This is a genomic window from Tractidigestivibacter montrealensis (genome assembly GCF_024741235.1).
Lineage (GTDB): Bacteria > Actinomycetota > Coriobacteriia > Coriobacteriales > Atopobiaceae > Tractidigestivibacter > Tractidigestivibacter montrealensis.
Genome location: NZ_JANSKA010000001.1, coordinates 403129 through 517079, shown reverse-complemented (window position 1 = coordinate 517079; position 113951 = coordinate 403129). Strand labels below are relative to the sequence as shown.

The 113951-nt window shown below is 63.2% G+C and carries 110 protein-coding genes, 6 tRNA genes and 1 pseudogene (1 of these 117 running past the window's edge); 96 read left to right on the top strand and 21 right to left on the bottom strand.

Annotated elements, in window-relative coordinates; translation table 11 throughout:
• From NVS32_RS02265 to NVS32_RS01935, 67 genes are all read left to right on the top strand, one after another.
• Nucleotides 1-2433, top strand: the 3' portion of a protein-coding gene (locus NVS32_RS02265; RefSeq protein WP_258498484.1) for an ATP-dependent Clp protease ATP-binding subunit. It extends 165 nt beyond the left edge of the window; 2433 of the gene's 2598 nt are visible here — the last part of the coding sequence; its start codon lies off the left edge, out of view; its stop codon occupies nucleotides 2431-2433.
• Between the two features lie 105 nt (nucleotides 2434-2538).
• Nucleotides 2539-3615, top strand: coding sequence for a DNA integrity scanning diadenylate cyclase DisA (disA, locus tag NVS32_RS02260; RefSeq protein WP_258498483.1), 1077 nt, complete (start codon nucleotides 2539-2541; stop codon nucleotides 3613-3615).
• Nucleotides 3612-4376: a 2-C-methyl-D-erythritol 4-phosphate cytidylyltransferase gene (gene ispD, locus NVS32_RS02255; protein ID WP_258498482.1), complete on the top strand. Its 765-nt coding sequence runs from the start codon at nucleotides 3612-3614 to the stop codon at nucleotides 4374-4376. Before disA ends, ispD begins: the two co-directional genes overlap by 4 nt.
• A gap of 154 nt (nucleotides 4377-4530) precedes the next feature.
• Entirely contained in the window at nucleotides 4531-5016 is a 486-nt protein-coding gene (ispF, locus tag NVS32_RS02250) for a 2-C-methyl-D-erythritol 2,4-cyclodiphosphate synthase (protein WP_258498481.1), read from the top strand.
• Nucleotides 5017-5492: 476 nt separating this feature from the next.
• Nucleotides 5493-6443, top strand: coding sequence for a hypothetical protein (locus tag NVS32_RS02245; RefSeq protein WP_258498480.1), 951 nt, complete (start codon nucleotides 5493-5495; stop codon nucleotides 6441-6443).
• Between the two features lie 76 nt (nucleotides 6444-6519).
• The gene (gene cysS, locus NVS32_RS02240) at nucleotides 6520-7980 is read left to right on the top strand and encodes a cysteine--tRNA ligase (protein WP_258498479.1); all 1461 of its coding nucleotides are present in this window, start codon (nucleotides 6520-6522) and stop codon (nucleotides 7978-7980) included.
• A gap of 9 nt (nucleotides 7981-7989) precedes the next feature.
• The gene (gene rlmB / locus NVS32_RS02235; protein WP_032110558.1) at nucleotides 7990-8967 is read left to right on the top strand and encodes a 23S rRNA (guanosine(2251)-2'-O)-methyltransferase RlmB; all 978 of its coding nucleotides are present in this window, start codon (nucleotides 7990-7992) and stop codon (nucleotides 8965-8967) included.
• Nucleotides 8960-9547 (top strand): NYN domain-containing protein, encoded by a 588-nt coding sequence (locus NVS32_RS02230; RefSeq protein WP_258498478.1) that lies wholly within the window; start codon nucleotides 8960-8962, stop codon nucleotides 9545-9547. The genes rlmB and NVS32_RS02230 overlap by 8 nt, the downstream gene beginning before the upstream one ends.
• A gap of 62 nt (nucleotides 9548-9609) precedes the next feature.
• Nucleotides 9610-9684: transfer RNA gene (locus tag NVS32_RS02225), tRNA-Thr, on the top strand.
• A 269-nt stretch (nucleotides 9685-9953) separates the two neighbouring features.
• Nucleotides 9954-10037, top strand: a tRNA-Tyr gene (locus NVS32_RS02220).
• Between the two features lies 1 nt (nucleotide 10038).
• Nucleotides 10039-10114: transfer RNA gene (locus NVS32_RS02215), tRNA-Thr, on the top strand.
• A gap of 22 nt (nucleotides 10115-10136) precedes the next feature.
• Nucleotides 10137-10213, top strand: a tRNA-Met gene (locus NVS32_RS02210).
• A gap of 97 nt (nucleotides 10214-10310) precedes the next feature.
• Nucleotides 10311-11516: an elongation factor Tu gene (gene tuf / locus NVS32_RS02205; RefSeq protein WP_258498477.1), complete on the top strand. Its 1206-nt coding sequence runs from the start codon at nucleotides 10311-10313 to the stop codon at nucleotides 11514-11516.
• Between the two features lie 260 nt (nucleotides 11517-11776).
• Nucleotides 11777-11926, top strand: a complete 150-nt coding sequence (gene rpmG, locus NVS32_RS02200) for a 50S ribosomal protein L33 (protein WP_032110555.1) — start codon at nucleotides 11777-11779, stop codon at nucleotides 11924-11926.
• 17 nt (nucleotides 11927-11943) lie between these two features.
• Nucleotides 11944-12019, top strand: a tRNA-Trp gene (locus NVS32_RS02195).
• Between the two features lie 73 nt (nucleotides 12020-12092).
• Nucleotides 12093-12491 carry a preprotein translocase subunit SecE gene (gene secE / locus NVS32_RS02190; RefSeq protein ID WP_032110554.1) on the top strand — a complete coding sequence of 133 codons (399 nt, stop codon included), beginning with the start codon at nucleotides 12093-12095 and terminating at the stop codon, nucleotides 12489-12491.
• Between the two features lie 3 nt (nucleotides 12492-12494).
• A complete protein-coding gene (gene nusG, locus NVS32_RS02185; protein ID WP_032110553.1) occupies nucleotides 12495-13046 on the top strand; it encodes a transcription termination/antitermination protein NusG in 552 nt (183 codons plus the stop codon).
• Between the two features lie 90 nt (nucleotides 13047-13136).
• The gene (gene rplK / locus NVS32_RS02180; RefSeq protein WP_032110552.1) at nucleotides 13137-13568 is read left to right on the top strand and encodes a 50S ribosomal protein L11; all 432 of its coding nucleotides are present in this window, start codon (nucleotides 13137-13139) and stop codon (nucleotides 13566-13568) included.
• Nucleotides 13569-13675: 107 nt separating this feature from the next.
• A complete protein-coding gene (rplA, locus tag NVS32_RS02175; RefSeq protein WP_032110551.1) occupies nucleotides 13676-14383 on the top strand; it encodes a 50S ribosomal protein L1 in 708 nt (235 codons plus the stop codon).
• A 385-nt stretch (nucleotides 14384-14768) separates the two neighbouring features.
• Complete coding sequence (rplJ, locus tag NVS32_RS02170; protein ID WP_032110550.1) at nucleotides 14769-15287, top strand: 50S ribosomal protein L10; 519 nt, start codon at nucleotides 14769-14771, stop codon at nucleotides 15285-15287.
• A gap of 84 nt (nucleotides 15288-15371) precedes the next feature.
• Nucleotides 15372-15752 carry a 50S ribosomal protein L7/L12 gene (gene rplL, locus NVS32_RS02165; RefSeq protein WP_059052893.1) on the top strand — a complete coding sequence of 127 codons (381 nt, stop codon included), beginning with the start codon at nucleotides 15372-15374 and terminating at the stop codon, nucleotides 15750-15752.
• 329 nt (nucleotides 15753-16081) lie between these two features.
• Nucleotides 16082-19603 carry a DNA-directed RNA polymerase subunit beta gene (rpoB, locus tag NVS32_RS02160; protein WP_258498475.1) on the top strand — a complete coding sequence of 1174 codons (3522 nt, stop codon included), beginning with the start codon at nucleotides 16082-16084 and terminating at the stop codon, nucleotides 19601-19603.
• 5 nt (nucleotides 19604-19608) lie between these two features.
• A complete protein-coding gene (locus tag NVS32_RS02155; protein ID WP_032110547.1) occupies nucleotides 19609-24054 on the top strand; it encodes a DNA-directed RNA polymerase subunit beta' in 4446 nt (1481 codons plus the stop codon).
• A 629-nt stretch (nucleotides 24055-24683) separates the two neighbouring features.
• A complete protein-coding gene (locus tag NVS32_RS02150) occupies nucleotides 24684-25028 on the top strand; it encodes an ArsR/SmtB family transcription factor (RefSeq protein WP_032110546.1) in 345 nt (114 codons plus the stop codon).
• Between the two features lie 730 nt (nucleotides 25029-25758).
• Nucleotides 25759-27618 carry a heavy metal translocating P-type ATPase gene (locus tag NVS32_RS02145; RefSeq protein WP_303646484.1) on the top strand — a complete coding sequence of 620 codons (1860 nt, stop codon included), beginning with the start codon at nucleotides 25759-25761 and terminating at the stop codon, nucleotides 27616-27618.
• A 153-nt stretch (nucleotides 27619-27771) separates the two neighbouring features.
• The gene (locus tag NVS32_RS02140; protein ID WP_032110545.1) at nucleotides 27772-28884 is read left to right on the top strand and encodes a glycerol dehydrogenase; all 1113 of its coding nucleotides are present in this window, start codon (nucleotides 27772-27774) and stop codon (nucleotides 28882-28884) included.
• A gap of 252 nt (nucleotides 28885-29136) precedes the next feature.
• A complete protein-coding gene (rpsL, locus tag NVS32_RS02135) occupies nucleotides 29137-29508 on the top strand; it encodes a 30S ribosomal protein S12 (protein ID WP_032110544.1) in 372 nt (123 codons plus the stop codon).
• Nucleotides 29509-29553: 45 nt separating this feature from the next.
• Nucleotides 29554-30024 (top strand): 30S ribosomal protein S7, encoded by a 471-nt coding sequence (rpsG, locus tag NVS32_RS02130; protein ID WP_032110543.1) that lies wholly within the window; start codon nucleotides 29554-29556, stop codon nucleotides 30022-30024.
• Nucleotides 30025-30040: 16 nt separating this feature from the next.
• Nucleotides 30041-32137, top strand: coding sequence for an elongation factor G (gene fusA, locus NVS32_RS02125; RefSeq protein ID WP_032110542.1), 2097 nt, complete (start codon nucleotides 30041-30043; stop codon nucleotides 32135-32137).
• Between the two features lie 40 nt (nucleotides 32138-32177).
• Entirely contained in the window at nucleotides 32178-32486 is a 309-nt protein-coding gene (gene rpsJ, locus NVS32_RS02120; protein WP_032110541.1) for a 30S ribosomal protein S10, read from the top strand.
• A gap of 176 nt (nucleotides 32487-32662) precedes the next feature.
• Nucleotides 32663-33307 carry a zinc ribbon domain-containing protein gene (locus tag NVS32_RS02115; RefSeq protein ID WP_258498473.1) on the top strand — a complete coding sequence of 215 codons (645 nt, stop codon included), beginning with the start codon at nucleotides 32663-32665 and terminating at the stop codon, nucleotides 33305-33307.
• A gap of 250 nt (nucleotides 33308-33557) precedes the next feature.
• Nucleotides 33558-34178 (top strand): 50S ribosomal protein L3, encoded by a 621-nt coding sequence (rplC, locus tag NVS32_RS02110; RefSeq protein ID WP_032110655.1) that lies wholly within the window; start codon nucleotides 33558-33560, stop codon nucleotides 34176-34178.
• A gap of 45 nt (nucleotides 34179-34223) precedes the next feature.
• Entirely contained in the window at nucleotides 34224-34850 is a 627-nt protein-coding gene (gene rplD, locus NVS32_RS02105) for a 50S ribosomal protein L4 (protein WP_032110539.1), read from the top strand.
• On the top strand, nucleotides 34850-35155 hold the full coding sequence (rplW, locus tag NVS32_RS02100) for a 50S ribosomal protein L23 (protein ID WP_258498472.1): 306 nt from the start codon (nucleotides 34850-34852) through the stop codon (nucleotides 35153-35155). The genes rplD and rplW overlap by 1 nt, the downstream gene beginning before the upstream one ends.
• A gap of 135 nt (nucleotides 35156-35290) precedes the next feature.
• Complete coding sequence (gene rplB / locus NVS32_RS02095; RefSeq protein ID WP_032110537.1) at nucleotides 35291-36127, top strand: 50S ribosomal protein L2; 837 nt, start codon at nucleotides 35291-35293, stop codon at nucleotides 36125-36127.
• Nucleotides 36128-36156: 29 nt separating this feature from the next.
• Nucleotides 36157-36417, top strand: coding sequence for a 30S ribosomal protein S19 (gene rpsS / locus NVS32_RS02090; protein ID WP_032110536.1), 261 nt, complete (start codon nucleotides 36157-36159; stop codon nucleotides 36415-36417).
• 13 nt (nucleotides 36418-36430) lie between these two features.
• Nucleotides 36431-36790, top strand: coding sequence for a 50S ribosomal protein L22 (gene rplV, locus NVS32_RS02085; RefSeq protein WP_032110535.1), 360 nt, complete (start codon nucleotides 36431-36433; stop codon nucleotides 36788-36790).
• A gap of 7 nt (nucleotides 36791-36797) precedes the next feature.
• On the top strand, nucleotides 36798-37508 hold the full coding sequence (gene rpsC, locus NVS32_RS02080) for a 30S ribosomal protein S3 (protein WP_032110534.1): 711 nt from the start codon (nucleotides 36798-36800) through the stop codon (nucleotides 37506-37508).
• Nucleotides 37508-37933, top strand: coding sequence for a 50S ribosomal protein L16 (rplP, locus tag NVS32_RS02075; RefSeq protein WP_032110533.1), 426 nt, complete (start codon nucleotides 37508-37510; stop codon nucleotides 37931-37933). Before rpsC ends, rplP begins: the two co-directional genes overlap by 1 nt.
• Before the next feature lie 5 nt (nucleotides 37934-37938).
• Nucleotides 37939-38154, top strand: coding sequence for a 50S ribosomal protein L29 (rpmC, locus tag NVS32_RS02070; RefSeq protein ID WP_032110532.1), 216 nt, complete (start codon nucleotides 37939-37941; stop codon nucleotides 38152-38154).
• Nucleotides 38155-38171: 17 nt separating this feature from the next.
• Nucleotides 38172-38438, top strand: coding sequence for a 30S ribosomal protein S17 (rpsQ, locus tag NVS32_RS02065; protein ID WP_032110531.1), 267 nt, complete (start codon nucleotides 38172-38174; stop codon nucleotides 38436-38438).
• Nucleotides 38439-38519: 81 nt separating this feature from the next.
• Nucleotides 38520-38888: a 50S ribosomal protein L14 gene (rplN, locus tag NVS32_RS02060; protein WP_032110530.1), complete on the top strand. Its 369-nt coding sequence runs from the start codon at nucleotides 38520-38522 to the stop codon at nucleotides 38886-38888.
• 14 nt (nucleotides 38889-38902) lie between these two features.
• Entirely contained in the window at nucleotides 38903-39220 is a 318-nt protein-coding gene (gene rplX / locus NVS32_RS02055) for a 50S ribosomal protein L24 (protein ID WP_032110529.1), read from the top strand.
• A 100-nt stretch (nucleotides 39221-39320) separates the two neighbouring features.
• Nucleotides 39321-40319, top strand: a complete 999-nt coding sequence (locus NVS32_RS02050; RefSeq protein ID WP_118100298.1) for a D-2-hydroxyacid dehydrogenase — start codon at nucleotides 39321-39323, stop codon at nucleotides 40317-40319.
• Between the two features lie 106 nt (nucleotides 40320-40425).
• Nucleotides 40426-41169, top strand: coding sequence for a DUF4282 domain-containing protein (locus NVS32_RS02045; RefSeq protein ID WP_032110527.1), 744 nt, complete (start codon nucleotides 40426-40428; stop codon nucleotides 41167-41169).
• Between the two features lie 278 nt (nucleotides 41170-41447).
• Nucleotides 41448-42008, top strand: a complete 561-nt coding sequence (gene rplE / locus NVS32_RS02040; RefSeq protein ID WP_117651958.1) for a 50S ribosomal protein L5 — start codon at nucleotides 41448-41450, stop codon at nucleotides 42006-42008.
• A gap of 69 nt (nucleotides 42009-42077) precedes the next feature.
• On the top strand, nucleotides 42078-42263 hold the full coding sequence (locus tag NVS32_RS02035; RefSeq protein ID WP_032110525.1) for a type Z 30S ribosomal protein S14: 186 nt from the start codon (nucleotides 42078-42080) through the stop codon (nucleotides 42261-42263).
• An 87-nt stretch (nucleotides 42264-42350) separates the two neighbouring features.
• Nucleotides 42351-42749 carry a 30S ribosomal protein S8 gene (gene rpsH / locus NVS32_RS02030; RefSeq protein ID WP_032110524.1) on the top strand — a complete coding sequence of 133 codons (399 nt, stop codon included), beginning with the start codon at nucleotides 42351-42353 and terminating at the stop codon, nucleotides 42747-42749.
• 31 nt (nucleotides 42750-42780) lie between these two features.
• A complete protein-coding gene (gene rplF, locus NVS32_RS02025) occupies nucleotides 42781-43317 on the top strand; it encodes a 50S ribosomal protein L6 (RefSeq protein ID WP_032110523.1) in 537 nt (178 codons plus the stop codon).
• Between the two features lie 60 nt (nucleotides 43318-43377).
• The gene (gene rplR / locus NVS32_RS02020) at nucleotides 43378-43746 is read left to right on the top strand and encodes a 50S ribosomal protein L18 (RefSeq protein WP_032110522.1); all 369 of its coding nucleotides are present in this window, start codon (nucleotides 43378-43380) and stop codon (nucleotides 43744-43746) included.
• A gap of 9 nt (nucleotides 43747-43755) precedes the next feature.
• On the top strand, nucleotides 43756-44277 hold the full coding sequence (gene rpsE / locus NVS32_RS02015; RefSeq protein WP_059052939.1) for a 30S ribosomal protein S5: 522 nt from the start codon (nucleotides 43756-43758) through the stop codon (nucleotides 44275-44277).
• A gap of 2 nt (nucleotides 44278-44279) precedes the next feature.
• Nucleotides 44280-44468 (top strand): 50S ribosomal protein L30, encoded by a 189-nt coding sequence (rpmD, locus tag NVS32_RS02010; RefSeq protein ID WP_032110520.1) that lies wholly within the window; start codon nucleotides 44280-44282, stop codon nucleotides 44466-44468.
• Between the two features lie 11 nt (nucleotides 44469-44479).
• A complete protein-coding gene (gene rplO / locus NVS32_RS02005; RefSeq protein ID WP_032110519.1) occupies nucleotides 44480-44929 on the top strand; it encodes a 50S ribosomal protein L15 in 450 nt (149 codons plus the stop codon).
• The gene (gene secY / locus NVS32_RS02000; protein ID WP_032110518.1) at nucleotides 44923-46200 is read left to right on the top strand and encodes a preprotein translocase subunit SecY; all 1278 of its coding nucleotides are present in this window, start codon (nucleotides 44923-44925) and stop codon (nucleotides 46198-46200) included. The genes rplO and secY overlap by 7 nt, the downstream gene beginning before the upstream one ends.
• A 61-nt stretch (nucleotides 46201-46261) precedes the next feature.
• On the top strand, nucleotides 46262-46888 hold the full coding sequence (locus NVS32_RS01995) for an adenylate kinase (RefSeq protein ID WP_032110517.1): 627 nt from the start codon (nucleotides 46262-46264) through the stop codon (nucleotides 46886-46888).
• Nucleotides 46885-47679 carry a type I methionyl aminopeptidase gene (map, locus tag NVS32_RS01990; RefSeq protein ID WP_258498471.1) on the top strand — a complete coding sequence of 265 codons (795 nt, stop codon included), beginning with the start codon at nucleotides 46885-46887 and terminating at the stop codon, nucleotides 47677-47679. The genes NVS32_RS01995 and map overlap by 4 nt, the downstream gene beginning before the upstream one ends.
• Nucleotides 47680-47794: 115 nt before the next feature.
• Entirely contained in the window at nucleotides 47795-48013 is a 219-nt protein-coding gene (infA, locus tag NVS32_RS01985) for a translation initiation factor IF-1 (protein ID WP_032110515.1), read from the top strand.
• Between the two features lie 124 nt (nucleotides 48014-48137).
• Nucleotides 48138-48251: a 50S ribosomal protein L36 gene (gene rpmJ, locus NVS32_RS01980; protein ID WP_013252436.1), complete on the top strand. Its 114-nt coding sequence runs from the start codon at nucleotides 48138-48140 to the stop codon at nucleotides 48249-48251.
• Nucleotides 48252-48272: 21 nt separating this feature from the next.
• Complete coding sequence (rpsM, locus tag NVS32_RS01975; protein WP_032110514.1) at nucleotides 48273-48644, top strand: 30S ribosomal protein S13; 372 nt, start codon at nucleotides 48273-48275, stop codon at nucleotides 48642-48644.
• Nucleotides 48645-48656: 12 nt separating this feature from the next.
• Complete coding sequence (gene rpsK, locus NVS32_RS01970; RefSeq protein WP_032110513.1) at nucleotides 48657-49058, top strand: 30S ribosomal protein S11; 402 nt, start codon at nucleotides 48657-48659, stop codon at nucleotides 49056-49058.
• 18 nt (nucleotides 49059-49076) lie between these two features.
• A complete protein-coding gene (rpsD, locus tag NVS32_RS01965) occupies nucleotides 49077-49670 on the top strand; it encodes a 30S ribosomal protein S4 (RefSeq protein WP_032110512.1) in 594 nt (197 codons plus the stop codon).
• A gap of 24 nt (nucleotides 49671-49694) precedes the next feature.
• Complete coding sequence (locus NVS32_RS01960) at nucleotides 49695-50636, top strand: DNA-directed RNA polymerase subunit alpha (RefSeq protein WP_032110511.1); 942 nt, start codon at nucleotides 49695-49697, stop codon at nucleotides 50634-50636.
• A gap of 33 nt (nucleotides 50637-50669) precedes the next feature.
• Complete coding sequence (gene rplQ / locus NVS32_RS01955; RefSeq protein WP_032110510.1) at nucleotides 50670-51173, top strand: 50S ribosomal protein L17; 504 nt, start codon at nucleotides 50670-50672, stop codon at nucleotides 51171-51173.
• Between the two features lie 108 nt (nucleotides 51174-51281).
• Nucleotides 51282-52178: a tRNA pseudouridine(38-40) synthase TruA gene (gene truA, locus NVS32_RS01950; RefSeq protein WP_368407202.1), complete on the top strand. Its 897-nt coding sequence runs from the start codon at nucleotides 51282-51284 to the stop codon at nucleotides 52176-52178.
• Nucleotides 52179-52214: 36 nt separating this feature from the next.
• Nucleotides 52215-53159, top strand: coding sequence for a putative manganese transporter (locus NVS32_RS01945; protein ID WP_258498623.1), 945 nt, complete (start codon nucleotides 52215-52217; stop codon nucleotides 53157-53159).
• Between the two features lie 46 nt (nucleotides 53160-53205).
• Nucleotides 53206-53997 carry a hypothetical protein gene (locus tag NVS32_RS01940; protein WP_032110509.1) on the top strand — a complete coding sequence of 264 codons (792 nt, stop codon included), beginning with the start codon at nucleotides 53206-53208 and terminating at the stop codon, nucleotides 53995-53997.
• A gap of 214 nt (nucleotides 53998-54211) precedes the next feature.
• Nucleotides 54212-55294: a glycosyltransferase family 2 protein gene (locus NVS32_RS01935; RefSeq protein ID WP_117651954.1), complete on the top strand. Its 1083-nt coding sequence runs from the start codon at nucleotides 54212-54214 to the stop codon at nucleotides 55292-55294.
• Nucleotides 55295-55334: 40 nt separating this feature from the next.
• Here NVS32_RS01935 and NVS32_RS01930 read toward each other — a convergent pair whose 3' ends face one another.
• Complete coding sequence (locus tag NVS32_RS01930) at nucleotides 55335-56489, bottom strand: glycosyltransferase family 2 protein (protein WP_042088924.1); 1155 nt, start codon at nucleotides 56487-56489, stop codon at nucleotides 55335-55337.
• Nucleotides 56490-56631: 142 nt separating this feature from the next.
• On the opposite strand from NVS32_RS01930, the gene NVS32_RS01925 reads away from it, so the two are divergent.
• Nucleotides 56632-57627 carry a glycosyltransferase gene (locus tag NVS32_RS01925; RefSeq protein WP_032110508.1) on the top strand — a complete coding sequence of 332 codons (996 nt, stop codon included), beginning with the start codon at nucleotides 56632-56634 and terminating at the stop codon, nucleotides 57625-57627.
• Nucleotides 57628-57832: 205 nt separating this feature from the next.
• Here the strand turns inward: NVS32_RS01925 and NVS32_RS01920 are convergent, their stop codons facing one another.
• The 5 genes from NVS32_RS01920 to pth all read right to left on the bottom strand — a co-directional run bounded on the left by NVS32_RS01920 (nucleotide 57833) and on the right by pth (nucleotide 62390).
• Nucleotides 57833-58111: a barstar family protein gene (locus NVS32_RS01920; protein WP_032110507.1), complete on the bottom strand. Its 279-nt coding sequence runs from the start codon at nucleotides 58109-58111 to the stop codon at nucleotides 57833-57835.
• An 8-nt stretch (nucleotides 58112-58119) separates the two neighbouring features.
• Entirely contained in the window at nucleotides 58120-58596 is a 477-nt protein-coding gene (locus tag NVS32_RS01915) for a ribonuclease domain-containing protein (RefSeq protein WP_042088922.1), read from the bottom strand.
• 797 nt (nucleotides 58597-59393) lie between these two features.
• Nucleotides 59394-60800 carry an NADPH-dependent glutamate synthase gene (gltA, locus tag NVS32_RS01910; RefSeq protein WP_032110506.1) on the bottom strand — a complete coding sequence of 469 codons (1407 nt, stop codon included), beginning with the start codon at nucleotides 60798-60800 and terminating at the stop codon, nucleotides 59394-59396.
• Nucleotides 60788-61630, bottom strand: a complete 843-nt coding sequence (locus NVS32_RS01905; RefSeq protein ID WP_032110505.1) for a sulfide/dihydroorotate dehydrogenase-like FAD/NAD-binding protein — start codon at nucleotides 61628-61630, stop codon at nucleotides 60788-60790. Before NVS32_RS01905 ends, gltA begins: the two co-directional genes overlap by 13 nt.
• Before the next feature lie 187 nt (nucleotides 61631-61817).
• Complete coding sequence (gene pth, locus NVS32_RS01900) at nucleotides 61818-62390, bottom strand: aminoacyl-tRNA hydrolase (RefSeq protein WP_032110504.1); 573 nt, start codon at nucleotides 62388-62390, stop codon at nucleotides 61818-61820.
• Nucleotides 62391-62576: 186 nt separating this feature from the next.
• Between pth and NVS32_RS01890 the strand changes: the two are divergent.
• Nucleotides 62577-63715, top strand: a pseudogene (locus NVS32_RS01890) (MFS transporter).
• A gap of 192 nt (nucleotides 63716-63907) precedes the next feature.
• Here the strand turns inward: NVS32_RS01890 and NVS32_RS01885 are convergent.
• From NVS32_RS01885 to NVS32_RS01860, 6 genes are all read right to left on the bottom strand, one after another.
• Nucleotides 63908-64948 carry an asparaginase gene (locus NVS32_RS01885; RefSeq protein WP_118100302.1) on the bottom strand — a complete coding sequence of 347 codons (1041 nt, stop codon included), beginning with the start codon at nucleotides 64946-64948 and terminating at the stop codon, nucleotides 63908-63910.
• 80 nt (nucleotides 64949-65028) lie between these two features.
• A complete protein-coding gene (locus NVS32_RS01880; protein ID WP_118078215.1) occupies nucleotides 65029-66528 on the bottom strand; it encodes an alpha-amylase in 1500 nt (499 codons plus the stop codon).
• Between the two features lie 5 nt (nucleotides 66529-66533).
• Entirely contained in the window at nucleotides 66534-67928 is a 1395-nt protein-coding gene (gene glmU, locus NVS32_RS01875; protein WP_258498470.1) for a bifunctional UDP-N-acetylglucosamine diphosphorylase/glucosamine-1-phosphate N-acetyltransferase GlmU, read from the bottom strand.
• A gap of 127 nt (nucleotides 67929-68055) precedes the next feature.
• On the bottom strand, nucleotides 68056-69309 hold the full coding sequence (locus NVS32_RS01870; protein WP_258498469.1) for a chloride channel protein: 1254 nt from the start codon (nucleotides 69307-69309) through the stop codon (nucleotides 68056-68058).
• 4 nt (nucleotides 69310-69313) lie between these two features.
• Nucleotides 69314-70309, bottom strand: a complete 996-nt coding sequence (locus NVS32_RS01865) for a ribose-phosphate diphosphokinase (RefSeq protein ID WP_258498468.1) — start codon at nucleotides 70307-70309, stop codon at nucleotides 69314-69316.
• 205 nt (nucleotides 70310-70514) lie between these two features.
• Nucleotides 70515-70589 (bottom strand) — tRNA-Gln (locus NVS32_RS01860).
• A 98-nt stretch (nucleotides 70590-70687) separates the two neighbouring features.
• Here NVS32_RS01860 and NVS32_RS01855 point away from each other — a divergent pair.
• The 3 genes from NVS32_RS01855 (at nucleotide 70688) to NVS32_RS01845 (ending at nucleotide 74061) form a co-directional block, all read left to right on the top strand.
• Complete coding sequence (locus NVS32_RS01855) at nucleotides 70688-72304, top strand: alpha-glucoside-specific PTS transporter subunit IIBC (RefSeq protein ID WP_258498467.1); 1617 nt, start codon at nucleotides 70688-70690, stop codon at nucleotides 72302-72304.
• A 143-nt stretch (nucleotides 72305-72447) separates the two neighbouring features.
• Nucleotides 72448-73257 carry an HAD hydrolase family protein gene (locus NVS32_RS01850; RefSeq protein ID WP_258498466.1) on the top strand — a complete coding sequence of 270 codons (810 nt, stop codon included), beginning with the start codon at nucleotides 72448-72450 and terminating at the stop codon, nucleotides 73255-73257.
• A 21-nt stretch (nucleotides 73258-73278) separates the two neighbouring features.
• Complete coding sequence (locus NVS32_RS01845; protein WP_258498465.1) at nucleotides 73279-74061, top strand: metal-dependent hydrolase; 783 nt, start codon at nucleotides 73279-73281, stop codon at nucleotides 74059-74061.
• Here the strand turns inward: NVS32_RS01845 and NVS32_RS01840 are convergent.
• Nucleotides 74039-74758 (bottom strand): GntR family transcriptional regulator, encoded by a 720-nt coding sequence (locus NVS32_RS01840; protein WP_032110495.1) that lies wholly within the window; start codon nucleotides 74756-74758, stop codon nucleotides 74039-74041. The two genes, NVS32_RS01845 and NVS32_RS01840, sit on opposite strands and share 23 nt — an antisense overlap.
• Nucleotides 74759-75110: 352 nt before the next feature.
• Between NVS32_RS01840 and NVS32_RS01835 the strand changes: the two genes are divergently transcribed.
• From NVS32_RS01835 to glgP, 6 genes are all read left to right on the top strand, one after another.
• Nucleotides 75111-76451: an ABC transporter substrate-binding protein gene (locus NVS32_RS01835; RefSeq protein WP_117651942.1), complete on the top strand. Its 1341-nt coding sequence runs from the start codon at nucleotides 75111-75113 to the stop codon at nucleotides 76449-76451.
• 89 nt (nucleotides 76452-76540) lie between these two features.
• Complete coding sequence (locus NVS32_RS01830) at nucleotides 76541-77443, top strand: carbohydrate ABC transporter permease (protein WP_258498464.1); 903 nt, start codon at nucleotides 76541-76543, stop codon at nucleotides 77441-77443.
• A complete protein-coding gene (locus NVS32_RS01825; RefSeq protein WP_258498463.1) occupies nucleotides 77443-78309 on the top strand; it encodes a carbohydrate ABC transporter permease in 867 nt (288 codons plus the stop codon). Before NVS32_RS01830 ends, NVS32_RS01825 begins: the two co-directional genes overlap by 1 nt.
• Before the next feature lie 155 nt (nucleotides 78310-78464).
• Nucleotides 78465-79670, top strand: a complete 1206-nt coding sequence (locus NVS32_RS01820) for an ABC transporter ATP-binding protein (RefSeq protein ID WP_258498462.1) — start codon at nucleotides 78465-78467, stop codon at nucleotides 79668-79670.
• 131 nt (nucleotides 79671-79801) lie between these two features.
• On the top strand, nucleotides 79802-81310 hold the full coding sequence (gene malQ, locus NVS32_RS01815) for a 4-alpha-glucanotransferase (RefSeq protein WP_258498461.1): 1509 nt from the start codon (nucleotides 79802-79804) through the stop codon (nucleotides 81308-81310).
• An 82-nt stretch (nucleotides 81311-81392) separates the two neighbouring features.
• A complete protein-coding gene (gene glgP / locus NVS32_RS01810) occupies nucleotides 81393-83654 on the top strand; it encodes a glycogen/starch/alpha-glucan family phosphorylase (protein ID WP_258498460.1) in 2262 nt (753 codons plus the stop codon).
• Between the two features lie 108 nt (nucleotides 83655-83762).
• On the opposite strand, the gene NVS32_RS01805 is transcribed toward glgP, so the two are convergent.
• From NVS32_RS01805 to NVS32_RS01785, 5 genes are all read right to left on the bottom strand, one after another.
• A complete protein-coding gene (locus NVS32_RS01805) occupies nucleotides 83763-84680 on the bottom strand; it encodes a peptidoglycan-binding domain-containing protein (protein WP_258498459.1) in 918 nt (305 codons plus the stop codon).
• A 44-nt stretch (nucleotides 84681-84724) separates the two neighbouring features.
• On the bottom strand, nucleotides 84725-85792 hold the full coding sequence (locus NVS32_RS01800; RefSeq protein WP_258498458.1) for a polyprenyl synthetase family protein: 1068 nt from the start codon (nucleotides 85790-85792) through the stop codon (nucleotides 84725-84727).
• 2 nt (nucleotides 85793-85794) lie between these two features.
• A complete protein-coding gene (gene galE, locus NVS32_RS01795) occupies nucleotides 85795-86850 on the bottom strand; it encodes a UDP-glucose 4-epimerase GalE (RefSeq protein ID WP_117651934.1) in 1056 nt (351 codons plus the stop codon).
• A gap of 149 nt (nucleotides 86851-86999) precedes the next feature.
• Nucleotides 87000-87299 (bottom strand): hypothetical protein, encoded by a 300-nt coding sequence (locus NVS32_RS01790; protein ID WP_117651933.1) that lies wholly within the window; start codon nucleotides 87297-87299, stop codon nucleotides 87000-87002.
• On the bottom strand, nucleotides 87292-88572 hold the full coding sequence (locus tag NVS32_RS01785) for a Y-family DNA polymerase (protein ID WP_258498457.1): 1281 nt from the start codon (nucleotides 88570-88572) through the stop codon (nucleotides 87292-87294). The genes NVS32_RS01790 and NVS32_RS01785 overlap by 8 nt, the downstream gene beginning before the upstream one ends.
• A gap of 126 nt (nucleotides 88573-88698) precedes the next feature.
• Here NVS32_RS01785 and NVS32_RS01780 point away from each other — a divergent pair, with 126 nt between their 5' ends.
• The 8 genes from NVS32_RS01780 (at nucleotide 88699) to NVS32_RS01740 (ending at nucleotide 95535) form a co-directional block, all read left to right on the top strand.
• Entirely contained in the window at nucleotides 88699-89055 is a 357-nt protein-coding gene (locus NVS32_RS01780; protein WP_117651931.1) for a hypothetical protein, read from the top strand.
• Between the two features lie 233 nt (nucleotides 89056-89288).
• Nucleotides 89289-90167: a molybdate ABC transporter substrate-binding protein gene (modA, locus tag NVS32_RS01775; RefSeq protein ID WP_258498456.1), complete on the top strand. Its 879-nt coding sequence runs from the start codon at nucleotides 89289-89291 to the stop codon at nucleotides 90165-90167.
• Nucleotides 90168-90173: 6 nt separating this feature from the next.
• The gene (gene modB, locus NVS32_RS01770) at nucleotides 90174-90857 is read left to right on the top strand and encodes a molybdate ABC transporter permease subunit (RefSeq protein ID WP_258498455.1); all 684 of its coding nucleotides are present in this window, start codon (nucleotides 90174-90176) and stop codon (nucleotides 90855-90857) included.
• Nucleotides 90854-91996 (top strand): sulfate/molybdate ABC transporter ATP-binding protein, encoded by a 1143-nt coding sequence (locus tag NVS32_RS01765; RefSeq protein WP_258498454.1) that lies wholly within the window; start codon nucleotides 90854-90856, stop codon nucleotides 91994-91996. Before modB ends, NVS32_RS01765 begins: the two co-directional genes overlap by 4 nt.
• Nucleotides 91989-92936 (top strand): GTP 3',8-cyclase MoaA, encoded by a 948-nt coding sequence (gene moaA / locus NVS32_RS01760; RefSeq protein ID WP_258498453.1) that lies wholly within the window; start codon nucleotides 91989-91991, stop codon nucleotides 92934-92936. The genes NVS32_RS01765 and moaA overlap by 8 nt, the downstream gene beginning before the upstream one ends.
• 3 nt (nucleotides 92937-92939) lie before the next feature.
• Entirely contained in the window at nucleotides 92940-93920 is a 981-nt protein-coding gene (gene moaC / locus NVS32_RS10980; protein ID WP_368407201.1) for a cyclic pyranopterin monophosphate synthase MoaC, read from the top strand.
• Nucleotides 93917-94990: a molybdopterin-binding protein gene (locus NVS32_RS01745; protein ID WP_258498452.1), complete on the top strand. Its 1074-nt coding sequence runs from the start codon at nucleotides 93917-93919 to the stop codon at nucleotides 94988-94990. Before moaC ends, NVS32_RS01745 begins: the two co-directional genes overlap by 4 nt.
• Nucleotides 94991-94995: 5 nt before the next feature.
• A complete protein-coding gene (locus NVS32_RS01740) occupies nucleotides 94996-95535 on the top strand; it encodes a MogA/MoaB family molybdenum cofactor biosynthesis protein (protein ID WP_258498451.1) in 540 nt (179 codons plus the stop codon).
• Between the two features lie 161 nt (nucleotides 95536-95696).
• Here NVS32_RS01740 and NVS32_RS01735 read toward each other — a convergent pair whose 3' ends face one another.
• The 3 genes from NVS32_RS01735 to NVS32_RS01725 form a co-directional block, all read right to left on the bottom strand.
• Entirely contained in the window at nucleotides 95697-96557 is an 861-nt protein-coding gene (locus NVS32_RS01735) for a pirin family protein (RefSeq protein WP_258498450.1), read from the bottom strand.
• Between the two features lie 160 nt (nucleotides 96558-96717).
• Nucleotides 96718-97944 (bottom strand): M20 family metallopeptidase, encoded by a 1227-nt coding sequence (locus tag NVS32_RS01730; RefSeq protein WP_258498449.1) that lies wholly within the window; start codon nucleotides 97942-97944, stop codon nucleotides 96718-96720.
• Nucleotides 97945-97948: 4 nt separating this feature from the next.
• Complete coding sequence (locus NVS32_RS01725; RefSeq protein ID WP_258498448.1) at nucleotides 97949-98599, bottom strand: helix-turn-helix transcriptional regulator; 651 nt, start codon at nucleotides 98597-98599, stop codon at nucleotides 97949-97951.
• Between the two features lie 669 nt (nucleotides 98600-99268).
• Here NVS32_RS01725 and ssnA point away from each other — a divergent pair.
• The 10 genes from ssnA to NVS32_RS01675 all read left to right on the top strand — a co-directional run bounded on the left by ssnA (nucleotide 99269) and on the right by NVS32_RS01675 (nucleotide 113744).
• Nucleotides 99269-100624 carry a putative aminohydrolase SsnA gene (ssnA, locus tag NVS32_RS01720; RefSeq protein ID WP_258498447.1) on the top strand — a complete coding sequence of 452 codons (1356 nt, stop codon included), beginning with the start codon at nucleotides 99269-99271 and terminating at the stop codon, nucleotides 100622-100624.
• Nucleotides 100625-100738: 114 nt separating this feature from the next.
• A complete protein-coding gene (ygfK, locus tag NVS32_RS01715) occupies nucleotides 100739-103735 on the top strand; it encodes a putative selenate reductase subunit YgfK (protein WP_258498446.1) in 2997 nt (998 codons plus the stop codon).
• 86 nt (nucleotides 103736-103821) lie between these two features.
• Nucleotides 103822-104292 carry a 4Fe-4S binding protein gene (locus NVS32_RS01710; protein WP_258498445.1) on the top strand — a complete coding sequence of 157 codons (471 nt, stop codon included), beginning with the start codon at nucleotides 103822-103824 and terminating at the stop codon, nucleotides 104290-104292.
• A gap of 12 nt (nucleotides 104293-104304) precedes the next feature.
• Nucleotides 104305-107103, top strand: coding sequence for a selenium-dependent xanthine dehydrogenase (gene xdh / locus NVS32_RS01705; RefSeq protein WP_117651920.1), 2799 nt, complete (start codon nucleotides 104305-104307; stop codon nucleotides 107101-107103).
• Nucleotides 107104-107172: 69 nt separating this feature from the next.
• Nucleotides 107173-108684, top strand: coding sequence for an ABC transporter ATP-binding protein (locus tag NVS32_RS01700; RefSeq protein WP_032110472.1), 1512 nt, complete (start codon nucleotides 107173-107175; stop codon nucleotides 108682-108684).
• A gap of 12 nt (nucleotides 108685-108696) precedes the next feature.
• Entirely contained in the window at nucleotides 108697-109788 is a 1092-nt protein-coding gene (locus tag NVS32_RS01695) for an ABC transporter permease (RefSeq protein ID WP_042088908.1), read from the top strand.
• On the top strand, nucleotides 109788-110720 hold the full coding sequence (locus NVS32_RS01690) for an ABC transporter permease (RefSeq protein WP_032110471.1): 933 nt from the start codon (nucleotides 109788-109790) through the stop codon (nucleotides 110718-110720). The genes NVS32_RS01695 and NVS32_RS01690 overlap by 1 nt, the downstream gene beginning before the upstream one ends.
• 156 nt (nucleotides 110721-110876) lie before the next feature.
• The gene (locus NVS32_RS01685; protein WP_052009803.1) at nucleotides 110877-112001 is read left to right on the top strand and encodes a BMP family lipoprotein; all 1125 of its coding nucleotides are present in this window, start codon (nucleotides 110877-110879) and stop codon (nucleotides 111999-112001) included.
• Nucleotides 112002-112117: 116 nt separating this feature from the next.
• Nucleotides 112118-112615: a nucleoside deaminase gene (locus tag NVS32_RS01680; protein ID WP_042088906.1), complete on the top strand. Its 498-nt coding sequence runs from the start codon at nucleotides 112118-112120 to the stop codon at nucleotides 112613-112615.
• A gap of 40 nt (nucleotides 112616-112655) precedes the next feature.
• Complete coding sequence (locus NVS32_RS01675) at nucleotides 112656-113744, top strand: BMP family lipoprotein (protein WP_042088905.1); 1089 nt, start codon at nucleotides 112656-112658, stop codon at nucleotides 113742-113744.
• Nucleotides 113745-113951 lie beyond the last annotated feature (207 nt).

Below are 113951 nucleotides of genomic sequence, written 5' to 3'. Positions count from 1 at the left end.
TACGACGAGACCCTCGCTACGGTAAAGCAGCTTTCCCAGGACGAGACCGAGCCCGTTCCCGGTGGTCACATTCCCTTCACGCCGCGCACCAAGCGCGTGCTTGAGGCTGCCTATCGCGAGACCATGACGCACGGCCAGACCTATATTGCCACCGAGCACCTGCTTCTGGGCATCGTGTCCGAGGGCAACGGCCGCGCCATGGATGCCCTGCGCGCCATGGGCGTGTCGGGGGACGCGGTTCGCAATGCGGTGAACGAGCTTGTCTCAAAGAACACCGAGGAGGAGAGCCAGTCCGCCGCCGAGGTGCGCATGGACCCCGGCGCCTTCATGGGCATGGGCGGCCAGCCGTCTGCCGACGATGGCTCCATGCTCGAGAAGTACGGTCGCAACCTCACCAAGCTCGCCGAGTCCGGCAAGCTCGACCCGGTGCTCGACCGCGACCGCGAGATCGAGCGCGTCATGCAGGTGCTTGCGCGCAGGCAGAAGAACAACCCGCTCATCCTGGGCGACCCAGGCGTTGGCAAGACGGCCATCGTAGAGGGGCTGGCACAGCTCATCTCGGCCGGCAACGTGCCCGACATCCTTCGTGGCAAGCAGATCTGGACGCTCGATGTGGCTTCGCTCGTGGCGGGCTCCAAGTACCGTGGCGAGTTCGAGGAGCGCATGAAGAAGGTCGTCGCCGAGCTCGAGGACAACCCCAACGACATCCTCTTCATCGATGAGATCCACACCATCATTGGCGCCGGCTCGGCCGAGGGCTCCATCGACGCCGCCTCCATCCTGAAGCCGCCCCTCTCGCGCGGCGAGATCCAGGTCATTGGCGCCACCACTGCCGAGGAGTACCGCAAGCACATCGAGAAGGACTCCGCCTTCGAGCGCAGGTTCCAGCCGGTCAACATCGGCGAGCCCAGCCCCGAGGACACCCTCGAGATTCTGCACGGCCTGCAGAGCCGCTACGAGGAGCACCACCACGTCCACTACACCGAGGAGGCCCTGAAGGCCGCCGTTACCCTGGCCGACCGCTACATCCAGGACCGCTTCCTGCCTGACAAGGCCATCGATGTGATTGACGAGGCGGGCGCGCGCACACGTGTCCACAAGACCACGCTGCCCCCCGAGATTGCCAAGGTGGACGCCGAACTTGCCCGCGTTCGCGACGAGAAGTCCAAGGCCGCGGCAGCCCAGGAGTTCGAGGACGCCGCACGTCTGCGCGACCAGGAGAAGGAGCTCGTGAGCAAGCGCGACGAGCTCGAGAGCGCTTGGCGCGAGAAGCTCGCCCAGAACGTGGTGACCGTGGACGAGAACGACATCGCCGACGTGGTCTCGAGCATCACCGGCGTGCCCGTCTCCAACCTCACCGAGGCAGAGGCCTCCAAGCTGCTGCGCTGCGAGGAAGTTCTCCACCAGCGCGTCATTGGCCAGGATGAGGCTGTGACCAAGGTCGCCCGCGCCATCAGGCGCAGCCGCTCGCCGCTCAAGGACCCGCGCCGCCCCGGTGGCTCGTTCATCTTCCTCGGCCCCTCGGGCGTGGGCAAGACCGAGCTCGCCAAGGCGCTGGCCGAGTTCCTCTTTGGCTCTGAAGAGGCTCTCATCACCTTCGACATGTCCGAGTTCATGGAGAAGCACACCGTATCCAAGCTCGTTGGCGCCCCTCCGGGATACGTGGGCTACGACGAGGGCGGCGAGCTCACCAAGGCCGTGCGCAGGCGCCCGTACTCGGTGGTCCTCTTCGACGAGATCGAGAAGGCCCACCCGGACGTCTTCAACGTACTGCTCCAGATTCTTGACGAGGGCAGGCTCACGGACGGACAGGGTCGTCACGTCGACTTCTCCAACACGGTCATCATCATGACCTCCAACATCGGCGCGCGCGACATCGCGCAGACCACCACGATGGGCTTCTCGGCATCCGGCGCCTCGGGCCTCTCGGACAAGGAGATCACGAGCCGCGTGACCTCCGAGCTCAAGAAGCTCTTCCGTCCCGAGTTCTTGAACCGCGTGGACGAGATCGTGGTCTTCAAGTCGCTCTCGGGCGAGCAGCTGCGCGGCATCGTCGAGCTCATGGTCTCCGACCTTCGCGATCGCCTCATCGCCAACGGCATGTCGATCAACCTCACCGACGCCGCCCGTGACCTCGTGGCCAAGCGGGGGACCGACCCGATCTACGGCGCGCGCCCGCTGCGCCGCGCCATCCAGACGCTCATCGAGGACCCGCTCTCCGAGGAGCTGCTGGAGGGCAAGTGGCAGCGCGGCGACATCATCGAGGTTGACGCCAACGGCGACGAACTGGTCTTCTCGAAGGGAACGGGTGAGATTCCCGCTCCGCGCAAGCACGAGCACATGGAGCTTCCCTCCGCGCGCGACCGCTGGTCGACCGACACTGGCGCTCAGCTGTCGCCGCAGGAGGGTGGGCTTGCCGCATCTGGCGCGTAGGCCCAAGGCGCAGTCAATCAAGCGCCCCCGCTCGTCATATACTGCTTCTAGGCTTGAGAATCTACCGGCCCGCCTCGTGCGGGCCGGCTTGTACAAGGAGGCGCCATGGATCCTGCCGAGCTAGACAAAGGGACCCTCACAACCCAGCAGCGCATCGATGGTGCAATCAAGATGACGGCGCCGGGAACTGCGCTTCGCGTGGCCCTCGACATGATAATTGCCGGTCACCTGGGTGCCCTTATCTGCGTCGGCGACACCCAGAACGTGCTTGCTGCCGGGGATGATGGTTTTGCCATGGACGTCTCGTTCACCGCAAATCGTCTCTTCGAGCTCTGCAAGATGGACGGCGCGGTCATCGTCGACAAGGATCTCACCAAGATCCTGCGCGCCAACTACCACCTCAACCCCGATCCGTCGCTGCCCACCACCGAGACAGGCACGCGCCACCGCACGGCGGCGCGCATGAGCCTGCTCACAAAGGCCATGGTCATTTCGGTCTCCGAGCGTCGTTCCGTGGTCAACGTCTATGTGGACGGCCATGGCTTCCAACTGCGTCCCGTCGCCGAGATTATGTCTACGGTGAATCAGCTCGCCGCGGCCATGCAGAACACCCGCTCGCAGCTCGATCGCAGCCTGCAGCACCTCACGAGCCTCGAGCTCGACAACTTCGTCACGCTTGGTGACATCACGAACATCTTCTACCTGTTTGAAGTGCTCATGTCCGCAGGTGACGAGCTCGACCGCTGCATTGTCCAGCTCGGCACCTCCGGTCGCATCACCGAGATGCAGCGCGAGGAGTTCCTGGGCGACATGGACGAAGCCTACAACCTCATGATCCGCGACTACGCCAAGGACTCCTCCGAGGAGCACGCGCGTGCCATCCGCAAGCAGTTCCACGAGATGGCTAACCCGCAGCTGCGCTCGCCCAAGGTGGTTGCGCGCATCCTGGGCTACGATGACTACGGCGAGGACACCATCATGACGCCGCTCGGCTTGCGTACCCTCTCGCGCGTCTCCGTGGTGCGCGAAGGCATGGCCGACAAGATTGTGGACGAGTACGGCTCGCTCCAGGAGATTCTGGAGGCCGCCGAGGATGACTCCTCCAAGCTGGGCGAGATTGGCGTCAAGAACCCGGATGCTCTGGCCAACAGCCTGCACCGCATGTGGGGGCAGAGCGAATGAGCGCCTCCGAGACATGTGCCTGCGCCGACGCCGCACGCGTGGGCAAGGAGGGCAACAAGCCCGATACCGTGGCGATTATCGTTGCCGGTGGCACGGGCGAGCGCTTTGGCGACCCGCGTGGCAAGCAGTTCGTGGACCTCTGCGGACTGCCGCTCATGTGCTGGCCGCTGCTCGCCTTTGACCATGCGCCCTCGATTGGTCACATCGTGGTGGTGTGCGCACCGGATCGCGTTGACACGGTGAACGACGAGGTTCTCTCGCGTGTAACTCTGCTCACGCCCGTCACGCTTGCCCCCTCGGGAGACACGCGCCAACAGTCCGTTGCGCACGGACTTGCCGCCATGCCGCGCGGTTACGACTTCGTAGCCGTTCACGACGCAGCGCGCCCCCTCATCGAGACCGAGGTCATCGAGGGCGTCATTGCTTGCGTGCGAGAAGACCCCAAGCTTGCGGGCGTCATCTGCGCCACGCGCTCGGTGGATACGCTCAAGCTGGTCGAGGACGGCGTGATCATTGCCACGCCAGACCGCTCGTTCTACTGGGCGGCCCAGACGCCGCAGGTGTTCCGTACCCGCGCGCTCACCTCGGCGTACAAGTCCGCCGCCTGGGAGGGCTACCAGGGAACCGACGACGCCTCCCTCGTGGAGCGCCACGGCGGCAAGGTGCGCTGCTATGACTCCCCGCGCGACAACATCAAGGTCACGGTGCCAGAGGACCTGGCAATTGCCTGCACGGCGCTCGAGCAGCGACTGCTGATGTAACGCTGACCTTCTTGTCGCGTGGCGCCCTTCGGCGTTGTGGTGATGCCCAGGGGCCCGTTTCTGCGGCTCTCGCGTATAAAATGCTTATGATTCACTCTGCAAAGGACCACTGCACAGACAGGTAGCCAGGCGCATGCCCCGGAGGTGGGCGGACATGACTCGCATTGGACATGGCTTCGACGTTCACGCCTTCACAGAGGGACGCCCCCTTGTGCTTGGCGGTGTCACCGTGCCCAGCGAGCGAGGCCTGGCGGGGCACTCCGATGCGGACGTTCTGGCACATGCCCTCATGGACGCCATCCTGGGTGCCATGCGGGCCGGTGACATCGGCCAGCTTTTCCCCGATACCGACCCAGCCTACGAGGGGGCGGACTCCATGGTCCTGCTCTCGCGCGTGATGGGACTTGCCCGCGAGCAGGGCTTCTCGCTTATCGATGCGGACTGCACCGTTGCTGCCCAGGCGCCAAAGCTCGCGCCCTACCGCGAGCAGATGCGCCAGACAATGGCGCAGGCCATGGGTGTCGACGTGTCACAGGTGGGTGTCAAGGCAACCACAACGGAGCACCTTGGCTTCGTGGGACGCGAGGAGGGCATAGCCGCCTGGTCTGTGGTGCTTCTCGACAAAGATAGCGGCCAATAGCCCTTCTCGGAGAGGGTATGGCGATGCCCCTCGTATGGCTGAGCCTCTCGATTCCGCCCTTGTTACCGGCGCGTTGGCCGTGTGGCACGTTTGCCCAGATGGCCCTCTGGGTTGCGTGGCGGGCCGGTAACAACGATGCCGCTCGCTGCACGCGCCATACCATGACGCCCGTCACGTTGCGTCAACTCCCATAGACACCATTCTGGTCTGTACTCATTTGGTGGGCGCGAGGTGCAGGTCTACCGAAGAGTCTGCGCAAACTTCGTGTGCCAAGCCCATGTGGGGTTACTCTGTCTCGCGTACGCGCGGTGGGGCGTCCGTCTCGCAACCCGCGCGTATCTGGACAGGCCGCGCACGATGTACCACGCACTTGAATCACTGCACCATCGCACCACGCGCCACATCACGTTTTAGGCACTACCGCACCTCGAAAGAACGACATTGCCCCAACCCGCGCGGCCGGGAAGGAATCGCATATGTCCATCACTGCAGGCAAGCTTCCTGCTGCTTACGCATCTCGCGGTACTCGCGTGCTCTTCGCATGCATTGCCCTCGTCGCGGGACTCGCACTTGCCCTCTCGCTGGGCACGTCCAGGGCGCATGCCGCCACGCTGGAAGAGACCCTGGCAGACGACGTCTTTGTGAACGAGCCTGGCAGCACCGGGCGATGCACCATCTACGCCGCCACCAACATGCTTCGCAGGGCGGCACTTCTCAACGGCGACCAGGACTGGAGCTCGATTACCACTTCGTCCATCCCGTCTTCCGGCGGCCTGCCCTTCGGCTTCTCGGTGAGTACGCAAAGCGCCACGTACACCGTGGCGCACGGCTACATCACGGGGTCGACAGTGGAGGAGAGGGCCAAAGAGCTTCTCGCCCTGCTTGGCGAGAACCCCGCAGGCATCGTGCTGTACACGAGCGCCGGAAACCCGCACGCCGTCACGCTTTTGGGTTACGACGAGGAGGCCGGCACCCTCATTGCTCACGACTCGCTTACAGGCGCCACCTCATCGCTCGAAGAGTGCGTGAGCGTGCGCGTCTCCAACGCAAACGCCTACTGGTACGTGACGAGTCCGGTGTCAGCGCCCGGCCCCACCTCGCTCCAGAACGCAACGGTAACGGTCGGGGACGCGGTGTATGCAGGACGGGCCGCGACGCCCCGGGTGGCGGTGACCCTTGATGGCACGACTCTCGTCGAGGGCGCGGACTTCACGGTGAGCTACGTGGCCAACGATTCCGTGGGGGACGCGCTTGCCGTCGTTACCGGCGCAGGGGACTACAGCGGAACCGCAACCGCCAGCTTTACGGTGCTCGATGGTACCGAGGCGCTGGTGGGGCGCTGCACGGGCACCGTCGACGCGTCGACGGCCGCGGGCCAGGGCGTCATGGCTACGTACTGCGCGGGGGTGCTCGGCCTGGCTTCCTAGGAGTCTCCCTCTCCAGCCGTTCCTTGGCGTGCTGCTACAATGCCAGTACTTGCGCACACATCCCAAGGAGCAAACCATGCAGATCTATAACACCCAGACGCACCGAAAGCAGGAGCTCGAGCCCATCGAGCCGGGCAAGATTCGCATGTATGTCTGTGGTCCCACCGTCTATGACCAGATTCACATTGGCAACGCGCGCACGTTCCTCTCGTTTGACGTGATTCGTCGCTACCTCATGTACAAGGGCTACGAGATCACCTTTGCCCAGAACCTCACCGACGTGGACGACAAGATCATCAACCGCGCCAACGAGCAGGGTCGCACCGCCGCCGACGTGGCAGAGGAGTTCTCCAATGCCTTCATCGAGCAGATGCACCGCTTTGGCATTCTCGATCCCGACATCCGCCCGCGCGCCACGCACGAGATTAAGGCCATGCAGGAGATGATCGAGTCCCTCATCGAGCAGGGCAACGCCTACGTGGCCGACAACGGCGACGTGTACTTCTCGGTGCGCTCGGACAACAACTACGGCGTCCTCTCCGGCCGCGACCTTGACCAGATGCGCGCCGGCGAGCGCGTGGAGGTCAACGACCAGAAGCGCGACCCCTTCGACTTTGCCCTCTGGAAGGCCGCCAAGCCCGACGAGCCCAGCTGGCCGAGCCCCTGGGGCGACGGTCGCCCTGGTTGGCACACCGAGTGCTGCGCCATGATCCACCGCTATCTGGGTACCCCCATCGACATCCACGGCGGTGGCGCCGACCTCGTCTTCCCGCACCACGAGAACGAGACCGCGCAGGCCATGTGCGCCTGGCATGAGCCCCTCGCCAACCTCTGGATGCACACCGGCATGCTCCGCGTGGACGGCGAGAAGATGTCAAAGAGCCTGGGCAACTTCTACACGCTCAAGGAGGTCCTTGACAAGTACCCCGCCGACGCCGTGCGCCTGCTCATGCTGCAGACCCACTACCGTGCGCCCCTCGACTTCTCCTTCGACCGTCTGGAGGGCGCCGTGGGCACCCTCGAGCGCCTGCGCACGTGCGAGAATAACCTGCTCTGGGCAGCCAAGAACGGCACCGGCAGCGAGGAGCTCGACGCCACGCTGGACTCTGCCGTGAGCGAGACGCGCGACGAGTTCACGTGCCAGATGGACGACGACTTCAACACCGCCGGCGGCCTTGCTGCGATCTTCTCGCTTGTTACCTCCGCGAACACCTACCTTGCCGATGCCGGTACCGCCGCCGGAGGCAAGGCCGCCAAGGCCGCGGCGGAGGCATTGGCCGAGCTTGCGGGCGTCCTGGGCGTCACGCTTGCCTCCGAGGAGGACGAGCTCCCCGCCGAACTGGTGGGCCTTGCCGAGAAGTACGCCGGCTACCAGGGCGACTCTGCCGCCGAGGCCGCGGATGCGCTTATCGCCGCTCGCCAGGCGGCCCGCAAGGCGAAGGATTGGGGCACGGCAGACGGCATCCGCGATGCCATCACCGGGCTGGGCCTGGTCCTCGAGGACACTGCCGCGGGCGCTCGCCTGCGCAGGGCGTAGGTGATGAGAATGGCACGAGGCGACGCACGCCGCGGCCCCTCCCGCAAGGGGCAGGGCTCTTCTCAAGCTGGCCGTGGCGGCCGGTACCGCGGACGCGATCAGCGCGCGGGTGGAAGCGGTGGCCGTCAGGGTCAGGGGAGCCGCGGCCAGCGCGGCCCCCAGCGTTCCGCTACACGCCCGCAGCGTGCGGGTAACCGCCAGGACCAGCAGCGTCCTGCGACGCTTGGCTCCGACCTCATCGAGGGGCGCCGCGCCGTTGCAGAGGCGCTTGACGCTGGCATTCCCATTCGCACCGCCTACGTGCAGGATGGCGCTGGCTCGTCCGAAGGGACTGACAAGACGCTTGACACGCTGGTGCGCAGGCTTGCCGATGCCGGCGTGGAGTGCGAGGTAGTCCCGCGCTCCCGCCTAGATCGCCTCTCGAGCCACGGTGCCCACCAGGGCATCGTCGTGCGGACCAAGCCCTTCTCGTACGCGACCATCGAGGACGTCATTGCCGCAGCGGGCGAGGGAGACGCCCTGGTGGTTGTGCTTGACCACGTGACGGACGAGGGCAACTTTGGTGCCATCGTGCGCTCTGCCGAGGTCGTGGGCGCAGCGGGTGTGGTCGTTGCCAATGCGCGCGCCGCCACGGTTGGCCCGGGCGCCTACAAGACCTCAGCAGGCGCGGTGCTGCACCTCCCCATAGCGCAGGTCCCCAACCTTGCCCGTGCGATCGACCAGCTCAAAGAGGCTGGCTTCTGGGCGTGCGCCGCAACCGAGCACGCGGAGCAGGACGTGTGGCACGCGCCTGTCTACGGCAGGCTTGCCCTCGTCATGGGCTCGGAGGGGGAGGGTATCTCCCGCCTGGTGCTTGACCACTGCGACTTTGGTGCCAGGCTTCCGCAGCGCGGGCGTGTTGAGTCGCTCAATGTTGCCCAGGCAACCACGGTCATGTGCTACGAGTGGCTTCGCCGCGTGAGCGAGGGGGCGCGCTCGGATGCCTAGGCGCCCGCGTCTTGCGCTTCTCGTGGTCGACGGCTACAACGTGGTCCACGGGACCCCGCGCTATGCCTCGCTCATCGACGAGCACGCAGGTGCTGGCGCACTGGCAGACGTGGCGCACCTCTCGCGCGACCCTTATGGACACGACCCATTTGACCGCGCCCGCGAGGCGCTCGTCGCCGACGTGGCTGCCTATGCCCAGGGCAGTTACGAACCCGTGGTGGTCTTCGATGCGGCGGGCAACCTCTCGAGCGAGCGCCCCAACTGGAGCACGGCGGGCGTGCGCGTGGTCTTCTCGCGCACGGGAGAGTCTGCCGACACGGTCATAGAGCGCCTGGTCACCGAGGCGCGCCATGCAGAGAGGGACGTGCTGCTCGTGACCTCGGACAACACCATCCGCTACACCGTGGGCGGGATTCCGGTGACCACAGTCTCGAGTGCGCTTCTCGCCCAGAACATGAGCATCGTGAACCAAGGCGTTGAAGAGGCGCGTGAGCGAGGGTCGCACACGCATCTGAGCCTGGAGGACAGGCTCGACGAAGAGACGCGCGCCAAGCTGGACAAGCTGCGCGGACGTAGGTAGGGGCAGGCCTTCTGTCCCCCTCGCGTGCCAGATTGGTCCAAACACGCTATCATGTCCTCACCGCCGGTATGGCTCAATGGCAGAGCAACGGTTTTGTAAACCGTGGGTTGTGGGTTCGACTCCCTCTACCGGCTCCAGAAACCTTCCGGCCGGAGACAGCTGCCTCCGGCCGAATTTCTTTTGTAAGCGGTAGGCCCGCAGGTGCAAGAAGGTGCTCCCAAGGCCCATCGCCATGCGGTGACAGTCATGTAGCCCACTAGATCTACCTGCGAGTTTGCGCGAATTGTGCGGGAATCGTGGGGTAGATACGCCCGGTACCGGGGTACGCGTTGACAGGATTATTTCCACGTCGTATTATTCACTCCGCTGCAGGGGGTTCGCCCCGTGCGGTACTTGAAAACGGAATGGGGATGTGGCACAGCGGCAACTGCGGCGGACTGTAAATCCGCTCCCTCTGGGTTCCTTGGTTCGAGTCCAAGCATCCCCACCATGCCCGTGTAGCTCAGTCGGTAGAGCACTTCGTTGGTAACGAAGAGGTCACCGGTTCGAATCCGGTCGCGGGCTCCATTTTTCAAGTGCACGGCTCCATGCCGGTGTAGCTCAGCTGGTTAGAGCACGCGGCTCATACCCGCGATGTCACTGGTTCGAATCCAGTCACCGGTACCAGGCTTTTCTGCGGCGCTTCGGCGCCGCTGAGCATAAATAGGCGTATTTCTGTACCATGGAATGGCCGGAGAGGTTCGTTCCAAAAGGAGGATTGGCAATGGCCAAGGAGAAGTTCGATCGTTCTAAGCCGCACGTAAACATCGGTACCATTGGTCACGTCGACCACGGCAAGACTACGCTGACCGCGGCCATCACCAAGGTTCTCTCCGAGACCGAGGACTGCAAGGCTGAGTACACCGCCTTCGAGAACATCGACAAGGCTCCCGAGGAGCGTCAGCGCGGCATTACCATCTCCGTTGCTCACGTCGAGTATGAGACCTGGGAGCGCCACTACGCTCACGTTGACTGCCCCGGCCACGCCGACTACGTCAAGAACATGATTTCCGGCGCTGCTCAGATGGATGGCGCCATCCTCGTTATCGCCGCTACCGACGGCCCCATGGCCCAGACCCGCGAGCACATCCTGCTTGCCCGTCAGGTCGGCGTTAAGTACATCATCGTCTTCCTGAACAAGTGCGACATGGTCGACGACGAGGAGCTCATCGACCTGGTCGAGATGGAGACCCGCGACCTGCTCTCCGAGTATGGCTACGACGGCGACAACACCCCGATTATCCGTGGCTCCGCTCTCGGCGCCCTCAACGGCGAGCAGAAGTGGGTTGATTCCATCATCGAGCTCATGCACACCGTTGACTCCTACATTCCCACGCCTGCTCGTGACAACGAGAAGCCGTTCCTGATGGCCGTCGAGGATGTCATGACCATCTCCGGCCGCGGTACCGTCGCTACCGGCCGTGTCGAGCGCGGCGAGCTCAAGCTCAACGAGCCCGTTGAGATCGTTGGCATCAAGCCCACTCAGACCTCCGTCGCTACCGGCATCGAGATGTTCCGCAAGACGCTGGACTTCTGCGAGGCTGGCGACAACGTGGGCATCCTGCTCCGTGGCATCAAGCGCGAGGACATCGAGCGTGGCCAGGTTCTCTGCAAGCCCGGTTCGGTTACCCCGCACACCAAGTTCACCGGCGAGATTTACGTCCTCACCAAGGAGGAGGGTGGCCGTCACACCCCGTTCTTCTCCGGCTATCGTCCCCAGTTCTACTTCCGCACCACTGACGTGACTGGTGACATCACCGAGCTCACCGACAAGGATGGCAACAAGGTCGAGATGGCTATGCCCGGCGACCACGTCACCATCGCGTGCGAGCTCATCCACCCCATCGCTATGGAGGAGGGCCTGCGCTTCGCTATCCGCGAGGGCGGTCACACCGTCGGCGATGGTCGTGTCTCCACGATTGTCGAGTAACTTCTCTTTGAAGTGACCTCAAGGCCCGGCATCCGCAAGGGTGTCGGGCCCTTCTCTTGAGATTCGCGCCTAAAGGCTCTGGGCCACGCGTTTCTCAGCGCTTCCATCGTGCAAGCAGGACTACCTATCGCGTGGATGTTATGTGAGGTAATCCACAGAATGGACGTTAACTTGACAGGAAGCGTTAGGTAATGGTAACGTTCTCCACCGCGCCATCTTCGAGGATGGCCTCGAAGTGACATGGTGTCTCAGGAGGATTCATGCGTACACTTGTTACACTTGCATGCACCGAGTGCAAGCGCCGCAACTACACCACGACCAAGAACAAGGCGAACACCCCTGATCGTCTTGAGATGAAGAAGTATTGTCCGTGGTGCCGTAAGCACACGCTTCACCGCGAGACCCGCTAAACTAGGTGGGTCCACACACGCCAGTAGTTCAATTGGTAGAGCATCGGTCTCCAAAACCGAGTGTTGAGGGTTCGAGTCCTTCCTGGCGTGCCAGAATTTCCCACCGGCTTTCCCTTCGGGGTTAGCCGGTTTCCATGTAAAGGCCAGTCTTTTAGGAGTCGCGAGGATGCCGAACAAGGACAGGAACAAGAGGAGTGTCCGCAAGGCGCGTGCCCAGAAGCGCGCCGAGCGCGAGGCCGCTCAGGCTGCCTCTGCCGCTTCCTCGAAGCCCCAGAAGGCTGAGGGCGCAAGTAAGCAGGCGGCTGCTGCCACTGCCAAGGCGCCCGAGAAGCAGAACAAGCCTGCAAAGGCGAGCAACAAGAAGCCGGGTCTTGGCAAGCGCATCAGCAACTACTTTGCCGCTGTGCGCACCGAGATGAAGCGTGTCGTGTGGCCCTCGAAGGACGAGCTCCGCAACTACTCTGTTGCCGTTATCGTCTCTCTCGTGGTCTTTGGCATTGCTCTCTGGCTTGTCGACACCGGCATCGTGGCCTTGCTCGTTGGCTACACGAGTTTGGGGGCATAGGCCATGGCTAAGCGCTGGTACGTCATTCACACGTACTCCGGGTACGAGAACAAGGTCAAGACCGATCTTGAGCACCGCATCGAGACCTATGGCATTGGCGACAAGGTCGTGGACATTCAGATTCCGACCGAGGAGGTCACCGAAGTCAAGGACGGCGGCAAGCGCGAGACCAAGGAGGCCAAGGTCTTCCCGGGCTACGTCCTCGTTCGCATGGAGGTAGACGATAACACCTGGGCCGTCGTGCGTAACACGCCCGGCGTCACTGGCTTTGTTGGCCTTGACGGCAAGCCCACGCCGCTCCGTCGCGACGAGTTCGACAAGATCATGCGTCGTGGTGGCGTGCGCACCAGTGCGGCCACTCCCACCCCCAAGCGCACCTCGACCAACATCGAGCCCGGCATGTCCGTGCGCGTTCTCTCTGGTCCCCTTGCAGATTTCGACGGCCAGGTCTCCGAGGTCAACGCCGAGGCAGGCAAGGTCAAGGTCATGCTCATGATCTTTGGCCGCGAGACCCCCGTCGAGCTCACGCTTGACCAGATCTCTGTCATCAGCTAGGAACTTCTGGCAGGTCCCGTATCGGTGAGGATGGCTTCTCGGGCGCCTGCGTGAAGATAGATACAAAGCACGCTCTCCAGGAGGAATATCATGCCCAAGAAGAAGGTCACTCACTTTATCAAGCTCCAGATTCCGGCTGGCGCAGCCAACCCCGCGCCTCCCGTTGGTCCCGCCCTTGGTGCTGCCCAGGTCAACATCATGCAGTTCTGCCAGGCCTTCAACGCTGCCACCAAGGATCAGGCCGGCGACATCATCCCCGTCGAGATCACCGTCTACGAGGACCGCACCTTTGACTTCGTGACCAAGACCCCGCCTGCGGCCCACCTCATCAAGAAGGAGCTTGGCCTGAAGAGCGGCTCCGGCGTTCCTCAGCGCGACAAGGTCGGCCAGCTTACCCAGGAGCAGCTCACCAAGATCGCTCAGATCAAGATGCCGGACCTCAACGCCAACGACATCGAGGCCGCCAAGAAGATCGTCGCCGGCACCGCTCGCTCCATGGGCGTCACCATCGCCGAGGACTAGTACCAACTAGGCACCATGCGCCCCTTACGGGGCGCCTCTCAGGATATGGCGGGCTTGCCGCCAACTATGTGGGAGGGCCAAAGCCCGTTGACCACAGGAGGTATCACATGCCAAAGCACGGAAAGAACTATAACGCCGCTGCCGCCAAGGTTGAGGCTGGCAAGGTCTACTCGCCCAAGGAGGCCATGACGCTCGCCAAGGAGCTCTCCTCCGCTAAGTTCGACGAGACCGTCGAGGTCGCCATTCGCCTGGGCGTCGACACCCGCAAGGCCGATCAGAACATTCGTGGCTCCATCTCGCTGCCCAACGGTACTGGCAAGACCGTTCGCGTTGCCGTCTTTGCCGAGGGCGCCAAGGCCGCCGAGGCCGAGGCTGCCGGCGCCGACATCGTCGGCTCCGACGACCTCATCGAGGAGGTCCAGAAGGGCAACATCAACTTCGACGCCGTCATCGCCACGCCCAACCTCATGGGCAAGGTCGGCCGTCTCGGCCGTATCCTCGGCCCCCGCGGCCTCATGCCTAACCCCAAGCTGGGTACCGTGACCATGGATGTCGAGAAGATGGTCAAGGAGCTCAAGGCCGGTCGCGTCGAGTATCGTGCCGACCGCTACGGCATCTGCCACGTCCCCATGGGTAAGGCGTCCTTCGACGTCAAGGCGCTTGTCGAGAACTACGGCGCGCTCCTCACCGAGCTGCTGCGCGTCAAGCCCTCGAGCGCCAAGGGCAAGTATGTCAAGTCCATCGTGATTTCCACCACCATGGGCCCTGGCATCAAGGTCGACACCACCAAGACCCGCGACTTCATGGAGGACTAGCTCCAGCCGCATAGTGGTACGCAAGCCCCGCTCACCCGAGCGGGGCTATTTTTATAAGACGAGGGGATTGTCCCTTTGTCTCATCGCATGCAATCCCGGGCGCTTATGTGTCGATGGCGTGTCTTGCCTGGGCGTCTTGACGCGCGGGTATCTAGCGTGCAAGAATAGCCGCTGTAGGTTTTTATCCTGCATTGCACACGTTGCACGTCCCGCTGCCAAAGACAGCCGGTGCCTTAGGGCTCAAAGGGGAAACCCGCCTGCCGAGGTGGTCTCAGCTATGAACCTATGAGGCCCCGTTTGGCTGCGCCAAGCGGGGCCCTCTCATGCGAGGGGCCCGCCGCGTCGGCGGATCGTGCCCGGAAACGCATGAGAAGGAGGTGTTCACATGCCAGCACAGTCCAACATCGACATGCTCGAGAAGGTCAAGGGTTCAATCGAGGCCTCCAAGGGTGTCTTTGTCGTCGACTACCGCGGCCTCACCGTCAAGGAGGCCCAGGAGCTCCGTCGCGCCCTGCGCGAGGCCAACGCACACATGAAGGTCTACAAGAACAACATCGTGCGCATTGCCCTCAATGAGGCCGAGATGCCCAACATCGACGACATGCTCAAGGGCACCTGCGCCTACGTCTTCTACGAGAAGGATCCTGTCGAGGCCGCCAAGGTCCTGAAGCAGGAGGCCGACAAGCTCAAGAAGATGCAGATCCTGGGTGGCATCGCCGACGGCAAGGCCATTTCGGCCGAGGAGGCTCTCGCATACGCCGAGCTCCCGTCCCGCGACGAGCTGCTCGCCAAGCTCGTGTACGTCATTGGCAGCCCGCTCTCCGGCATTGCGCAGGTGTGCGCTGGTCCCGCCAGGGGCCTCGTCACCGCGCTGCAGGCGGTCGCCGACAAGCAGGCCGCCTAGCGCCCTGCTGCACTACACGCACTACCGGCATTACCAGAAAAACCTGAGGGCACATGAGGTGCCCCAACGCAAAGGAGAATTAGCATGGCTGCTACCAAGGAAGAGATCATCGAGGCCCTCAAGGAGATGCCCGCCCTCGAGCTTTCTGAGCTCGTCCACGAGCTGGAGGACGTCTTCGGCGTTTCCGCCGCCGCCCCCGTCGCCGTTGCCGCTGCCCCCGCAGCTGGCGCTGCTGCCGCCGAGGAGGAGGAGAAGACCAACTTCGACGTTGAGCTGACCTCCTTCGGCTCCAACAAGATCGCCGTCATCAAGGTCGTCCGTGCCCTTACCAGCCTCGGCCTCAAGGAGGCCAAGGACAAGGTGGAGTCCGCTCCTACCGTCCTGCTCGAGGGTGCCAAGAAGGAGGACGCCGAGGACGCCAAGAAGCAGCTCGAGGAGGCCGGCGCCACCGTCACCCTGAAGTAGCTTCAGGTTTCTCGGACGCTCTGCTTGAGTTCAAGGGGTCGGGCCAGATGGCTCGGCCCCTTTTCTTATGAGACAAAGGGACTGTCCCTTTGTCTCATCGGCATGCCCAAGCGCCGCATCTGTCACCAATGGCTGGCCGTTCTCCGAGACCATCATGATTCCTTCACATGCGTCCCGTGGATTTTGCGGGAAAGGCGTGAAAACTTGGAGAATCTAATAGAAAATGCTGGGTAAGTCAAGACTTTTCATTGACGGAAGACGTGTGCTTGGCTAGATTACTAGTTTGCGACAATTGCCGCCTTCCACCCTTTTGAAGGAGGAAAAGCCTGGTGTCTACCGCAAAGACTTCTCTTACTAAACCGCAAGTCACCCGTACGCGCAAGAGCTTTAGCAAAATCCCGCCTGCGATGGAGCTGCCCAACCTTATCTCTGTCCAGAAGGATTCGTTCAAGCACTTCATGACCGACGGCATCGCCGAGTCCTTCGCGGAGTTCTCTCCCATTGAGAACTCTGCCGGGACCATGCAGGTGACCTTTGGCGAGCACCAGTTTGGTGACCCGTCCCACAGTCTGGCCGAATGCCGCGCCAAGGACCTCTCCTACCAGGCCCCCCTCTTCGTGGATGTGCGTTTCATTAACAAGGAGACTGGCGAGATCAAGGAGCAGCTCGTCTTCATGGGCGACTTCCCGCTCATGACCGACCGCGGCACCTTCATCATCAACGGCTCCGAGCGCGTCGTGGTCTCCCAGCTGGTCCGCTCGCCTGGCGTGTACTTTGCCGCCGAGATGGACTCTGGCGTTCTCGTCCACCGCGTTCAGTTCATTCCCGCGCGCGGCGCATGGCTTGAGTTCGAGGTCGACAAGCGCGGCCACCTTGTGGTCTCCATCGACCGCAAGCGTCGCCAGAGCGCGACGTCTTTCCTGCGTGCCCTTGGCATCGCCGAGACCGACGACGAAATCCTCTCGCTCCTCGGCGACTCCGACGTTGTCCGCTCGACCATCGAGCGCGACGTTGCGACCACGCGCGAGGACGCCCTTCTCGAGATCTACCGCCGTCAGCGCCCCGGCGAGCCTCCAACCGTCGACTCCGCACGCTCGCTGCTCGACGGCCTCTACTTCAACCCGCAGCGCTACGACCTGGCTCGCGTTGGCCGCTACAAGGTCAACAAGAAGCTCGGCCTTGATGTCGATTCCAACGAGCGCGTGATCACCAGCGAGGACATCGTGGCGGCCCTGCGCTACCTCCTTGCCCTCCACGCCGGCGACGAGACCAAGCACACCGATGACATCGACCACTTTGGCAACCGTCGCGTGCGCACCGTGGGCGAGCTCGTCCAGAACCAGTTCCGCATTGGCATGAGCCGCATGGAGCGCGTCGTGCGCGAGCGTATGGCTTCCCAGGACGCTGACGACATCACGCCGCAGTCGCTGATCAACATTCGCCCGATTGTGGCGGCCATCAAGGAGTTCTACGGCTCCTCTCAGCTGTCGCAGTTCATGGACCAGGCCAACCCGCTGGCCGGCCTCACGCACAAGCGTCGTCTCTCGGCCCTTGGCCCTGGCGGCCTTGCCGGCCACAAGTCCGGTTCCAGCCGCCGCACCAACGTGCCCACGGCCGTCCGCGACGTCCACAACTCGCACTACTCCCGCATGTGCCCCATCGAGACCCCCGAGGGCCCCAACATCGGCCTCATCGGCTCGCTGGCCCTCTATGCGCACGTGAACGACTATGGCTTCATTGAGGCCCCGTACCGCAAGGTCGTCGACGGCAAGGTTACCGACGAGATCGTGTGGATGACCGCTGACGAGGAGGAGAACCACAACATCGCGCCGGCCAACACCCCCGTTGACCCCAAGACGCGCCGCTTTGTGGTCGTTGACTCCAAGGGCAACATCACCAACCCCGACCGAGTCATCGCCCGTACGCGCGACTTCGACGGCTCCTTTGGTGCCCCCGCACAAGTCGAGGTCTCTGACGTCGACTTCGTGGACGTCTCGCCCCGCCAGATGCTCTCCGTCGCCGCGAACCTCATCCCGTTCCTCGAGCACGATGACGCCAAGCGTACCCTCATGGGCGCCAACATGCAGCGCCAGGCCGTGCCTCTGATTCGTCCGCACGCCCCGTACGTGGGCACAGGCATGGAGGCCCGTGCCGCCCTCGACTCCGGCGAGGTCATCCGCGCGGCTCACGCTGGTGTTGTCGACAAGGTCGACGCCGCTCACGTGGTTGTCTACTCTGACGAGCGCGGCGCCGAGGAGTACGACCTGCCCAAGTACCAGCGCTCCAACCAGAGCACCTGCATCAACCACCGCCCCATCGTGCACGTGGGCGATCACGTAGAGGCTGGCCAGCCCCTGGCTGACGGCACCTCGATCGATCACTCCGAGCTCGCGCTCGGCGTGAACCTCACCGTGGCCTACATGCCGTGGGAGGGCTACAACTACGAGGACGGCATCATCGTCTCCGACCGTGTGGTCCAGGAGGACCTGCTCACCTCGATCAACATCTCCCGTCACGAGATCGATGCCCGCGACACCAAGCTCGGTCCTGAGGAGATTACCCGCGAGATTCCCAACCAGTCTGAGGAGATGCTCGCAAACCTCGACGATGACGGCATCATCCGCATCGGTGCCGAGGTCGGCCCCGGCGACATCCTGGTGGGCAAGGTTACGCCCAAGGGCGAGACGGCCCTCACGGCCGAGGAGCGCCTGCTCCGTGCCATCTTTGGCGCCAAGGCCCACGATGTGCGCGACACCTCGCTCAAGATGCCTCACGGTGCCTACGGCCGCGTCGTCGACGTCGTTCGCTTTAGCCGCGAGGCCGGAGACGACCTCCAGCCTGGCGTGAACGAGCTCGTCCGCGTCTTCGTTGCTCAGCGCCGCAAGATCCAGCAGGGCGACAAGATCTCCGGCCGCCACGGCAACAAGGGCGTTGTCTGCAAGGTTCTGCCCGTTGAGGACATGCCCTACATGGCCGACGGCACGCCTGTGGACGTCCTTCTCGACCCCCTGGGCGTTCCTTCTCGTATGAACGTGGGCCAGCTGCTCGAGTGCCACCTTGGCTGGGGCGCTACCCACGGCTGGGATGACACCACGCCGGACTCCAAGACCTACGTTCCCGGCCCCATCCCCGTGGCCACGCCCGTCTTTGACGGCGCGACCGACAAAGAGGTCGCCGAGATCATCCGCCGTACCAACGTGAACCTCATGAACAAGGCCATGCTGGAGTACGGCAAGCACATGAACGCTGACTTCGTGCCGCAGCTCAACGATCGCGGCAAGACCACGCTCTACGACGGCCGCACGGGCGAGGCGTTCAAGAGCCCCATCACGGTGGGCACCTCCTACATCCTGAAGCTCGGCCACATGGTCGACGACAAGATCCACGCGCGTTCGACCGGCCCCTACAGCCTCGTCACGCAGCAGCCCCTGGGCGGCAAGGCTCAGTTCGGCGGCCAGCGCTTCGGCGAGATGGAGGTCTGGGCCCTCTACGCCTACGGCGCGGCAAACGTCCTGCACGAGATGATGACCATCAAGTCCGACGACACCAACGGTCGTGTGAAGACCTACGAGGCCATCGTCAAGGGCGAGAACGTTCCTTCGCCTGGCATCCCCGAGTCCTTCAAGGTCCTCGTCAAGGAGATGCGCTCCCTCGCGCTCGATATCGAGCCCATTTCCTACAAGAAGAAGGCCGAGCCCAAGCCCGAGGAGGAGAAGAAGGCCGCGGTCAAGGAGAACCCCGTGGACGTCTTCGCCAACATCAACACCACCGATGACCTCGTCAAGGGCCTTGCCCGCGACCTCGGCGAGTCCGACGACCTCGTCGGCGACGCCAACAGCGATAAGGAGTAGCGACTGTGGCAGAATTCGATACCACCGACTTCGACGCTATCAAGATCTCTCTCGCCTCTGCTGACCAGATTCGCAGCTGGTCGCACGGCGAGGTCAAGAAGCCCGAGACGATCAACTACCGCACGCTCAAGCCCGAGAAGGATGGCCTGTTCTGCGAGAAGATTTTTGGTCCCGTCAAGGACTGGGAGTGCGCCTGCGGCAAGTACAAGGGCATTCGCTTCAAGGGCATCATCTGCGAGCGCTGCGGCGTTGAGGTGACCACCGCCAAGGTGCGCCGCGAGCGCATGGGCCACATCGAGCTCGCCGCGCCCGTGAGCCACATCTGGTACTTCAAGAGCCCCGCGAGCTTCCCCATGTCGCGTCTGCTCGACATGAAGAGCAAGGACCTCGAGAAGGTCCTCTACTTCGCAAGCTACGTGATTACCGACGTCGACACCGAGGCCCGCGAGGCCGATGCCGACGACCTCAAGGAGGAGCTAGCCGCAGACCTCGAGGAGCTGGACGCCGAGCGTGACGACCAGATCGAGCGTCTGAAGGAGCAGGGCCAGGCCACCGGTGACGAGTTTGACGACGTCGAGCCCCTCTCCGAGGAGGAGGTCCGTGCCGGTATCGCCGATCTCGAGGAGGAGTACGAGGAGGAGAAGGCGCTGCGCCGCGAGGCCTACGAGCAGTTCATGCAGCTCGAGAAGCGCCAGCTCATCTCCGATGAGGCGCTCTTCTCCGAGCTCAAGCGCTACTACGGCATCTACTTCAAGGGCGGCATGGGCGCCGAGGCTGTGCGTGAGCTGCTCCGTGGCATCGACCTCGAGAAGGAGGCCACCGAGCTTCGCGCCATCATCGCGTCCGAGGACTCCCAGAAGCAGAAGCGCGAGAAGGCCATCAAGCGCCTGGAGATCGTCGACGCCTTCCTCAAGGGCGGCAACGACCCCGCCAACATGATCCTGGACGTCATCCCCGTGATCCCGCCCGACCTGCGCCCCATGGTGCAGCTCGACGGTGGCCGCTTTGCTGCGTCCGACCTCAACGACCTCTACCGTCGCGTGATCAACCGCAACAACCGACTCAAGCGCCTGCTCGACCTTGACGCTCCCGCAATCATCGTCAACAACGAGAAGCGCATGCTCCAGGAGTCCGTGGACGCCCTCTTCGACAATGGCCGCCGTGGTCGTCCCGTCACCGGCCGTGGCGGACGCCCGCTCAAGTCGCTCGCCGAGGCCCTCAAGGGCAAGCAGGGCCGCTTCCGCCAGAACCTGCTGGGCAAGCGTGTCGACTACTCCGGCCGTTCGGTCATCGTCGTCGACCCGCACCTCAAGCTGCACCAGTGCGGCCTGCCTTCGGCCATGGCGCTCGAGCTCTTCAAGCCCTTCGTGATGCGCCGCCTGGTCGAGCTGGGCAAGGTCGAGAACATCAAGGGCGCCAAGCGCGCCATCGACCGCGGCATGCCCGCCGTCTGGGACGTGCTCGACGAGGTCATCCAGGACCGCCTGGTGCTCCTCAACCGTGCACCTACGCTGCACCGCCTCTCCATCCAGGCCTTCGAGCCGGTCCTTGTTGAGGGCAAGGCCATCCATCTGCACCCGCTGGTGTGCGCCCCCTTCAACGCCGACTTCGACGGCGACCAGATGTCGGTCCACGTGCCTCTCTCCACGCAGGCGCAGACCGAAGCGCGCGTCCTCATGCTCTCGACCAACAACCTGCGCAAGCCTGCCTCCGGCGAGGTCGTTACCGTGCCTTCTCAGGACATGGTCTTTGGCACGTACTTCCTCACCACCGCCAAGGACGGCGCCGAGGGCGAGGGCCGCGTCTTCGCGGACTTCGACGACGCCATTCTCGCCTTCGACAACCGCGACGACTTGGACATCCAGGCCAACATCAAGGTTCGCGTGAGGCCCCAGGACGCCAACGTGGTCGAGGACGGTCGCAGGATCTTCCGCACCTTCGACAAGTGGAACAGCCCTGTGGACTACGACGTCACCGATCACGCGGTGCGTGTCGAGACCACCGTTGGCCGCGTGATCTTCAACACGCGCTGCCTGCCCGCTGACTATCCCTTCATCAACTACAAGATGAACAAGGGCGACATCAAGAACCTCGTCAACGACGCGTGCGATCGCTACAGCACCGCGGACGTCGAGCCCATCCTCGACGCTATCAAGGAGACGGGCTTCCACTACGCAACCGTGGCCGGCCTGACGGTCTCGGTCTGGGATGCTGTCATCCCGTCTGAGAAGCAGGAGATGCTCGACGAGGCGCAGGACAAGGTCGACGAGATTAACGAGTACTACGAGGACGGCTTCCTCTCCGAGAGGGAGCGCCACGTGGAGGTCGTCAACGCCTGGACCGAGTGCACCAACAAGCTTGGCTCCAAGATGCTCGAGGGCTTCGCCGAGGACAACCCCATCTACATGATGGCCGACTCCGGCGCCCGTGGTTCCAAGACGCAGCTCCGCCAGCTCGCCGGTATGCGTGGCCTCATGGCCGATATGTCCGGCGATACCATCGACCTGCCCATTAAGGCAAACTTCCGTGAGGGCCTGCTGCCGCTCGAGTACTTCATCTCCACCTACGGCGCCCGTAAGGGCCTCGTGGATACGGCGTCCCACACGTCCGACTCCGGCTACCTTACCCGCCGTCTGGTCGACGTTGCCCAGGATGTCATTGTTCGCGAGGAGGACTGCGGCACCGACGAGGCCGTGACCTACCCGCTCATCAAGCCGGGCGAGACCGACGTGGACGCCGACCTTATTGGCCGCTGCGCACTCAACGACATCGTTGACCCTGCCACCGGCGAGGTTCTCATCCCCCGTGACGGCTACATCGAGTCCAAGGAAGACCTCAAGAAGCTCGTTGCCCATGGTCTCAAGAAGGTCCAGCTCAGGGCCCTTCTCACCTGTAAGTCCAAGTACGGCGTCTGCCAGAAGTGCTACGGCTGGGACCTCTCGACCCGTCGTCCCGTCAACATTGGCACGGCCGTTGGCATCATCGCTGCCCAGTCCATCGGCGAGCCGGGTACCCAGCTTACGATGCGTACGATTCACTCCGGCGGCGTCGCTGGCGCTGACGACATCACGCAGGGCCTCCCCACGGTTGCCCGCATGTTCGACGTCGTCGGCAACGTCAACGAGAAGATCCTTGGCCGCGAGGCAGACCTCGCGCCCGTCTCGGGCACCCTGCTCGTCACGCCCGAGCAGACCGAGTACCTCATCCGCATCGTTGACACCGACGACCGCTCTCGCATCCTCGAGGAGTGGCGCATCCCCGCGTCCGCGCGCTTCATGCCGGGCATGGAGGACGGCGTCGAGGTCCGCGCCGGTGACCAGATTACCCGTGGCTTCGTCAACTTCCGCAAGCTGCGCAAGCTCACCGACATCGAGTCGACGATGCACACCTTTGTTGCCTCCGTCAAGGACGTCTACACCTCCCAGGGCGTTGACCTCAACGACAAGCACATCGAGGTCATTGCCCGCCAGATGCTGCGCCGCGTCCAGGTGACCAACCCCGGCGACTCCCAGTACCTCCTCGGCCAGTACGTGGACCGCTACGTCTTTGCCGACACGGTGCGCAACGTTGCCCTGGCTGGCGGCACCCCGCCCGAGGCAGAGCCCGTCATCCTTGGTACGCTCAAGGTGGCAAGCTCCATCGACTCCTGGCTCTCCAGCGCGTCGTTCATCCGTACCGCTGGCGTGCTCACCGACTCCTCCATTGCCGGTGACGTGGACCACCTGCTCGACCTCAAGTCCAACGTCATCGTGGGCAAGCAGATTCCCGCCGGCACCGGTCTCTCCGCGTACCGTGGCGTCGAGCTCACCTACCACGGCACCAAGATCGATGGTCCCACCTCCCCTCAGGCGCAGAGCCTGCCCGAGTGGGCGCCCGACGAGCTCAAGGGCATCGAGGAGAAGCTCCCCAAGCAGCTCGACTGGGTGGGCGACGACTACGGTTACGGCGGGGTCTACTCGAAGAACGGCCGCACCCTCTCCAGCGAGGATGCCAAGCTTTACCTCTTCGACGACCTTGGCGTCTCGCAGCGCTGGACCAACAAGTTCAGCGAGGTGGGCATCGAGACCGTGGGCGACCTCATCGGCAAGACCGAGGATGACCTGCTGCGCATTGACGGCATTGGCGCAAAGGCCATCGAGGAGCTCCGCGACGGCCTCGAGGCGCGCGGCCTGCTCTACATCCTCGAGCCGGATGACGACGAGGCAGACTCCGAGGACCTCTCGCAGCTCCTCAACATGGTCTTCTCGCCCGACGCTGATTCGGACATCATGCTGGGCACCGCGGCTCCTGCCAAGCACCACTACGACGACGAGCTCATCGGCGGCTCCGCTGACGCGCGGTCCAGCGACTCCGATGTCATCAACGAGGACCTGGGCTCTCTGGATGACCTGCTCTCGCAGGTGGTCAAGCAGGAAAACGCCTCCGATGACGGTGACGAGAACAACGAGTAGCCCACGCACGGGCCAGGTGGCGAACCTGCCGCACAGATAGATAGACGGGCCCCGGCATCGCGTCGGGGCCCGTTTTGTGTGCGAGCGCTTGCGTGCTTTGATGAAGCCCTGCGTACAGGCTGCGCCAAGAAGTACCACGATCCACGCAACGTACAGCGTGTCGTAGGGGAGCTGGACGCCAAGTGCGTTGGCGCCAAGGAGCAGCCAGAGCAGGCTGTACAAGATGGCATGCGTGATCACGAAAAGCCTGCTGCCCATGGGTATGTCAAACCTTCTTGTCATGTAAGGGAAGGCGAGCACGGAGGGGAGAAGGACGACCCAACACGCGATCTTTGCTACTCCAGCCGGGAGCGAGGCGGCAAGTATTCCAATGACAACCGATGCCTGTGCGTAGGCGTGGTAGCCAGCCTTTGAGCGGGGGCCGTTCTCCGTGGGGCTCTCCTCTGCCATTCAAGTTCAATAGGTGTGGTAGCGCGATCTTCCCCATGGGCTAAAGATAATGGTCTTATGCGTTGGCCCGCCGTGCTGTTGACCTACGGCAAATGGGCTCGTGTGCCAGCCAAGCGGTAACCGGGTACCATGAACCAGAATGAGAGTTGATTGTGCCGCCAACGGTGGGGGGAGGACCCATGAATGAGGCGTGCTCGAGGGGCCTTCTCGACGAGTACCTTTCTAACGACGACGTGGTCTATGACGCCACGCAGATTTTTGACGCGCTCTCTGACCTGACGCGCTTCCGCATTCTGGGGGCGCTCTCGCTGGGCGAGAAGAGCGTCTCTGACCTTGAGGAGATCTGCGCCGTCTCGCAGTCGGCAATATCGCACCAGCTACGGCTGCTGCGCGACCGAGGGTTGGTGACTGCCCGCCGAGACGGACGTCGGGTGATCTACTCGCTGGCAGACGAACATGTGACCACCCTCATCTCCGTTGGCCTGCTGCACGCCGCCGAGCCCGTGCGTGCCAGCGAGGAGTAGGTCACGCTCAGATGCCGTTTCTCTCGGCTGTCTCCTAGCGATGTCCTCCGTACACAAAACGGTGTTCTCTAGCGGAATCTGAGAACTGCGATACTCTTGACCTGCGCAATCGTCCGTCTGACTTCTCAAAAACCGACAAAGAACAGGGATGCGGGCGGGGTCGCTTTGCCGCTCGTTGAGGCTTGGCTGTAGGTGGATGTCTCCTCCTCAATCTCTCCTCCACGCCGCATTTATTGCGCGAATTTCCTTGATGACTAATCACCCAACTGGGATGACGCAGATTTGGCAAAGAATATCGCGCAATAAATCGGAGAGGACCGCGGGATACGCGCAAGGAACACACGCCAGCCGCAGAAAAAGTCTCATTTTTCTAAATCGGGAGCGGGGAACTGTGGAAGCTTTACGTCCGTTTCAGATATGCCTGCAAAGAACGGTGGCGGGGAAGAGTGCCGTGCGCTGGGCGCGGGACCTCCATTGACCCATATGCACCAACATGGTAGTGTACGTATGAACACGTGCTCATGTGTTCACTGGATTAGACACATGAGCGCCAAGGTGTACGGCTGAACCAATGGAGGACACGATGTCTTGCTCATGCTGCCACCACGAGGGTGAAGAGAAGGACGAGAAGGTCACCTGCGCTACCTGCGCCGATGATGACGAGGAGGCGCTCGAAGGCGAGGGTGACGGTGGCGAAGAGGACGATGACGACGAGGACCCGTCGGTCCTCATGCGTCGCATCATCGTAGCCGCGGTGCTTCTCGTCGCGGCAGTTATCATCCAGCGCCTGACAGACCTGCCGCTCTGGGCGCAGCTCCTCATCTACCTGCCGTCCTACGTGGTCGCGGGAGGTAGCGTGATTGCCGAGGCCGCCGAGTCTGTGGCGCATGGGCACCCCTTCGATGAGGACTTCCTCATGTCCATCGCCACCATTGGTGCCCTGCTCATTGGCTTTGTGCCCGGCGGAGAGCCCCAGTTTGCCGAGGCCGTCTTCGTAATGCTCTTCTTCCAGGTGGGTGAGCTCTTCGAGGGCATCGCCGAGGGCAATTCCAAGCGCTCGATCAAGGAGCTCCTGGACATCCGCCCCGATACCGCAAACGTCGAGCGCAACGGCGAGGTGGCCGTTGTCGACCCCAATTCGGTGCAGGTGGGGGAGGTCATCCTGGTAAAGCCTGGCGAGAAGATCCCCCTCGACGGAACCGTGATTGAAGGCACCTCAAGCCTCGACACCCGCGCCATCACCGGCGAGTCCGTGCCGCGCTCCGTCAAGCCCGGCGAGGCTGCGTTCTCTGGCTGCGTGAACCTTTCCGGCGTGCTTCGCCTGCGCGTGACCAAGGCCTTTGGCGAGTCCACGGCAAGCAAGATCATCGACATGGTCAAGAATGCCGGCTCCAATAAGTCCCGCTCCGAGAAGTTCATCAAGCGCTTTGCCAAGGTCTATACGCCCATCGTGGTCTACCTGGCCATTGCAGTGGCTGTGCTTCCGCCGCTCGTCTCGGGTGACTTTGGCGCCAACTTCGCCAAGTGGCTCCTGCGCGCTCTCACCTTCCTCGTGGTCTCGTGCCCCTGTGCGCTGGTCCTCTCGGTGCCCCTCACGTTCTTTGGTGGCATCGGCAGCGCCTCCAAGCACGGCATCCTCGTGAAGGGGTCGAACTACCTCGAGGCTCTGGCAAAGGCGCAGACCGTTGTCTTCGACAAGACGGGCACGCTCACCAAGGGCGTCTTCAAGGTCACCACGGTCCACCCGTCGCATCTGACCGAAGAGCAGCTCCTCCACTTGGCCGCTCATGTGGAGCACAACTCCACGCACCCCATCGCGGCCGCGCTTCGCGATGCCTATCCCAGTGATCACGACGGCTGCACCGTGACTGACGTTACCGAGGAGGCCGGCCACGGCGTGCTTGCCACGGTCAACGGCCATAGGGTGGCAGTTGGCAACGACCGCCTGATGGATGAGGTGGGTGCCACCTGGCAGGGCTGCCATACCGCTGGGGGGACTGTGGTGCACGTGGCCGTGGACGGCGAGTATGCCGGTCACATCCACATCTCCGACGAGGTCAAGGACGACTCTCGAGAGGCGATTGCCAACATCAAGGCCGAGGGAGTCCACCGCTGCGTAATGCTCACCGGCGACCGCGAGGATGCTGCGGCAAGCGTCGCCCGCGAACTCGGACTTGACGAGTACCACGCAGAGCTTCTCCCTGTGGGTAAGGTTGATCAGGTTGAGCGTCTCCTCGGCGAGCGCGAGGGCGACGCCACGCTCGCCTTTGTGGGTGACGGCATCAACGATGCGCCGGTCCTCGCCCGCGCGGACGTGGGAATTGCCATGGGCGCCATGGGCTCGGATGCCGCCATCGAGGCCGCGGACGTGGTTCTCATGGATGACAAGCCCTCCAAGATTGCCGTGGCCATCCGTATTGCCCGCCGCGCCATCCGCATCGCCCGTCAGAACATTGTCTTTGCCATTGCGGTGAAGGTCGCCATCCTCTGCCTTGCCGTGGTTGGTCTCGCCCCCATGTGGCTCGCCGTCTTTGGTGACGTGGGCGTCATGGTGCTCTGTGTGCTCAACGTCATGCGCGTTCTGCGCTAGATAGCCCAACATACATCATTGCTTGAACCTCGCCGCCACCGGAAAATTTCGCTTTCGGTGGCGGTGGCCTATCTCAGGCTGACATGATGGGAATACTGTCAACTGCGTATGCCGTGGAGAAGGCCACGGCCGCAATGACAGAAGGGAACCGCCATGAAGCTGTTGCGTGCAATGCGTGAGCCCCTGAAGTACGTCCAGGGCAAGGGTGCCCTGCTCAAGTTCAAGGACGAGATGGGCTATATGGGCAAGCGCTGGCTCTTCGTGTGCTCGAAGAGCGGCTACAAGGCCTGCCATGACCAGCTTGAGGAGAGCTTTGGCGACGCAGGCGACTACCGTCGCTACGAGATCTTTGGCGGCATCTCGAGCAAGGGCGAGATTGCCAAGATGAAGGCAATCGTCGAGGAGGACAGCATCGATGCCGTGGTGGCCGTGGGTGGCGGCTCTGCCGTCGACACCGCCAAGGCCACGGCCTACTATACCGGCAAGCACGTGGTGATCATCCCCACCGTCGCAGCCACCGACGCGCCCTGCACGGGTCTCTCGGTCATCTACAACGACGACGGCAGCTTTGACAAGTACCTCTTCTATCCCACCAACCCCGATGCCGTCATGGTTGATTCCCAGGTCATCGCAAACGCCCCGGTGCGCTTCCTGGTCGCCGGCATGGGTGACGCCCTGGGCACCTACTTCGAGGGCCGCGCATCCATCCGCACCGAGTCTCCCAGCCTCGAGGGCACGGGCATCACGCGTGCCGGCATGGCGCTCGCCAAGCTCTGCTACCAGACGCTGCGCGACTACGGCACCCAGGCGCTTGCCGCGTGCGAGAAGCACGTGGTGACGCCTGCCCTGGACGCCATTATCGAGGCCAACGTCTACCTCTCCGGCATTGGTGCTGACAACGTCAACTGCGCGGCGGCGCACTCCTTCTACAACGGCCTTACCTCGCTCGGTGGTCACACCGTGCCCCACGGCAACTGCGTGGCCTTTGGCACCCTGGTGCAGCTCACGCTCGAGGGCGCAACGGAGGAGGAGTTCCTCGACGTGCAGGAGTTCTGCCTCGAGGTTGGCCTGCCGGTCACGCTGAAGGAGCTGGGCATCACCACCGACGACGAGATTCGCACCATCGCCAAGAACGCCTGCGTCCCCGGCGAGACGATCCACAACCTGGCAGGTGACGTCACGCCCGACGAGCTCTATGCAGCCATCGTGGCAACGGACGCCATCGGCAGGACTGTCCTTGGTCTGGATGACGACGAGGAGGAGTAGCGGAAACGCTAGCTCCATCAAGCGTTGCGGTGATGGGCGGGGTGCCACGCAGGTGGCCCCCGCCCTTCTCGTGCCCAGACGCCCCAGTTGCGTGTGCGTCACGTGAAGAAGGGATACGCCCGGTCCCGTGGCTTTTTGACAACTGCAGCGGGCGCGCGTAACGTATCACCTCGCGCCAATCCAGGGTGACGGTGCTGCGCTGCCCTTAAGATTCGTGTACACGCACGTAGATAGGTATAAAAGGAGAGAACTTTGCCTACCATTAACCAGCTCGTCCGCCACAGCCGCGTGAGCGTCAAGGCCAAGTCCAAGAACGCCGCGCTCCAGCACAACCCCCAGAAGCGTGGCGTCTGCACCCGCGTCTTCACCACCACGCCCAAGAAGCCTAACTCCGCCCTCCGCAAGGTCGCCCGCGTGCGCCTCGTGAACGGCATCGAGGTCACCGCCTACATCCCCGGCGAGGGCCACAACCTGCAGGAGCACTCCATCGTGCTCATCCGTGGTGGCCGTGTCCGTGACCTCCCTGGTGTCCGTTACAAGATCATCCGTGGCGCCTATGACTGCGCTGCCGTCCAGAACCGCAAGAAGGCCCGTTCCCGCTACGGCGCCAAGCGCGGCAAGTAAACCATCACAAGCAACGCAAGCCAACTGTTCTAGGGAGATACAAACATGCCGCGTCGTGCAGCAGCAGTGCGTCGTGAGGTCCAGCCTGACGCCGTCTACAACAACCGCCTCGTGACCCAGCTCATCAACAAGGTCCTCCTCGATGGCAAGAAGGCCACCGCGGAGCGCATCGTCTACGGTGCCTTCAACATGGTCGCCGAGAAGACCGGCGAGGATCCCCTCTCCGTCTTCAAGAAGGCCATGGACAACATCCGTCCTACGCTCGAGGTCAAGCCTAAGCGCGTCGGTGGCGCCACCTACCAGGTGCCCATGGAGGTCAACTCCCGTCGTGCCACCACTCTGGCCATCCGCTGGCTCGTGACCTTCTCGCGCGCCCGCAAGGAGAAGACCATGGCCGAGCGTCTCGCCAACGAGATTATGGATGCCGCCAATGGCGTGGGCGCCTCCGTCAAGCGTCGCGAGGACCTCTATAAGATGGCCGAGGCCAACCGCGCGTTCTCTCACTACCGCTTCTAGTTGGGGGTAGCAGTATATGGCACAGATGAAGTACAAGCTCGAAGACCTGCGAAACATCGGCATCATGGCCCACATCGATGCCGGTAAGACCACCACTACCGAGCGCATCCTCTACTACACCGGCAAGACCCACAAGATTGGCGAGGTCCACGACGGCGCTGCCACCATGGACTGGATGGTCCAGGAGCAGGAGCGCGGCGTGACCATCACCTCTGCGGCCACCACGTGCTTCTGGAAGGACCACGTCATCCAGATCATCGACACCCCGGGCCACGTTGACTTCACGGCCGAGGTCGAGCGCTGCTTGCGCGTCCTTGACGGTGCCGTCGCCGTGTTCGACGCCGTCGCCGGCGTCCAGCCCCAGTCCGAGACCGTGTGGCGTCAGGCTGCAAAGTACAACGTCCCCCGCATCGCCTTCATCAACAAGTTCGACCGCGTGGGTGCGGACTTCTTCCACGCCATCGACACGATGAAGGAGCGCCTCTCCGCCCCCGCCGTGGCCGCGCAGATCCCCATGGGCTCCGAGTCCAACTTCTGGGGTCTCATCGACCTGGTCACCATGACCGCGTGGGACTTCAAGGAAGACGCCAAGGGCATGATTTACCCCGAGCCCATGGATACCATCCCGGAGGAGTTTGCCGACCTCGCCCAGGAGAAGCGCGAGGAGCTGCTCGACGCAGCCTCCAACTTCTCTGACGACCTCATGGAGGCCGTCCTCGAGGAGCAGGACATCCCCGTCGACCTCCTCAAGGCCGCCATCCGCAAGGGCGTCATCGCCAACGAGCTCAACCCCGTCTTCGTGGGCTCCGCCTACAAGAACAAGGGCATCCAGGAGCTCCTCGACGCCGTCGTGGACTACCTGCCCAGCCCGCTTGACGTTCCCGAGATCGATGGCAAGAACCTCAAGGGTGAGCCCGAGGTCCGTCACGCGGATCCCAAGGAGCCCTTCGCGGCCCTGGCCTTCAAGATCATGACCGACCCGTACGTGGGCAAGCTCACCTACATCCGCGTGTACTCTGGCCAGGCGGAGGCAGGCTCCTATGTCTACAACTCCGTCAAGGACAGCAAGGAGCGCCTGGGCCGCATCCTCGAGATGAACGCCAACGACCGTGTTGACCGTGAGGAGTGCTCTGCCGGCGACATCGTTGCCTGCGTTGGCCTCAAGAACACCCAGACCGGTGACACCCTCTGCGACGAGCACAAGCCCATCATCCTCGAGTCCATTAAGTTCGCCGATCCCGTCATCGACGTTGCCGTTGAGCCCAAGACCAAGGCCGAGCAGGAGAAGATGTCCGTTGGTCTCGCCAAGCTGGCCGAGGAGGACCCGACCTTCCGCGTACACACCGACCAGGAGACCGGCCAGACCATCATTGCCGGCATGGGCGAGCTTCACCTCGAGATCATCGTCGACCGCCTGCGCCGTGAGTTTAAGGTCGACTGCAACGTGGGCAAGCCGCAGGTCGCCTACCGCGAGACCGCTGGCCACGCCGTGCAGCACGCCGAGGGCAAGTTCGTCCGCCAGTCTGGTGGCCGCGGCCAGTATGGTCACGCGATCATCGACATGGAGCCCAACGAGGAGGGCAAGGGCTACGAGTTCGTCAACGCCATCGTCGGCGGCGTCGTGCCCAAGGAGTACATCCCCTCGATCGACAAGGGCATCCAGGAGGCCCTGGAGAGTGGCGTCATCGCCGGCTACCCCGTGGTCGACATCAAGGTGACCCTCGTCGACGGCTCCTACCACGAGGTCGACTCCTCCGAGGCCGCCTTCAAGATCGCCGGCTCCATGGCGATCAAGGACGCCCTCAAGAAGTCCGATCCTGTCCTTCTCGAGCCCATCGAGGAGGTCGAGGTCGAGACCCCCGAGCAGTACATGGGTGACGTCATGGGCAACCTGTCCTCTCGCCGCGGCAAGATCGAGGGCATGGAGGATCGCAAGGACACCAAGGTCATTCGCGCCAAGGTGCCCCTGGGTGAGATGTTTGGCTACGCTACCGACCTCCGCTCCCAGACGCAGGGTCGCGCGAGCTACACCATGCAGTTCAGCGCTTACGAGCCCGTTCCGAAGGCCGTCCGCGACGAGATCGTCGCCAAGGCCGGCGGCACCGCTTCCTAGTTAACGACCACGAGCGATAGCTCATTTACGGAGGTTTACAGTGTCAAGCCAGAAGATCAGGATTCGCCTCAAGGGCTACGATCACGAGGTCGTCGACCAGTCCGCCAAGCTCATCGTGGACACTGCCCAGAAGACGGGCGCCCGCGTTTCCGGCCCCATCCCCCTGCCCACCGAGCGCAACCTTTACACGGTCATCCGCTCGCCCCACAAGGACAAGGATTCCCGCGAGCAGTTTGAGATGCTCACCCACAAGCGCCTCATCGACATCCTCGACCCCAGCAGCTCCACCGTCGACTCGCTTATGCGTCTCGACCTTCCTGCGGGCGTGGACATCGAGATTAAGCTCTAGTCCAAGCAACCTAGCGCCTGAGAGGGACCCGTCTCTGCGAGGAGACGGGTCCCTTTTCGTATGCGGGATTGAATTGCCCGGCATTTCGATTCCGCGTGGGATTGATGTGCCCGGCAAATCGATTGCATGCATACGGGTAGTATCTAGACTGTTGGTTCACGAGGCTAGGGGGTTGCATGTTCTGTCCTCAGTGTGGAAAGAAGCTTGGCGGCACGGAGAAGTTCTGCCCCAACTGCGGCTTTGACCTTTCGTGGCCCTCAAGGAGCGCGGCTGCTTCGGCCACCGCCGCTCCTGCCGGACAGCAAGCTCAGCCACAGGCGCAACCGCAGCAGGTGTCCCTTGCAAGCGCCCCCGCGCATTCCCCCAAGGCTGTGACAGCGTCTGAGCTCGTTACGCTCGCCGCTGCGCTTCTCATGGGCATTGCGGCCTTCCTGCCGTTCCTCATCGTCTCTGGCTCGAGCTACGACTACTCCGTTGCGCTTACGGATGCCCCGGATGGGGCGGTGCTCGTACTTCTCGCCATTGGCACCGCCGTGCTTCCCATGCTTCGTCGTCGTACTGCCGCGCTGGTACTCAGCTCAATTACCACCGCATTTGCCCTTTTCGAGATATGCTCGGTGGGTCTCATGCTGCTTAACTCCACGTACACCGTGTACTACGTCAACTTGGGCGCCGGGTTCTGTCTCCTTATTCTTGGCATAGCGATGGAGGTGCTCTCGATCGTTCTTCTCGCCCGCGACCATATGCACGAGAAGCTCGAGCGCCAGCGTGTTATGGGCTCCTTTATTCCGGCTAACGGGACCACTCCGCGCCAGCAGTAGGGTGGCGCCTGACGCCGTTTGGGCCCTATGGATACGCCCGACGGCGCGGAATGCGAATCCCCAGCTCCTGGGGCCAAGAAAATCTGCGAAGACATTGTGAATGCCCGGTCCTGCGTGTAAACTAGACAGGCTGCGCTAAAGGGGAGAGTTGTGTCTCGCCCCCATGCGCCGCTTCTACAGGACGTGGTCCGCTGGGGAGGGCAGAGGAGCTGCCCAATGGTCCCATGACCACCGAGGGTAAGGAATGAGCATGGTCAGCACGATTCTTGGCCGCAAGCTCGGAATGACGCAGGTGTGGGATGAGGACGACAACGTCGTCCCCGTCACCGTCATCCAGGCTGGCCCCTGCACCGTCTCGCAGGTGAAGACGAAGGCGACCGACGGCTACGACGCCGTCCAGATTGGCTTCGGAGACATCAAGTCCAAGCACGTCAACAAGCCCATGGCTGGTCACTTTGCCGCTCACGGCGTCGAGCCCATGCGCTACCTGCGCGAGGTCCGCGTCGAGAACGGCGAGGAGCACCACACCGGCGACGTTGTGACCGTCGCCGACTTCGCGGACGTCAAGTCCGTCGACGTCATTGGCACCTCCAAGGGCAAGGGCTTCCAGGGCACCGTCAAGCGCTGGAACTTCTCCCGTGGCCCCATGACCCACGGCTGCCGCAACCAGCGTAAGCCTGGCTCCATTGGCCAGTGCGCCTACCCCGCTCGCGTCCGCAAGGGCCTTCACATGTACGGCCACATGGGCGACGAGCGTGTCACCGTCAAGAACCTCAAGCTCGTCCGCGTCGATGCCGAGCAGAACCTCATGCTCATCAAGGGCGCCGTGCCCGGTGGCAAGAACGCCCTGGTCCAGGTCCGCATGGCCTAGGGGCCCACGCGAGTAGGCACACACTTAGGCTAACAAGGAGGACTCATGTCCAAGTACGACATCAAGAACGTCGAGGGGCAGGCGGCCGGACAGGCCGACCTCTCCGACGACGTCTTCGGCATCGAGCCGAACATCCCGGTCATCCATCAGGTTGTGGTCTGCCAGGACGCCTGCCTGCGTCAGGGCACTCACTCCACCAAGAACCGTCACGAGGTCTCCGGCGGCGGCCGCAAGCCTTGGCGCCAGAAGGGCACCGGTCGTGCCCGTCAGGGCTCCATCCGCGCTGCCCAGTGGACCGGCGGCGGCGTTGTCTTTGGCCCCACCCCGCGTGACCACTCCAAGCGCATCAACAAGAAGATGGTCAAGCTCGCTATGAGGTCCGTGCTCTCCGGCAAGGTCGCCGATTCCGAGCTCGTCCTCGTCGACTCCCTCACCTTCGAGAAGCCCTCGACCAAGCAGGCCAAGGCCGTTCTCGACGCCCTGGGCGTTTCGGGCAAGCGCGTCACCGTGGTCATCCCCGATGATGACGTCAACAGCTACCTCTCCTTCCGCAACCTGGAGAAGGTCAACTGCATCGCCGTCTCCGAGGCCAACGCCCGCAACCTCATCGACAACGGTGCCCTCGTCATGACCACCGACATCGCGAAGCAGCTCGAGGAGGTGCTTGCATAATGCAGTCCGCATACGACGTCATCATCCGCCCCGTGGTCTCCGAGCGTTCTTACGACCTCATGGAGCAGGGCAAGTACACCTTCGAGGTTGCCAAGAAGGCTCGCAAGGAGGAGATCGCCGAGGCCGTTGAGAAGCTCTTCAACGTCCACGTGCTCAAGGTCAACACCATCAACGTGCGCGGCAAGGCCAAGCGCGTCCGCTACCAGGTTGGCATGACCCGCAGCTGGAAGAAGGCCATCGTGACGCTCGCCCCCGGTGAGCAGATCGAGATCTTCGCTACCCAGCAGCAGGCCGACGCCGAGTAGCAATCCTGCCCGGCCCCTCCGGGGGTCCGGGCTCTCATGCCGCGCATGATGGATACGCGCGGTACCGTGGTAATCCGGTGTCACCCCGCCAATCCCTGAGCAGGGTGGCCAACGGAAACAGAAGGGAAAGAAGTAATGGCAGTCAAACACCTCAAGCCTACGAGCGCAGGCAGGCGCTTCCAGACGGTCTCGGACTTCTCCGAGATTACCGCCTCTAAGCCCGAGAAGTCGCTCACTGAGCCGCTGCGCAAGAAGGGTGGCCGTAACAACAACGGCCGCATCACCGTCCGTCACCAGGGCGGCGGCAACAAGCGCATGTATCGTCGCATCGACTTCAAGCGTCTGAAGGACGACGTGCCGGCCAAGGTCGCGACCATCGAGTACGACCCGAACCGCTCCGCTCGCATCGCGCTTCTCCACTATGTCGATGGCGCCAAGGCCTACATCCTCGCTCCCGAGGGCCTCAAGGTCGGCGACACCGTCATCTCCGGCAAGTCCGGCGTGGACATCAAGCCCGGCAACTGCATGCCGCTCTCCGAAATCCCCGTTGGTACGCTCGTCCACAACGTGGAGTTCCAGCCTGGCAAGGGCGCGGCTATGGCCCGCTCCGCCGGCACCTCGGTTCAGCTCATGGGCAAGGACAATGGCTACGCAATCCTGCGTCTCCCGTCCTCCGAGCTTCGCCGCGTGCTCCTCACCTGCCGCGCCACCATTGGCGAGGTTGGTAACGCCGAGCACTCCAACATCGTCATCGGCAAGGCCGGTCGTCACCGTTGGGCCGGCGTCCGTCCCACCGTCCGTGGTACGGTCATGAACCCTGTCGACCACCCGCACGGCGGCGGCGAGGGCAAGAACCACACCTCCGGCCGTCCTTCCGTGACGCCCTGGGGCAAGCCCACCAAGGGTTACAAGACGCGCGACCCGAAGAAGGCCTCCAACAGGCTCATCATCCGTCGTCGCAAGTCCAAGTAACGGTACACGAGTAGTAGGAGAAAGAAAGCATGAGCAGAAGTCTCAAGAAGGGTCCGTTCGTGGAGACTCGCCTCCTCGCGCGTGTCACCGCTATGAACGAGGCTGGCAAGAAGGACGTCATCAAGACCTGGTCCCGCTCCTCCACCATCTACCCGGAGATGGTCGGCCACACGATTGCGGTTCACGATGGTCGCAAGCACGTTCCCGTGTACATCACCGAGTCCATGGTCGGTCACAAGCTGGGCGAGTTCGCTCCCACCCGCACCTTCCGTGGCCACAAGGCTAACTAGGGGGTAAGCTCGAATGGCTAACACCGATTCCAACGAGGTCAGGGCCGTCGCACGTTACGTGCGCATCGCCCCGCGCAAGGCTCGCGCCGTCGTGGACCTCATCCGCAACAAGCCCGTCGACAAGGCCCTCGAGATCCTGCAGTTCACCAAGCGTGCGGCTGCATATGACGTCTCGAAGGTCCTGCGTTCCGCCATCGCCAACGCCGAGAACAACAACGGCCTGCGCGGCGACGACCTGTACGTGAAGGCCTGCTATGTCGACGAGGGCCCCACGCTCAAGCGCATCCGTCCTCGCGCAAAGGGCTCTGCTTCGCGCATCAACAAGCGCACGAGCCACATCACCGTCATCGTCGCTCCTCGAAAGGAGGCGTAGGGAAAGCATGGGTCAGAAGGTTCAGCCTACCGGCTTCCGTCTCGGCATCACCGAGGACTGGCGTTCCCGTTGGTACGCCGATAAGAACTACGCCGAGAAGCTCGGCAACGATCTCGAGATCCGCAAGTTCCTCGAGAAGCGCCTTGAGAAGGCAGCCCTTTCCCGCGTCGACATCGAGCGCGCTGGCGACAAGGTGAAGGTCACCCTGTACACCGCCCGTCCCGGCATCGTGATTGGCAAGAAGGGCGCCGAGATTGACGTCCTGCGCTCCGAGCTCGAGAAGGTCGCCAAGGTTGGCAAGGGCCAGGTTGCCGTTGACGTCATCGAGGTCAAGCGCCCCGAGCTTGATGCCAACCTCGTCGCCCAGTCCATCGCCGAGCAGCTCGAGCAGCGCGTTGCCTTCCGTCGCGCCATGCGCAAGGCGGTCCAGTCCGCCCGCAAGGCTGGCGCCAAGGGTATTCGTATCCAGTGCTCCGGCCGCCTTAACGGCGCCGAGATGGGTCGTCGCGAGTGGTACCGCGAGGGTCGCGTGCCCCTGCACACCCTGCGTGCCGTCATCGACTACGGCACCGCAACCGCCCGCACCACCATGGGTGCCTGCGGCATCAAGGTTTGGATTTATCAGGGCGAGAAGCTGCCTGGCCAGCCCAAGCCCACGCCGGCTCTCGAGGGTTCTTCTCGTCCCCGTCGCGCCCGCAATGAGAGGAGGAGCCGTTAATGCTCGCACCTAAGCGCGTTCTTCACCGCAAGGTCCAGCGCGGTTCCATGAAGGGCCACGCCAAGGGCAACACCAAGCTCTACTTTGGCGACTACGGCCTGAGGGCCGAGGAGGCTCACTGGATCACCAACCGCCAGATCGAGGCCGCTCGTGTCGCCATCACCCGTGAGATGAAGCGTGGCGGCAAGATCTGGATCACCATCTTCCCGGACAAGCCCATCACCAAGAAGCCGGCAGAGACCCGCATGGGTTCCGGAAAGGGCAACCCCGAGGAGTGGGTGGCCGTCGTGAAGCCGGGCCGCATCATGTTCGAGATCGCTGGTGTCGACGAGGCTACCGCCAAGGAGGCCCTGCGTCTCGCCCAGCACAAGCTGCCCATCAAGACCAAGATCGTCACCCGCGCCGACCAGGACGGGGAGGAATAGTCACCATGAAGTACAAGGACATCCAGGCCCTCTCGGACGAGGAGCTTGCCAAGAAGCTGGACGACAGCAGGGCCGAGCTCTTCAACCTCCGTTTTCAGATGGCCACCAGCCAGCTGGACAACACCGCTCGCGTCAAGCTCGTAAAGCGCGACATCGCTCGCGTTCAGACCGAGATTCGCGCCCGTCAGATTGCCGCGGAGAAGTCCGCTGCACAGAAGTAGCAGGAGAGAGATAAGACATGGCAGAGACCGAAAGCAGGAACGCGCGTAAGGTTCGCACCGGAACCGTCGTCTCGCTCTCCGGCGACAAGACTGTGACGGTGAAGATCAGCTACCGCAAGCACCACCCCAAGTACGGCAAGATGATGACCATCTCCAAGAAGCTCCACTGCCACGATGAGAACAACGAGTGTGGCCTGGGCGACACGGTGAAGGTCATGGAGACCCGCCCGCTCTCAAAGACCAAGCGTTGGCGCGTCGTCGAGATTGTCGAGAAGGCCAAGTAAGTAGCGAACACCCAGGATTCCCCATGTGCGCCGCTCGCGTGGGTGCACCTCTGGTGGGATATAGGTTCGGAGGAACATCACATGATTCAGATGGAGACCATGCTCAACGTCGCTGACAACAGCGGCGCCAGGCGCGTCAAGTGCGTCAAGGTCCTCGGTGGCTCCAAGCGCCGCTACGCTGGCCTCGGTGACGTCATCATCGGCGCTGTCCAGGAGGCAACCCCTGGCTCCGGCGTCAAGAAGGGCGACATCGTGCGTTGCGTCATCGTGCGCACCAAGAAGGAGGCCCGTCGCAAGGACGGCAGCTACATCCGCTTCGACCAGAACGCCTGCGTCTTGGTCGACAAGGAGGGCGAGCCCAAGGGCACGCGTATCTTCGGGCCCGTTGCCCGCGAGCTGCGCGATCGCAAGTACATGAAGATCGTCTCGCTCGCACCCGAGACGCTGTAAGGAGGCCTGGACACATGCCTAAGATGAACGTGAGGAAGGGCGACAAGGTCGAGGTCATCACCGGCAAGGACAAGGGCAAGCAGGGCGAGGTCCTGCGTGCTATGCCGAAGGATTCCAAGGTCATTGTCGATGGCGCTGCCATTGTGAAGCGTCACACCAAGCCTAACGCCATGAACCAGCAGGGCGGCATCATCGAGAAGCCCGCCCCCATCCACGTCTCCAACGTCATGCTCGTTTGCCCCGTCTGCGGCAAGCGTACGCGCGTTGGCCACGATGTCGATGACAATGGCCGCAGGGTTCGCGTCTGCAAGAAGTGCGGCGCGAAGTTCTAAGCCATTGCGCTAGGACATGCTTGAATCTCGAACCCGGTTGTCGCTTCTGCGGTGGCCGGGTTCGTGCTATTTTTCCCGCAAGGATTGCGGGGGAGGGGTTATGCGCGAAGTCAATAATGTGCTTGTCAAGATACCCGTCACCGAGGAAGAGGCTGAGGCGTTGAGGGCCGCCGCACCTGATGCGGTCTTCGACTTTGCCGCTCCGGTCGGCGAGACGTGCCGTCTTCCAAAGACGCCAAAGCTTGAAATTGCTGCCGACCGCGTGGCCAAGGCGGACGTGATTCTCGGCAACGTGGCACCGTCGCTTATCGCCGCCTCCCCGCGGCTCCAGTGGATCCAGCTGGGCTCCGCGGGCTACGAGGCTTACCTTACACCCGGCGTGCTTGCGCCTTCGACCATCGTGACCAACGGAACGGGGGCATACGGTCCGGCTGTTGCCGAGCACTCGTTTGCCATGCTCCTCTCACTCATGAAGCGACTACCGGCCTACCGGGACAACCAACGTGCCCACGCGTGGCTGGACGAGGGGATGGTTTCGACCATGGCGGGTGCTCGTGTCCTGGTGCTGGGCGCAGGCGACATTGGCCTCTGTTTCGCACACCTCTGCACGGCGGTTGGGTCTATGTGCGTAGGGGTGAGAAGACATGTGCCGAGCAACCTATCTCCAAAGTATGCGCAGGCCTTCGAGCGTGTGGTGTCCTTGGAAGAGCTTGCGCAAGAGCTGCCCCAGGCAGATGTGGTCGCAAGCTTCCTACCCAGCTCAGCCGAGACGCGCGGACTTGTGGACGCTGGGTTTCTCGGCAGCATGAAGACCGGTGCGTATCTGGTGAACGCCGGCCGAGGTGACCTCATTGACCAGGCGGCATTGCGTGCTGCCTTGCAGGAGGGCAGGCTTGCGGGTGCGGCGCTGGACGTCACAACTCCCGAGCCGCTCCCAGCCAATGATCCCCTGTGGGATGCGCCCAACCTCATCATCACGCCGCACGTAGCCGGCTTTTGGCACCTGCACTCAACGCTTGAGAGCGTGGTAGCCCTGGCGACAGAGAATCTTAATCGCTACGTAAGGGGCGAGAGCCTCAAGAACGTCGTTCGTGGCTGAGCCAAGCCCTGTATTACCATGAGAGAAGCCCAAAGGGCCGTGCCCCATTACCTACGGGGCGCGCAGGCATCGGGCGAACGACGCTCGACCAACCGAAAGGAGCGCCATGTACGGATATGGGTACGGGTACGAAAACTACGGATACGGTGGTCCAAGTTTTGGCATTGGCGCGGCAGGCGGTATCTTTGTGACTCTGGTCGTCATTGGCTTCATTGCCGCCATTGTGCTTGCCGTGGTTGTATACCGCAAATACGCAAGCGATGGCAACGAGCAGCCCCTGAGCTTCAAGGACAAGAGCACATGGGGGCCCTTCCTACGCTTCGACAAGCTCGTGATAGACAAGATCCTAAGGGCGCTCTACATCTTCTGTGCCATCTTCACCGCGTTCTTCTTCCTGGCGCTGGTGCTGGCGAGCCTGGCAGACGGCATCGTGGTATTTCTCATCACGCTTATCATGTGCGCCATCCTCTGCCTGATTATCGAGCTGCTCGAGCGCGTGTCCTTTGAGTCCGTGATGCTGAGCGTCATCATCACGCGCAACACTAGCGACATTAAGGGCATGCTGGGGAGCCGCCCCGCCTCCGAGCTGCCTCCCGCTGGCCCCGCGCCGCAGCCGCCGTTCCAGCCTGCGCCCGAGGCGCCGGCACACCACGCGCCGCAGCCGCCCGAGGCGCCCGATCAGCCCGAGCAGCCACAGGGAGCTGCAGGCCAGCCGGAGCCTGCCCTTGCACCGGAGACGCCAAGCGCCGAGCAGGCGGCCCCTGCCGCGGGTGGGTTCTGCCCCGTGTGCGGTGCGCCCGTCCAGCCAGGCTCTCACTTCTGCCCCGAGTGTGGCAAGAAGCTCGACTAGCCAGACGGTCCGAACATCCGGGCTTCATTAGTGCAAGGACCCCTTTCCGCCACGCGGGGAGGGGTCTCTCGTGTTGATACTGAGGAGAATTTCTCAGCGACAAAACCAGCAAACTTGAGGGCTGGCAGAAAAGCGCCGGAAACACTATGATTTGACCTTGCGTCGCTAGGCAGGGATTATGCTGTCTCGCGGTGTAGATGCTGGCTCCTGGGAGTGCCACCCCAGGGGGTGCGAGAAAGAAACCCCGCACGTAAACCACCAAGATTTAAGGAGTGAACATGGCAGAAGAGAAGTACGTGCCCCGCCTCAAGCAGAAGTACTACGACGAGGTCCGCGACGAGCTGCAGAAGCAGTTCAACTACGGCAACGTCATGCAGATCCCTCGCTTCGAGAAGATCGTCGTGAACATGGGCGTTGGCGAGGCCGCAACCGATTCCAAGGCAATCGACGGCGCCATCGCCGACCTGCGTGCCATCACCGGCCAGCAGCCGCTCGTCACGCACGCCCGTAAGTCTATCGCAACCTTCCACCTGCGCGCCGGCCAGGCCATTGGCGCCAAGGTCACCCTTCGTGGCGACCGTATGTGGGAGTTCCTCGACCGCCTCATCGCAGTCGCCATCCCGCGCATCCGCGACTTCCGTGGCCTCTCGCCCAAGAGCTTCGACGGCCGCGGCAACTACTCCATGGGCGTCACTGAGCAGCTGATCTTCCCCGAGATTGACTTCGACAAGATCGACCGTACGCGCGGCATGGACATCACCATCGTGACCACCGCTCCCACCGACGAGGAGGGCAAGGCGCTTCTCGACGCCTTCCACTTCCCGTTCAAGGCGGAGTAGGCCAAACCATCGCAATGACCTCGCCCGGGATGTCACCGGGCGGTCAAGATGCACTATGAAGGAGGATTTGTGGCTAAGACATCGATGATCGTCAAGGCGAACCGCGAGCCGAAGTTCTCGACGCGCAAGCAGAACCGCTGCCAGCGTTGTGGGCGTCCCCACTCCGTCTATCGCAAGTTCGGTCTCTGCCGTGTCTGCTTCCGCGAGCTGGCGAGCAAGGGCGAGCTTCCTGGCGTCCGCAAGGCAAGCTGGTAGGGCGCAGGGCTCTGGCGTCCAGGCGCCCATGCCATGGGTTTGGGCGAACCGGACACGCAGTTTCATCATGACGAAGGAGAAGGATCAATGAAGATTACCGATCCCATTTCAGATATGCTGACGCGCATCCGCAACGCGAACTCAGCGGGCAAGGCCGAGGTCTCCATGCCCTCGACCAAGGTGCTCGTCGAGATCGCTCGCGTCATCAAGGAGGAGGGCTACATCGAGGGCTACGAGGTGGAGGACACCAAGCCCCAGAAGACCCTTCACATCACGCTTAAGTACGGCAACAGGCGCGCCCGCGTCATCCGCGGCATCCGTCGCATCTCCAAGCCGGGCCTTCGCATCTACTCCCAGGCGGACAAGCTTCCCCGCGTCCTGGGTGGCCTCGGCACTGCCGTTATCTCTACTTCCAAGGGCATGATGTGCGACCGCGACGCTCGCAAGCTCGGCGTCGGCGGCGAGGTCATCGCCTACATCTGGTAAAACTCCCGCTGAATCAAGATAGGAGGAGACAATGTCTCGTATTGGTAAGAAGCCTGTCCAGATTCCGGCTGGAGTCACGGTGACCATCGACGGCACCACCGTCTCGGCCAAGGGCAGCAAGGGTGAGCTCACCCGCACCTTCTCTGAGCTTGTGAGCATCGCCCTGGACGGTGACGTCCTCACGGTCTCCCGCGTTGACGAGTCCAAGGAGTCCAACGCTCAGCAGGGCCTCGTCCGCACCCTCATCCACAACATGGTCGTTGGCGTCTCCGAGGGCTTCGAGAAGAAGCTCGAGCTCACGGGCGTTGGCTATCGTGCTGCGCTCAAGGGCAAGGACCTCGACCTCTCCCTCGGCTACTCGCACCCCGTCATCTTCGCTTGCCCCGAGAACATCTCGTTCGAGGTGCCCGACAACACCCACATTACGGTGAAGGGCATTTCCAAGGAGCAGGTTGGCCAGGTTGCCGCCGAGATTCGCGAGAAGCGTCCGCCCGAGCCGTACAAGGGCAAGGGTATCCACTACGAGGGCGAGCACATCCGCCGCAAGCTCGGCAAGGCCGCCAAGTAGTAATAGGACCAGGCACAAGACCATCACCCCGTCAGGTGGTGGCGTGACTAAGGAGAAGGAATGAACAAGTATCAGAAGAAGGCAGCTGGCCTCGCGCGTCGCAAGCGTCGCGTCCGCGCCAAGATCTTCGGTACCCCAGAGCGTCCCCGCCTCTGCGTGCACCGCACCAACGCCAACATCTATGCACAGGTCATCGATGACACTGAGGGCAAGACGCTCTGCTCTGCCTCGACCCTCGACCCCGAGTTCCGCGCAACCGGAAAGGTGGGCTCCAACAAGGAGGCCGCCGCGTTCGTGGGCGAGCTCGTTGGCAAGCGCGCCATCGAGAAGGGCATCACCACGGTGAAGTTCGACCGTGGCGGCCGTATCTATCACGGCCGTGTCCAGGCTCTGGCAGACGGTGCCCGCAGCGCGGGCCTGAAGTTCTAGGAGGATTCAATGGCACGTGATCGTAAGCGCCAGCAGGACACGGACCTTCAGGAGCGCGTCGTCTACATCCACCGCGTCTCCAAGACCGTCAAGGGCGGCCGTCGCATGTCCCTCGTGGCTCTCGTCGTCGTTGGTGACGGCAAGGGTAACGTGGGCCTGGGCATGGGTCGCTCCACTGAGGTGCCCCTGGCTATCCAGAAGGGCGTCGAGGACGCCAAGAAGAACATGTTCAAGGTTCCCGTTACCGCCGAGGGCAGCGTGCCCCACACGGTCGAGGGCCACTACGGCGCCGGGCGCGTTCTCATCAAGCCGGCTATCGAGGGTACCGGCGTCATCGCCGGCGGCCCTGTCCGCCCGCTCTTCGAGCTCGCCGGCATCACCAACGTTCTCTCTAAGTCCCTGGGGACCGATAACGCCATGAACATCATCAAGGCGGCTGCCGAGGGCCTGAAGGAGCTCTCCAGCCCCCAGGAGACCGCCGAGCGCCGTGGCATCACCGTCTCCGAGATGTTCGTCGGGAAGGAGAACTAGCGATGGCAGAGAAGAAGCTCACCGTCACCCTCGTCCGCAGCGCCGTGACGCAGGTGAAGAAGGACCAGACGGCCACCTGCCGTGCCATGGGCCTTCGCAAGATCGGCGACGTCGCCGTCCTGCCCGACAACCCCAGCGTCCGAGGCATGATCTTCAAGGTCAAGCACCTCGTGACCGTTGAAGAGAACTAGGAGTCATCCAAATGCAGCTCAATGATCTGCGCCCCGCAGAGGGCTCCAGGAAGAACCGCAAGCGCATTGGTCGCGGCAACTCTTCCGGCCACGGCACCACCGCTGGCCGCGGCACCAAGGGCCAGCTCTCCCGCTCTGGCGGTGGCAAGGGCGCCGGCTTCGAGGGCGGCCAGCAGCCGCTCGCTATGCGTCTTCCTAAGCTCCCCGGCTTTAGGAACCCCAACCGCGTCGAGTACGCACCCGTCAACGTTGACCGCCTCCAGGAGGTCTTCGAAGATGGCGACACCGTCGATGCCGAGTCCCTGGTCGCCAAGGGCGTCATCAAGCACACGTATGTTCCTGTGAAGGTCCTCGGTGACGGCGAGCTCACCAAGAAGCTCACTGTCAAGGTGGACAAGGTTTCCGCCTCGGCCAAGATCAAGATTGAGGCGGCCGGAGGAAAGGTCGAGCCGGCGTGCTAAACGGAATCGCCAACGCTTTCCGAGTGCCGGAACTGAGGAAGAAGATTCTCCTCACCGTGGGGATTCTCGTTCTCTACCGCTTCGGTGCGTACCTTCCCGTGCCTGGCGCCCCGTTCCAGGAGATGCTGAGCGCGTATGCGTCCGGCGTCTCCTCGAGCGGTGCCATGGCGGTGCTCAACCTGTTCTCGGGCGGCGCCCTTTCGCGCATGTCCGTCTTCAGCCTGGGCATCATGCCCTACATCACTGCCCAGATCATCCTCCAGATGTTTCAGGCAGTGGTTCCCTCGCTGGGTGAGCTTGCCAAGGAGGGGGAGTCGGGTCAGCGCAAGATCACGCAGTACACCCGTTACCTCACCATTGGCCTTGCTCTTCTCAACGCCATTGCCTACCTCTTCTACTTCAAGAGCTATGGCGTGACGTTCTCCCAGATGGGCATCTCCGAGGCACTCGTGAACGTCATTGTGGTCTTCACGATGCTCGTGGGCGCAGTGATCATCATGTGGCTGGGCGAGGTCATCACCCAGCGCGGCGTTGGCAACGGCATGTCGCTCATCATCTTTGCAAACATCATGTCCGGTCTGCCGTCGGCGCTCATCTCCTCGGTGACCACCAACGGCAATGCGCTGCTCACGGTCATCACGCTCATCGTGATCGTTGCAATCGTGCCGCTCATTGTGTACGTGGAGCGCGGCCAGCGCCGCATCCCCGTGCAGTACGCCAAGCGCGTGGTGGGCCGCCGGGTCATGGGCGGGCAGAATACCTACCTCCCCATTAAGGTCAACACGGCTGGCGTCGTGCCCATTATCTTCGCCTCCGCAGTGCTGTACTTCCCGGCCCAGATCGCCGTGTTCTTCCCGGGCGTGGGCTGGATTCAGGCCGTTGCCAACGCCCTCTCTTCGGGCTGGCTCAACTGGGTCCTCTCCGTGGTGCTCATCGTGTTCTTCGCGTACTTCTACACGTCGATGGTTTTCAACCCCGAGGAGACGGCCGACCAGCTCCGCAAGCAGGGTGGTTTCATCCCGGGTGTGAGGCCGGGAGCTGCAACGGCGGCCTACATCAAGAGCACCATTGACCACGTCACGCTTCCTGGTGCACTCTTCATGGCAGTCCTTGCCGTGGTGCCCACTATCATCTTCTGGTTCACAAACGACACGCTCATCCAGTCGTTTGGCGGGACCTCGGTGCTCATCATGGTCGGCGTGGCCATGGACACCATCGCGTCACTCGAGAGCCAACTCAAGATGCACAACTACGATGGCTTCTTTAAGTAGGCAATCTGTAACGCTGGGTGCCGGTCGTTGGGCCGGCACCCTTTTTTGAAGGGGGATGCACATGAACATCGTTTTGCTCGGTGCCCCGGGCGCAGGCAAGGGCACGCAGGCGCAGAAGCTGGTTGAGGAGTTTGGGCTTGCTCACATCTCTACCGGCGACCTTCTCCGCGCTGCAGTCAAGGTGCAGTCTGAGCTCGGTCTCCAGGCCAAGGCCTACATGGATGCCGGCAAGCTCGTCCCTGATCAGCTTGTCATCAATCTCGTGAAGGAGCGTCTCGAGGCGGATGATGCGCAGTCTGGCTTCATCCTCGACGGTTTCCCCCGCAACACTGCTCAGGCAGTAACACTCGACTCCGAGCTTGCTGCCATGGAGCGCAACCTTGACGCTGCGCTTCTCGTCGACGTGAAGCCCGACGTCATTGTGAAGCGCTTGAGCTCTCGTCGCACCTGCCGTTCTTGCGGCTACACCGCCCCAGCTGGCGTGGATGTGTGCCCGCGCTGCGGCGGCGAGATGTACCAGCGCGATGATGACAAGCCGGAGACGATTCAGAAGCGCTTGGACGTCTATCAGACGCAGACCGCACCGCTTATCGAGTACTATCGCGGTCACTCGATTCTCAAGGAGGTCGATGGAGACAGGCCGGTCGACGAGGTCTATGCCGACGTAAGGGCTCTCCTCACCAAATGATTCACATCAAGAGACCCGAACAGATCGAGCAGATGAAGGCCGCCGGGGCAGTGTCCAAGGCGGCCCTTCGTCGTGCTGGGGCTATGGTTCGCCCGGGCATCACCACCAGGGAGATTGACCAGGTTGTTGAGAGCTACATCCGTCTGCATGGCGCCACGCCCACCTTCAAGGGTTACGGCGGCTTCCCCGCTAGCATCTGCTCCTCGGTCAACGAGCAGATAGTCCATGGTATTCCGTCTCCCGCCGTTGCTCTCAAGGAGGGCGACATCATCTCAATCGACACGGGCGCCACGCTTGGGGGTTGGGTGGGAGATAACGCCTGGACCTTCTATGTTGGCGAGGTGTCGGACGAGGTCAAGGGCCTTTGCGAGGTTACGCGCGACTGCCTAAAGGCGGGCATCGAGCAGGCGGTACCAGGTAATCGCCTTGGTGATGTTGGTGCTGCCATTCAGGAGCTTGCAGAGTCTCATGGTTATGGGGTTGTTCGCGACTACGTTGGTCACGGCGTGGGCCACGTGATGCACGAGGATCCCAACGTGCCAAACTACGGCAAGCGTGGCCGCGGCGTTCGTCTGCAGGCTGGCATGGTCATCGCCATCGAGCCCATGATTACCATGGGTAGCTATGACTCCCACACGCTCTCGAATGGTTGGACCGTTGTCACCAACGACAACCTCCCTGCAGCTTACTACGAGAACACCATTGCCATCACTAAAGACGGCCCTGTCATTCTCACCGCCGATGAGGTTGGCCCCTGGTGCAATATGCAGGGTGGCAAGAAGGACGCCTAGCGCCCCTCTCGCGCATAATGTGCGTCCACGTTGTGCGAATTAAGTGCAACGTGGACGTTTGTGATGTTTTTAGGTAAGATATTTGGTCGCTGTCACAGCGTTGAGAGGGTTGAATTTGAGCAAACAGGATGCAATCGAGCTTGAGGGCAAGGTCATCGAGCCCCTGCCTAACGCCATGTTCAACGTCGAGCTTGAGAACGGTAAGACCATCCTCTGCACCATCTCGGGGAAGATCCGGATGAACTACATCAGGATTCTGCCCGGCGATAAGGTTGTGGTGGATATTTCGCCGTATGACCTCACAAGGGGCCGCATCACCTACCGCTACAAGTAGGCGCTGCTCACACAGCTGGTTATTCACGCCTGCGGCTGGGCGATGAGATAGAGCGCCAGGCAGCACCACCTGCCAGGCCAGATGTACTACCAGTACAGGTACTGTCTACTGGAAGGAAAGACACATGAAGGTACGTCCTTCGGTAAAGAAGATGTGCGACAAGTGCAAGATCATTCGTCGCCACGGCAAGGTATACGTAATCTGCGAGAACCCGCGCCACAAGCAGCGTCAGGGCTAGATAACTGAGAGGAGACTCACGTTGGCCCGTATCAATGGCGTCGACCTTCCGCGTGACAAGCGTGTCGAGGTCGGACTTACCTACCTTTACGGCATCGGCCAGACCACCGCAACCAAGATTTGCGCGGAGACCGGTGTTGACCCCTCCACTCGCGTCAAGGACCTGACGGAGGACGAGGTCACCAAGATTCGTGACTACATCGATGCTAACTACACCACCGAGGGCGACCTTCGCCGCGAGGTGAGGCAGAACATTGCCCGTCTGATGGAGATTGGCTGCTACCGCGGTCTTCGCCACCGCAAGGGCCTCCCCGTTCGCGGTCAGCGCACCCACACCAACGCTCGCACCCGCAAGGGCAAGAAGCGTCAGATCGGTGCAAAGAAGAAGGCGTAAGGGGATAACACAATGCCGCAGAAGAAGAATGCCCGTACCACCCGCGTGCGCCGCTCTGAGCGCAAGAACATCGCGGTGGGCCAGGCTCACATCAAGAGCACCTTCAACAACACCATCGTCTCCATCACCGACCCCCAGGGCAACGTGATCTCCTGGCAGTCCGGCGGCACCGTTGGCTTCAAGGGCTCCCGTAAGTCCACCCCGTTCGCGGCGCAGCTTGCCGCCGAGGCCGCTGCCAAGGCAGCCATGGAGCACGGCCTGCACAAGGTCGCCGTGTTCGTCAAGGGCCCCGGCTCCGGCCGTGAGACGGCCATCCGCTCCCTCCAGGCCGCCGGCCTCGAGGTTTCGGGCATCCAGGACAAGACCCCCATTCCGCACAACGGTTGCCGTCCGTGCAAGCGTCGTCGCGTGTAGCTAGGAAGGACACCACTAATGGCAGTTGACAGGACGCCTGTCCTTAAGCGGTGCCGTCAGCTCGGCATCGATCCCGTCGTCATGGGAATCAATAAGGAATCTCACCGTCAGCCCAAGCAGCGTCGCCGTCAGGAGAGCGAGTACGGTACGCAGCTTCGCGAGAAGCAGAAGGCCAAGTTCATCTATGGCGTTCTCGAGAAGCAGTTCCGCAGCTACTACAAGCTGGCTCTTAAGCGCGAGGGAATCACGGGCGACAACCTCATGACCATCCTCGAGTCCAGGCTCGACAACGTCGTGTTCCGCCTTGGCTTTGCTCGCACCCGCAAGGAGGCCCGCCAGACCGTTCTTCATGGTCACATCACCGTGAACGGCCACCGCGTCGACATCCCCTCCTACCAGGTGAAGGCTGGCGACGTGGTCGCCGTGGCCCCCAAGGCCAAGGACCTTCTCCCCATCAAGGAGGCCCTCATCTCCTCCGAGCACATGGCTGTGCCGGCCTGGCTTGAGGTCGACATCGAGAAGCTCCAGGGCACCGTGCTCCAGCTTCCCAACCGTGACCAGATCGACCTCGACATCGATGCCCAGCTCATCGTCGAGCTTTACTCCAAGTAAGCCCGACTCAGTTTGGAGGTAGCAATGTCCGAGTTCATCCGGCCCACCGTGTCGGTAGAAGAGATCAGCGACAACCTCGCGCGCGTGAGCGCAGAGCCGCTCGAGCGTGGCTATGGTGACACGCTTGGTAACTCCCTGCGCCGCGTTCTGCTGTCCTCCCTCGAGGGCGCAGCCGTCGAGGCCATCCAGATTGATGGCGTGCAGCACGAGTTCACCACCGTGCCGGGTGTCTACGAGGACGTCACCGATATCGTCCTCAACGTGAAGGGCCTCGTGTTCCGCTCCATGGGCACCGGCGATGAGGCCACCGCCTCCATCAACGTCGACGGCCCCATGACGGTCACCGGTGGGGACTTTGACGTCCCTGCGGAGTTCACGCTCGTGAACCCCGACCACGTCATCTGCACCCTCGGCGCCGACGCGCACCTCTCTATGAAGATGCGCATTGGCATTGGTCGCGGTTACGTCTCTGGTGACGACAACGAGCGCGAGAGCGACCCCATCGGCATCATCCACGTGGATTCGCTCTACTCGCCCGTGCGCCGCTGCGCCAAGTCCGTCGAGCCTTGCCGCGTTGGTCGCCACACCGACTACGACCGCCTGCTGCTCGAGGTCGAGACCAATGGCTCCATCAGCCCGCGCGACGCGATCGTCGAGGCCGCCAACATCATCAACCAGCACATGACGGCCTTCATGGGCCTCGCGGACGTCGACGAGCCCCAGGAGGACGAGTCGATTTTCGCGACGGGCGCCGAGGAGGACAACGCCGAGCTCGACAAGCAGATTGAGGACCTGGACCTCTCCGTCCGTTCCTACAACTGCCTGAAGCGCGCCGGCATCCACTCCGTGCGTCAGCTCGTGGAGTTCTCCGAGAACGACCTTCTCAACATCCGCAACTTTGGCGTCAAGTCCATCGAGGAAGTCAAGGACAAGCTCGAGTCCATGGGACTTTCCCTCAAGGCTTAGGCCGCCGCACGCATCGCATAGGAGAAGCTAGACATGAGGCACAACAAGAAGAGGGGCATGAAGCTCGGCACCGATGCCAGCCACACCAAGGCAATGAAGAAGAGCCTTGTCTCTGCCCTGCTTGCTAACGATCGCATTAAGACCCTTGAGCCGCGCGCCAAGGCCATTCGTCCCGACGTGGACAAGGTCATCACCTGGGCCAAGAAGGGCGACCTTCACTCCCGTCGCCTTGCCATCGCGAAGGTTGGCGACAAGGAGATCGTCCGCGAGGTCTTTGAGAAGGCCGCGCAGGGCATGTGGGCCGACCGCAACGGCGGTTACACCCGCATCATGAAGCTTGGCCCCCGCAAGGGTGACGGCGCCGAGATCGTCATCATGGAGCTCGTGACCGAAGCTGTCACGCCCAAGACCAAGGCTGAGCCCAAGGCTACCGTGACCAAGGTTGCCGCGGCGCCTGCCGAGGAGCCCAAGGCTGAGGAGGCCCCTGCCGAGGAGCCCAAGGCCGACGAGCCCGAGGCCGAGGAGAAGGCCGAGTAGGTCTGCCCCAGATACGGTAACGAGAAGGACCCCAGCCCCACGGCTGGGGCCCTTTCTTGTGTTTGGGGCCGTTGGCCCTCGTGGTAAGCTCCATGCGTAAGCTATCAAATGTGGAAAGCGAGCTCTCCTCACATGCAAGAAGCACCATACAGCCCTGCAACACTGCAAAGGCCAAGCCGTACGGAACGAGAAGTCCCCCTGGTTGATGGAGGGCCCGCAGCGGGAACCCTGGTGCTCTGCGTGGGTTATCGTGGGGCTGGTTTTGCAGGATTTGCCGAGCAGCCGGGCATGCGGACGGTCGCGGGTGAGCTGAGGCGAGCTCTCTCGACCGTTTTGCGTCGCGATGTTGAGCTTGTCTGCGCTGGCCGGACAGACTCCGGCGTTCATGCGCTATCGCAGTATGTGAGCGTCCCCGTGAGCGAGGGGGAGCTGGCCATTACTGGTCGCACGCTCTCGCGCTCGCTCGTGGCGCTTACGCCGGACGACATCTCCATTAGGGGGCTTTACCGCGGTGACGCGCTTTTCTCGGCTCGATTCGATGCCACGTCGCGATCGTATCGCTACCGCATAGCTGCGGGAGACGCTCGCCCCGTGCTTGCCTGGGATCATGCTTGGTGGTATCGCGGAGGCCTTGACGTTGCGGCCATGCAGGAGGGTGCTGCCTGCCTGGTGGGGGAGCATGACTTCAAGAGCTTTTGCAAGGCAGCTTCGGCCGAGGGCAAGCCCACCAGTCGCTTCCTGGAGCGCGTGGCTGTTTCGCGCGTTGAGGAGGCGGGAGAGCCCCTTGTGGCCATAGACGTTACGGGTAACGCGTTTCTCCACAACATGGTGCGCACCATCGCGGGCACCCTCGTCGAGGTGGGAAGGGGGCACCGTGACCCCTCCTGGGTCTCTCGGGTGCTTGCAGCACGCGACAGGGCGGCTGCCGGGCCATGTGCTCCCGCGCAGGGACTCACGTTTGTCTGGGTAGAATACCCCGACGGACTTCTCGAGCCCTGGGCCTAGCCCAGCGCCTGTTGTTTTGGAGGATATGCTTTGGACATGCTCGTCGACGTGATTGCCGAGTCGGTGCTCGACACCCTCGAGCTGGTGCCGTTCTTGTTTGTGACCTACCTCGCCATGGAGGCGCTCGAGCACTCCACTGGGGGTCGTATGCAGGGCCTTGTTGCGCGCGCAGGCCATGCCGGCCCCGTTGTGGGCTCACTTCTCGGCGCCATTCCGCAGTGCGGATTCTCGGCCATGGCTGCCACGCTCTTCTCGGGCGGCGTCGTGACCGTGGGCACGCTCGTTGCCGTTGTGCTCTCGACTTCGGACGAGATGGTGCCGGTGTTTCTTGCCCACCAGGAGCCCGTGGGGCGTCTGCTCTCGATCATGCTGCTCAAGGTGGTCGTGGGCATTGTAGTAGGCCTTCTGTTGGATGCGTTCCTTCATGCCGTGCGTCACGTGGGAACCCCTCAGCCGCATATTCACGACCTCTGCGAGCGCGCGCACTGCCACTGCGAGGAGGACGAGTCTGCCGAGCAGAGCGCGCCTGTCGAGCAGGGCGCCGGCGACGCCACACACGGCCATCACCACCATGGTCACGGCCACTGGGCCATCGTGCGCTCCGCTGCCGTCCACACCGTGCAGGTGACAGGCTTCATCCTTCTCGTCACGTTCTTGTTTGGACTGCTCATCGAGGTCATGGGCGAGGACTCGCTGGCCCAGCTCCTGGGGAGCCACCCCGTGCGCGCCACCTTCCTGGCAGCCCTTGTGGGGCTGATTCCCAACTGTGGCGCATCTGTCGCCATCACCGAGCTCTACCTTGATGGCGTCCTTGGTACCGGTTCCATGATTGCGGGCCTTCTCGCTTCGGGTGGCGTTGGGCTGCTCGTGCTCTTCCGCACCAACAGCAACGTGCGCCAGAACGTGGCCATCACCGCCTTCGTCTATGCGGTGGGGGTCGTCGTGGGACTTCTTGTGTCGGCTTCAGGTATGCTCTTCTAGATGCCGGGGTGCCCGGCTCCAGGTGTTGGGTGACGGGAGGGATTCCATGGCCAGACAGCGCGAGCGATTCGAGAGGACCGACGTCCCCCGTGACAATCCGCACCGCAACACCATTGCAGCCGTTGTGCTGGTAGTGGTCTTTGTTGCCGTTGGCGTTGTGGTCTCCATTGCGTGGCGGCGCGCCCAGGCGCAGTCGCACCTGGGGGACAGCAACCTGAGCTCCTCGGTGAGCAAGACGTCCACGGTCTCTGATCTGGGCTATACCGTCTCGAGCGACTCGTTCATGGGGGTCCTGCTCCTCACGACAGACAACTTGGACGCCTCGGAGACTGGTGGTGCCAATCTCTCCTCGGCGGAGCTTCTGGTCTACGACGAGACTGCTGCAACGGGCAAGCTCGTCTCCATCCCCACCGACGTGAAGGTCTCCTACAACGGACAAGACACCACGCTGGCAGAGCTCTTCAACAGCTCCGGCTCCAGTGCCTGCGTCTCTCCGCTCTCCACGGCTGCCAACCTGCCAGTCACGCACGTCATCGTCTCGACAAGCGAAGTGTGGGACGAGGTGCGCTCGCTCTCGGGTGCGGGTGTGAACTCGCTCATCAGCCGTGCGTCCGACTTCCTCTCGTCCATTCGCACCGACATGTCGTCGCAGGACATCCTCGATTTGGCCGAGAAGGTCCAGTCCGCGGGGACCGACGGCCTTGCCAAGGTCGACGCGCCCGTGGTGGATGAGACCACCACCGACGAGAGCGGCAATGCCGTCTCGACAGGCTATCGCGTGATTGACCAGGCGTCGCTCGGCCTTGCCGTGGGCACGCTCGTGAGCAACGAGGGCTAGGCCCCTGCCTCCGCGAACGTCCCGGTATAAGCGGCGAATGGCACTGGCGACTTTGACGCTGTGTCCCTCTCCTGGGCTTTATTTGTAGTAATGGTAGTTGCCCCCGATTGTCACGCTGGCTTCACGAACGGCTGATACCCTTTCGTCAACAGTTGGTTGGGGCTGTGAGGCAGCCCACTGGGACGGTCTTCGGGGAGGAGAGTCGCGCCAGGTTATGCCGAGCACCATGCACAGGGAGCCTATTGTCTCGGTTGTTATCGCCGCGCGCGATGACGCTGCCACGATACGTCGTGCCCTCGAGAGCATCCAGAACCAGACGCTGAGAAGCCATGAGACCATCGTGGTCGATGACGGCTCGACGGATGGAACGCCGGGCATTGTTGACAACATGGCGCAGAGAGACCTCACCATTTCGCTGGTGCAGGCTGACGGCTGTGGCCTGGCGGCTGCGCTTGACCTGGGTATGTCCCGTGCACGTGGCCGCTACCTGGTGTTCTTTGACGCAAACGGCTGGGCCAACCCTGACATGCTCGCAGACCTGGTTGGCGCGGCGGAGGAGTCCTCGCTCGAGCTTGCCATTGCGGGCTACTCGGCGACCGTCGTGGGCGACGGACGCCACCAGGATTCCGTCGAAGCAAACCAGCCCGCCTGCGTCTTTCCCACGCAGCACGACTTCCGCGCGGGTGCCTGGCAGCTCTTCGAGGGCAACCTTCTCACGTCGCCCTGCGCCAAGTTGTTCCTGCGCTCGCGCGTCGAGCGCCTGGGCCTCTCGTTTGCCGATGGTGACGGCGACTGCACTGATGCCCTCTCCTTCATTGCTGGCTACGTGCGTGACGTCGAGCGCGTGGGCCTCACGGGCAACGTCCGCTATCACGTGGAGTGCCGCTCGCTGCAGCGGCTGCCGGGCTTCTCGGTGCGCGACTATCGCGCACTCGAGCGACAGTACGGAACCCTTGTGGGCGTGTACCATCACTGGGGGCTTGACGGCGATCCCACCAGCATGGGGCTCATTCAGAACCGCTACTTCGAGTGCCTTGTGGATTGCGTGGCGGGCGTCTTCTCCGATCGCTCCGGCCTCTCTGCGGCCGAGCGTCGCCAGTTGGTGGGCGAGATGGTCTCCACCGATCGCGCGCGCCTTGCCGCCGACGTGGCGCGTCCCCGCGGCGTGGGCGCCAAGGCCATGCAGGGGCCCATCAGGTCCGGCAACGCCGGCCTTGCCTACACCGAGGGGTTTCTCGCCTCGTTCATGAAGCGCGGCGGCGAGAGGGGCCTGGGCCCGTTCTGCACGTCGCTGTAGGGGCAGCCGCGGACGCTGGGGCTTGCCCATGGGGCCGCTGCTACTCGCCCTCGCCGGCGCGACCCCTGCGGTGCCGCATGAAGCTCGTGATCGAGAACCACGTGTAGCTGGGGCTTGTGTGTCGCAGGCGATACCACACCTCGCTTGCGGCGGCTGGCAGCATCGAGAGGCGGCCAATCTTAGGGTCTGGCCGGCCCGTGAGCTCGCAGTAGAGCCGCTTGGCGGCTGGCGTCACAAGCGGCTGCTCCATCACCAAGTCGTAATCGAGCCGCTGGTAGACGGCTGTGACCGCCTCGCGCACGCCAGGATGGTCCAGCCCAACCGCGTCGATGGTGAGCCCGCAGTAGTTGATGCCGCGCTTGGTCTGCGCCGAGAGCACGCGCCTGTCCGTGACGCCCAGGCTCTCGACGATATCCTGCATGTCGTTCCAGCGCTTAATTGGCAGCAGGGGGTCACGGCGCGTGGAGGCGACGAGCTTCTCCTCTGTGTCCTCGCGGTAGTTGTAGTAGGGGCGGTTTACGTAGGCTATGCGATCCGTCTGGCAGAGCGTCTCCACCAGGAAGGGATTATCGGCCCAGGCGGCGCCCGGGTACTCGCGAAAGCGGATGTGCTTCTCGTCCAGAAAGGCCTTGCGGTAGAGCGCGGTCCAGATTGAGGGGTGGTGCTCGAGGAGGGCGACGCCGTCTCCAATGGCAAAGGGCTGGCTCGGTGGGTTCACGCGGTCCTGGTACAGGCAAACCGTGCGCAGCTCATTGGGGGTGCCGGCGTTGAAGATACGCCAGTAGGACGACTTCACAATGTCAACCGGGCCTCCGTCGAGCGAGTCTGCAAAGGCGAGAAGGTCGCCAAACATGTCGCCCGTGAGGTAGTCGTCCGGCTCGACAATGGCCACGTAGTCGCCGGTGGCGGCATCAATGCCGGTATTGCACGCGGCCCCGTATCCGGCATTGGGCTTGTCGATAACGCGTACGCGGGGATCGTGCGCGGCATGCTCTCGCATGATGTCCAGCGAGCCGTCTGTCGAGCCGTCGTTCACGCAGATGACCTCGATGTTCGCGAACGGCTGCATCTGGATGCTGGTGAGGCACTGGTCTAGGTAGCGCTCCACGTTGTAGGTGGGGACCACCACCGACACCTTGTGCGAGAAGCGCCTGCTGTCCTTGGACGTCCTGCTTTCTGGTTTCGTGGCTTCCACGTGACCTCCCTGCCGCCGACCGCCACGGTGCGTCCGCGGCCGTACCCTATAATACAGTGACTCGACGCGGTGCTGGCGCATTGCTCGCCCGCCCGGGACGTGCCACGAATGTCATGCCGACAACCGCAGCCTTGGATGGGATATGGATCGTCTCGCAATCGTGATAGTAACCTTCAAGCGCCAGGAGCTTCTCGGGTGTCTCTTTGACTCGATTGCGGGGCTTACGGTGGCGCCATGGCGCATTGTGGTGGTGGACAACGAGAACTCCACCAAGACGGCGCAGATGGTGGCAGACTTCTCCACACGCCTTACGGAGCAGTGGGGTCAGACGTCCTCAGAGCCCGATTCTGACGGCGGCACGGAGCGCGTGGTCTACGACCCGCAAGAGACCAATACCGGCGGCTCTGGTGGCTTCTCAGAAGGCGTGAGGCGTGCCTTCGAGCTTGGGGCCGAGTGGTTCTGGGTCATGGACGACGACGTTGCCGTGCTCCCCGAGGCTTTGGAGCGCCTGGAGCCGTGGTCGGCCCACTACGACGTGGTGCAGGGCCAGCGCTACGACTACGACAGCACGCCCTTCTTCTGGCAGCACCACTTCATGACGTCACTGTGCATCTACAACCCGCTCTCGCGCGCGGGCTTCAACGGTGCCGATCACTTGGACGTAAACGTCATGTGCTTCGAGGGCGCCCTGTTCAGGCGCTGCGTGGTCGAGAAGATCGGGCTGCCCGACTACCGCTTCTTCATCTACTACGACGACGCCATCTACGGCTACCTGGCAAGCAAGGTGTGCCAGCCCGTGCTGGTGCCGGACTACGTGCTGCGGCGTACGCGCGAGGTGCGCCACCAGGAGGTTGGTGCGTCTGGCGTGCGGCAGATCTCCTCCACCTCCGACATGACCCGCTACTACATCATGCGCAACCGCGGATACATGGCGCGCTACTTCATGCTGCACGGCGACTACAACCCCGTAGGGTATGGCTTTGGCACGTTCCTCTCGTTTGCAAAGGAGTTCCTGCGCCTGGTTCTGGTTGACCGAGGCCACTTTGGCCCCAGCTGGGCCAGGCTCTGGGCGGGGTATCGCGACTCAAAGAAGGCGCTGCACGATCCCGCTTGGAAGCCCATGCCGCCCTTGGCGTAGGCGTTGGCGCTACCTGCATCCTGAGGCTTATTTGAACTGTGACGCTTGCCTTACCGCAGCCTGACAAGCGAGGGGACGGGCCTTTACGCGCTTGGCATCGTTGTCTTTGGGGTGACATGCGCGGCGTGTGGAACGGTTACCGTGCGTCCCATGGCTCTTCGCAATAAAGACAACGCCGCTGGTCAGCCGCTTGTGCTTCGTGCGATTACTTCTCGTACATCGTAAGGTGGACGTTGGGGTTCTCAAGCGCCACTCGAGCTACCACGGCGCAGAGGGTCCCAAAAAACGCCCGGCGCTTTGGGTCGGGGTCGTCGCGGTAGCGAACGACGTCGACGCGGGTGCTCTCGGTCATGTCGCCAAGGCAGTCCTCTAGCGCGGCGAAGTTATTGCCAAAGTAGCTAGGAAACCTGAGCTTCTTTGCAATCTGCTGGAATATCTCCTGCTCAGAGGCATCGCTTGCCTCACGGATCTTCACGGTTGCCACGGCTCCTCCTAGTAGAGCTGCTCAAAGGTCTGGTAGTGGTCTGGCGTGTAGTACACGAGGCCATCGTTGGAGTACACAATGCGTTCTGGACCGCGATGCCCGCCCTGGTAGTTAATGTCGCATTCGTGCCAGGTGCGTCCCGGAGCGTCCGGCAGCGCACCGTCATCATTGTAGAAGACGCTGCCGCCAATGCTCTTGCCCGGGCAGACCTTGTCGAGGTTGCCCTCCTGCGGGTTCCACCCTGCCTCGCGGGCCCTTGTCTTCGAGATGAAGTTTGATGGAAGCTCTCCGTAGGTGTGCAGGTAGAGTGCCACGTCCTCCTTGCTGGTGTAGCTGCCGTCGCGGGAGATTGCGGTGGCTTGCGGCTGGTCTTGGGAATCCGCCTGTTGAGCGGTGCCGCTGCCGCAAGCAGCAAGAGAGAGACTCAGCACTACTGCCGTGAGCGTGATGGCGAGCGCATGTGCAAGGTCGTGAAGCTTTCCCAAGGGTCCTCCCTGCGGCGTGGCGTTTGGTTCTTCTCGATTGTATGTGGGCTGTCTCCGGGTCGTTGCAGCGGGTGTCCCAAAGCTACGTGATTCCCCGCTGGCTGCATAAAAACGCTCTATCGAACGGGATTATGGAGACTGATGCACAAAAACGCCCTATCGAACGGTGCCCCCCGCGCAATGACATCAAACTTCAAATCAACGTTGCATGTAATTGCATATATTCATAGAAATATGTATATTCATGCAAATAATATTCAACTTTTGATGAGGATGCGTGGAGGAAACCGTTCGATAGGGCCCTTTTGTGCAGCCGGAAGAAAAATCCCGTCCGATAGGCCATTTTCGTGCACTAGTGCAGCGAGCTTTCAATCGTGCGCCGCTTTCCTGCAAGCCGAGGGCTCTGCAACTCGCTGGCCGAGGACGCCAATTATTGAACGTAATTCCTGATATTTACGGTGTTTGCCCAGTTACAGCTAGCCTGACCCAAGAATTTCGTGCGAAAACGACTGCTGGGGATAGTTCTGCGCGGCGATGCTCCATCCCGCCGTGCGTTGCTCGCCCACTGAGAAAACCTGCGGCTTAATAGCAGTGCCTGAGAAAGCCGCAAGTCATCTGCCTGCAGTTATTCTCGGCATCGCATGAGCCCAGCTGCAACTAAGCCGCAGGTTTCCGCTGCATTTGGGTGTCTTGGAGGCGAGGCTCCACCGCGGGGGCTACCGCAGACAAGAAACGGGCCCCGAGGCCAGATGGCCTTGGGGCCCGCGAACGCGGCAAAACCTACGAGAAGCGCTGTGCTACTCGGCGGTAAGCGTCTCGGTGATGCTTGCTGCGGCGGTCTTGCCGGCGCCCATGGCCAGGATGACCGTTGCGGCACCGGTGACGATGTCGCCGCCAGCCCAGATGCGGGGGTTGGAGGTGCGGCCGTTCTCGTCAGCAACGATGTAGCCCCACTTGTTGAGGTCCATGCCACCAATCTTCTTGGCGAAGGGGTTGGCGTTGGTGCCAATGGCGGAGATGGCCACGTCGCAGGGGATCTCCTCGATGGCGCCCTCGATGGGGATGGGGCGACGACGGCCAGAGGCGTCGGGCTCGCCCAGCTCCATCTTCTGGACCTTCACGGCGCACACGTTGCCGTCTTCGCCAGCGATGAACTCAAGCGGCGAGACAAGCGGCATAACCTCGACGCCCTCGGCCTTGGCGTGGTGAAGCTCGGCGCGACGGGCGGGCATCTCGGCCTCGGTGCGGCGGTAAGCGATAATGGCGCGCTCGGCACCCAGGCGCTTTGCCGTGCGGACAGCGTCCATGGCGACGTTACCGCCACCAAAGACCACGACCTGCTTGGCGTGCTTGGTGGGGGTGTCGTACTCGGGGAACTTGTTCGCCTTCATGAGGTTCACGCGGGTGAGGTACTCGTTGGCGAAGTACACGTTGGGCAGGTTCTCGCCGGGGATGTTGAGGAACTTAGGCAGGCCGGCGCCAGTTGCCACGTAAATGGCATCGAAGCCCTTCTCGCCCAGGAGCTCGTCGGCATTGGCCAGGTTGCCCATAACAGAGTTGAACTCAAACTTGACGCCCAGCTCCTTGAGGCCGTCGATCTCGCGCTTGACGACTGCCTTGGGCAGACGGAACTCGGGAATGCCGTAGACAAGCACGCCGCCGCCGGTGAAGAATGCCTCGAAGACAGTGACGTCAAAGCCGTTACGCGCAAGCTCGCCGGCGCAGGTGATGCCGGAGGGGCCGGAGCCAATGACGGCGACCTTCTTGCCGTTTGCGGGCTTCATCTGCGGCTTGCTGGCAAGCTCGGGCTGGTCGCCCAGGAAGCGCTCGAGCTGGCCGATGGCCACGGGCTCGGACTTCTTGCCGCGGATGCAGCGGCCCTCGCACTGGTTCTCCTGCGGGCACACGCGGCCGCAGATTGCGGGGAGCATCGAGTCCTCGTGGATGATGTCGAGAGCGGCGCCAAAGTCCTGCTCGCGAATCTTCTCGATGAACTTAGGGATCTTGATGTTGACTGGGCAGCCCTCGACGCAGAGGGGCTTCTTGCAGTCCATGCAGCGCTCAGCCTCGGCCAGCGCCATCTCCTTGGTGAAGCCCTTGTCGACGGGGCGGAAGTCGTGGGCACGCTCCTCCGCCGGCTCCTCGTTGTCTGGGGTGCGCGGGGACTTCATGTCGGGAACAAAGCGACCGTTTACCTGTGGCATGCGCAGTTCGCCTCCTCATAGGCCTTGAGGGCCTGGCCCTCCTCGGTACGGTATGCAGCCTGACGCGCGCGCAGGTCGTTCCAGTCGACCTTGGTTGCGTCGAAGTCGGGACCGTCGACGCAGGCAAACTTGGTCTTGCCGTCGATCTCGACGCGGCAGCAGCCGCACATGCCCGTGCCGTCGACCATGATGGGGTTGAGCGACGCGGTGATGGGGGTGCCGTACTTCTCGGCCGTGAGCGTGGAGAACTTCATCATGGGGACGGGGCCAACGCAGAAGACCTCGTCGACGGCCTTGGCCTGGAGCAGACGCTCGAGCGGGGCAGTGACCACGCCCTTCTCGCCGTAGGAGCCGTCGTCGGTGGTGATGTGGATGTGGTCGTCGGGCAGAAGCTCGCGGAACTGATCCTCGAGAAGAAGCAGGTCCTTGGTGCGGGCGCCCATGATGGCGTGAACCTCGTGGCCGGTCTTCACCAGCGTGCGCGCAACGGGGTACGCGATGGCAAGTCCAACGCCGCCACCAATGACGCAGGTGGTCCCGGGGGCCATGACCGTGGGCTGTCCCAGCGGGCCGGTGACGTCGAGAATGGCGTCGCCGGGCTCGTACGTAGAGAGCATCTTCGTGGTCTTGCCGACCACCATGAAGATGAACTCGACCCAGCCCTCCTCGGGGTTCCAGTCCGCGAAGGTGAACGGCACGCGCTCACCGGTCTCGTTGGCGCGAACCATGAGGAACTGGCCAGCGTGTGCGTGCTTGGCCATTTCCGGCGCCTCGATGCGGAACTTGAACACCTTCTCCGAGAACTGCGTCTTTTCGAGGATCTTATACATGAAGCCTGACTCCTCTCCTAAAGCCGCTTCAGACTTGACCCCGAGCGGAGATGCCCAAGGCCTACCAACGTCTTAGTTTAATTGTTGGTTGAACTGTAGATTACCCTCAACAGCGCCTACATGATTTATCGCAGCAGGTTTTTTTATCGCAGCAGGTTTTGAGGCGAGCGGTTGCTCGTTGCCGGAGCTAGCGTAGGGCGTCCGCGGGCATACCGTCTCTCACGACCTGCTCGCAGAGAGACGTCGCGTCCTGGGCCAGAATGAGGAACTCGTCCAGGAAACCGCCCTTGAGCTCGCGCAGGACGTAGTCTGCCACCTGCATCTTTCCGGGCGGACGACCAATGCCGCAGCGAACGCGCGAGAAGTCCCTCGTTCCGAGCTTGTTAGCAATGGAGCGCAGGCCATTGTGGGCATTAAGGCCGCCGCCCCACTTGGCGCGCACCTCTCCCGCGGGAAGGTCAACCTCGTCGTGCACCACCAGGATCTCTGCGGGGGTCACGTGCTCCTGTCGCATGAGCTTGGAGAGCGGGCCGCCGCTCGTGTTCATGAAGTCCTGCGGTTTGGCGAGAATGACCTCGCGTCCGCCGATGAGGGCACGGGCAACCATGCAGCCGGCCTCGCTCTTCCAGTAGCGCGTGCCGGCGCGCTCGGCCAGCACGTCGACGGTGGCAAAGCCAATGTTGTGACGCGTGCGCTCGTACTCTGGGCCGGGGTTGCCCAGGCCGCACACGAGCCGGATCTCCTTGGGACGCGCGGACATGACGCTCCTCTCGTCATGGTTGCTTGCGGTTACGGTAAGGGTAACGCAAGCGGTGTGGCAACGTTGAGAAGCGCGTGCTAGGCTTCTCGGCTGTTGCCGCCTTCTGAGGGGGATTTGTTCGTGGAAGAGACTGTGACTGGCGTTACGCCGGGCCGTGCGCGTCTGTGCGTGGCCCTTCTCGTGCTCATGGGCTTTGCGCTGGGCTGCTCGGAGTTCATCGTGATTGGCATCGAGTCAAACCTGGCAAAGGAGATGGGCGTCTCGCTTGCCACTGCCGGCCAGCTCATCAGTCTCTTTGCGCTGCCGTACGCGGTGATGACGCCGGTACTCGCCCTGGCGACGGGCCGCTTTAGGCGCTACTCCGTCATGCTGGTCTACCTGGTCCTCTTTTGTTTGGGCAATGCGCTCTCGGCGTTCGCGCCAAGCTTTGGCGTGCTGCTTGCGGCGCGCGTGTTGTGGGGTCGGTCTCCGGAGCGCTGCTGGCGGTTGGCGTGACTTTCGTCCCCGAGTTGGTGGGTGCCAAGAGGTCGTCCGGCGCGCTCACGCTGGTGTACGCCAGCTACTCGGTGGCGCTTATTGTGGCGACGAGCGTTGGCAAGATCCTTGCGAGCACGGTTGGCTGGCACGTTGCCATGCATGGAGCGTTTGCGCTCTCGCTTGTGGCCAGCGTTCTTCTCGCCGCGTTCATGCCGAGAAGCGGCAAGACCGACGAGCCTGCAACCGCACGTGAGCAGGCGCGTCTCTTTGGCGAGCCCAGCATCATTGCGGGCATGCTGGTGTTTGTGTTTGGCATTGGCTCTGTGTACACGTTCTACGGCTATGTAACGCCGTACATGGAGCAGGTGCTGGGGATGGATGCCGTGGCCGTGAGCGGGGCGCTCGTGGTGTACGGAGTCATCACGTTTGGCTCGAACCTGCTGAGCGGCTGGGTCGACATGCGCTTTGGGATTAAGGCGCTGGTTGCGGTCTTTCTCGCCCAGGCTGCGATTCTCGCGGGGCTGTATGTGGCGGGCTCGTCGATGCCGGGCTCTCTGGTTCTGGTGATGCTGCTGGGACTGGTCATGTACGTGGCGTCGATTCCCAGCGTGTCCCACTTCATGGACGTGGCGCGCAGGCGCTACCCCAAGGCGCTCACGCTGGCCAGCTCGCTCGAACCGCTCTCGTTTAACGTGGGCATTGCCTTTGGCACCTTTGTGGGAGGCGTCGTGGTCTCTGGCCCGGGGATCCGCGCGGTTGGCCTGGTGGGGGCCGTGCTCGCCGTGGTGGCAGCGGCGCTGGTGGGTGTCACGCTGGCGCTCACGAAGCGCGAGGAGTCGCGCGGATAGGGATGGCGTCGCCGGGAGGCTGCTATTGTTGCCGATTGCGTCAAACAAGCGCTCCGGCGACTTTTTGTCTCCGGAGGGGCCAAGGTGATGCAAAACGCAACAATGACGCCTCCTCGGCGACTGTTGCCGTTGGCGTCGGGGCGAGACCTGCGTATGCCATCGCGTTCGGAACGTGCCCTCTAGCGCCGTCTCCTACCGCACGGCGCGGTCGTGGTTCACGGGCCGATAGAAGAGCTTTGCCACCTCGGCCGGTTCGCGTGTCTGGCCGAGCGCCCACATGGTCTTTGCCACCAGGGCCTCCGTGGTCATGTCGTCACCGCGGAGGATGGCCGGCTCGTTGGCATACGCGCTCCCCACCTCATAGACGCCCAGGTCAAGGCCCTCCTCCGAGACCTGCGTGGTAAGCACGATAGTCTTTCCGCAGTCAATCCAGTCAAAGATCGCCTGCTCGAAGTGGGCGCCCTTGCACTCCGGGATGCCGCCAATGCCAAAGGTCTCGAGAATCACAGCGTCGTAGTCTGGTCCCAGCGCGTCGAGGATCCCCGGTCCCAGGCCCGGCGTGAGTCGCACCACAACCACGTGCTCGTCCAGCCGATCGTAGACGCGCGGCCGTCCTGCCCGTGCCGCCACGGGCGTGCCCGCTGCAGTGGGGATGGTCATTCCCTCTCGGCCCTCCCGCACGATGCGGTCGTTGCGGATGATGGCGGGCAACGGGTAGTTTACGCTGGTAAACGCATTGAAGCTCATAGTGCGCTGCTTGTGGGCGCGCGTCCCCACAATGACCGAGCCGCCAAACACAATGGATACGTCGTGCGAGTCGTCGTCGGTGGCGTAGAGCAGCGACTGGTACAGGTTGAGCTTGGCATCGGTGAAGGGGTTTGCCATGGGTTGCTGCGAGCCCGTGAGCACAATGGGCTTGGGGCTGCCCTGGATGAGGTAGGAGAGGGCCGCCGCCGTGTAGGCCATGGTGTCCGTGCCGTGCAGCACCACAAAGCCGTCGTAGTTGTCGTAAGCATCCATGATCGTGGCGGCTATGCGCTTCCAGTCGCTGGGGCGCATGTTGGTCGAGTCGATGTTCATGGGCTGAACGATGTCCAGGTCACACAGGCCGCGTGCCTGCGGAACGTAGCCGGCCAGTTCCTCGCCCGTGAGTGCAGGGGCAAGGCCTGTGCCGTCTGCCTCGGGCATGGATGCAATGGTGCCGCCCGTGGCCACCATGAGGATCCTCTTCATGCGTTGCTCCGTTCGAGAAGTGCGCCACTGCCGAGAAGCGACGGCGATCGGCCGCCAGGCGGCGGCCCGCAGTCCGGCGCCTACGCCTCCGGCCTCACCAGGATAGGGATGCTGTCCAGCTTGTCCGCCGTCGCCGCAGGCAGGTAGACCGTCAGTCGCGCGCCGCCGGTGGAGAACTCCGCCCAGCCTTCGCTGTCAATTGTGACGGTGCCGTCGACGCCCAGCACGCAGCGCCAGGTCTCACCCGCGTGCCCCGCACCCACGCACATGAGCTTTGTTGCGTTGCCCGCGCGCGTGGAGAGAAGCACCGCCGCGCCGGAGACGCCGTGCCGCGCCGTGCCCTCGCGCGTCCAGCCGATAAGGTCCTTCTCGTCAAACCAATCGCGCTGCTCGCCGTAGGCAAAGCGACGGCGTACCTCCATGAGCAGCTCAAGCTCGGGGACGGCGGGAATCTGGTCGTTGGGGAGGCCAAAGAGGTCGCCCATGAAGACGCAGGGATAGCCTGCCTCGCGCAGCAGGATGAGCGCATAGGCAAGCGGCTTGAACCAGGGCTCAACTGTGGACTCGAGGGCCTGGTCGGGCTGGGTGTCGTGGTTGTCCACAAAGGTCACGGCATGGATGGGGTCCACGCTCACCAGGCTCCCGTCCAGGATGTGAGTGAGGTCTATGTCGTCACCGGCGGTGGACGCGTGGTAGAAGTTGAAGTGGAGCGGCACGTCAAAGAGGCTCATGGCGCCCTCGCGTCCCAGGTAGCCCCGCAACTCGCCCACGTTTTGTGACCAGTACTCGCCTACGGCAAAGAGCTCCTTGCCGGTCTTCTCGCGCATGCGGGCAAGCCAATCGAGGTAGAACGAGCGACTCATGTGCTTCACGGCGTCAAGCCGCACGCCGTCCACGCCCGTGAGCCCCAGGTACCAAGCGCCCCACGTGGCCAGCTGAGCACGCACGCGGGGGTCGTCGAGGTCGACGTCGGCACCCATGAGGTAGTCGTAGTTGCCAAGCTCGTCGCTCACCTCGTGGGACCACTCCTTGCCCACAAAGCGGTAGACGCCGGTTGTGCCCTCGAGCTCATCGTAGTCGACGCCGGTGAAGTCCGTGATGCCCCACTGGTAGCGGTCAAGCTTTCCGGCACGCCCCGGGAACTCGAAGCGCGTGTAGGCACGAATCTCGCGCGGCTCGCCAATGGACTTTGTTCGGTCCTGGGCGTCGCACTCCTGTGCCAGCACCAGCTGCGTGCCGTCGGCACCCATGCGGTGGTTGAGAACAACGTCTGCCAGCACGTTGACGCCCTGCTCCTGGATGGCGTGAATGGCCGCCAGATACTCGTGGCGCGTACCGTACTTGGTGCGCACGGATCCCTTCTGGTCGAACTCGCCCAGGTCCCAGAGGTCGTAGACGCCGTAGCCAACGTCCTCGGCGCCCGCCTGCCCCTTGTAGGCAGGCGGCATCCACACCGAGGTAAAGCCCTCCTCCGCGAAGCGCGGGGCCATCTTGGCGAGACGCCGCCAGTGCTGGCCGTCTGCTGGGAGGTACCAGGAGAAGGCCTGGAGCATGAGCCCGTTCTTCGTGTTGATCGCCATGGGCGCTACTTCCGAGGCTTGATGCCCAGGCGCTCGCGGCGGGCGATGGCGTAGCCCTCGACGTTCTTCTGCTGGCTGCGCTCGATGGCGAGGGCGTCGTCGGGCACGTCGTGCGTTATGCAGGAGCTGGCCCCTGTGATTGCGCCGGCACCGATGTTGACGGGCGCCACCATCATGGTGTCAGAGCCAATGAAGGCGCCGTCGCCGATGGTGGTGTGGCTCTTGTGCACGCCGTCGTAGTTGCAGGTGATGGACCCGCCGCCAATGTTCACGCCGGCACCCATCTGCGTGTCGCCAATGTAGGAGAGGTGCGGCACCTTGGAGCCCTCGCCCACCACGGAGTTCTTGAGTTCCACGTGCGTGCCGGCCTTGGCGCCGCGCAGCAGGTGGGTGTGGCCGCGCAGGTAGGCGCGGGGACCGCAGTTGACGTCGTCGTCGATGGCGGAGTCAACGATCACGGTCTCGTCCACGGTGCAGTTGTTGCCCACCGTAGCATCTTCAAGGCGGCTGTTGGGGCCAACGGTGCATGCCTCACCCACGGACGTCTTGCCCCAGAGGAAGGTCTGAGGGAGAAGGACGGTATCCTTCCCGACGATGGCCTCGGGGCCAACCCAGACCTGGTCGGGGTCAAGCATCGAGACACCCGAGCGCACGAGGCCCTCGTTGATGCGGCGCTGCATGATCTTGGTGACCTGCGCCAGCTGGACGCGGTCGTTCACGCCGAGAAGCTCCTCGTAGTCGTCGCAGTGGACGGCCGAGACGGGCTCCCCCATGCCAACGTAGATGCCCACCATGTCGGTGAGGTAGTACTCGCCCTGGGCGTTGTCGTTGGTGACCTTGTCGATGTTGGTCGAGAGGCGCTCGCCGCAGAAGCAGTAGGCGCCGGCGTTGCACTCGAGGAGCGTTGCGCGCTGCTCGGGCGTGCAGTCCTTGTCCTCGATGATGGCGCGCACGCCGCCGTCCTCGATGAGCACGCGGCCGTAGCCAGTCACATCCGGCGGAGTCATGGTGAGCAGCGTGCAGGCATTGTGACCCGTGCGCGTGGCGTCGACCAGGGCCGATATGGTCTCGGGGCGAACGAGCGGCAGGTCGCCGTTGAGAACTACCACGGGGCCGGTAAAGCCGCCGAGGGCGTCGCGCACCACGCGCACGGCGTGGCCGGTGCCCAGGCGCTCGGTCTGCTCGACAAACTCGACGTCCTTCTCGTCCGCAAAGTACGAGCGAACCTCGTCGGCTCCGTTGCCCACCACCAGCACAATGCGATCAACGCCTGCCTTGCGGGCGGCATCGACGACCCACCAGGCAAGAGGCTTGTCGAGGACCCTGTGCATGACCTTGGGGTGGTGAGACTTCATACGCGTTCCCTCGCCGGCGGCAAGGACGATCGCGGTGACGGGCATGGCTGCCTCCTGTGTTCGTAGTGATTTTGGGCCTTCTGGCCGCTCCGGCGAGTGCCGGGAAGATACATGACGGTCCCATGATAGCTCAGGCATGTGCAGGGCCCGAGGGCCAGCGCCGGCCATGGCACTAGCTACGCGAATGTCCGCTGGCCTTTGCGCCGAGAAACGCCGCAAGCGCCACCACGGGCAGGCTTGCGGGCGGGAAGCAGAGCGCAAGCACGCAGGTGGAGAGCAGCCACTTTCTGGTTGCGGCTCCTACCAGGGCGCCCGTCGAAAGGGCGACGGCGAGCATGGGGTCGCCTCCGGTGATGGCGGCAACCGCGTATCCGGCGGCAACGCCGCAGAAGATGTTGGGGAAGAACTCGCCGCCAACCCAGCCGGTCTCCTCGCAGAGCTGTGTCAGGGCAAGCTTTGCCACGCAGGTGGCAAGCAGCACCCCGGCGCTCATGTCCTGCCAGCTGCCGAGAAGGACCACCGTGCCGGACTGGCCCGAGAAGAGCACCTCCGGCAGCGCCATGGCAACAAGCCCCAGGACAACGCCGCAGAGAATGGCCTTGGGAACGGTCTTCATGCGGCCGCACGCCAACTTTGCCGCCTTGCCGGCGTACGCGGCGACACGCGCGAGCACCCACCCAAGGGGAAGTGCAAGGAGCGCCCACAGCGCATTGGTGCCCAGCCCCAGGTAGTCGATGGCATCAAAGCGCGGGAAGCCGGAGCCAGGGCCAAAGAGGTGGGAGACTCCGAGTGCCCCGAGCACAAAGCCCGCGGCGGCCATTGCCCAGAGCAGGGCTCGTGGCCCGCGGCTGTAACGACGTCCCTCGTCGCTTGCGGCGGGGGAGAGTGCCTTCCACGCGGCAACGAGCGGGTGCGAGGCGTTGCGCGCCGCAGCCACGCCAGAGCGCCGCATGCCGTGCATTGCCATGGTGCCCAGCGCTGCGGTGAAGCCCGAGACACCGGCCTCGGGGCCAACGGCGCCGCCGAAGGCAATGGGCAGCGCAAAGAGCACCAGCGCCCATGGCCAGCTCTTCACCTGGTAGTCGCCCTCGGTGCGGCAGTGGCCAACCACCACGCCAAGGGTGTCAAGCGAGAAGCCCGCGTGGCTGGTGGCAACGCCCACGAGGACGCCACCCAGGGTGCAGAGAAGCACCGGTGCCACTGCGCCCAGAGGCTGGGGGAGTGCCTCGGCGACGCCCTCCCAGACAACCTCCTGGAGCAGGTCGACCGCCTTCAATGTGGCGAGGCAGCCCGCGCCCACTACCACGCCCGCCAAGAGTGCCCAGAGCAGCAGAACAAGGGCCGCGCGCAACAGAGCGACGCCGCGGGGGGCCTCCTCCGCGGCGTCGATGATCCTCTTGTGTGTTTTGGGCTTCTCGTCCGGCATGCGTCTAGACCTCGGAGTGGCCAGCTGCGCCCTGCGAGACCGAGTTGTTGGTGTAGACGTTGTAGATGCAGGTTGCCAGGGGCTCGGCGATGCTGATCTGCTTGATCTTGGAGCCAGGCTTGTTGGCGGCCTCGCAGGGGATGGCGTCGGTGACCACGCACTCGACGATGGGTGCGTTCTGCAAGCGCTCGACGGCCTGGCCGGAGAAGATGCCGTGGGTGGCAGAGACGTAGATGTCGCCCGCGCCCATCTCTTTGAGCTTGTTGATGGAGCCCACGAGGGTGCCGCCCGTGTCAATCATGTCGTCGTTGATGATGCAGGTCTTGCCCACGATGTCGCCAATGACGCCCATGACCTCGGCGGCGTTGTGCTTGGGGCGGCTCTTGTGGGCAATGGCGACCTCGCAGCCGAGGTAGTCGGAAAGCTTCTTGGCAACCTTGGCGCGCCCCATGTCAGGCGAGACGACCACGGTGTTGTCCCAGTCGAAGTCCTTGGTCTTGAAGTAGTCGCCAAAGTTGTACAGGGCGGTGAGGTGCGTCACGGGAATGTCGAAGAAGCCCTGGATCTGGCCTGAGTGCAGGTCGAGCGTGATCACGCGGTCAACGCCGGCGGCCTCGAGGAGGTTTGCCACCAGTCGGGCGGTGATGGGCTCACGGCTGGAGGCCTTGCGGTCCTGACGAGCGTAGCCGTAGTGGGGGATGACCGCCGTGAAGCTCTCCGCGCTTGCGCGGGTGGCGGCGTCGGCCACGATGAGGGTCTCCATGATGAGGTCGTTCACGTTCTTGCTCGCAATGGTCTGGATGAAGAAGACCTCGTCGCCGCGGACGGACTCCTCAAAGCGGGCATAAATCTCGCCGTTGGCGAACTTCTCGATCTTGAGGCCCTGAAGCTTGAGGTGGAGGATGTCTGCGATGTCCTGGGCGAGCTTGGGGTTGCTGGTACCGGAGTAAAGCTTGATTTCCTTCTGGTAGGTGGTGGGCTTGCTCAGGTCTTCGTACATCGACTGCCGTCCTTCCGTCTGGGACCTATCCCGGCTATTCAGGCTGTTCGTGCCGCAACGATGATAGCGCAGCCAAAGCGCCTGCCGCCACATTACACGCGCGTTTCATGGGTATCCCAAGGCGAGGGGCGTCACTCTACCGTTCGCGGAGAATTCAATGCATCCCAGCTTTTGTACCAGGTGAAGGCAAATGCGAGAAGAAAAATGGCTGGGGTAGTAGGATTCGAACCCACATTCCAGGCACCAAAAACCCGTGTCCTAACCGTTGGACGATACCCCAGTGAGCGTGCCACCCGCTAAGCGGGCTTCTCGGCTAGTGTATCAGAGTGTGGCCGCGCGAGGCGCCGTGCGCTCTCGTGCCGAGAGGGGGATCACATCATGATGAAGGCCATCCAGCGGTTTGGCGGCGCGCTCTTCACGCCCGCCATGCTCTTCGCCTTTGCGGGGGTCGTGGTGGGTCTGGGAACGCTCTTCACCACCGAGTCCATCATGGGGCCCATCGCGGCGGCCGGCACCACCTGGACCAAGTGCTGGACCGTGATTCTCGACGGCGGTTGGACGGTCTTCAACCAGCTTCCGCTGCTCTTTGCCGTGGCGCTTCCCATTGGCCTTGCCAAGAAGCAAGCGGGCCGCTGCTGCCTCGAGGCGTTTGTCGCCTACCTCACGTTCAACTACTTTGTGAGCTCGATGCTCTCTGCCTGGGCGCCCGAGTTGGGCGTTGACTTCTCGGCCAGCGCCGGGAGCGCGGAGGGCATCGCGACCATTGCAGGCATTCGCACGCTGGACATGGGCATTGCCGGCGCACTTCTCATCTCTGGCGTGGTCATCTCGCTCCACAACCGCTTCTTCGATACGCGCCTGCCAGAGTGGCTGGGGGTCTTCTCCGGCTCGACCTTTGTGTACATGGTCTCGTTCATCGTGATGCTGCCGATTGCTGTCGTGGTGGTGCTGGTATGGCCCAAGGTCCAGGTGGGCATGCACGTATTTCAGCAGGTCATCCTCGACGCCGGCACGGCGGGTGTGGGAATCTTCGTCTTCCTTGAGCGCGTGCTCATTCCGTTTGGCCTGCACCACCTGCTCTACGCGCCCTTCTACTACGATAACGTGATTGTGCAGGGAGGCATCTACGCTGCCTGGGCAAACGCCCTGCCGGGCCTTGCGGCCTCCGCGCGCCCGCTTGCGGAGCTCGCACCGTGGGCGTCACTCACGGCCACGGGCTGGTCAAAGCTCTTTGGCATTCCTGGCATCGCCGCCGCGTTCTACGTTACCGCCAAGCCCGAGCGCCGCAAGCGCGTGCTGGCGCTTCTCGTTCCCGTGACGCTGACCTCGGTGCTCTGTGGCGTGACCGAGCCCATCGAGTACACGTTCCTCTTTGTGGCGCCCCAGCTCTTTGTGGCCCACGCGGCGCTTGCCGCCTGCCTCTCCATGACGATGAACGCTTTTGGCGTGGTAGGCGTCTTCTCGGGCGGCCTCATCGAGATGTCCTCGCTCGACTTTGTGCCCCTCTCCGCCACACATGGTCAGACCTATCTTGTGGCGCTGGCAATTGGCCTGTGCTTCACGGTCATATACTTCCTGGTTTTCCGCTTCCTCATCCTGCGCTTTGACTTCAAGACGCCCGGAAGGGCGAGCGACGAGGAGGTACGGCTGCACACGCAGGACGAGTACCGAGACGCCCACGGGATGCCGCGCGCGCAGGACGGCAAGCGCCTTGGGGTCGAGAGCGAGAAGCTCGACGCCCACCAGGAGGACGCCTATGCGCTGCGACTTGTGGAGCTTCTCGGCGGCGCCGAGAACATCGAGGGCATTACCAGCTGCGCCACGCGTCTGCGGGTGGGCGTGCGCGATCCCGAGAAGGTCGCGGAGAGCGATGCCTTTGTGGACGCTGGCGCGAGGGGTGCCGTGTGCACGGGCCGTGCGGTCCAGGTGATCGTGGGTCTCAATGTGACGCAGGTGGCAGAGCGCGTCGAGAAGGTCCTGGGCATCGATGGGTGAGGGGCACCCCTGAGAACGCGACCTTGTTGGAAGTTTAAACAAGTGGTTGAATGACAAGGTAGCAAGTTATTTCGGCGAAGATGCGGTGTTGCTGCCGTGCCCGTCCGTACTCCGCCGCTTGGAACGAGAGGCTTGGGACTAACGTGGCCGAGTGCGTGACGGCGTTCTTCGATATCGATGGGACCCTGGGGTGGACCGACCCGGTTGCCCGCGAGCACATGAGCGATACGGAGCGCAAGCTCTCGCCGGTTCCCAGCCCTATCGTTGCAGATGCCATCAGGCGCTTTGTGGCAGCGGGCAACCGCGCGTTCATCTGCTCGGGGCGCTCACCGCTCGACATTCACCCCAAGATGGCTGCCCTGCCCTTCTCGGGAATGGCGTGCCTTGCGGGTGCCTACGTGAAGGTAGGGGACGTCGTACTTCGCGACGTAGCCCTGCCACCCGAGGTGCTTGCCTGCGTGGACGAGGTGCTTCTCGAGACGGGCATGGGTGCGCTGCTGGAGTCTGTGCGTGGCTCTGTTGACGTGCGCGGGGGCACGGCTGGAACGCATTGGCCTTCCCCAGCGAGCGTTGCGGAGGCGCTTGAGCGCATTCCGGGTGGACGTGCGCACAAGGTCGTGCTGCCCACGCCCACGGCAAAGCTTGTGGTCAGCCGGCTTGCCGGAGCGGTGGGCCTCTCGATTATGGAGCTCGAGCTTGGCAACAGCGAGGTCGGCCTTGTGGAGAACAGCAAGAGTGGTGCCGTGAAAGCCATTCTCGACTATCTGGGGGATGCGGGCACCACCTACGGCTTTGGTGACTCCGAGAATGACCTCAGCCTGTTTGAGCAGGTAGACGTGCCCGTTGCCATGGGTAATGCGTCACCGGTGGTAAAGGCTGCGGCCTCGATGGTGACCGACACGGTAGATAACGACGGCGTGGCAACGGCCCTTGCCACGCTGGGCCTCATCTAGGTCCGTCGGATTACCGACGCGATGACGGGAAAGACGCACATTGCTGTTGGGGCCGCGGCCGCGCTTGTGGTTGCAAAGTACGTTCCTGCGGCGCTGACGGCAGGGGTGCCGACGATTGCCGGAGACGCTTCGGCGCTCGCCTGTCTTGCCGCTGGTGCGGCGGGTGGCCTTCTCCCCGATACCGATGTTTCGACGAGCGAGGCTTCGCGTCAGCTGAGAAGGGCGTGGTGGCTTCTCGTTGCTGTGATAGCCGCGACGTTTGCGGCGGATGCCCTGCTGGGGCTAGATCTGGGTGCGCAGACGGTGGCGTTTGTTCGCGCTGCGGGCGTGTATCAGGTTGCCGGCATTGCCGTTATCGTTGCTGTACTTGCTTGCGGGCGGGCCTCCGGACATAGGGGCTTCTCGCACTCGCTTGTGGCTGCGGTGCTGTTCTTTGGCGGGGCGTACCTTGCGGTGCCGGAGATTGCCCTGGCATTGACGGTGGGGTACTTCTCACACCTGGTGATTGACCTTCTCAACAAGATGCCGGAGCGGCTCTTTTGGCCCGTTGCAAAGGGGCAGTCGCTGGGGCTGTGCAAGTCCGCCGGCGTGGTGGACGGTGCGCTTCTCGTCTTGGGCGTTGTCGCGGTGGTTTGCCCTGCTCGCGGGGTGGCTGTAACCGTCACGCAGAGATGTCCCGGGCGCGCTTGCGCGCGCTGGGTTGGCGCCACAAGGGCCGTCGCAGCAGCAAGTGCGTACGAAACCCTCGCTGTGGCGTTATCCCTACGATGCGGGCGCGCCGCTACCTCCTCGACACGGTGGTGAAGCAGAAGAGCTCCGGGTGGTGCCGCACCTGCGTGTACTCGAACATCACGCCGTCGGAGTTGTATGACTGGCTCTCCACCACGGCAACGCAGTTGTAGGGGTCGAGGTCCATGTAGCTACAATCCTCGTCGGTCGCAAGCTGCACCGTGATGCGGCGCCGGCTCGTGAGGATGCGCATTCCCAGGTTGTGCTCGAGATAGCTGTAGACGGACTTCTCGGCCTGCTCTGCGGTAAGCCCGGGAACGGCGGAGGCAAGGAAGTAGTCGTGGTCAATCTGGCGCGCGACGTCGTCCAGCGTGCGCACGCGCACCACGCGCACAAGTTCGACGCCCTCGGCAAAGCCGGTGCGACGTGCCAGGCCTGCGCCACAGGTGACATGTTCAAATGACTTGACCTGCGTACCAGGCACAAAGCCGTTCCTCCGCGCGTACTCGCCAAAGGATTCCACGCCCTCGAGGGATCCCTGGGCGCTGTGTGCCTCTCGCTGCCAAATCACGCGCACGCCGCGGCCGTGCATGGGCTGCACGTAGGCGTCATCTGCAAGCATGGAGACTGCCCTGCGCAGCGTGTTGCGCGAGCACCCATACTCTGCCGTGAGCTCGCCCTCGGAGGGAAGAAGCTCCTGGTACGAGTAGGTACCCTCTTGAATCTTGCCCTTGAGGTCGCGGTAGATACCCTCAAAGATCGCCTTAGGCATGTGGTCTCTCCTCGCTTGCGGACCGCCGGGCCCAGGGGGCGTGGCGGGAGCGGAACATGTGCGGTACCAGATATCCTAGAACTCCTGAAAGCTATTTAGACGAGTAACCGGTGGCCGCTTGCGCCAATATAGCAATCTACCTGCGAAAACAATAGATGTATGACAACTCATACCTACCGTTCACCACAAAATAGATACCGCTCAGTCAAAACTTGTTTGAACAAGAAATGCATCACGCTATTGTCATAGGTGAGAAACGGGGCGGTGCCTGAAAAACCTCGGCAATCGGCCCCGCACAGGTGCAAGAACGACGAGATACGTCGTTCAAGCAGGAAGCAACGGGAGGATCACGATGGGGAACATTTCGAGGAAGCAGTTCATCACGCTCGGTGCGGCGTCGGCGGCGGTCCTTGGCCTCGCTGGCTGCGGTGGCAGCTCCAGCAGCGACGGCTCCAGCTCGTCTGACACCAGCAGCTCCAGCACTGATGACCGTTCCGGCAACGTCTACTGGCTCAACTTCAAGCCCGAGCTTGATGAGACCGCCCAGGCCCTCGCCAAGACCTACATGGAGAAGTACCCCAACGTTAAGGTCAAGGTTCAGACTGCCGCGTCCGGCACCTACGAGCAGACCATGACCTCCGAGATGGACAAGACTGACGCCCCCACGCTGTTCAACATTGGCACCACCGCCGGCGTCAAGGAGTGGGGTTCCAGCGCCATGGACCTCTCCGGCACCGATATCGAGAAGGCCCTCTCCACCACCGACTACACCTACAAGGATTCCGATGGTCGTCTGGTCTGCGCCGGCCTCTGCTATGAGACCTATGGCATCGTCGTGAACGCAGACCTGGTTGAGAAGGCCGGTCACAGCGTTGATGACATCAAGGACTTCGACTCCCTGAAGGCTGTCGTCGAGGACATCCACAAGAACGCCGCCACCCTCGGTTTTGACGCCTTCGCTGCCACCGACCTCGATGACGCCTCGTCCTGGCGCGTGACTGGCCACCTTGCCAACCTCGAGTACTACTACGAGGAGAAGGACGACGGCGGCTGGGACGCCACTCCCGCCACCATCAAGGGCACCTACCTCCCCAACTACAAGAAGATCTTCGACCTGGCCATCAACAACTCCGCCGAGGACCCCACGACCCTCTCCACTGGTGGCCACGATCCTGCGACCGAGTTCACCTCCGGCAAGGCCGCATTCTTCTTCACCGGCTCCTGGGACTACGCCACCATCGCGGCTGCCCAGAAGAACACCACGATGATTCCGTACTACTGCGGCGTGTCCGGCGAGGAGAAGGCCGGTCTCAACAGCGGTACCGAGAACCGCCTCGCCATCAACGACGCTGCCTCCGATGAGGACAAGAAGGCCACCATGGACTTCTGGCTCTGGCTCGTCACCGACCCCGAGGCCTCCAAGGAAATGGTCGCTCAGCTTGGCGTCCTTCCCTACACCGATGCTGCCAAGGGCGACAACGGCTACCTCAACAAGGCCGAGGAGCTCTCCAAGGCTGGCAACTACACCATGGACTGGGCTACCAACTACCAGCCCAACGTTGACCAGTACCGCAAGGGCCTGGTGTCCGCGCTCAACGCCTACACGGCGGATCAGTCCGACGCCAACTGGGATACCTTCAAGACCGCATTCGTCGACGGCTGGGCTCAGAACTACAAGACTGAGAACGCCTAGTCTCATCTGACCTCTGACTGGCATACGGGGGCCAGGCGTTATTAGGGCGCCTGGTCCCCGTTCCTTTTCTCACGCGGGAGTGGAAAAGCATGAAAAGCAAAGCCATAAAGCAGAGCTCCCAGATAAAATCGACTAGACGCTTCTGGTGGCTCTTTCTTTTGCCCGTGACGGCCGCGTTCTGCATTGGCTTCGTGTGGCCGTTCTTCCAGGGCATCTACCTTTCCTTCTGCAAATTTAAGACCATTTCGAGCGCCAAGTTTATCGGTCTTTCCAACTACGCCTCCGCCTTTGCGGACGAGTCCTTCCAGCACTCCTTCTGGTATACGGCGCTCACTGCCATCGTGTGCCTGGTCCTCATCAACGTGATTGCGTTCGCCGTTGCCTACGCGCTCACGCAGGGCATCAAGGGCTCCAACATCTTCCGTACGATTTTCTTCGCGCCTAACCTCATCGGCGGTATCGTTCTGGGCTACATCTGGTCGATGATCTTCGATGGCATCCTGCAGCAGTACGGCACCTCGGTGGTCCTCGAGACCAAGTATGGCTTCTGGGGCCTGATTATCCTCATGTGCTGGCAGCAGATCGGCTACATGATGATCATCTACATTGCCGGCATCCAGGCCGTCCCCGAGGATATGATCGAGGCCGCCAAGATTGACGGCGCAACCAAGGCGCAGACGCTCTTCAAGGTGGTTATCCCTAACGTCATGCCGTCGATCACCATTTGCACGTTCCTCTCGCTCACCAACGGCTTCAAGCTCTTCGACCAGAACCTCGCGCTCACGGATGGTCTGCCATACGAGCAGCTTGCCGATGGCTCGACCATCAACACAACCGAGATGATGGCCCTGAACATCTACAACACGTTCTACTCTGGCACCGGTGCGTCGCGTGGCGTTGCCCAGGCAAAGGCGGTCATATTCTTCATCCTCGTGGCAGCCATGGGCCTTGCGCAACTCTCGTACACCCGTAAGAGGGAGGTGCAACAGTAATGGCAAACCAGCAGCCACAGACGCTCACATCCGAGGCGCGTCACAAGAAGATCCTGACCATCGTCTTTACCATTATCTGCATTGTCTGGGTTCTCCCCGTTGTGTGTGTGGCGATCAACTCCTTCAAGCTGAACACCTTCGTTAAGACCGAGACGCTCGCCCTCCCCACCGACGAGAGCTTTGCCGGATGGTCCAACTTCATTACCGGCATGACCTTTGGTAACTACCCGTTCTGGAGTGCGTTTGGCTACAGCGCCCTGATCACCGTGCTCTCCACCGTGCTGATTCTCATCTGCTGCTCCATGGCGGCCTGGTACATTGCCCGCGTGGACTCCAAGTTCTGCAAGATTCTGTACACGCTCTGCATCTTCTCGATGGTCGTGCCCTTCCAGATGGTTATGTTCACGCTGTCCAAGACGGCCGACACCCTGAAGCTCAACACGCCGTTCACCATCCCCATTGTCTACCTGGGCTTTGGTGCCGGGCTTGCAATCTTCATGTTCGTTGGCTTCGTGAAGTCCATTCCGCTTGAGATCGAGGAAGCTGCCGCAATCGACGGCTGCGGCCCAATCCGCACCTTCTTCCTGGTTGTGCTCCCCATGCTCAAGCCCACGCTCATCTCCGTTGGCATCCTCGAGATCATGTGGGTCTGGAACGACTACCTTCTCCCGTATCTGGTCCTGGACATCAACCAGTACCGCACGATCCCCATTCAGATCCAGTACCTCAAGGGCAGCTACGGAACGGTCGACCTGGGTGCAACCATGGCAATCATCCTCATGGCCATCATCCCCGTCATCGTGTTCTACCTCTCCTGCCAGAAGTACATCATCAAGGGCGTTGCCGCCGGCGCCGTCAAGGGCTAGGCCAACGACCGGGCACGTCTGAGTTTGCCCCCTCTTTCCCACTCTCTCCGCGGGACCCGCTCTGGGTCCCGCGGAGGGGGGACCTCCTCAAAGACATGCAGCCTATCGTGGGGACGCGGGCCCCGGCTGCGACCTAAGGAAGGAATCCGAGAACCATGGCAGAAGTCAGCCTGAAGCACATTACCAAGATCTATCCGAACATCGAGAAGACCAAGAAGCACCACTTTGGCAAGAAGGCCGCCGAGCCCGAGAAGAAGAGCAACCTCAAGGTCACCGACGAGGGCGTCGTGGCCGTTGAGGACTTCAACCTCGACATCGCCGACCGCGAGTTTGTTGTCCTTGTCGGCCCCTCCGGCTGCGGCAAGTCCACGACGCTGCGCATGATTGCCGGCCTCGAGAGCATCTCTGGCGGTGAGCTTACCATCGACGGCAAGGTCATGAACGAGGTGGCCCCCAAGGACCGCGACATCGCCATGGTCTTCCAGAGCTACGCCCTGTACCCCCACATGACCGTGTACGACAACATGGCCTTCCCCCTGAAGCTCCGCAAAGTTCCCGAGGACCAGATTGACCAGAAGGTTCGCCAGGCGGCGGAGACCCTGGGTATCACCCAGTACCTTGACCGCAAGCCCAAGGCGCTTTCCGGTGGTCAGCGGCAGCGCGTGGCCATTGGGCGCGCCATTGTGCGCGAGCCCAAGGTGCTCCTCATGGACGAGCCCCTCTCCAACCTGGACGCCAAGCTCCGCAACCAGATGCGCGCCGAGATCATCAAGCTCCGCAAGCGCATCAACGCGACGTTCGTCTACGTCACGCACGACCAGACCGAGGCCATGACCCTGGGCGATCGCATCGTGATCATGAAGGACGGCGTGGTGCAGCAGGTTGGCACCCCGCAGGAGGTCTTCAACGAGCCCGCCAACCTCTTCGTTGCAGGTTTCATTGGCGTGCCGCAGATGAACTTCTTCGACGGCCACCTCGAGAAGACGGCATCGGGCTACGTGGTCAACGCGCTCGACACCAAGATTGCCATCTCGCCCGAGACGGGCAGGGACCTCGAGGCCGCCGGTGTCACCTCGCTCGACGTCACCGCAGGCGTGCGCCCCGAGCAGATCCAGCTTGCCAACGCGGACGAGCCGGGCGCAATCTCCGGCACCATTGACGTCTCCGAGCTCATGGGTTCGACGGTCCACGTGCACGCGAGCGTCAAGGGCTACGACTTTGTCCTTGTCATCCCAACCATCGACTTCGACGGCGCCCTGGGCAGGTCCTTTGCCGATGGCGCACCCATCTCCTTCAAGTTCGAGCCGAACGCTGTCCACTTCTTTGACAAGACGTCCGGTAAGAACATCATCAAGCCGTAGCCTTCCCTCCCTCCCGCGACATCGGCTTGGTGCGGCCCCGGCCCGCTTTCTCGGACGGGTCGGGGCCCTTTTGCGGGAGCGACATCGATGACGGCCTGCGCGTGAGCGCAGAACGAGAGAAGGAGAGAAACATGGAGAGAGCAAGCGGCGTTCTTATGCCCGTCTCGTCGCTTCCGGGTATTGTGGGCATTGGCACCTTTGGTCGCGAGGCGTATGACTTCGTGGACTTCCTTGCCCGCACCCACCAGCGCTACTGGCAGGTGCTACCCCTCACCACCACGAGCTTTGGCGACTCGCCCTACCAGTCCTTCTCCGCCTTTGCGGGGAATCCGTACTTCATAGACATCGAGGACCTTGTCCGCCTGGGTTACCTCACTGAGCAGGACCTTGTTGTCTTGCCCTTTGAAGACGACCCAGAGAACGTCGACTACGGCACGCTCTTCCGCGGACACAGGGATCTGCTCGAGCGTGCGCTCCCGAGCTTCTCGGCAGCGCCGCCCGAGGACTTCGAGGAGTTCTGCGAGGCGAACGGCTCCTGGCTCGAGCCTTACTGCGAGTTCATGACCGTCAAGGAGGAGTTTGGCCTCAAGGCGTACTACGAGTGGCCGCAGCAGTACCGCAGCCGAGGCAAGGCGAGCGCAGCGCTCTGCGCCAAGCACCCCGAGCGCATGCGCTACCACCAGATGACGCAGTACTTCTTCTATCGTCACTGGAAGAGCCTGAAGGACTACGCCAACGAGCGCGGCGTCCTTATCATTGGAGACATCCCCATCTACGTCTCGCGCGACTCTGTGGAGATGTGGGCCACGCCGGAGCTCTTCCGCGTGGACGCCACGGGCAACCCCACGTGCGTGGCCGGTACCCCGCCCGACCAGTTCTCCTCGACCGGTCAGTACTGGGGCAACCCCATCTACGACTGGGCGGGCATGGCCGAGGACGGCTATGCCTGGTGGGTCGAGCGCCTGCGCGCTAGCCTCGAGCTCTACGACATCCTGCGCATCGACCACTTCCGCGGCTTCGAGTCCTACTGGTCCGTGCCCTTTGGCGCGCCTGACTCGAGCTTTGGGCGCTGGGCCAAGGGTCCCGGCAGCGACGTCTTTGACGCCGTCGCCGAGCATCTGGGCGAGCTTCCCATCATTGCGGAGGACCTGGGCTTCATGACGCCAGAGGTCATTGCCATGCGCGAGCACACAGGCTTCCCGGGCATGAAGATCCTGCAGTTTGGCTTTGACTCCGAGGGAGACTCCCTCGACCTTCCGCACCACTACGTCGCAAATACCGTGGCTTATGTGGGCACGCACGACAACGAGACGGCCATGGGATGGTTCAAGGACACCGCCACGCCTGACGTGCGTGAGAAGGCCACACGCTACCTTGCCCTCGCCCCCGGTGAGACCGTGGCGCAGGGCTGCAACCGCGCCATTGCCGCCTCGGTGAGCGACACCTGCATCTTCCGCATGCAGGATCTTCTCGGGCTGGATAACTCCGCTCGCACCAACACCCCCTCGACCGTCGGGAAGAACTGGCGCTGGCGCATGCTGCCGGAGGCCATTACGCCCGAGGTCGAGACAGAGCTCTCTGATCTGACCACCACCTATTACCGGGTCCCCGGCACGAAGGAGCCCGAGCTTCCCAAATAGGGGAGTGCTTGGGGACGCGCCCGCCTTGCGCGGTATGCGCCTTTCCGTCATGTCACCGCGACACTTGGAGGTATCGCAACACATGAAGATCGATCTTGAGGCTCGCTCCCAGGAGAAGTACGGTCGTCCGCTCGCCGAGCTTGACGACTCCGCCATCTGCGCCATGCTCGAGGACATTGTCCGCGAGCACGCGGCAACCATGCCCCTCAACGAGGGCAAGCGCCGCCTGTACTACCTCTCGGCCGAGTTCCTCATCGGCCGTCTGCTCACCAACAACCTCATCGAGCTTGGCGTGTACGACGACGTTAAGGCCCAGCTTGCTAGCGCCGGCCACGACCTGGGTGCTGTGGAGGCGCGCGAGGTCGAGCCGTCCCTGGGCAACGGCGGCCTCGGTCGTCTCGCCGCGTGCTTCCTGGACTCCATCGCCACGCTGGGACTCCCTGGCGACGGAGTTGGCCTTAACTACCACTACGGTCTCTTCCACCAGCGCTTTGTTGACCTGCAGCAGGCCGCCGAGCCCGATGGCTGGCTGGACCGCCAGGACTGGCTCGTGAGGGACGAGAAGGCCTACACCGTGGAGTTTGGCGGCTTCTCGGTGAAGTCGCGCCTCTATGACATCGACGTTCTGGGCTACGTGCGCACGACCAAGAACCGCCTGCGCCTGTTTGACCTCGAGAGCGTCGATGACTCGCTGGTGCCGGTGAACTCCATCGACTTCGACAAGGGCGAGCTCGCCAAGAACCTCACGCTCTTCCTCTACCCCGACGACTCCGACGACGCCGGCCGCCTGCTCCGCGTATACCAGGAGTACTTCATGGTCTCCAACGCGGCGCAGCTCATCCTCGACGAGGCAATGGAGCGTGGCTCCAACCTGCACGACCTGCCCGACTACGCCGTGGTGCAGATCAACGACACGCACCCCTCGATGGTCATCCCCGAGCTGGTGCGCCTGCTCGTGGACGTTCACGGCTTCGAGTTTGACGAGGCCGTCTCGGTGGTGCGCCGCATGGTGGCCTACACCAACCACACCATCCTCGCGGAGGCGCTCGAGAAGTGGCCCCTCGAGAGCCTCAAGACCGTTGCCCCGCGCATAGCGGAGATCGTGATCAAGCTGGACGAGCTGGAGCGCGCCGAGAACGGCAGCGACGACGCCGTGGCCATCGTGCGCGACGGCGTGGTGCACATGGCCCACATGGCTATCCACTACGGCTTCTCGATCAACGGCGTGGCAGCGCTGCACACCAAGATTCTCGAGGACACGGAGCTTCACCCCTTCTATGAGCTCTACCCCGAGAAGTTCTCCAACAAGACCAACGGCATCACCTTCCGCCGCTGGATCATGGATGCCAACCCGGCACTTTCTGGCGTGCTCGATGACGTCCTGGGCACCGACTGGCGCACCTCGTGCGACCTCTCGGGGCTTCTCGCCTTCAAGGACGACGACGCGGTTCTCGCTCGCCTGGATAATGCAAAGACGCAGGCCAAGGCCAGCATGCGCGAGTTCCTCTGGGAGACGCAGGGCGTGCGGATTCCCGAGGACGCCATCATCGACGTGCAGGTGAAGCGCATCCACGAGTACAAGCGCCAGCAGATGCTTGCGCTCTATATCATCTGGAAGTACCTCGACATCAAGAACGGCAACATTCCCGCGCGTCCGCTCACCATCATCTTTGGCGGCAAGGCGGCACCTGCCTACACCATCGCGCAGGACATCATCCACCTGATCCTGCTGCTCTCCCGCTGGATTGCGGCAGACCCGGTTGTCTCGCCGTACCTGCAGGTGGTCATGATTGAGAACTACAACGTGAGCGCTGCCGAGCGTGTGATTCCCGCCGCTGACATCTCCGAGCAGATCTCTCTTGCCTCAAAGGAAGCCTCGGGCACCTCGAACATGAAGTTCATGCTCAACGGAGCCGTGACCCTCTGCACGCTGGACGGAGCAAACGTCGAGATTGCCGACCTTGTGGGTGACGAGAACATCTACACCTTTGGTACCTCTTCCAAGGAGGTCGAGCGACTGTACGCCGAGCACGCCTACGATGCGCACGCGCACTACCTGCGCCCCGGCGTGAAGCTCCTGGTCGACTTCATCACCAACCCCGCCTTCCTTGCGCTGGGCAACGCAGAGCGCCTGCACCGCCTGCACGACGACATGGCCTGGAAGGACTGGTTCATGGCGCTTCTCGACATTGAGGAGTACATCCAGAAGAAGGAGCAGGTGCTTGCCGACTACGAGAACCGCGATGCCTGGCGCAAGAAGTCGCTGGTGAACATTGCGAAGGCGGGTGCCTTCTCGTCCGACCGCACCATCCGCCAGTACAACGAGGACATCTGGCACCTGTGAGACAAAGGGACAGTCCCTTTGTCTCACAAAAACGGCCTCGGAGCGAAGTTGCTTCGGGGCCGTCGCTATATGAGTTGCGCCATGAGACAAAGGGACTGTCCCTTTGTCTCACATCCCTTCGAACGCGGCGCAGATTGCGTCGAGCAGCAGCACGGCGTAGGTCTGGGCGTCGCCGATGGTGAAAATGCCCTCGAAGTTGGGGCCAACGGGCAGCTCGATGCGCACTACGGGCACGGTCTCGCGCGAGCTCTCGACGGCCGTGCGCAGGCGCAGCGGCAGCGTGTCGACGTCGTCCATCACCACGTTGGAGGTGGTGGTGCCATCGGGCAGGGGAGCGGCAGAGAGCACGAGCACGGCCTGGGCTCCCTTGCAGGCGTCGGACGCCGCGGAGTCCACAAGCTCGAGGCCCGAGGCGTTTGTCGTGGCGCTTGCCAGGTTCCAGATGCGGCCCGCGACGTTTCTCGAGATGGGGTCCTCGCCGGTGATGCAGAGCTTCACGACCTCGAGCACGCCTGCGGCGCGGGCAAAGCCCATGCCGCCCTGCGGATGCGGACCAGCAGCGGGGTTGCCGCCCCACACGTGCTTCAGGCGGTCGATGGCATCAAAGGTGTCGGGGAAGGCCATGCCGTCTGCCAAAAGGCCAACGCTCTCCTGGAACTGCTTGACCGCGGCCTCGGTGTGGGCACCGTACTGGCCGTCGACCGCGCCGCAGGAGAAGCCCAGGACGTTGAGACGCTCCTGGAGCTGGCGCACGTCGTTGCCATGGAAGTTTGGGAGGCGCAGGTAGAGCGTGCGGTCACCAAGCTGGTAGCACTCGTCCACCAATGCGGCCCAGGTAGCAGTATCAATGACGTCGCCCAGCGACAGACCGTGGTCGAGCCTAAAGCGCGCGACGGCGGTGGCTGTCGAATGGCCAAAGGTCTTCTCGGCAGTTTCCTTCTCGTCGATCTTATATCCCAGCGAGCCCAGGCGCTCCTGGATGTCCTCCACGGCGGCGCCCGACGCGCCTTCGCGAATTGGTTCCATACCCTAGTTCCCCTCGATATCGTGGGCGTGAGGCAGCATCCGGGCTAGCCCCTGCGTTCCACAAAGAAGTCTGCCATAGATTCGAGAACGGCGTGTGCGTCTCCTGCGAGCTCGACGCCCTTGAGGCTTGCCTTTGCGCTGCGTGCGAGCCCATGGGCGTAGCTGCGCACTGCGTCGATGGCCCCCGCATCCTCCATGAGCTCCACCGCGCGGGCAAGCACTGACGCATCCGTAGCGTGCGACGAGAGAATGCCGAGAAGCTCGTCCCTCTCGGCGCCTGCAAGATGCTCGAGCGCCCAGCACACGATCATGGTGCGCTTGCCCTCGGTGATGTCGCTCCGGAAGTCCTTGCCCTGGGCCTCGGCGTCGCCAACGAGGTTGAGGAGGTCGTCCTGCAGCTGGAAGGCGAGGCCTGCGTCTATGCCAAAGGAGCCAAGCGCCTCCACCTGTGCGTCCGTTCCGCCACCGCAGATGGCGCCAATGGAGAGCGGCGAGGCGGCGGAGTAGAACGCGGTCTTGTGCGTGGCCATCGTGAGGTAGTCACCCGTGGTGACGTCCCAACGCTCGTCGCGCGCCCAGCCGAGGTCGAGCGCCTGACCCTCGACGGTGCGCTGCTCCATCTGCGCAATCTCCTCGAGCACGCGCAGCTTGGTTGTGCCGTCGAGCGATTCGTCCTCGAGCACGCCCCCGAAGGTGCGAACGATGCCGAGGTCACCAACGTTGATGGCCACGCCAATGCCTTCGGTGCGGTGCACGCAGGGCTGGCCACGGCGCATCTCGCCCTCGTCGGCGATGTCGTCGTGGATGAGGGCTGCGGACTGGAAGTCCTCTATTGCGGCCGCGGCCGAGAGGGCGCACGAGGCGTCTCCGCCAACGGCCTCGCAGCCAAGCAGCGCCAGCGCGGGACGCGTGCGCTTGCCGCCCGAGCGCGTGAAGCGCGCAAATGGGTCGTAAAGGTAACGTGAAAGGTCATCGCCCGCGTGCGTCTCGTCGGACAGGGGTGCGGGCGCGTGTCTGACGAGGTACGCCTCGATGGCGGGACGCTTCTCGGCGAGGTATTCCGCGAAGAGCCTGCCCCCGTTGCCCGTGTCTGTGGCGCTGCCTGCTGCCATGGCTAGCCCTCGTAGCCGTTGGGGTTCTTGCACTGCCAGTTCCAGGAGTCGCGGCACATGTCGTCGATTGTGTACTTGGCCTCCCAGCCCATCTCGCGCTTGGCCTTGGAGCAGTCGGCGTAGTTGGCATCGACGTCTCCGGGGCGGCGCGGGTCGATCTGGTAGGGGAGGTCCTTGCCGCAGGCGCGCGAGAAGGCCTTGATGATCTCGAGGACCGAGGTGCCCTTGCCGGTGCCGAGGTTGAAGATCTCCACTCCGGTGCGGCCGTTCATCCAGTTGAGAGCCGCGGCGTGGCCGGTGGCCAGATCGCAGACGTGGATGTAGTCGCGGACGCCGGTGCCGTCTGGGGTGTTGTAGTCATCGCCAAAGACGTGCACGCACTCGCGCTTGCCGATGGCAACCTGCGCGACGTAGGGCAGGAGGTTGTTGGGAATGCCCTTGGGGTCCTCGCCCATGAGTCCCGAGGGGTGCGCGCCAATGGGGTTGAAGTAGCGGAGAAGCACAACGTTCCACTCTGGGTCTGCGGTGTGGAGGTCTGTCAGGATCTGCTCGATCATCCACTTGGTCCAGCCGTAGGGGTTGGTCGCGGGCTTCTTGGGGCTCTTCTCGGTGAGCGGGAGGCTGTCCGGGTCGCCGTAGACCGTGGCGGAGCTGGAGAAGATGATGTCCTTGCAGCCGTGGTTGCGCATCACGTCCACGAGCGTGAGGGTGTTGCCCAGGTTGTTGGTGTAGTACTCGATGGGCTTGCTCACGGACTCGCCAACTGCCTTGAAGCCGGCGAAGTGGATTACGCGGTCGATGTGGTTCTCGTCAAAGACGGCGTTCATGGCCTCGCGGTCGTTGACGTCAGTGCGGTAGAAGGTGAGGTTCGCTGCCGCTGCGTCGCCCACGATGGTCTTGATGCGGCCGATGACCTTCTCGGATGCGTTGGAGAGGTCGTCGACAATGACTACCTTGTAGCCGTCCTGAAGGAGCTCCACCACCGTGTGGCTGCCAATGAAGCCGGCGCCGCCGGTGACGAGCACGCAGGTGTTCTTTGGGTCTTTTGCTTCGCTCATGGGTTTCCTTTCGGGTCTTGTGACAAGGTACCTCGCGGCGAATAAGCCAAGAAGACAGTATACGTTGCCGATGTGTACGCGGCGTTGGGGTTGGTGGGCGCCGAGAACCTCGCCGGCAACGTGGTTGCTGCTACAACGCGCCCCCGGCGTCATTTCTGCGCCGGAGGCGCGTTTCTCTCCGCCGCGGCTGCTGAGGCGCTCCCTCTGGCGCCGGCGGCGCGGAGCTCCACCTCCTCGAGCATCTCGTCGTAGCCACGGAGGGCGGCAAATGGGATGAACTGGCGCCCCCGCTCGGGGGAGGCCATGGCACGGCGCGGCCCGTCCTCAACAATGCGCTGGACAATGCCCCTAAGCACCGCTTCCCTGCGCTCCTGCTCGCGCTCGCCTATGTCTGGCCACGAGGATGCCAAAGGCAGCCGGCCGATCTCTTGGCGCACGTTCTCACGCACGGTGGCCCCCGATCTGCAGGTTGCGTTCACGGGCATTGGCGGCGGGAAGCAGACTCGTGCCAGAAAGCACGGTGTTGGGCCCAAAGCGCCGTCGCGCGCGCATCACGGCGCCGGCCAGCCGTGCCTCACGCGCGTCTGCCACGGGGTTGTCGAAGATCGTGGGGGCTGCGATGGCCGCCGGGACAACGCCGCCCAGCCACAGGCACACGCGGCGTATGGGCACGTTGCGCGCAACCGTCTGGTCGTAGAGCGCGAGAAGCGCGTCCGTCACCTCTCGCTCGCCGGCTGTTTGGTGCCCGAGGCCCCTCTGTCCGCCGCCGTGCCCAAAAAGCTCGGCCTGGCCCGAGTAGCCCACGTAGAGCCCCACCGTGTCGCATGCGAGCGCCCGCTGCCGCAAGTCCAGGCAGCTCTGCCAGGCCATCTCGCGCAGCACCACGCGCGCCTCGCCAAAGCCGTAGTCGCGCATAAGCACCTGGCCGTTGGAGAGCGAGCGCGCCCTGGGCACGTACCCGCGGGCGTCCGCAATGGTGCAGGGCTCGAGCCCCCAGGCGTGGTCAATGAGCCATTCGGCGTTGCGGCCAAACTCCCCGCACAGCCACGTTGGGTCCGTGGCGCAGATGCCCGCAAGGTCGTAGACGCCCGCCCGAGCGAGCCTGCGCGCAATGCCGGGCCCTATGCCCCAGATGTTCGTGATGGGATGGTGGAACCACACGTCGCGGCGAAAGGTCTTCTCGTCCAGCTGTCCTATGCCATCTGCGGCGTGCTTGGCCATGAGGTCGAGCGCCACCTTGCAGAGAAACATGTTGGGGCCTATGCCCGCCGTTGCCGAGACGCCCGTCTCCTCTCGTACCGTGGCGATGATGCGCTTTGCGAGCGCCCGCGCGTTGGGGCCATAGAGCGCCTGGTAGGGCGTCACATCGAGAAATGCCTCGTCCACGCTGTACGGCCAGGCGTCCTGACTGGACACGTAGCGCAAGTAGATGGCGTACACCTGCGCGGAGACCTCCATGTAGCGGTGCATCCTGGGCATGGCGGTGATGTAGGGGATGCCCTGGGGTATCTCGCGCACGCGGCAGCGGTTCCTGACCCCCTTGGCCTTGAGCGCGGGGGTTATGGCCAGGCAGATGGTGTTGGGGCTGCGCGTTGGGTCTGCCACTACAAGGTCCGTGGCGAAGGGGTCCAGGCCCCTGTCGGCGCATTCCACACTTGCGTAAAACGACTTGAGGTCGATTGCCAGGTAGGTCTTCTCGAGTGCGTGCGCATCTGGTGCCATGGCTCCTCCATTCCATCTAAGAACACATGTTCTAACTCGCATAAGGTTATACGGCGTTCGCGCGACACAAATAAGCGCGTTCCGCTCGGAGAATTCACTACTCGTTCGCTTGTCGATAGGGAACACATGTTCTACTCTCTGGGCATGGAATATCGAACGCTCACAGACGGAACGCGGCGTCGTGTGCACCGCGAGTACGTGGATGTCATCGCGCGCTTTGGGCGTGACGGCTCCCTGGAACCCGTTGCGGTCATTTGGAAGGATGGGAGGAGTTTTGCAATCGATGAGGTAACAGAGGAGGGCACATTTGGCGCCGAGACGCGCGGGCGACGGCAGGCCTGCTACCACGTGCGCTTTGGCGGGCACGAGACGGAGCTCTACCTCGAGCGGCGCAGCGCCGTTCCGGCGGTGGGCCAGCCCGAGGAGCTTCGATGGTGGGTCTTTGCCTACGACCAGACGCGCTCGCGCGAAGCGGGGGAGTAGTGACGTGCTCGATCTGCTGTCTGCACCGCCCGCGCCGCCTACGACCCGCCCACCACCTTTTTCAAACTTTTTGTTTGAACGGCGTTATAGTTTGTAAGCAAGAACGCCGCCATCGGACAGGCACCACATCCACGGCAGCGAAGCCCACAGGCACCACATGGGCGGTACGCAAAAAAGCATCGCACCAGAGATGCGCCCCAGGCAGGCATCACACCGAGGGAAAGGAAAGCACCATGGCAGGCTCCAGCATTACCAGGCGTTCGTTTGTGTCGGCGGCAGTAGCCGCGGCAGGCCTTGGACTGGCAGCGTGCGGAGGCACACAGTCCCAGTCCACAGGCTCGACGGCGACAGACACCACGTCTACGGCAGAGGCAAAGACGCTCACCGTCTTTGCGGCAGCCTCGCTTACCGAGTCGCTCACCGAGGCGGGCAACCTCTTCAAGGCGGTCAACGACGGTGTGGACATCAGCTTCAACTTCGACTCTTCGGGCACCCTCAAGACACAGATCCAGGAGGGGGCAGACTGCGACGTCTTCATCTCCGCCGGCCAGAAGCAGATGAATCAGCTTGATGCCAGCGCCACCTCCGGCAACGACGAAGGTCTCGACTTCATCAACCACGATACGCGCTTTGACATCCTCGAGAACAAGGTCACGCTCTGCGTGCCCGACGGCAACCCCAAGGCCGTCCAGGGCTTCGATGACATGGCCAAAAAGCTCCAGGCCCACGACATCCTGCTGGGGATGGGCAACTCCGATGTGCCCGTGGGCCAGTACACCCAGAAGATTCTCGCCTACTACAACCTCGACGAGACCGAGCTGGCAAACGCTGGCTGCATCACCTACGGCACCAATGTGAAGGAGGTCACCTCGCAGGTAACCGAGGCGGCCGTCGACTGTGGAGTCATCTACAAGACCGACGCCACGTCGGCAAACCTCACCATGGTGGACGAGGCAATGGAGGAGATGTGCGGCCGCGTGGTCTACCCGGCTGCGGCCACCAAGAATGCCCTCCAGCCCGATCTCGCCGCATCCTTTCTCAGTTTCCTCAAGACCAAAGATGCCGGTGACTGCTTCGAGAAGGTCGGCTTCACGCCGCTTGCCGAGGCGTAGCGCGGCATGGACTGGTATCCGCTTCTCAACTCGCTGAGAATAGCCGCCATCTCCACGGCGGTGGTCTACCTTCTCGGCATCTGGCTCGCGGACGTGGTGGCGCGGGCGCCCCGGGTGGCGAAGGGCATCCTCGACGTGGTGCTCACGCTGCCCCTGGTGCTGCCACCCACCGTCGTGGGCTACCTCCTGCTGGTGCTTCTCGGGCCTAGGCGCCCCATCGGCTCATGGGTGCTGGCTACCTTTGGCGTGAAGCTCACCATGACCTGGTACTCGGCCATCTTTGCCACCGTGGTGGTGAGCTTCCCGCTCATGTACCGCACGGCGCGCGGTGCGTTCGAGGGCTTTGACCAGAGCTTGGCCGACGCCGGCCGCACGCTGGGAAAATCCAATACCTGGGTGTTCTGGCGCGTCAAGATGCCTGCCTGCCGTCAGGGCATCATCGCGGGCTCGGTCTTGGCCTTCGCGCGGGCGCTGGGCGAGTATGGCGCCACCTCGATGGTCGCGGGTTATACCCCGGGCTCTACCGCTACCGTCTCCACAACGGTCTACCAGCTCTGGCGTACCGGCGAGGATGGCCTGGCGTTCCAGTGGGTCCTCGTGAATCTGGCGATAAGCGCCGTGGTGCTTCTCGCCATGAACATGCTCGAGGCGCGTTCTCGCTCCGCCCGCGCGAAGGGGGCGGTCGCATGACGACGCTCGAGGTCGACATCACCAAGCGGCTCGGATCCTTCTCGCTTGACGTCTCGTTTGCCATCGAGCATCCAGATGAGATCATGGCACTGCTCGGCCCCTCGGGCTGCGGCAAGTCCATGACGCTCAAGTGCATCGCCGGCATCGAGCGCCCTGACTCGGGGCGCATCGTGCTGGGCGGGCGCACGCTCTTCGATTCTAGCACGCACGTGGACCTGCCGCCGCAGCAGCGCCGCGTGGGTTACCTCTTCCAGAGCTACGCGCTCTTTCCCACCATGACTGTCGAGCAGAACGTGCGTGCCGGGGCTGCCGGTGCCACGCGCGAGGAGCGCTTGGCGCGTGCGGCAAAAGAGATTGCCGCCATGCGCCTGGAGGGCCTTGAGCACCACAAGCCGGCCCAGCTCTCCGGCGGCCAGCAGCAGCGTTGCGCCATGGCGCGCATCCTCGCAAGCGACCCAGAGCTCATCCTGCTTGACGAGCCCTTCTCGGCGCTCGACGGGTACCTGCGCTGGCAGCTCGAGCTTGAACTTGCAGACGTCCTACGCGGCTTTCCCGGTGGGGCGGTCTACGTTTCGCACAACCGCGACGAGGTCTACCGCATGTGCGATACGGTCTGCGTGCTCGACCGCGGCCGCTCGGACGCCAAGGTGGGCGTGCGTGAGCTCTTTGCCGCGCCGGCCACGCTGGCGGCGGCCCTCATCAGCGGCTGCAAGAACGTGAGCCGTGCGCATGTGGCGGGCCCTGGTCTGCTCGTATGTGATGACTGGGGCGTTACGCTGGAGACTTCGCTTCCCGTGCCCGAGGGCGTCACGCACGTGGGCATACGCGCGCACTACTTCCAGGCGCATGCGGCAGGCGACGGCGCTGTGAGCGCCGCTGGCGGGAATGCGATTCCCTGCACCGTTGAGCGGGTGATAGACTCGACATTCTCGACGATCGTGATGGCCCGCACGCCCGGAGGCGCCTCACTTCGCTACGAGTGCGAGAAGGACGCCTGGGCTGCGCTTGGCAATCCCGTGCAGCTGGTGCTTGTGGCGCCGCCCCAGACGGTTATGCCGCTTGTCTCGGCGTGTAACGGCGAAACGCCTGACGCAATTACTTTGGACAACACAGGGAAGGGAGGCGCGCCTCGTGCGTGACGATTACGGCCGCGACATACGCTACCTGCGCCTCTCGGTGACCGACCGCTGCAACTGCCGCTGCGTTTACTGCATGCCCGAGAATGGCGTGCCCATGCTCTCGCACGCAGACATCCTCTCCTTTGAGGAGATGCGCGACATTGTGGCTGCGGCTGCGTCACTGGGAGTGCGTAAGGTGCGTCTTACGGGTGGGGAGCCCCTGGTGAGGCGCGGCATTGTTGACCTTGTGGGCATGGTTGCCTCTGTGCCGGGCATCGACGAGGTGGACATGACTACCAACGCCACGCTGCTCGCGCCCATTGCTGGCAACCTGCGTGCCGCGGGGCTCACGCGCCTTAACGTGAGCCTGGACACGCTCGATGCCGCACGCTACGAGGCCATCACGCGGCGCGGCACGCTTGCGGACGCGCTTGCCGGCCTCGAGGCGGCCCACGCCGCAGGCTTCACTAACACCAAGGTCAACTGCGTGCTTGTCGGCGGTGTGAATGACGATGAGCTGCGACCGCTGGCCGAGCTTGCGCGCGACCGCGACCTCACCGTGCGCTTCATCGAGCTCATGCGCATGGGGGAGTGCGCCGGCTGGCCCAAGGGACGCTTTGTCTCGGCAGACGAGGTCCTTTCAGCAGTGCCAGAGCTTGCGCCGGTGGGCGGCCAGGGCGTCTCGGAGCTCTACCACGCGCCGGGCTGGAAGGGCAACGTGGGTCTCATCCGGCCCATGACCCACCGGTTCTGCGGCAGCTGCGATCGCATACGCGTGACGGCGGACGGGCGTCTCAAGCCCTGCCTGCACTCCGCAACTGAGGTCAACCTGCGCGGCCTTGTCGGCCAAGAGCTGGTCGATGCCATGCGCGCGGGCATTGCGGCAAAGCCGCGCGGGCACAGGATGGATGACGGGCACGCAAGCGATTCGCTGCGTGCTATGAACGAGATAGGGGGATGAGCCATGGGGCTCACGCATTTCAACGAGGAGGGTCGCGCCCGCATGGTGGACGTGTCCGATAAGCCAAAGACCCAGCGGGTGGCTCGTGCAGCCGGCAAGGTCCTCATGCGTCTGGACACGCTGGAGCTTGTGCGCACGGGCGGCGTGCGCAAGGGAGACGTGCTTGCCGTGGCGCAGGTTGCGGGCATCATGGCCGCCAAGCGTTGCTGGGAGCTGGTGCCCATGTGTCACCCCGTGCAGCTCACGGGCGTTGACGTCTCGTTTGCGTACGAGGAGGACGGCATTGCCTTCACGGCAACAACGCGCTGCTGCGGCGAGACGGGCGTCGAGATGGAGGCGCTCACGGCGGCATCCGTTGCCGGCCTCACCATCTACGACATGTGCAAGGCCCACCAGCGCGACATGGTGATCACCGAGGTGCGCCTGCTCGAGAAGGACGGCGGCAAGTCCGGGCACTTTGTGCGCGCCGAGGGGGATGACCCCACGGCGCCGCTGGATGCGTCTGCGGCTGCGGCGCCCGCCGCGTCGGAGCTGCCGCACGGCACCGTTGTTGCCACCTGCATCTCGGAGAAGAAGGGCACGCGCAAGCACCCCGTCGACTCCATCGAGCTCGTGGTGGGCAAGGGCATTGCGGGCGACGCCCACGCCGGCACCTGGCACCGCCAGGTGAGCCTGCTGGCAAACGAGTCCGTGGACCTCATGCGCGCAAAGGGCATCGACCTTGCGCCCGGAGACTTTGCCGAGAACGTGCTCACGCGCGGGATCGACGTGAAGAGCCTGCCCGTGGGCACCACCGTGGCCGTGGGACCCGCGCGCATGGTGGTGACGCAGATTGGCAAGACCTGCCACAACGACTGCGAGATTCGCCGTCTTACCGGCATGTGCGTCATGCCCACCGACGGCATCTTCTGTGTGGTGACGCGCGGCGGCATCGTGCGCGCCGGTGACGAGGTTCGTGTGATGGGGGAGGACGAACTGGCATGAAGCTTGTGAGAACCGAGGACGCCATCGGGCACGTTCTGTGCCACGACATGACGCAGATTCTGCCCGGCGATGGCAAGGGGTCGCCGCGTTTTAAGGGGCCACGCTTCAAGAAAGGGCACGTGGTCACCGCCGAGGACGTACCCGTGCTGCTCTCGATGGGCAAGGAGCACCTCTACGTGTGGGAGGCCGGTCCCGGCATGCTGCACGAGGACGACGCGGCGCGGCGCCTGGCAGCGCTCTGCCTTGGGAGGGGGTGCGTTGCCGCCGGAGAGCCCCGCGAGGGCAAGATCGGCATCAAGGCGGAACATGACGGCGTGTTTCTCGTCGATTCCGAGCGCCTGCTCGCCGTGAACGACTGCGAGGAGGTCATGGTGGCCACCCGCAAGGGAGGCTTTGCCGTTTCCGCGGGCGACGACCTTGCCGGCACGCGCGTGATCCCGCTCGTGGTGAAGGAGTCCGTGGTGGAGGCGGCGGAGCGCGCCGCGGATGTCGAGAAGAGCGGGCCGCTTATGCGCGTGGAGCCGTGGCGCCTCAAGACGGCAGCCATCATCGCCACGGGCTCCGAGGTGGCCAAGGGCCTCATCGAGGACCGCTTCACTCCCGTGGTCGAGGCAAAGCTCGCGCGCTACGGCGTTGAAACCACCTGGCACGCCACGCCCGGTGACAACATGGATGCCCTGGTAGCGGCCATACACGAGGCGCTCGCGACCGGTGTCGACATGGTCGTGTGCACGGGTGGCATGAGCGTTGACCCCGATGACAACACCCCTGGCGCCATCAAGCGCGCAGGCGCGCGCATCGTGACCTACGGGGCTCCGGTCCTTCCTGGAGCGATGCTCCTCGTGGGCTACTTTGACGAGAAGGTCGCAGCCGGCGATGCCCGCACGGTGCCCGTGGCGGGGCTTCCGGGTTGCGTCATGTACAACGCGGCCACGGTCTTTGACCTGGTGCTGCCTCGTCTTGTTGCCGGCGTGGAGGTGCAACGCCGCGACCTGGTGCAGATGGGCGAGGGCGGGCTGTGCCTGCACTGCTCGCCGTGCACCTTCCCTGTGTGCCCGTTTGGAAAGTAGGAGACATGAGCCCTAGCGAGACAAACAAGTCACAGGCAGCAGACTGTGAGGCCTATACCGCTGCCGTGATAACCGTGAGCGACCGCTGCTCGCGTGGCGAGCGCGAGGACGCCTCTGGCCCAGCGCTCGCGGAGCTTCTCGGCGAGAAGGGCTACCGCGTCGTCTCTATGAGCGTGGTGCCCGACGAGCGTCCTCAGATAGAGGATGCCATCCGCGGGGCTGCGGGCGCGGACGTGGCGCTCGTTCTCACCACGGGCGGTACGGGCTTCTCGCCGCGCGACGTGACGCCCGAGGCCACTGCTGCCGTGTGCGAGCGCATAGCACCAGGCATCCCGGAAGCCATGCGAGCCGCGTCGATGGCCATTACGCCGCACGCCTGCCTTTCCCGCGAGACGGCGGGCATCCTTGGGGGCACACTCGTGGTGAACCTGCCCGGCAGCCCCAAGGCTGCGTGCGAGAATATCTCTGCGGTGATTGGGCCCATCGCGCATGGGCTGCGCATCCTGCGTGGCGGGCCCGCCGACTGCGCCGCGGAGCGCCGATAGCCTGCCTCCTTGGCGGCCCTTCCTTCCCTCCTCTCCTCCCTCCCCTTCTTTATCGGTATTTGTGAATTGCGATGCTCGCCAACTGGGCAAACGCAGGTCTCATTTCTCAATAACCGCCAAAGAACGGAGGGGGGAGGGAGGCAGAGACGAGAGGGGCCTCCTTACAGGCTCCGGACGTCTTCCCTGATGAACGTCCCCTCGTCGAGGTCGCGGAAGGCTTGCCGCAGCTCGGCAGTGCTGTTCATCACGATGGGCCCGCCCCATGCTATGGGCTCGCGCAGGGCAACAGAGCTCATGAGCAGCACCACCGAGGGCTTCTCGTCTGTGGCGGTGATGCCCACGCAGTCCCCTTCCACAAGCTTGACCGCGGTCTTCTCGCCCAGCGGCAGGCCGCCGATGAGCGCGGGCCCCTCGAGCGTGAACGCCAGGACAGAGCGGTCCTCGTCTACGGGAATCTCGACACTGTGGCCCGCCTCCACGGTGAGCTCGTAGTAGTCAAGTGGAAGGTGGCTGCCAACAAACCCCTGGTGGGACTTGCCATTCTCGTCAACATAACGCCCGGCGAGCAGTCGCAGCACAGCGCCGTCAAGCGGCACGGACTCGATGTCGTCGCGCTTCACGGCGTGGTAGGTGGGTTGTGCCATCTTCTCGGCTGCCGGGAGGTTAAGCCACAGCTGTACGCCAAGCAGGCGTCGTGCGGCTGGAATGGTCTCCTCGTGCTCCACACCCGAGCCGGCGCACATCCACTGCACCTCGCCCGAGGTCACGGTGTCCTCGAACCCCATGGTGTCTCGGTGGTGCATCGCGCCTTCGCGCAGGTAGCTTACGGTCTCGATGCCGCGGTGGGGGTGAAGTGGGAATCCTGCGGTGTAGTCATCCGGGTTGGTGCTGTCAAACGAGTCCAGCATGAGGAAGGGGTCAAAGTCGCGTGCGGTCTGGTCACCCAGTACGCGTACGAGGCTCACTCCGGCACCGTCCTGCGTGCGGTACCCCTTAACGACGTTGGCTACATGTCTGAGCATGGGTTTCTCCTTTGATTGGCCGTGGTGCGGCTTTGGTCATCGGGGGCCTTATACCCTACTTGCACAGTAGCATTTACGAGAACCGCGAGGGTGGACGTCGCAGGAGGATGGGTGCCACAGGTGAGGCCCGCCGCCGGAATCCGTTGCCGAGAAGGGCCCGCTAGCCCCACAGCGTATTGGCGGCAAGCCGAGAGAGCACCGCGCGGATGCGCGCGAGGTCTGCAACGGGAACGTGCTCGTTGGGCTTGTGGGCAACTTCGAGACTGCCCGGCCCGTACGAGAGGCACGTGGGGTTCCCGCAGGTACCCGCCACGACGGCAGAGTCGGTGTAGCCGGTGAAGACGTCCGTCGCCGGCGTCTCGCCCCAGGCCTCCTCGCTTGCCCGCGCAAGCGCCGCAAGCAGCGGCGACGCCGGGTCAAGCTCGATGGGCGGCCTGTCCCCGGTGCAGCGCACGTCCGCATGGGTGCCAGGCACGGCTGCCTCTGCCGCGGCGCAGGCATCGCGCACGATCTTCTCGGCATCCGAAGAGCCCGTGGGCGGCACCAGCCGCATGTCGATGGTCACGTGGCACTCGTCGGGCACCACGTAGGGGCTGTAGCCGCCTTTTATCTGCCCAAACGTGACGGTTGAGCGGCCAAGCTCGGGGTGGGAGGGCAGTGCCGCAACAGACCCGCGAATCCGGCAGACGGCCTCTGCCAGGGCGGCGATGGCGTCTGCGCCGCGCCAGGGCGTGCTGGCGTGCGCGGTAACGCCGTGCATGTCGATGACGTACCAGGTGCGTCCCTTGTGCGAGCCGCGCGCACGGCCGTCAGTGGGCTCGGTGTCGAGGACCCAGCCGGTGGCACTCAGCCAGCCGGCGCGGATGGCGGCCTCCGAGCCGCGCATCTCGTCCTCCTCGTCCACGGTGCACACAATCGCCATCGAGCGCCCGGGTAGGCTCCCGCGCCGACCAACCTCGTCAAGCGCATCCGAAAAGGCGAGAAGCGCGCAGGCCAGGCCGCCCTTCATGTCGCACGAGCCGCGGCCATAGAGCTCGCCATCGCGCAGAACGGGCGAGAAGGCCGGCGTGTCCTCGCTCCAGCCGGCGCCCACGCGCACGGTGTCCATGTGGCAGAGAAGGGTGAGGTCAGCAGGACCGGCAGAGGCGTCGCTCGTCCCTTCCGCGGGAATGAGCGCCCTCAGGCAACGGCGTCCTGGCAGCGCCTCGAGCTCTTCGATTTGTATGGACTCGGCAAGGCTGCCGGCGCGCTTGCGACGTTCCTCGAGCCACGTGTGCACAAAGTCCTCGATGTGGCCCTCAAAGGCACCGGGGTCTGTGCTCTCTATGCCCACGAGCCGTGAGGTGAGCCCTGTTGCCTCGTCGTCAGTGCGGCACTCGTTGGACATGCGCCTACTCCTTCTTCTGTGCCTTGGCCTCGTCCATGTAGCTGTACAGCGTGTACTTCGAGATGCCAAAGTAGTTGCATACCTTCTGTCCGGCCTTGGTGATGAGGAACGCGCCGGAGTTGTTGAGGAAGCCGATTGCCCTGACCTTGTCGTCCCTGGTCATGAGGGCAACGGGCTTGCCCACAAGCCGCACGCTCTGGTCGATGAGCTCGTCTAGGAGGTCATTCACGTTGTGGGGGATGACCTCCGGCTCGTCTGTAGCGGGGCTGGCAAGCGCGGTGAAGTCCTTGAGCATGTTCTGCAGCGCCATGATGGGCGTGGAGTCATAGTTGATGGCAAAGATTGCCACGGGCTTGCCCGTCTCGTCGCGGAAGAAGATCGTGCTCGAGCGTAGCTCGCGGCCGTCCTCGGTGCGCGTGTTGTAGGCAAAGTGGTCCTGGAGCTTGTCTGGGTCTGAGCTCAGGGCCTTAAGCACCACGTTGGAGGGGCCATCGCCGAGCTTTCTGCCAGAGACCTGGCCGTTCTCTATTGCGACGATGGTGCTGTCCGGATCCTTGGACTCCAGGTCATGGACAACGACCTCGCAGTTGCTTCCAAACTGTGCGGCAATACCCTTTGCAAGGCGAGAGAGAAATTCGACCTCGGACTTCTTCATGATTCCTCGATCCCTTTCTGGCGGGCCCGCTCAGTCGAGGCGCATGAGTTCTTAGCGCACGGGCGCGGGCTGCATGGCGCAGTTTTCTACATGGGCGGGGAAGCCAACAGTCAAGAAATACTAGCACCACGAGGGGCTTATTGAATGTAAGGGAACGCCTGTTTCAACGTAAACGCTTACGAACGCGATATGGTGTTGTCCAAGCACGGCGACATATCGTCCTTCCGCTCATTACCACCATGGGTTCCTCTGTCGTTGCGCCATAAACAATTCCCAGCTCATTGGTATTGTTTTCTCAAAAAGGCGTGCAGACTTGGTCAATCGGCGCGTCTACGTTAGTTTTCTCAAAATATAACGTTACCGTACACACCGGCAATCGACCGTACGCCGATGTTCTCCAGACCGCGACGAGCCGGACGCCAATTTGAAGCAAAATATTTGTTAGGTTGTATTACAAGAAGTGCGAAGTTTCGCCAATACGGTGATTTGCAGGAAGAGGCCAACGGGGAAGGACCTTGTACCTGCGCTTCGTTTGCAGCTGGGTAGTCGGGTGCCCATGCGGCGCAATCGCGTTCGCGCAACGCCCGGCCGTCGCGGCATGAGAGGGCCGCGATGAACACAGGTTGGGCCGTAGCTGATCTGCGGCATGTAGCAAGGAGGAGAGGTCCTATGCTACTTGTTGGAAACGGTCGGGTCGTAACCAGGGACCCCCAGGTGCCCTTCATCGAGGACGGTGCCGTTGTCATCGACCACGACAAGATCGTGGCAGTTGGCACGCGTGCCAAGATGGATGCCGCCTACCCCACGGCAGAGTTCATCGATGCCCACGGCGGCCTTATCATGCCCGGTCTTATCAACTGCCACACCCACATCTACTCCGGTCTGGCGCGCGGCCTTGCCATCAAGGGCTGCAACCCCACCAACTTCCTCGAGAACCTCGAGCAGCAGTGGTGGAACATCGACCGTCACCTCACGCTCGATGGCACGCGTGCCTGCGCGTACGTGACCATGATGGAGTCGTTCCGCAATGGCGTGACCACCATCTTCGATCACCACGCAAGCTTCCGCGAGATCCCCGGCTCCCTCTTTGCCATCAAGGACGTGGCGCAGGAGATGGGCATGCGTGCCTGCCTGTGCTATGAGGTCTCTGACCGTGACGGCAAGGAGAAGCTCGATCAGTCCATTCAGGAGAACGCCGACTTTGCCCGCTGGGCGGCCAGCCAGGACTCCGACATGATTGCTGCCATGTTTGGCGGGCACGCACTCTTCACGCTGCCGGACGAGGCGCTCGACCGCATGGTCGAGGCGAACAACGGCCTCACCGGCTTCCACATCCACGTGTGCGAGGGCATGAACGATGTCTACGACTCGGCCCAGAAGCATGGCTGCACGTCGATTCACCGCCTCCTCGACCACGGAATCCTGGGCGAGAAGACCATGCTCGGCCACTGCATCCACATCACCCCCGCCGACATGGACGTTGTTGCCGAGACCCACACCAAGATCGTCAACAACCCGCAGTCCAATGCCAACAACGCCGTGGGCACTGCCCCGGTGCTCGAGTTCTTCAAGCGTGGCATCACCGTGACCATGGGCACCGACGCCTACACCCACGACATGCTGCAGTCCCTCAAGGCCTTCGTGCCCCTGCAGCGCCTCAACTCCGCGCTGCCCAACGTGGCCTGGGGCGAGGCCATGACCATGCTCTTCAAGAACAACGCCGAGGTCGCCAACATGTACTTCGCCTCCAAGCCGCAGGGCAAGCCCCTGGGCGTGCTTGCGCCCGGTGCCGCCGCGGACGTCGCCGTGTTTGACTATCCGGCGCCCACGCCCATTGGCGCGGAGAACATCGATGGCCACATCCTCTTTGGCGTCGAGGGTCACGACTGCCGTACCACCATCGTGAACGGCCGCGTGGTCTACCATGACCGTGAGTTCACGGACATCGACAAGGATAGGATTGATACCTTTGTGCTCGACCAGTCCAAGAAGCTCTGGGGAGAGCTCAACGACCGCGAGTACTAGGCACCTTCCCGGCAGCGGCGCTCCAATGCCGCCGCTGCCACGACGTGCGCGGATCCCGTGGCGCCGCGCACGCCTCACGTCCCCACGGAAATGCGTTTCTGGAGAGGAATCGCAATGAGCGACATCATGCGTCCCATCCCGTTCGACCAGCTCATGGACTGGATCCTTACCGAGAAGAAGACCCAGGGAACCATCTTTGGCGAGTCTCGTCTCGCCAAGCTCGGCGGCCACGCCCGTCCCATCTTTGGCGAGAAGGTCGAGTCGCCCGTTGGCCCGGCTGCAGGTCCCAACACCCAGCTCGCGCAGAACATCATTGCCGCCTACGTCACTGGCGCTCGCTTCTTCGAGCTCAAGACCGTCCAGAAGATGGACGGCGCCGAGCTCTCTGCCTGCGTGAACAAGCCCTGCATCCTTGCTGCCGACGAGGGCTACAACTGCGAGTGGTCCACCGAGCTCACTGTGCCCTGCGCCTTTGACGAGTACGTCAAGGCGTGGGTTGCCTGCAAGCTCCTTGCCCAGGAGTTTGGCTTTGGCGACCCCGATGGCTTCGTCTTCAACATGTCGGTTGGCTACGACCTCGAGGGCATCAAGGGCGAGAAAGTCGACACCTACATCAACAACATGAAGGACGCCTCCAACACCCCTGTCTTCCAGGAGGCCATTGCGTGGGCCAAGGCCAACCTCGACCGCTTCCAGCACGTTGACGCCGCGTTTGTCGACTCCATCTCGCCGTGCGTCTCCCGCTCCGTCACCGAGTCCACACTCCACGGCTGCCCGCCGGCCGAGATCGAGCGCATCGCGACGCACCTCATCACCGAGAAGGGCCTGAACACCTACATCAAGTGCAACCCCACGCTTTTGGGTTATGAGTACGCGCGTAAGACGCTCGACTCGCTGGGCTTCGACTACATCGTCTTCGACGAGCATCACTTCAACGAGGACCTGCAGTGGGCCGATGCCGTGCCCATGCTCAACCGCCTCATCGCGCTGGCAAAGGAGCGCGGCGTCGAGTTTGGCGTCAAGCTCACCAACACCTTCCCGGTGGACGTCACCCGCTCCGAGCTGCCCAGCGACGAGATGTACATGTCGGGCCGCTCGCTCTACCCGCTCACTGTCTCGCTTGCAAAGCGCATTGCCGACGAGTTCGATGGCAGCCTGCGCATCTCCTTCTCCGGCGGCGCGGACGCCCTCAACGTTCGTTCGCTTGTCGACGCGGGCATCTGGCCTGTCACCGTGGCAACAACGCTCCTCAAGCCCGGTGGCTACCAGCACCTTGGCCAGATTGACGAGGCACTCGCCGGCATCGACGAGAAGCCCTTCTCGGGCGTTGATTCCGCCAAGGTTGCCGCCATCGTGGAGGACGCCCTCACCAACCCGCGCTATCGCAAGCCCGTCAAGCCTACGCCCGAGCGTCACGTGGGCCACGAGCTGCCGCTCATTGACTGCTTCACGGCTCCCTGCCGCGAGGATTGCCCCATCGAGCAGGACATCCCCGGCTACCTTCGCGCCTGCGAGGAGGGCCGCTATGCCGACGCCCTCAACATCATCCTCGAGCGCAACGCCCTGCCCTTCACCACGGGCACCATCTGCCCGCACACCTGCGGTAACTCCTGCATGCGCAACTACTACGAGGAGCACGTGCACATCCGCGAGTTCAAGCTTCTGGCTGCCGAGAAGGGCCTGGCTGAGGTTCTGCCCACGCTCTCCGCACGCGGCAGCGTGACCGGCCGCAAGGTGGCCGTCGTGGGCGCTGGCCCCGCTGGCCTTGCCACGGCGTCGTTCCTCTCGCGTGCTGGCGTAGACGTCACCGTGTTCGAGCGCACCGGCCAGCTTGGCGGAATCGTTCGTCACGTGATCCCGGGGTTCCGCATCTCCGATGAGGCCATCGATCACGATGTTGAGCTCTGCTCGGCATACGGCGCCACGTTCAAGACGGGTGTCGAGGTCACCAACGCGCGCGACCTTCTCGACCAGGGCTTCACCGACGTCGTGGTGACAATTGGCGCTTGGGCGCCGGGCCGTCCGGCCCTGCGCAGCGGCGAGGCGCTTGACGCCATCGACTTCCTGCGCGACTTCAAGGAGGATCCTGCCCAGTGCAAGCTCGGCTCTGACGTGGTGGTCATCGGCGGCGGCAACACCGCCATGGACGTGGCGCGTGCCGCCAAGCGCGTGCCCGGCGTGGAGCACGTGCGCCTGGTCTACCGCCGCACCCGTCGCTACATGCCCGCCGACGAGGAAGAGCTTGTCATGGCGCTCGAGGACGGCGTGGAGTTCATGGAGCTCCTCTCGCCGGGTGACCTTGCCAACGGCACGCTGACTTGCGAGGTCATGCGCCTTGGTGCGCCCGACGCCTCTGGCCGCCGCGCCCCCGAGCCCACCGGCGAGACCGTGGGCGTGCCTGCCACCTCTGTCATCACGGCCGTGGGCGAGCGCATCGAGCAGGGTCTCTATCAGGCCACCGGCTGCGAGCTGGACGAGAAGGGACGCCCCGTTGTCTTGGACTCCCTCGAGACCAGCGTGTCGCACGTCTTTGCCGCCGGCGACGCCCGTCGTGGTCCGGCCACCGTTGTTAAGGCCATCGCCGACGCCATGACCGTCACAACGGCCATTGCGGGTGCTTCCTTCGACGCCAAGGGCGAGGCAAACGTCGACCCCTGCTACGAGACGCCCCTCGCGTCCCGAGGAACCCTCGAGGCTGACGTCGCGTCGCTCGTCCACACGCGCTGCCTTGGCTGCGCCACCGTGTGCGAGACCTGCTGCGAGGTCTGCCCCAACCGCGCCAACGTTGCCATCCGCGTGCCCGGCATGCGCGAGCGCCAGATCGTTCACGTGGACGGCATGTGCAACGAGTGCGGCAACTGCGCCGTGTTCTGCCCGTACTCCGAGGGTAGGCCCTATCGCGATAAGCTCACCCTGTTCTGGAGCAAGGAGGACTTCGACGACTCCCAGAACGAGGGCTTCCTTCCCGTCGAGGGTGGCATGCTCGTGAGGCTCGACGGAACTACGGCAGTCTACGATGTGGACGACGTCGCCTGCAGCCTTCCCGAAGCGGTCCGCGCGACCATCGTGGCCGTGCGTGACGACTACGGATACCTGCTCGCCAGGAAGTAGGCACCCGGCGCCTTCGCGCCTCGAAGAACACACTGGCGGGGCGGCCGTGCGGCCGTCCCGCTGTAGCTCATATGGGGGACTGATTTATGGCACGTAGAAGAGACAGGGTTGCGGTTGTGAGGTGCGCAGGGGGACCCGCGCCCGACCGCTGCTCAGAGGGTTGTATCGGCTGCGGCTCATGCGTCGCCGCCTGCCGCATGCATGCAATAGAACTCAACGAGAACGGCGTGGCGCGTGTGAACCGCGAGGCCTGCATTGGTTGCGGCCTGTGCGCCCGCATGTGCGAGCAGCACATCATCGATATTGTCCCGCGCCACCAGCGCATCCAGGTGCTCTGCTCAAACCATGAGGTTGGCTCTGCGGCACGCGCGGTGTGCCAGGTGAGCTGCATCGCCTGTGGTGCCTGCGAGCGCGCCTGCACGTCGGATGCGGTCCACGTGACCGATAACCTAGCCGTCATTAGCCAGGACGACTGCATCTCCTGCGGCATGTGCGCGTCCAAGTGCCCGCGCGGGGTCATCCACGACGCGTTTGGCATTATCGCCAAGAGTCTCTAGGGAGGAGGAGAGATGGCAACCTACAGCTTCTTTGTGAACGGTCAGGAGATCACGACCGAGGAGAACAAGTCGCTCCTGCGCTTCCTGCGCGATGACCTGCATCTCACCTCCGTGAAGGATGGCTGCTCGGAGGGCGCCTGCGGCACCTGCACCGTGGTCATCGACGGCATTGCCACCAAGGGCTGCGTCATGACCACCAAGCTCGCCCAGGGCAAGCACATCCTCACCGTTGAGGGTCTCACCCACGAGGAGCAGGAGGCGTTCGTCTACGCCTTTGGCGCCGTGGGCGCCGTGCAGTGCGGCTTCTGCATCCCCGGCATGGTGATGAGTGGCGCCGCCCTGGTGCGCCAGAACCCCAACCCCACCGAGGAAGAGGTCAGGTGGGCAATTCGCGGCAACGTGTGCCGCTGCACCGGCTACAAGAAGATCATCGAGGGCATCCAGCTTGCCGCTGCCGTCCTTCGTGGCGAGAAGCAGATTGACGAGGACCTCGAGCGCGGCGATGACTACGGCGTGGGCAAGCGCGCCTTCCGCGTGGACGTGCGTCGCAAGGTCCTGGGCTACGGCAAGTATCCCGATGACCTCGACGAGCGCGACTTCCCGGACATGGCGTACGCATCTGCCGTGCGCTCCAAGTACCCGCGCGCCCGCGTTCTCAAGATCGATACCTCCAAGGCGGAGGCCCTGCCTGGCGTCCTGGGCGTCCTTACGGCCAAGGACGTGCCGGTGAACCAGGTTGGCCACCTCATCCAGGACTGGGACGTCTTTATCGCCGAGGGCGACATCACCCGCTTTGTGGGCGACGCCATCTGCCTGGTTGTTGCCGAGGACACCAAGACTCTCGAGCGTGCCAAGCGCCTTGTGCGTGTTGACTACGAGCCCCTCGAGCCCGTGCGCAACATCGCCGAGGCGAAGGCGCCCGACGCCCCAATCATCCACAAGAGCTTCAACGCCTTTGGCAACCTCGTTGAGCTGCACGACAACGTCTGCCAGAGCCGCCACGTCACCCGCGGCAACGCCAAGGAGGCCCTCGCGAACTCGGCCCACGTGGTCACGCACACCTTTGAGACCCCCTTCACCGAGCACGCCTTCCTCGAGCCGGAGTGCGCCGTTGCCATTCCCTACAAGGACGGCGTGAAGATCTTCTCGACCGACCAGGGCGCTTACGACACGCGCAAGGAAGTTGCCCACATGTTTGGCTGGGACAAGACCCCCGAGCGCGTGGTGGTCCAGACCATGCTCGTGGGCGGTGGCTTTGGCGGCAAGGAGGACGTCTCTGCCCAGCACCTTTCCGCGCTTGCCGCCTACCGCTTCAAGCGTGCGGTGAAGTGCCACTTCACGCGCCAGGAGTCCATCGACTTCCATCCCAAGCGCCACGCCATGCTGGGCACTTTCACCCTGGGCTGCGACGAGAACGGCAAGTTCACCGGCCTGGACTGCGAGATCAACTTCGACACCGGCGCCTACGCGAGCCTCTGCGGCCCGGTGCTCGAGCGCGCCTGCACCCACGCCGTTGGCCCCTACACCTACCAGAACACCGACATCCGCGGCTACGGCTACTACACCAACAACCCGCCCGCCGGTGCCTTCCGCGGCTTTGGCGTCTGCCAGAGCGAGTTTGCCCTCGAGTGCCTTATCGACCTCCTCGCCGACGAGGTTGGTATCTCACCGTGGGAGATTCGCTATAGGAATGCCATCGAGCCCGGCGAGGCGCTGCCAAACGGCCAGATAGCCGACTGCTCCACCGCCCTCAAGGAGACCCTGCTTGCGGTCAAGGATGTGTACGAGAAGAACGCAGACCACGCCGGTCTCGCCTGCGCCATGAAGAACTCCGGCGTGGGCGTTGGCCTGCCTGATGCTGGCCGCGCCAACATCCGCGTCGAGGGCGGCCGCGCCGTGATCTACTCGGCTACCTCCGACATTGGCCAGGGCTGCAACACCATCTTCCAGCAGGACGTTGCCGAGGCCACAGGCCTTCCCAAGTCTGCCATCGAGAACGGCGAGTGCTCCACCGAGGCCGCTCCGGACTCCGGCACCACCTCGGGTTCGCGTCAGACCGTCATCACCGGCGAGGCCGTGCGCGGTGCCGCCTTCCTGCTGCGCGACGCCATGCTTGCCGTCGAGCGCGGCCAGGAGGTTCCTGCGGCCCCCGTGTGCGCCCATGGAGACGGCGCCACCATCGAGTACGACGATGACACCCCCTACGTGGACAACCACCCGGGCGACCTCACGGCCGGCCACGCCGTGGTGCCCCAAGACCCGGTTGCGGCGCTCTCTGCGCTCGAGGGCCACGAGTTCCGCTATGTCTACTTCGAGCCCACGGACAAGCTGGGCGCCGACAAACCCAACCCCAAGAGCCACGTGTGCTATGGCTACGCCACCACCTGCGTGATTCTCGACAAGGACCGCCGCGTGAGCGAGGTCTACGCTGCCCATGACTCGGGCAAGGTCGTGAACCCCATCGCCATTCAGGGCCAGATTGAGGGCGGCGTCCTCATGAGCATGGGCTACGCGCTTACCGAGGACTTCCCGCTCAAGGACTGTGTCCCCCAGGCGCACTTTGGCACCCTGGGGCTTCTCCGCGCCAACCAGATTCCCCACATCGATGCCATCTACGTCGAGAAGGAACACCTGCTCCCGGTTGCGTACGGCGGCAAGGGCATTGGCGAGATTGCCACCATTCCCACGGCACCCGCCATCCAGAACGCCTATCACCGGGTCGATGGTGTGCTTCGTACCAAGCTTCCCCTTGAGGGGACGCCATATTCCCGCAAGAAGACGGCTGGCAAGGAGGCGGAAAAGTCCCGGTAACACGCGGATGCAACAATTCGTTTGCTCAACTGACGGTTTGATAGCGTTTGTCGGCGAAAGGCGGTAGGCATGGCCGAGTTGCTGAGAATGGAGAACATCAGCAAGCGCTTCGGTTCGTTCTACGCGAACAAGAACGTGACCTTCGACGTTCAGGAGGGGGAGGTGCACACCCTCCTGGGCGAAAACGGCGCAGGCAAGTCCACGCTCATGAACGTCCTCATAGGGCTTTACCAGCCCACCGAGGGCAAGATCTTCATGCACGGCAAGGAGGTGAGCATCTCCTCGCCGCGAGTGGCCGTGGGGCAGGGCATTGGCATGGTCCACCAGCACTTCATGCTCATCGATGATATGACGGGCCTCGAGAACATCATCCTGGGCGACAAGCGCCACAACTCGCCGCTTCTGCAGGAGGGCGAGGATCGCAAGACCGTTGAGGACATCATGGACCGCTACGGCCTTGAGATTGACCTCGACGAGAAGGTCGGCGACATGTCCATTGGCATGCAGCAGCGCGTTGAGATTATGAAGGTGCTGTTCCGCGGGGCAGACCTGCTTATCCTCGACGAGCCCACGGCCGTCCTCACCGACCTTGAGGTCGAGGGGCTCTTCGACATCATGCGTTCGCTCACTGCCGAGGGCAAGGGCATCGTCTTTATCTCCCACAAGATGCGCGAGGTCATGCGCATCTCCGACCGCGTCACAGTGCTTCGCCGCGGCGAGACGGTCGAGACGTTGCGCGTTGCCGACACCACCGAGCAGGAGCTCGCGGACCTCATGATTGGCCAGAAGTTCGTCGAGAACACCTACGAGAAGGTCACGGGCGCCACCAAGGACGAGTTCGTCCTCCAGAACGTCTCGTATCACCCCGAGATCAAGCATGGCGGCCTGAAGGACGTCTCGCTCACCATCCACAAGGGAGAGATCCTGGGTGTCGCAGGCATCGACGGCAACGGCCAGACGCCCCTGGCCGAGGTCGTGACTGGCCTGGTGAAGCCGGACTCCGGCAAGGTCATCGGCCCCGATGGAACAGAGATTGCGGTCTTCTCGCCCGAGACCTTCATCGATGCCGGCCTGGGCAACATCCCCGAGGACCGTAACAAGATGGGCCTTGTGGGAGACATGACCATCGCCGAGAACCTCGTGCTCAAGCAGACAGAGTCCGACCAGTTCTCCCTCGGCCATGGCAAGTGGCTCAAGATGGGCGAGATTCACTCCTACGCCGAGCGCCTGCGCGAGGAGAACGACATCCGCTGCACCTCCGTTGACCAGACGGCCCGCAGCCTCTCCGGCGGCAACCAGCAGAAGGTCATCCTTGCCCGCGAGCTTGAGGGGCACCCCAAGCTTCTTGTGGCGGTCTATCCCACCCGCGGCCTGGACATTGGCGCCACCGAGTTCATCCACAACCAGATCGTGGCCCAGCGCGACGCCGGGTGCGCGGTGCTTCTCATCTCGGCAGACTTCGACGAGGTGCTCAAGCTCTCCGACCGCATCGTGGTGCTTTTCGAGGGCCAGATCATGGGCACGTACCCGGGTGCGAATCCTCCCATCAAGGAGATTTCGCTCGCCATGGCAGGAAAGTAGGAGGGGGTTAACGTGGCAAAGAAGGCTCTGAGCCCGGAGGAGCGCAGCGAGAGGCGCCTGATGATCCTCACGCCGGTCGTCGCCGTGCTCCTGGCTCTGATCATTGGCGCAATCATCATCGCATGCCTGGGGAAGAACCCGCTCGAGGGCTATGCGGCCATGATCCAGGGTTCCCTGGGTGACGGCGCAAAGTTGAGCAAGACGCTCGAGCGCGCCTGCCCGCTCATCTTCACCGGCCTGTGCGCGGCGTTCGCCTACAAGTGCGGCGTCTTTAACCTGGGCGGCGAGGGACAGTTCATCATGGGTGCCTGCGCCACCGCAACGTGCGTGCTCGGCCTGGGGCTCGAGGGCCCTGCCGGCCTTGCGCTGGGGCTTGTCGCCGGCATCGTGGCTGGCGCCATCTGGGGGCTCCTGCCGGGCATCATGAAGATCACTCGCGGCCTCAACGAGATGATCACCACGATCATGCTCAACTACGTGGCCATGTACTTCATGGAGTACATCTACAAGAACGTCTACTCCGATAACGGCCTGCCCAAGACCATCGCCATTCCGCAGTCCGCGCGCCTGCCCGAGGTCTTTGGCACGCACGTGGGCGTCATTCTCGCCATCGTGCTGGGCATCTTCATCTGGTACGTCATCTTCCGCACGTCCTTCGGCTTCAAGATTCGCGCGGTTGGCATGAACCCCATTGCCTCGAGGGTCAACGGCTTCCCTGTGCGTCGCCTGGTTCTGCTCGCCTTCATCCTCTCGGGCGCCATTGCGGGCCTGGGCGGTGCCGTCGAGCTCCTCGGCAAGACCCCGTACCGCCTGGCCGATGGCTTTGGCTCGGGCTTTGGCTTTGACGGCGTGGCAATTGCCCTCATCGCTCAGCTCAACCCCATCGCTGCCATCTTCGTGGCGTTCTTCTTTGGCGTCCTCTCCACTGGCGGAACCATGATGCAGAGCGTCATTGGGGTTCCCACCGCCATCGTCGAAATCATCCGCGGCCTCATCATCATCTTCGCCGTCGCCGGCATGGCCGCCGTCAAGCTCCCCAAGATCAAGGCCTACGTCGCCGCAAGGCAGGACGCTAAGGCCAAGAAGGCCGAGGTGAACGCGTAATGGACTTCATGACTGCACTTCCCACCATCCTCAAGGCCATGACCATGGGCGCCGTGCCTATTCTGTTGGCGGCGCTAGGTGAGGTCTTCTCCGAGCGAGCCGGCCTCGTGAACATTGGCCTCGAGGGCGTTATGGCCATTGGCGCATTTGTGGGCTTCGCCGTTGGAAAGATGACCGGCAACCTTTGGGTTGGCCTTTTCGTTGCCATGCTCGCGGGTGTCCTCATCAACATGCTCTATGCGTTCTGCACGGTCACGCTCTGTGCCGACCAGGTGGTCACCGGTATGGCCATCAACATTCTGGCGCCGGCCATCGCGCTCTTTGGCTACAACCTCTTCGTTGGCTCCAACTCGGCCAATGCCACTGGCGACCAGATGGCGAGCATTGCCATTCCGGGGCTCTCGAGCATCCCCTTCATAGGCAACGCGTTCTTTAACCAGACGCTTCTTGCCTACCTGGCGTTTGTCCTGGTCCCCCTGGTGCGCTACTTCTTCAAGCACTTTCGCGCCGGTCTCTCCTTCCGCTCTGTGGGCGAGAACCCCCACGCGGCCGAGACCCTTGGCATCGACGTCGTGCGCGTTAAGTACCTGGCCTGCATCGTCTGCGGCGCGCTCACCGCTGCCGGCGGCGCGTTCCTCACCCTGTGCTACACGCCCATCTACACAGACGGCATCGTGATGGGGCGCGGCTTCATCGCCCTGGCAACGGTCATCTTTGGCCGTTGGAGCGCGCTTGGCGTACTGGGTGCCAGCCTGCTCTTTGGCTTCTTCGACGGCCTCAACGTGGCGCTCCAGGCCCAGTTCCAGGCTGCGCCGGTCATGTTCTTCAAGATGATCCCGTACATCTTCACCATCGTGGCACTCATCTTCTTTGGCTCCAAGCACGCCGGCCCCAAGGCAAACGGGCAGCCGTACTTCCGCGAGCAGCGCTAGTCCACAGCGGCACCCGGCCCGTCACCGAGGGGTGGGTGCCGCTTAGGTTACTCTGTGGTTTCATTCCCCTTGCGTACGAGTAACGTTCAGAGGGGAGAGTTTGGGATGAGGGGCGCACCCTGCGCCTCTCGCAACGGAGGAAGGAAAGGGCACATCATGAGTGAAAACAAGAAGTCTCTGTCCGCCGCTATGCTCGACAGGCGCCAGGCCATCGCCCTGGGACTCGGCAGCGTGGGTGCGCTCGCCCTTGCCGGCTGCGGTGGTTCTGGCTCCAGCTCCAGCTCGTCCGATAGCTCCGCCTCTGGGTCCGATTCCGAGCAGAGCAGCTACAAGGTCGCCATGATTATGAGCGGCATCATCACCGACGGCGGCTGGGATCAGGGCCACTATGAGTCCCTCAAGAGGGCCCTGGAGTCTCACCCCAAGTGGACCATGCTCGAGCCCAAGGAGAACACCGCTGACGCCGACGCTGCAACCGCGGCGCAGACCTACGTCGATCAGGACGTCGACCTCATCATCGGCAACGGCAACCAGTTTGCCTCCGACTGGGCAGAGGTTGTCGCCGACGCGGCCGACAGCCACCCCAAGGTTCACTTCCTGATCACCAACACCGACCCCACAGCCGAGATGACCGACTACGAGACCCTCGATCCCGTCGAGACGGTTCTTCCCGACTTCAAGCAGACGGGTGCTCTCGCCGGCGTGGTGGCTGGCCTCATGACGCAGACCAAGAGCATCGGCTTCATCGGCGGCATGAAGCTCCCCTCCACGATTACCAAGTACTCCGCATACCTGGCGGCTGCTCAGAAGATTGACCCGTCGATTCAGGGCCAGTACAACTTCGAGGCCGGCTTTACCGATGCGTCTCTCGGCACCAACCTCACGCAGCAGTGGATTGCCTCCAACAACGTCGACGTCATGTGGGGTGACGCCTCGGCTGTCGACAACGGCGCACGCCAGGCGCTCGAGGCCGCCGGTGCCGACACGCACTTCGACATCGCGCAGCCCATCGACATCGTGGGTGCCGACCAGCCCACCGTTGTGACCTCCACCGTCACCGACTGGATGATTGGCCAGGCCATGGACGAGATCGAGTCCGGCTCCTTTGGCGGCGGCAAGGCCATTACCGGTAACATGGACAACGGTGGCATCACGCTTGGAAAGTTCTCTGACAAGGTCTCCCAGGACGTTCAGGACAAGATCAAGGAGTACTCCGAGCAGATCAAGGCCGGCACCTTCGTCACCGACGATGAGGTCTCTGCCATCCAGAACACGCTCTAGGACGTTCACCGCATCAGGGGCCGCTTCCTTCGGGGGCGGCCCTTTTTTGGCTGTATACTCCTGTGAAAGGTAATACCAATCGGTTCATTGCTTCGAGCCGGAGAGGAGTAGGGGGCATGGCGCGCAAGGAGTTCTCGCACGGCGAGGACGTGGCACTGCTGAGAAGGGCCATCGAGGTCTCCAAGAGCTCGCGCGAGCACGGGAACACGCCGTTTGGGGCAATTCTCGTCTCGCCCGAGGGCGAGGTTCTTCTCGAGCAGGAGAACGTCGAGATCAAGACGCACAAGTGCACTGGGCACGCAGAGACGCAGCTCATGGAGCGCGCGAGCCAGCAGTACGAGAAGGGCTACCTCTGGGACTGCTCTCTCTACACGTCTGCCGAGCCCTGCTCGATGTGCTCTGGCGCCATCTACTGGGGAAACGTGGGGCGCGTGGTCTATGCCATGACCGAGCGCAGGCTCCTCGAGCTCACGGGCTCAAACGAGCAAAACCCCACGTTTGACCTGCCGTGCAGGAAGATCTTTGCCGCTGGCCAGAAGCCCATCGAGGTCGTGGGGCCGTTCCCCGAGCTTGAGGCCGAGGCCGCGGCTGTACATGCGGGGTATTGGGACTAGGGCAGGCACAGGGAAGCCTGTCCAGGAGAGGGAGGTACCAATGGCAGCAAACGTTACGCGCAGGGATGCCATCTCGCTTGGCCTGGGAGGCGCTGCGGCCGCATGCGGGCTTGCGCTTGCGGGATGCGGGTCCTCTTCAAGTGGGTCTGGCACGGACGCCACCGAGAAGACCAGCTACAAGGTGGCAATGGTCATCAGCGGCCCAAAGAACGACGGTGGCTGGGGCCAGGGCCACTACGAGTCTCTCACCAAGGCTATCGAGTCTCATCCCAACTGGGAGATGCTCGAGCCCAAGGAGAACACCGCCTCGGCGGACGCGGCATCTGCGGCGCAGTCCTACGTTGACCAGGACGTCGACCTCATCATTGCCGCTGGCAACGAGTTTGTCTCGGCATGGGGTGACGTTGTGGCCGAGGCGGCGGATTCGAACCCCAACGTGCACTTCCTCATGACCAACACCGACCCTGCCACCGACCTGGCAGACTACGAGACCCTCGAGAAGGTCGAGACGGTTCAGGTGAACCTCAAGCAGACCGGTGCCCTTGCCGGAGTTGTGGCTGGCCTCATGACCAACACGGGGGAGATTGGCTTCATCGGCGGGATGCGGCTCCCCACCACGCTCACCAAGTACGCCGCCTACCTCGCGGCCGCGCAGAAGGTGAACCCCAAGGTCGAGGGCCATTACAACTTTGATGCGGGCTTCACTGACGCGTCCTTTGGCACCAACATCACCAACCAGTGGATTGCATCGAACAACGTCGACGTCATGTGGGGCGACGCCTCGGCTGTCGACAACGGCGCGCGCCAGGCGCTCGAAGAGGCCGGCATCGACACGCACTTCGACATCGCGCAGCCCATCGATTCGGTGGGGTCGGACAACCCCAGCGTGATCACCTCGACCGTCACCGACTGGATGTTTGGCCAGGCCATGGACGAGGTCGAGGCTGGCTCCTTTGGAAATGGCGTCGTGATAGAGGCCAACATGGGCAATGGCGGCGTCTACCTGGGCAGCTATTCCAATAAGGTCTCGCAGGAGGTCCAGGACAAGGTCGCGGAGTACACCGAGCAGATCAAGGCGGACTCCTTCCTCAGCGATGACGAGGTCGATGCGATAAAGAACACGCTCTAGGCGCATGACGCCCAAAGCAGCGTTTCTGCAGGTAGTTGAGCACTGCGGGCCTTCCGGCGAGATTTTGACGCCGGAAGGCCCGTTTGTGCAGGAAGTGCAACTTATTCCTTCTCTGCGGCGTGGCCTCGCTCCGTGCCGCTGGAGCCCCCAGAGTTAGCTTGTCACTCATTCGGATGCGAACGTGTGACCCCCGCAGGTCGCTACAGA

Bases quoted from the DNA above. Each gene is read 5' to 3' on its own strand.
- disA (WP_258498483.1), top strand. From the start codon at position 2,539: ATGGATCCTGCCGAGCTAGACAAAGGGACCCTCACAACCCAGCAGCGC.
- ispD (WP_258498482.1), top strand. From the start codon at position 3,612: ATGAGCGCCTCCGAGACATGTGCCTGCGCCGACGCCGCACGCGTGGGC.
- ispF (WP_258498481.1), top strand. From the start codon at position 4,531: ATGACTCGCATTGGACATGGCTTCGACGTTCACGCCTTCACAGAGGGA.
- NVS32_RS02245 (WP_258498480.1), top strand. From the start codon at position 5,493: ATGTCCATCACTGCAGGCAAGCTTCCTGCTGCTTACGCATCTCGCGGT.
- cysS (WP_258498479.1), top strand. From the start codon at position 6,520: ATGCAGATCTATAACACCCAGACGCACCGAAAGCAGGAGCTCGAGCCC.
- rlmB (WP_032110558.1), top strand. From the start codon at position 7,990: ATGGCACGAGGCGACGCACGCCGCGGCCCCTCCCGCAAGGGGCAGGGC.
- NVS32_RS02230 (WP_258498478.1), top strand. From the start codon at position 8,960: ATGCCTAGGCGCCCGCGTCTTGCGCTTCTCGTGGTCGACGGCTACAAC.
- tuf (WP_258498477.1), top strand. From the start codon at position 10,311: ATGGCCAAGGAGAAGTTCGATCGTTCTAAGCCGCACGTAAACATCGGT.
- rpmG (WP_032110555.1), top strand. From the start codon at position 11,777: ATGCGTACACTTGTTACACTTGCATGCACCGAGTGCAAGCGCCGCAAC.
- secE (WP_032110554.1), top strand. From the start codon at position 12,093: ATGCCGAACAAGGACAGGAACAAGAGGAGTGTCCGCAAGGCGCGTGCC.
- nusG (WP_032110553.1), top strand. From the start codon at position 12,495: ATGGCTAAGCGCTGGTACGTCATTCACACGTACTCCGGGTACGAGAAC.
- rplK (WP_032110552.1), top strand. From the start codon at position 13,137: ATGCCCAAGAAGAAGGTCACTCACTTTATCAAGCTCCAGATTCCGGCT.
- rplA (WP_032110551.1), top strand. From the start codon at position 13,676: ATGCCAAAGCACGGAAAGAACTATAACGCCGCTGCCGCCAAGGTTGAG.
- rplJ (WP_032110550.1), top strand. From the start codon at position 14,769: ATGCCAGCACAGTCCAACATCGACATGCTCGAGAAGGTCAAGGGTTCA.
- rplL (WP_059052893.1), top strand. From the start codon at position 15,372: ATGGCTGCTACCAAGGAAGAGATCATCGAGGCCCTCAAGGAGATGCCC.
- NVS32_RS02150 (WP_032110546.1), top strand. From the start codon at position 24,684: ATGAATGAGGCGTGCTCGAGGGGCCTTCTCGACGAGTACCTTTCTAAC.
- NVS32_RS02145 (WP_303646484.1), top strand. From the start codon at position 25,759: ATGCGTCGCATCATCGTAGCCGCGGTGCTTCTCGTCGCGGCAGTTATC.
- NVS32_RS02140 (WP_032110545.1), top strand. From the start codon at position 27,772: ATGAAGCTGTTGCGTGCAATGCGTGAGCCCCTGAAGTACGTCCAGGGC.
- rpsG (WP_032110543.1), top strand. From the start codon at position 29,554: ATGCCGCGTCGTGCAGCAGCAGTGCGTCGTGAGGTCCAGCCTGACGCC.
- fusA (WP_032110542.1), top strand. From the start codon at position 30,041: ATGGCACAGATGAAGTACAAGCTCGAAGACCTGCGAAACATCGGCATC.
- NVS32_RS02115 (WP_258498473.1), top strand. From the start codon at position 32,663: ATGTTCTGTCCTCAGTGTGGAAAGAAGCTTGGCGGCACGGAGAAGTTC.
- rplC (WP_032110655.1), top strand. From the start codon at position 33,558: ATGGTCAGCACGATTCTTGGCCGCAAGCTCGGAATGACGCAGGTGTGG.
- rplD (WP_032110539.1), top strand. From the start codon at position 34,224: ATGTCCAAGTACGACATCAAGAACGTCGAGGGGCAGGCGGCCGGACAG.
- rplW (WP_258498472.1), top strand. From the start codon at position 34,850: ATGCAGTCCGCATACGACGTCATCATCCGCCCCGTGGTCTCCGAGCGT.
- rplB (WP_032110537.1), top strand. From the start codon at position 35,291: ATGGCAGTCAAACACCTCAAGCCTACGAGCGCAGGCAGGCGCTTCCAG.
- rpsS (WP_032110536.1), top strand. From the start codon at position 36,157: ATGAGCAGAAGTCTCAAGAAGGGTCCGTTCGTGGAGACTCGCCTCCTC.
- rplV (WP_032110535.1), top strand. From the start codon at position 36,431: ATGGCTAACACCGATTCCAACGAGGTCAGGGCCGTCGCACGTTACGTG.
- rpsC (WP_032110534.1), top strand. From the start codon at position 36,798: ATGGGTCAGAAGGTTCAGCCTACCGGCTTCCGTCTCGGCATCACCGAG.
- rplP (WP_032110533.1), top strand. From the start codon at position 37,508: ATGCTCGCACCTAAGCGCGTTCTTCACCGCAAGGTCCAGCGCGGTTCC.
- rpmC (WP_032110532.1), top strand. From the start codon at position 37,939: ATGAAGTACAAGGACATCCAGGCCCTCTCGGACGAGGAGCTTGCCAAG.
- rpsQ (WP_032110531.1), top strand. From the start codon at position 38,172: ATGGCAGAGACCGAAAGCAGGAACGCGCGTAAGGTTCGCACCGGAACC.
- rplN (WP_032110530.1), top strand. From the start codon at position 38,520: ATGATTCAGATGGAGACCATGCTCAACGTCGCTGACAACAGCGGCGCC.
- rplX (WP_032110529.1), top strand. From the start codon at position 38,903: ATGCCTAAGATGAACGTGAGGAAGGGCGACAAGGTCGAGGTCATCACC.
- NVS32_RS02050 (WP_118100298.1), top strand. From the start codon at position 39,321: ATGCGCGAAGTCAATAATGTGCTTGTCAAGATACCCGTCACCGAGGAA.
- NVS32_RS02045 (WP_032110527.1), top strand. From the start codon at position 40,426: ATGTACGGATATGGGTACGGGTACGAAAACTACGGATACGGTGGTCCA.
- rplE (WP_117651958.1), top strand. From the start codon at position 41,448: ATGGCAGAAGAGAAGTACGTGCCCCGCCTCAAGCAGAAGTACTACGAC.
- rpsH (WP_032110524.1), top strand. From the start codon at position 42,351: ATGAAGATTACCGATCCCATTTCAGATATGCTGACGCGCATCCGCAAC.
- rplF (WP_032110523.1), top strand. From the start codon at position 42,781: ATGTCTCGTATTGGTAAGAAGCCTGTCCAGATTCCGGCTGGAGTCACG.
- rplR (WP_032110522.1), top strand. From the start codon at position 43,378: ATGAACAAGTATCAGAAGAAGGCAGCTGGCCTCGCGCGTCGCAAGCGT.
- rpsE (WP_059052939.1), top strand. From the start codon at position 43,756: ATGGCACGTGATCGTAAGCGCCAGCAGGACACGGACCTTCAGGAGCGC.
- rpmD (WP_032110520.1), top strand. From the start codon at position 44,280: ATGGCAGAGAAGAAGCTCACCGTCACCCTCGTCCGCAGCGCCGTGACG.
- rplO (WP_032110519.1), top strand. From the start codon at position 44,480: ATGCAGCTCAATGATCTGCGCCCCGCAGAGGGCTCCAGGAAGAACCGC.
- NVS32_RS01995 (WP_032110517.1), top strand. From the start codon at position 46,262: ATGAACATCGTTTTGCTCGGTGCCCCGGGCGCAGGCAAGGGCACGCAG.
- map (WP_258498471.1), top strand. From the start codon at position 46,885: ATGATTCACATCAAGAGACCCGAACAGATCGAGCAGATGAAGGCCGCC.
- rpmJ (WP_013252436.1), top strand. From the start codon at position 48,138: ATGAAGGTACGTCCTTCGGTAAAGAAGATGTGCGACAAGTGCAAGATC.
- rpsK (WP_032110513.1), top strand. From the start codon at position 48,657: ATGCCGCAGAAGAAGAATGCCCGTACCACCCGCGTGCGCCGCTCTGAG.
- rpsD (WP_032110512.1), top strand. From the start codon at position 49,077: ATGGCAGTTGACAGGACGCCTGTCCTTAAGCGGTGCCGTCAGCTCGGC.
- NVS32_RS01960 (WP_032110511.1), top strand. From the start codon at position 49,695: ATGTCCGAGTTCATCCGGCCCACCGTGTCGGTAGAAGAGATCAGCGAC.
- rplQ (WP_032110510.1), top strand. From the start codon at position 50,670: ATGAGGCACAACAAGAAGAGGGGCATGAAGCTCGGCACCGATGCCAGC.
- truA (WP_368407202.1), top strand. From the start codon at position 51,282: ATGTGGAAAGCGAGCTCTCCTCACATGCAAGAAGCACCATACAGCCCT.
- NVS32_RS01945 (WP_258498623.1), top strand. From the start codon at position 52,215: ATGCTCGTCGACGTGATTGCCGAGTCGGTGCTCGACACCCTCGAGCTG.
- NVS32_RS01940 (WP_032110509.1), top strand. From the start codon at position 53,206: ATGGCCAGACAGCGCGAGCGATTCGAGAGGACCGACGTCCCCCGTGAC.
- NVS32_RS01935 (WP_117651954.1), top strand. From the start codon at position 54,212: ATGCCGAGCACCATGCACAGGGAGCCTATTGTCTCGGTTGTTATCGCC.
- NVS32_RS01925 (WP_032110508.1), top strand. From the start codon at position 56,632: ATGGATCGTCTCGCAATCGTGATAGTAACCTTCAAGCGCCAGGAGCTT.
- gltA (WP_032110506.1), bottom strand. From the start codon at position 60,800: ATGCCACAGGTAAACGGTCGCTTTGTTCCCGACATGAAGTCCCCGCGC.
- NVS32_RS01905 (WP_032110505.1), bottom strand. From the start codon at position 61,630: ATGTATAAGATCCTCGAAAAGACGCAGTTCTCGGAGAAGGTGTTCAAG.
- pth (WP_032110504.1), bottom strand. From the start codon at position 62,390: ATGTCCGCGCGTCCCAAGGAGATCCGGCTCGTGTGCGGCCTGGGCAAC.
- NVS32_RS01885 (WP_118100302.1), bottom strand. From the start codon at position 64,948: ATGAAGAGGATCCTCATGGTGGCCACGGGCGGCACCATTGCATCCATG.
- NVS32_RS01880 (WP_118078215.1), bottom strand. From the start codon at position 66,528: ATGGCGATCAACACGAAGAACGGGCTCATGCTCCAGGCCTTCTCCTGG.
- glmU (WP_258498470.1), bottom strand. From the start codon at position 67,928: ATGCCCGTCACCGCGATCGTCCTTGCCGCCGGCGAGGGAACGCGTATG.
- NVS32_RS01870 (WP_258498469.1), bottom strand. From the start codon at position 69,309: ATGCCGGACGAGAAGCCCAAAACACACAAGAGGATCATCGACGCCGCG.
- NVS32_RS01865 (WP_258498468.1), bottom strand. From the start codon at position 70,309: ATGTACGAAGACCTGAGCAAGCCCACCACCTACCAGAAGGAAATCAAG.
- NVS32_RS01855 (WP_258498467.1), top strand. From the start codon at position 70,688: ATGATGAAGGCCATCCAGCGGTTTGGCGGCGCGCTCTTCACGCCCGCC.
- NVS32_RS01845 (WP_258498465.1), top strand. From the start codon at position 73,279: ATGACGGGAAAGACGCACATTGCTGTTGGGGCCGCGGCCGCGCTTGTG.
- NVS32_RS01840 (WP_032110495.1), bottom strand. From the start codon at position 74,758: ATGCCTAAGGCGATCTTTGAGGGTATCTACCGCGACCTCAAGGGCAAG.
- NVS32_RS01835 (WP_117651942.1), top strand. From the start codon at position 75,111: ATGGGGAACATTTCGAGGAAGCAGTTCATCACGCTCGGTGCGGCGTCG.
- NVS32_RS01830 (WP_258498464.1), top strand. From the start codon at position 76,541: ATGAAAAGCAAAGCCATAAAGCAGAGCTCCCAGATAAAATCGACTAGA.
- NVS32_RS01825 (WP_258498463.1), top strand. From the start codon at position 77,443: ATGGCAAACCAGCAGCCACAGACGCTCACATCCGAGGCGCGTCACAAG.
- NVS32_RS01820 (WP_258498462.1), top strand. From the start codon at position 78,465: ATGGCAGAAGTCAGCCTGAAGCACATTACCAAGATCTATCCGAACATC.
- malQ (WP_258498461.1), top strand. From the start codon at position 79,802: ATGGAGAGAGCAAGCGGCGTTCTTATGCCCGTCTCGTCGCTTCCGGGT.
- glgP (WP_258498460.1), top strand. From the start codon at position 81,393: ATGAAGATCGATCTTGAGGCTCGCTCCCAGGAGAAGTACGGTCGTCCG.
- NVS32_RS01805 (WP_258498459.1), bottom strand. From the start codon at position 84,680: ATGGAACCAATTCGCGAAGGCGCGTCGGGCGCCGCCGTGGAGGACATC.
- NVS32_RS01800 (WP_258498458.1), bottom strand. From the start codon at position 85,792: ATGGCAGCAGGCAGCGCCACAGACACGGGCAACGGGGGCAGGCTCTTC.
- galE (WP_117651934.1), bottom strand. From the start codon at position 86,850: ATGAGCGAAGCAAAAGACCCAAAGAACACCTGCGTGCTCGTCACCGGC.
- NVS32_RS01785 (WP_258498457.1), bottom strand. From the start codon at position 88,572: ATGGCACCAGATGCGCACGCACTCGAGAAGACCTACCTGGCAATCGAC.
- NVS32_RS01780 (WP_117651931.1), top strand. From the start codon at position 88,699: ATGTTCTACTCTCTGGGCATGGAATATCGAACGCTCACAGACGGAACG.
- modA (WP_258498456.1), top strand. From the start codon at position 89,289: ATGGCAGGCTCCAGCATTACCAGGCGTTCGTTTGTGTCGGCGGCAGTA.
- modB (WP_258498455.1), top strand. From the start codon at position 90,174: ATGGACTGGTATCCGCTTCTCAACTCGCTGAGAATAGCCGCCATCTCC.
- NVS32_RS01765 (WP_258498454.1), top strand. From the start codon at position 90,854: ATGACGACGCTCGAGGTCGACATCACCAAGCGGCTCGGATCCTTCTCG.
- moaC (WP_368407201.1), top strand. From the start codon at position 92,940: ATGGGGCTCACGCATTTCAACGAGGAGGGTCGCGCCCGCATGGTGGAC.
- NVS32_RS01745 (WP_258498452.1), top strand. From the start codon at position 93,917: ATGAAGCTTGTGAGAACCGAGGACGCCATCGGGCACGTTCTGTGCCAC.
- NVS32_RS01740 (WP_258498451.1), top strand. From the start codon at position 94,996: ATGAGCCCTAGCGAGACAAACAAGTCACAGGCAGCAGACTGTGAGGCC.
- NVS32_RS01735 (WP_258498450.1), bottom strand. From the start codon at position 96,557: ATGCTCAGACATGTAGCCAACGTCGTTAAGGGGTACCGCACGCAGGAC.
- NVS32_RS01730 (WP_258498449.1), bottom strand. From the start codon at position 97,944: ATGTCCAACGAGTGCCGCACTGACGACGAGGCAACAGGGCTCACCTCA.
- NVS32_RS01725 (WP_258498448.1), bottom strand. From the start codon at position 98,599: ATGAAGAAGTCCGAGGTCGAATTTCTCTCTCGCCTTGCAAAGGGTATT.
- ssnA (WP_258498447.1), top strand. From the start codon at position 99,269: ATGCTACTTGTTGGAAACGGTCGGGTCGTAACCAGGGACCCCCAGGTG.
- ygfK (WP_258498446.1), top strand. From the start codon at position 100,739: ATGAGCGACATCATGCGTCCCATCCCGTTCGACCAGCTCATGGACTGG.
- NVS32_RS01710 (WP_258498445.1), top strand. From the start codon at position 103,822: ATGGCACGTAGAAGAGACAGGGTTGCGGTTGTGAGGTGCGCAGGGGGA.
- xdh (WP_117651920.1), top strand. From the start codon at position 104,305: ATGGCAACCTACAGCTTCTTTGTGAACGGTCAGGAGATCACGACCGAG.
- NVS32_RS01700 (WP_032110472.1), top strand. From the start codon at position 107,173: ATGGCCGAGTTGCTGAGAATGGAGAACATCAGCAAGCGCTTCGGTTCG.
- NVS32_RS01690 (WP_032110471.1), top strand. From the start codon at position 109,788: ATGGACTTCATGACTGCACTTCCCACCATCCTCAAGGCCATGACCATG.
- NVS32_RS01685 (WP_052009803.1), top strand. From the start codon at position 110,877: ATGAGTGAAAACAAGAAGTCTCTGTCCGCCGCTATGCTCGACAGGCGC.
- NVS32_RS01680 (WP_042088906.1), top strand. From the start codon at position 112,118: ATGGCGCGCAAGGAGTTCTCGCACGGCGAGGACGTGGCACTGCTGAGA.
- NVS32_RS01675 (WP_042088905.1), top strand. From the start codon at position 112,656: ATGGCAGCAAACGTTACGCGCAGGGATGCCATCTCGCTTGGCCTGGGA.